Annotated in this window: 104 protein-coding genes, 1 tRNA gene and 1 pseudogene (1 of these 106 cut by a window edge); 49 read left to right on the forward strand and 57 right to left on the reverse strand. The window is 66.7% G+C overall.

The window, feature by feature from the left end; translation table 11 throughout:
* Positions 1–324: 324 nt before the first annotated feature.
* From E5S69_RS21575 to E5S69_RS21590, 4 genes are all read right to left on the reverse strand, one after another.
* Positions 325–1,101, reverse strand: a complete 777-nt coding sequence (locus E5S69_RS21575; RefSeq protein WP_171516669.1) for an enoyl-CoA hydratase — start codon at positions 1,099–1,101, stop codon at positions 325–327.
* A 91-nt stretch (positions 1,102–1,192) separates the two neighbouring features.
* A complete protein-coding gene (locus E5S69_RS21580) occupies positions 1,193–1,945 on the reverse strand; it encodes an amino acid ABC transporter ATP-binding protein (protein WP_171516807.1) in 753 nt (250 codons plus the stop codon).
* A gap of 37 nt (positions 1,946–1,982) precedes the next feature.
* Positions 1,983–2,636, reverse strand: a complete 654-nt coding sequence (locus E5S69_RS21585) for an amino acid ABC transporter permease (protein ID WP_171516670.1) — start codon at positions 2,634–2,636, stop codon at positions 1,983–1,985.
* A gap of 114 nt (positions 2,637–2,750) precedes the next feature.
* Positions 2,751–3,542: an amino acid ABC transporter substrate-binding protein gene (locus E5S69_RS21590; RefSeq protein ID WP_171516671.1), complete on the reverse strand. Its 792-nt coding sequence runs from the start codon at positions 3,540–3,542 to the stop codon at positions 2,751–2,753.
* Between the two features lie 267 nt (positions 3,543–3,809).
* Between E5S69_RS21590 and paaG the strand changes: the two genes are divergently transcribed.
* The 3 genes from paaG to paaK are packed head-to-tail and all read left to right on the forward strand — an operon-like array spanning position 3,810 to position 6,483.
* Positions 3,810–4,634 carry a 2-(1,2-epoxy-1,2-dihydrophenyl)acetyl-CoA isomerase PaaG gene (gene paaG / locus E5S69_RS21595; RefSeq protein ID WP_171516672.1) on the forward strand — a complete coding sequence of 275 codons (825 nt, stop codon included), beginning with the start codon at positions 3,810–3,812 and terminating at the stop codon, positions 4,632–4,634.
* A gap of 40 nt (positions 4,635–4,674) precedes the next feature.
* A complete protein-coding gene (gene paaI, locus E5S69_RS21600) occupies positions 4,675–5,127 on the forward strand; it encodes a hydroxyphenylacetyl-CoA thioesterase PaaI (RefSeq protein ID WP_171516673.1) in 453 nt (150 codons plus the stop codon).
* A gap of 51 nt (positions 5,128–5,178) precedes the next feature.
* Positions 5,179–6,483 carry a phenylacetate--CoA ligase PaaK gene (paaK, locus tag E5S69_RS21605; RefSeq protein WP_171516674.1) on the forward strand — a complete coding sequence of 435 codons (1,305 nt, stop codon included), beginning with the start codon at positions 5,179–5,181 and terminating at the stop codon, positions 6,481–6,483.
* Positions 6,484–6,558: 75 nt separating this feature from the next.
* Here the strand turns inward: paaK and E5S69_RS21610 are convergent, their stop codons facing one another.
* Positions 6,559–7,704 carry a murein transglycosylase A gene (locus E5S69_RS21610; protein WP_171516675.1) on the reverse strand — a complete coding sequence of 382 codons (1,146 nt, stop codon included), beginning with the start codon at positions 7,702–7,704 and terminating at the stop codon, positions 6,559–6,561.
* A 125-nt stretch (positions 7,705–7,829) separates the two neighbouring features.
* Between E5S69_RS21610 and E5S69_RS21615 the strand changes: the two genes are divergently transcribed.
* A complete protein-coding gene (locus tag E5S69_RS21615) occupies positions 7,830–8,045 on the forward strand; it encodes a hypothetical protein (protein WP_171516676.1) in 216 nt (71 codons plus the stop codon).
* Positions 8,046–8,058: 13 nt separating this feature from the next.
* On the opposite strand, the gene apaG is transcribed toward E5S69_RS21615, so the two are convergent.
* Positions 8,059–8,433 carry a Co2+/Mg2+ efflux protein ApaG gene (apaG, locus tag E5S69_RS21620; RefSeq protein WP_012353991.1) on the reverse strand — a complete coding sequence of 125 codons (375 nt, stop codon included), beginning with the start codon at positions 8,431–8,433 and terminating at the stop codon, positions 8,059–8,061.
* Between the two features lie 182 nt (positions 8,434–8,615).
* Here apaG and rpe point away from each other — a divergent pair, with 182 nt between their 5' ends.
* The 8 genes from rpe to E5S69_RS21660 all read left to right on the forward strand — a co-directional run bounded on the left by rpe (position 8,616) and on the right by E5S69_RS21660 (position 16,062).
* Complete coding sequence (rpe, locus tag E5S69_RS21625) at positions 8,616–9,317, forward strand: ribulose-phosphate 3-epimerase (protein WP_171516677.1); 702 nt, start codon at positions 8,616–8,618, stop codon at positions 9,315–9,317.
* Entirely contained in the window at positions 9,314–10,057 is a 744-nt protein-coding gene (gph, locus tag E5S69_RS21630) for a phosphoglycolate phosphatase (protein WP_171516678.1), read from the forward strand. The genes rpe and gph overlap by 4 nt, the downstream gene beginning before the upstream one ends.
* A 425-nt stretch (positions 10,058–10,482) precedes the next feature.
* Positions 10,483–12,000: an anthranilate synthase component I gene (trpE, locus tag E5S69_RS21635; RefSeq protein ID WP_171516679.1), complete on the forward strand. Its 1,518-nt coding sequence runs from the start codon at positions 10,483–10,485 to the stop codon at positions 11,998–12,000.
* 20 nt (positions 12,001–12,020) lie between these two features.
* The gene (locus E5S69_RS21640; RefSeq protein ID WP_171516680.1) at positions 12,021–12,590 is read left to right on the forward strand and encodes an aminodeoxychorismate/anthranilate synthase component II; all 570 of its coding nucleotides are present in this window, start codon (positions 12,021–12,023) and stop codon (positions 12,588–12,590) included.
* A 59-nt stretch (positions 12,591–12,649) separates the two neighbouring features.
* Positions 12,650–13,678 (forward strand): anthranilate phosphoribosyltransferase, encoded by a 1,029-nt coding sequence (gene trpD / locus E5S69_RS21645; protein WP_171516808.1) that lies wholly within the window; start codon positions 12,650–12,652, stop codon positions 13,676–13,678.
* Positions 13,679–13,704: 26 nt separating this feature from the next.
* Entirely contained in the window at positions 13,705–14,508 is an 804-nt protein-coding gene (trpC, locus tag E5S69_RS21650; protein WP_171516681.1) for an indole-3-glycerol phosphate synthase TrpC, read from the forward strand.
* A gap of 118 nt (positions 14,509–14,626) precedes the next feature.
* Positions 14,627–15,256: a CYTH domain-containing protein gene (locus tag E5S69_RS21655; RefSeq protein WP_171516682.1), complete on the forward strand. Its 630-nt coding sequence runs from the start codon at positions 14,627–14,629 to the stop codon at positions 15,254–15,256.
* A gap of 29 nt (positions 15,257–15,285) precedes the next feature.
* A complete protein-coding gene (locus tag E5S69_RS21660; protein ID WP_171516683.1) occupies positions 15,286–16,062 on the forward strand; it encodes a uracil-DNA glycosylase in 777 nt (258 codons plus the stop codon).
* A 4-nt stretch (positions 16,063–16,066) separates the two neighbouring features.
* On the opposite strand, the gene E5S69_RS21665 is transcribed toward E5S69_RS21660, so the two are convergent.
* On the reverse strand, positions 16,067–16,345 hold the full coding sequence (locus tag E5S69_RS21665; protein ID WP_171516684.1) for an acylphosphatase: 279 nt from the start codon (positions 16,343–16,345) through the stop codon (positions 16,067–16,069).
* Positions 16,346–16,565: 220 nt separating this feature from the next.
* Between E5S69_RS21665 and E5S69_RS21670 the strand changes: the two genes are divergently transcribed.
* Together E5S69_RS21670 and E5S69_RS21675 are read left to right on the forward strand one after the other, a co-directional pair.
* Positions 16,566–18,320, forward strand: coding sequence for an ABC transporter permease (locus tag E5S69_RS21670; RefSeq protein ID WP_171516685.1), 1,755 nt, complete (start codon positions 16,566–16,568; stop codon positions 18,318–18,320).
* Between the two features lie 16 nt (positions 18,321–18,336).
* A complete protein-coding gene (locus tag E5S69_RS21675) occupies positions 18,337–19,665 on the forward strand; it encodes a nitrate/sulfonate/bicarbonate ABC transporter ATP-binding protein (protein ID WP_171516686.1) in 1,329 nt (442 codons plus the stop codon).
* Between the two features lie 67 nt (positions 19,666–19,732).
* Here E5S69_RS21675 and E5S69_RS21680 read toward each other — a convergent pair whose 3' ends face one another.
* The 5 genes from E5S69_RS21680 to E5S69_RS21700 all read right to left on the reverse strand — a co-directional run bounded on the left by E5S69_RS21680 (position 19,733) and on the right by E5S69_RS21700 (position 27,296).
* On the reverse strand, positions 19,733–22,147 hold the full coding sequence (locus E5S69_RS21680) for an FUSC family protein (RefSeq protein ID WP_171516687.1): 2,415 nt from the start codon (positions 22,145–22,147) through the stop codon (positions 19,733–19,735).
* Between the two features lie 58 nt (positions 22,148–22,205).
* Positions 22,206–24,020, reverse strand: a complete 1,815-nt coding sequence (locus E5S69_RS21685) for a M61 family metallopeptidase (RefSeq protein ID WP_171516688.1) — start codon at positions 24,018–24,020, stop codon at positions 22,206–22,208.
* Positions 24,021–24,085: 65 nt separating this feature from the next.
* Positions 24,086–25,090 carry an MDR family oxidoreductase gene (locus E5S69_RS21690; protein WP_171516689.1) on the reverse strand — a complete coding sequence of 335 codons (1,005 nt, stop codon included), beginning with the start codon at positions 25,088–25,090 and terminating at the stop codon, positions 24,086–24,088.
* Positions 25,091–25,200: 110 nt separating this feature from the next.
* Entirely contained in the window at positions 25,201–25,959 is a 759-nt protein-coding gene (locus E5S69_RS21695) for a DsbC family protein (RefSeq protein ID WP_171516690.1), read from the reverse strand.
* Between the two features lie 47 nt (positions 25,960–26,006).
* On the reverse strand, positions 26,007–27,296 hold the full coding sequence (locus tag E5S69_RS21700; RefSeq protein WP_171516691.1) for a UbiH/UbiF family hydroxylase: 1,290 nt from the start codon (positions 27,294–27,296) through the stop codon (positions 26,007–26,009).
* A 256-nt stretch (positions 27,297–27,552) separates the two neighbouring features.
* Between E5S69_RS21700 and E5S69_RS21705 the strand changes: the two genes are divergently transcribed.
* Together E5S69_RS21705 and ychF are read left to right on the forward strand one after the other, a co-directional pair.
* The gene (locus E5S69_RS21705; RefSeq protein ID WP_171516692.1) at positions 27,553–27,798 is read left to right on the forward strand and encodes a hypothetical protein; all 246 of its coding nucleotides are present in this window, start codon (positions 27,553–27,555) and stop codon (positions 27,796–27,798) included.
* Between the two features lie 277 nt (positions 27,799–28,075).
* Entirely contained in the window at positions 28,076–29,167 is a 1,092-nt protein-coding gene (gene ychF, locus E5S69_RS21710) for a redox-regulated ATPase YchF (protein WP_171516693.1), read from the forward strand.
* Positions 29,168–29,241: 74 nt separating this feature from the next.
* On the opposite strand, the gene E5S69_RS21715 is transcribed toward ychF, so the two are convergent.
* The 3 genes from E5S69_RS21715 to E5S69_RS21725 are packed head-to-tail and all read right to left on the reverse strand — an operon-like array spanning position 29,242 to position 31,912.
* A complete protein-coding gene (locus E5S69_RS21715) occupies positions 29,242–29,739 on the reverse strand; it encodes a GDYXXLXY domain-containing protein (RefSeq protein WP_171516694.1) in 498 nt (165 codons plus the stop codon).
* Positions 29,736–30,851 carry a DUF4401 domain-containing protein gene (locus E5S69_RS21720; RefSeq protein ID WP_171516695.1) on the reverse strand — a complete coding sequence of 372 codons (1,116 nt, stop codon included), beginning with the start codon at positions 30,849–30,851 and terminating at the stop codon, positions 29,736–29,738. The genes E5S69_RS21715 and E5S69_RS21720 overlap by 4 nt, the downstream gene beginning before the upstream one ends.
* Positions 30,848–31,912, reverse strand: coding sequence for a DUF2157 domain-containing protein (locus tag E5S69_RS21725; RefSeq protein ID WP_236901406.1), 1,065 nt, complete (start codon positions 31,910–31,912; stop codon positions 30,848–30,850). The genes E5S69_RS21720 and E5S69_RS21725 overlap by 4 nt, the downstream gene beginning before the upstream one ends.
* A gap of 150 nt (positions 31,913–32,062) precedes the next feature.
* On the opposite strand from E5S69_RS21725, the gene E5S69_RS21730 reads away from it, so the two are divergent.
* Positions 32,063–32,830 (forward strand): 5'-methylthioadenosine/adenosylhomocysteine nucleosidase, encoded by a 768-nt coding sequence (locus E5S69_RS21730; RefSeq protein ID WP_171516696.1) that lies wholly within the window; start codon positions 32,063–32,065, stop codon positions 32,828–32,830.
* 78 nt (positions 32,831–32,908) lie between these two features.
* On the opposite strand, the gene E5S69_RS21735 is transcribed toward E5S69_RS21730, so the two are convergent.
* A complete protein-coding gene (locus E5S69_RS21735) occupies positions 32,909–33,148 on the reverse strand; it encodes a hypothetical protein (protein WP_171516697.1) in 240 nt (79 codons plus the stop codon).
* A 165-nt stretch (positions 33,149–33,313) separates the two neighbouring features.
* On the opposite strand from E5S69_RS21735, the gene hemA reads away from it, so the two are divergent.
* The 6 genes from hemA to E5S69_RS21765 all read left to right on the forward strand — a co-directional run bounded on the left by hemA (position 33,314) and on the right by E5S69_RS21765 (position 38,448).
* Positions 33,314–34,618, forward strand: coding sequence for a glutamyl-tRNA reductase (hemA, locus tag E5S69_RS21740; protein ID WP_171516698.1), 1,305 nt, complete (start codon positions 33,314–33,316; stop codon positions 34,616–34,618).
* A 104-nt stretch (positions 34,619–34,722) separates the two neighbouring features.
* A complete protein-coding gene (gene prfA, locus E5S69_RS21745) occupies positions 34,723–35,805 on the forward strand; it encodes a peptide chain release factor 1 (protein WP_171516699.1) in 1,083 nt (360 codons plus the stop codon).
* A gap of 191 nt (positions 35,806–35,996) precedes the next feature.
* Positions 35,997–36,326 carry a hypothetical protein gene (locus tag E5S69_RS21750; protein WP_171516700.1) on the forward strand — a complete coding sequence of 110 codons (330 nt, stop codon included), beginning with the start codon at positions 35,997–35,999 and terminating at the stop codon, positions 36,324–36,326.
* 157 nt (positions 36,327–36,483) lie between these two features.
* Positions 36,484–37,389, forward strand: coding sequence for a peptide chain release factor N(5)-glutamine methyltransferase (prmC, locus tag E5S69_RS21755; protein WP_171516701.1), 906 nt, complete (start codon positions 36,484–36,486; stop codon positions 37,387–37,389).
* Between the two features lie 115 nt (positions 37,390–37,504).
* Positions 37,505–37,816 carry a Grx4 family monothiol glutaredoxin gene (grxD, locus tag E5S69_RS21760; RefSeq protein WP_171516702.1) on the forward strand — a complete coding sequence of 104 codons (312 nt, stop codon included), beginning with the start codon at positions 37,505–37,507 and terminating at the stop codon, positions 37,814–37,816.
* Between the two features lie 8 nt (positions 37,817–37,824).
* Entirely contained in the window at positions 37,825–38,448 is a 624-nt protein-coding gene (locus E5S69_RS21765; RefSeq protein WP_171516703.1) for a UbiX family flavin prenyltransferase, read from the forward strand.
* A 22-nt stretch (positions 38,449–38,470) separates the two neighbouring features.
* Here E5S69_RS21765 and E5S69_RS21770 read toward each other — a convergent pair whose 3' ends face one another.
* From E5S69_RS21770 to E5S69_RS21780, 3 genes are all read right to left on the reverse strand, one after another.
* Positions 38,471–38,665, reverse strand: a complete 195-nt coding sequence (locus E5S69_RS21770; protein ID WP_029048349.1) for a hypothetical protein — start codon at positions 38,663–38,665, stop codon at positions 38,471–38,473.
* A 142-nt stretch (positions 38,666–38,807) separates the two neighbouring features.
* Positions 38,808–40,325 (reverse strand): aldehyde dehydrogenase family protein, encoded by a 1,518-nt coding sequence (locus tag E5S69_RS21775; protein WP_171516704.1) that lies wholly within the window; start codon positions 40,323–40,325, stop codon positions 38,808–38,810.
* Complete coding sequence (locus E5S69_RS21780; protein WP_171516705.1) at positions 40,322–41,503, reverse strand: saccharopine dehydrogenase C-terminal domain-containing protein; 1,182 nt, start codon at positions 41,501–41,503, stop codon at positions 40,322–40,324. Before E5S69_RS21780 ends, E5S69_RS21775 begins: the two co-directional genes overlap by 4 nt.
* 127 nt (positions 41,504–41,630) lie before the next feature.
* Here E5S69_RS21780 and E5S69_RS21785 point away from each other — a divergent pair, with 127 nt between their 5' ends.
* Complete coding sequence (locus E5S69_RS21785; protein ID WP_010809873.1) at positions 41,631–42,080, forward strand: Lrp/AsnC family transcriptional regulator; 450 nt, start codon at positions 41,631–41,633, stop codon at positions 42,078–42,080.
* Between the two features lie 45 nt (positions 42,081–42,125).
* Positions 42,126–42,935, forward strand: a complete 810-nt coding sequence (dapB, locus tag E5S69_RS21790) for a 4-hydroxy-tetrahydrodipicolinate reductase (protein WP_171516706.1) — start codon at positions 42,126–42,128, stop codon at positions 42,933–42,935.
* A gap of 62 nt (positions 42,936–42,997) precedes the next feature.
* Here the strand turns inward: dapB and E5S69_RS21795 are convergent, their stop codons facing one another.
* From E5S69_RS21795 to E5S69_RS21810, 4 genes and pseudogenes are all read right to left on the reverse strand, one after another.
* A complete protein-coding gene (locus E5S69_RS21795; RefSeq protein WP_171516707.1) occupies positions 42,998–43,735 on the reverse strand; it encodes a hypothetical protein in 738 nt (245 codons plus the stop codon).
* A 167-nt stretch (positions 43,736–43,902) separates the two neighbouring features.
* A complete protein-coding gene (locus tag E5S69_RS21800; protein WP_171516708.1) occupies positions 43,903–45,393 on the reverse strand; it encodes a chloride channel protein in 1,491 nt (496 codons plus the stop codon).
* A 99-nt stretch (positions 45,394–45,492) separates the two neighbouring features.
* Positions 45,493–46,491, reverse strand: a complete 999-nt coding sequence (locus E5S69_RS21805; RefSeq protein WP_171516709.1) for a Bug family tripartite tricarboxylate transporter substrate binding protein — start codon at positions 46,489–46,491, stop codon at positions 45,493–45,495.
* 51 nt (positions 46,492–46,542) lie between these two features.
* A pseudogene (locus E5S69_RS21810) lies at positions 46,543–48,042 on the reverse strand (acyl-CoA synthetase); the annotation flags it as partial.
* Positions 48,043–48,158: 116 nt separating this feature from the next.
* Here E5S69_RS21810 and E5S69_RS21815 point away from each other — a divergent pair.
* From E5S69_RS21815 to E5S69_RS21825, 3 genes are all read left to right on the forward strand, one after another.
* On the forward strand, positions 48,159–49,067 hold the full coding sequence (locus E5S69_RS21815; protein WP_171516711.1) for a LysR family transcriptional regulator: 909 nt from the start codon (positions 48,159–48,161) through the stop codon (positions 49,065–49,067).
* A 137-nt stretch (positions 49,068–49,204) separates the two neighbouring features.
* The gene (locus E5S69_RS21820; protein WP_171516712.1) at positions 49,205–49,720 is read left to right on the forward strand and encodes a winged helix-turn-helix transcriptional regulator; all 516 of its coding nucleotides are present in this window, start codon (positions 49,205–49,207) and stop codon (positions 49,718–49,720) included.
* On the forward strand, positions 49,713–51,071 hold the full coding sequence (locus tag E5S69_RS21825; protein WP_171516713.1) for an MATE family efflux transporter: 1,359 nt from the start codon (positions 49,713–49,715) through the stop codon (positions 51,069–51,071). The genes E5S69_RS21820 and E5S69_RS21825 overlap by 8 nt, the downstream gene beginning before the upstream one ends.
* Positions 51,072–51,184: 113 nt before the next feature.
* Here E5S69_RS21825 and E5S69_RS21830 read toward each other — a convergent pair whose 3' ends face one another.
* From E5S69_RS21830 to E5S69_RS21845, 4 genes are all read right to left on the reverse strand, one after another.
* Positions 51,185–52,633, reverse strand: coding sequence for an efflux transporter outer membrane subunit (locus E5S69_RS21830; RefSeq protein ID WP_171516714.1), 1,449 nt, complete (start codon positions 52,631–52,633; stop codon positions 51,185–51,187).
* A complete protein-coding gene (locus E5S69_RS21835) occupies positions 52,630–55,788 on the reverse strand; it encodes an efflux RND transporter permease subunit (RefSeq protein WP_171516715.1) in 3,159 nt (1,052 codons plus the stop codon). Before E5S69_RS21835 ends, E5S69_RS21830 begins: the two co-directional genes overlap by 4 nt.
* Positions 55,785–57,014: an efflux RND transporter periplasmic adaptor subunit gene (locus E5S69_RS21840; protein WP_171516716.1), complete on the reverse strand. Its 1,230-nt coding sequence runs from the start codon at positions 57,012–57,014 to the stop codon at positions 55,785–55,787. The genes E5S69_RS21835 and E5S69_RS21840 overlap by 4 nt, the downstream gene beginning before the upstream one ends.
* 199 nt (positions 57,015–57,213) lie before the next feature.
* Positions 57,214–59,598, reverse strand: a complete 2,385-nt coding sequence (locus E5S69_RS21845; RefSeq protein ID WP_171516717.1) for a carbohydrate-binding family V/XII — start codon at positions 59,596–59,598, stop codon at positions 57,214–57,216.
* 338 nt (positions 59,599–59,936) lie between these two features.
* Between E5S69_RS21845 and E5S69_RS21850 the strand changes: the two genes are divergently transcribed.
* Positions 59,937–61,082: a metallophosphoesterase gene (locus E5S69_RS21850; protein WP_171516718.1), complete on the forward strand. Its 1,146-nt coding sequence runs from the start codon at positions 59,937–59,939 to the stop codon at positions 61,080–61,082.
* Between the two features lie 289 nt (positions 61,083–61,371).
* Here E5S69_RS21850 and ettA read toward each other — a convergent pair whose 3' ends face one another.
* The gene (ettA, locus tag E5S69_RS21855; RefSeq protein WP_171516719.1) at positions 61,372–63,039 is read right to left on the reverse strand and encodes an energy-dependent translational throttle protein EttA; all 1,668 of its coding nucleotides are present in this window, start codon (positions 63,037–63,039) and stop codon (positions 61,372–61,374) included.
* Positions 63,040–63,176: 137 nt separating this feature from the next.
* Between ettA and E5S69_RS21860 the strand changes: the two genes are divergently transcribed.
* Both E5S69_RS21860 and E5S69_RS21865 read left to right on the forward strand, forming a co-directional pair.
* The gene (locus tag E5S69_RS21860) at positions 63,177–63,401 is read left to right on the forward strand and encodes a hypothetical protein (protein WP_010812270.1); all 225 of its coding nucleotides are present in this window, start codon (positions 63,177–63,179) and stop codon (positions 63,399–63,401) included.
* A gap of 67 nt (positions 63,402–63,468) precedes the next feature.
* Positions 63,469–63,951: a M48 family metallopeptidase gene (locus E5S69_RS21865; protein ID WP_171516810.1), complete on the forward strand. Its 483-nt coding sequence runs from the start codon at positions 63,469–63,471 to the stop codon at positions 63,949–63,951.
* Positions 63,952–63,972: 21 nt separating this feature from the next.
* On the opposite strand, the gene E5S69_RS21870 is transcribed toward E5S69_RS21865, so the two are convergent.
* Positions 63,973–64,863, reverse strand: a complete 891-nt coding sequence (locus E5S69_RS21870) for an endo alpha-1,4 polygalactosaminidase (RefSeq protein WP_171516720.1) — start codon at positions 64,861–64,863, stop codon at positions 63,973–63,975.
* Between the two features lie 416 nt (positions 64,864–65,279).
* Between E5S69_RS21870 and E5S69_RS21875 the strand changes: the two genes are divergently transcribed.
* The 4 genes from E5S69_RS21875 (at position 65,280) to E5S69_RS21890 (ending at position 70,321) form a co-directional block, all read left to right on the forward strand.
* A complete protein-coding gene (locus tag E5S69_RS21875; RefSeq protein ID WP_115705056.1) occupies positions 65,280–66,182 on the forward strand; it encodes an amidohydrolase family protein in 903 nt (300 codons plus the stop codon).
* A gap of 44 nt (positions 66,183–66,226) precedes the next feature.
* Positions 66,227–67,141 carry an amidohydrolase family protein gene (locus E5S69_RS21880; RefSeq protein WP_171516721.1) on the forward strand — a complete coding sequence of 305 codons (915 nt, stop codon included), beginning with the start codon at positions 66,227–66,229 and terminating at the stop codon, positions 67,139–67,141.
* Between the two features lie 108 nt (positions 67,142–67,249).
* The gene (locus E5S69_RS21885; protein ID WP_171516722.1) at positions 67,250–68,692 is read left to right on the forward strand and encodes a UbiD family decarboxylase; all 1,443 of its coding nucleotides are present in this window, start codon (positions 67,250–67,252) and stop codon (positions 68,690–68,692) included.
* Between the two features lie 237 nt (positions 68,693–68,929).
* Complete coding sequence (locus E5S69_RS21890) at positions 68,930–70,321, forward strand: nucleobase:cation symporter-2 family protein (protein WP_171516723.1); 1,392 nt, start codon at positions 68,930–68,932, stop codon at positions 70,319–70,321.
* Between the two features lie 5 nt (positions 70,322–70,326).
* On the opposite strand, the gene E5S69_RS21895 is transcribed toward E5S69_RS21890, so the two are convergent.
* Positions 70,327–71,232 carry a LysR family transcriptional regulator gene (locus E5S69_RS21895; protein WP_171516811.1) on the reverse strand — a complete coding sequence of 302 codons (906 nt, stop codon included), beginning with the start codon at positions 71,230–71,232 and terminating at the stop codon, positions 70,327–70,329.
* 212 nt (positions 71,233–71,444) lie between these two features.
* Here E5S69_RS21895 and E5S69_RS21900 point away from each other — a divergent pair, with 212 nt between their 5' ends.
* The 5 genes from E5S69_RS21900 (at position 71,445) to E5S69_RS21920 (ending at position 76,862) form a co-directional block, all read left to right on the forward strand.
* Complete coding sequence (locus tag E5S69_RS21900) at positions 71,445–72,317, forward strand: FAD binding domain-containing protein (protein ID WP_171516724.1); 873 nt, start codon at positions 71,445–71,447, stop codon at positions 72,315–72,317.
* On the forward strand, positions 72,305–72,817 hold the full coding sequence (locus E5S69_RS21905) for a (2Fe-2S)-binding protein (protein WP_171516725.1): 513 nt from the start codon (positions 72,305–72,307) through the stop codon (positions 72,815–72,817). The genes E5S69_RS21900 and E5S69_RS21905 overlap by 13 nt, the downstream gene beginning before the upstream one ends.
* On the forward strand, positions 72,817–75,105 hold the full coding sequence (locus E5S69_RS21910; RefSeq protein ID WP_171516812.1) for a xanthine dehydrogenase family protein molybdopterin-binding subunit: 2,289 nt from the start codon (positions 72,817–72,819) through the stop codon (positions 75,103–75,105). The genes E5S69_RS21905 and E5S69_RS21910 overlap by 1 nt, the downstream gene beginning before the upstream one ends.
* Entirely contained in the window at positions 75,102–75,698 is a 597-nt protein-coding gene (locus E5S69_RS21915; protein ID WP_171516726.1) for a UbiX family flavin prenyltransferase, read from the forward strand. Before E5S69_RS21910 ends, E5S69_RS21915 begins: the two co-directional genes overlap by 4 nt.
* Before the next feature lie 66 nt (positions 75,699–75,764).
* Entirely contained in the window at positions 75,765–76,862 is a 1,098-nt protein-coding gene (locus E5S69_RS21920) for a CobW family GTP-binding protein (RefSeq protein ID WP_171516727.1), read from the forward strand.
* A 33-nt stretch (positions 76,863–76,895) separates the two neighbouring features.
* Here E5S69_RS21920 and E5S69_RS21925 read toward each other — a convergent pair whose 3' ends face one another.
* Positions 76,896–77,903: a helix-turn-helix transcriptional regulator gene (locus tag E5S69_RS21925; protein ID WP_171516728.1), complete on the reverse strand. Its 1,008-nt coding sequence runs from the start codon at positions 77,901–77,903 to the stop codon at positions 76,896–76,898.
* A 546-nt stretch (positions 77,904–78,449) separates the two neighbouring features.
* On the opposite strand from E5S69_RS21925, the gene E5S69_RS21930 reads away from it, so the two are divergent.
* The gene (locus E5S69_RS21930; RefSeq protein WP_171516729.1) at positions 78,450–79,799 is read left to right on the forward strand and encodes a nucleobase:cation symporter-2 family protein; all 1,350 of its coding nucleotides are present in this window, start codon (positions 78,450–78,452) and stop codon (positions 79,797–79,799) included.
* A gap of 3 nt (positions 79,800–79,802) precedes the next feature.
* Positions 79,803–81,206: an amidohydrolase family protein gene (locus tag E5S69_RS21935; RefSeq protein ID WP_171516730.1), complete on the forward strand. Its 1,404-nt coding sequence runs from the start codon at positions 79,803–79,805 to the stop codon at positions 81,204–81,206.
* A 247-nt stretch (positions 81,207–81,453) separates the two neighbouring features.
* Here E5S69_RS21935 and E5S69_RS21940 read toward each other — a convergent pair whose 3' ends face one another.
* From E5S69_RS21940 to E5S69_RS21950, 3 genes are read right to left on the reverse strand one after another with little or no spacing between them, the layout of a single operon-like run.
* Positions 81,454–82,038 (reverse strand): hypothetical protein, encoded by a 585-nt coding sequence (locus E5S69_RS21940; protein ID WP_171516731.1) that lies wholly within the window; start codon positions 82,036–82,038, stop codon positions 81,454–81,456.
* Positions 82,035–84,290 carry a M23 family metallopeptidase gene (locus tag E5S69_RS21945; RefSeq protein WP_171516732.1) on the reverse strand — a complete coding sequence of 752 codons (2,256 nt, stop codon included), beginning with the start codon at positions 84,288–84,290 and terminating at the stop codon, positions 82,035–82,037. Before E5S69_RS21945 ends, E5S69_RS21940 begins: the two co-directional genes overlap by 4 nt.
* A 20-nt stretch (positions 84,291–84,310) precedes the next feature.
* Positions 84,311–87,199: a type VI secretion system Vgr family protein gene (locus E5S69_RS21950; RefSeq protein WP_171516733.1), complete on the reverse strand. Its 2,889-nt coding sequence runs from the start codon at positions 87,197–87,199 to the stop codon at positions 84,311–84,313.
* Positions 87,200–87,733: 534 nt separating this feature from the next.
* Between E5S69_RS21950 and E5S69_RS21955 the strand changes: the two genes are divergently transcribed.
* Positions 87,734–87,922 (forward strand): DUF1484 family protein, encoded by a 189-nt coding sequence (locus E5S69_RS21955; protein ID WP_171516734.1) that lies wholly within the window; start codon positions 87,734–87,736, stop codon positions 87,920–87,922.
* Positions 87,923–88,175: 253 nt separating this feature from the next.
* Here the strand turns inward: E5S69_RS21955 and E5S69_RS21960 are convergent, their stop codons facing one another.
* The 4 genes from E5S69_RS21960 to E5S69_RS21975 all read right to left on the reverse strand — a co-directional run bounded on the left by E5S69_RS21960 (position 88,176) and on the right by E5S69_RS21975 (position 93,336).
* Positions 88,176–88,628, reverse strand: coding sequence for a PA2169 family four-helix-bundle protein (locus E5S69_RS21960; protein ID WP_171516735.1), 453 nt, complete (start codon positions 88,626–88,628; stop codon positions 88,176–88,178).
* A gap of 299 nt (positions 88,629–88,927) precedes the next feature.
* Positions 88,928–90,799: a TRAP transporter large permease subunit gene (locus E5S69_RS21965; RefSeq protein ID WP_171516736.1), complete on the reverse strand. Its 1,872-nt coding sequence runs from the start codon at positions 90,797–90,799 to the stop codon at positions 88,928–88,930.
* Positions 90,800–90,844: 45 nt separating this feature from the next.
* Positions 90,845–91,864, reverse strand: coding sequence for a TRAP transporter substrate-binding protein (locus tag E5S69_RS21970; protein ID WP_171516813.1), 1,020 nt, complete (start codon positions 91,862–91,864; stop codon positions 90,845–90,847).
* Positions 91,865–91,899: 35 nt separating this feature from the next.
* A complete protein-coding gene (locus tag E5S69_RS21975; RefSeq protein WP_171516737.1) occupies positions 91,900–93,336 on the reverse strand; it encodes a mannitol dehydrogenase family protein in 1,437 nt (478 codons plus the stop codon).
* 270 nt (positions 93,337–93,606) lie between these two features.
* Here E5S69_RS21975 and manD point away from each other — a divergent pair, with 270 nt between their 5' ends.
* The 4 genes from manD to E5S69_RS21995 all read left to right on the forward strand — a co-directional run bounded on the left by manD (position 93,607) and on the right by E5S69_RS21995 (position 97,280).
* Positions 93,607–94,815: a D-mannonate dehydratase ManD gene (manD, locus tag E5S69_RS21980; RefSeq protein ID WP_171516738.1), complete on the forward strand. Its 1,209-nt coding sequence runs from the start codon at positions 93,607–93,609 to the stop codon at positions 94,813–94,815.
* A gap of 34 nt (positions 94,816–94,849) precedes the next feature.
* Entirely contained in the window at positions 94,850–95,884 is a 1,035-nt protein-coding gene (locus E5S69_RS21985; RefSeq protein WP_171516739.1) for a Zn-dependent oxidoreductase, read from the forward strand.
* A 1-nt stretch (position 95,885) separates the two neighbouring features.
* Positions 95,886–96,818, forward strand: coding sequence for a sugar kinase (locus E5S69_RS21990; protein WP_171516740.1), 933 nt, complete (start codon positions 95,886–95,888; stop codon positions 96,816–96,818).
* A gap of 141 nt (positions 96,819–96,959) precedes the next feature.
* Positions 96,960–97,280 carry a 2TM domain-containing protein gene (locus E5S69_RS21995; RefSeq protein ID WP_171516741.1) on the forward strand — a complete coding sequence of 107 codons (321 nt, stop codon included), beginning with the start codon at positions 96,960–96,962 and terminating at the stop codon, positions 97,278–97,280.
* A gap of 34 nt (positions 97,281–97,314) precedes the next feature.
* Here the strand turns inward: E5S69_RS21995 and E5S69_RS22000 are convergent, their stop codons facing one another.
* From E5S69_RS22000 to petA, 8 genes are all read right to left on the reverse strand, one after another.
* On the reverse strand, positions 97,315–98,076 hold the full coding sequence (locus E5S69_RS22000) for a LytR/AlgR family response regulator transcription factor (RefSeq protein ID WP_171516742.1): 762 nt from the start codon (positions 98,074–98,076) through the stop codon (positions 97,315–97,317).
* A 13-nt stretch (positions 98,077–98,089) separates the two neighbouring features.
* On the reverse strand, positions 98,090–98,932 hold the full coding sequence (locus E5S69_RS22005; protein ID WP_423766661.1) for a sensor histidine kinase: 843 nt from the start codon (positions 98,930–98,932) through the stop codon (positions 98,090–98,092).
* A 252-nt stretch (positions 98,933–99,184) separates the two neighbouring features.
* A tRNA-Thr gene (locus E5S69_RS22010) sits at positions 99,185–99,260 on the reverse strand.
* Positions 99,261–99,312: 52 nt separating this feature from the next.
* Entirely contained in the window at positions 99,313–99,801 is a 489-nt protein-coding gene (locus E5S69_RS22015) for a ClpXP protease specificity-enhancing factor (protein WP_171516744.1), read from the reverse strand.
* Positions 99,802–99,857: 56 nt separating this feature from the next.
* On the reverse strand, positions 99,858–100,469 hold the full coding sequence (locus tag E5S69_RS22020) for a glutathione S-transferase N-terminal domain-containing protein (RefSeq protein WP_010812311.1): 612 nt from the start codon (positions 100,467–100,469) through the stop codon (positions 99,858–99,860).
* Positions 100,470–100,686: 217 nt separating this feature from the next.
* Entirely contained in the window at positions 100,687–101,430 is a 744-nt protein-coding gene (locus tag E5S69_RS22025; protein ID WP_171516745.1) for a cytochrome c1, read from the reverse strand.
* A 36-nt stretch (positions 101,431–101,466) separates the two neighbouring features.
* Complete coding sequence (locus E5S69_RS22030) at positions 101,467–102,870, reverse strand: cytochrome b (protein ID WP_171516746.1); 1,404 nt, start codon at positions 102,868–102,870, stop codon at positions 101,467–101,469.
* A gap of 2 nt (positions 102,871–102,872) precedes the next feature.
* The gene (gene petA, locus E5S69_RS22035; RefSeq protein WP_171516747.1) at positions 102,873–103,490 is read right to left on the reverse strand and encodes a ubiquinol-cytochrome c reductase iron-sulfur subunit; all 618 of its coding nucleotides are present in this window, start codon (positions 103,488–103,490) and stop codon (positions 102,873–102,875) included.
* 214 nt (positions 103,491–103,704) lie between these two features.
* Here petA and mscL point away from each other — a divergent pair, with 214 nt between their 5' ends.
* Entirely contained in the window at positions 103,705–104,130 is a 426-nt protein-coding gene (mscL, locus tag E5S69_RS22040; protein ID WP_272871733.1) for a large conductance mechanosensitive channel protein MscL, read from the forward strand.
* Positions 104,131–104,185: 55 nt separating this feature from the next.
* Here the strand turns inward: mscL and E5S69_RS22045 are convergent, their stop codons facing one another.
* Positions 104,186–104,932, reverse strand: coding sequence for a Nif3-like dinuclear metal center hexameric protein (locus E5S69_RS22045; protein WP_171516748.1), 747 nt, complete (start codon positions 104,930–104,932; stop codon positions 104,186–104,188).
* A 20-nt stretch (positions 104,933–104,952) separates the two neighbouring features.
* Between E5S69_RS22045 and E5S69_RS22050 the strand changes: the two genes are divergently transcribed.
* Positions 104,953–106,146, forward strand: a complete 1,194-nt coding sequence (locus E5S69_RS22050; protein WP_171516749.1) for a Do family serine endopeptidase — start codon at positions 104,953–104,955, stop codon at positions 106,144–106,146.
* 423 nt (positions 106,147–106,569) lie between these two features.
* On the opposite strand, the gene E5S69_RS22055 is transcribed toward E5S69_RS22050, so the two are convergent.
* The 10 genes from E5S69_RS22055 to hisA form a co-directional block, all read right to left on the reverse strand.
* Complete coding sequence (locus E5S69_RS22055; RefSeq protein WP_171516750.1) at positions 106,570–107,658, reverse strand: porin; 1,089 nt, start codon at positions 107,656–107,658, stop codon at positions 106,570–106,572.
* A 233-nt stretch (positions 107,659–107,891) separates the two neighbouring features.
* The gene (gene tatC, locus E5S69_RS22060; RefSeq protein WP_171516751.1) at positions 107,892–108,698 is read right to left on the reverse strand and encodes a twin-arginine translocase subunit TatC; all 807 of its coding nucleotides are present in this window, start codon (positions 108,696–108,698) and stop codon (positions 107,892–107,894) included.
* Between the two features lie 124 nt (positions 108,699–108,822).
* Positions 108,823–109,344: a Sec-independent protein translocase protein TatB gene (tatB, locus tag E5S69_RS22065; RefSeq protein ID WP_171516752.1), complete on the reverse strand. Its 522-nt coding sequence runs from the start codon at positions 109,342–109,344 to the stop codon at positions 108,823–108,825.
* A gap of 93 nt (positions 109,345–109,437) precedes the next feature.
* On the reverse strand, positions 109,438–109,668 hold the full coding sequence (gene tatA / locus E5S69_RS22070; RefSeq protein WP_171516753.1) for a Sec-independent protein translocase subunit TatA: 231 nt from the start codon (positions 109,666–109,668) through the stop codon (positions 109,438–109,440).
* Between the two features lie 148 nt (positions 109,669–109,816).
* Entirely contained in the window at positions 109,817–110,173 is a 357-nt protein-coding gene (locus E5S69_RS22075) for a histidine triad nucleotide-binding protein (protein ID WP_171516754.1), read from the reverse strand.
* A gap of 54 nt (positions 110,174–110,227) precedes the next feature.
* Positions 110,228–110,617 carry a DUF4870 family protein gene (locus E5S69_RS22080; protein ID WP_171516755.1) on the reverse strand — a complete coding sequence of 130 codons (390 nt, stop codon included), beginning with the start codon at positions 110,615–110,617 and terminating at the stop codon, positions 110,228–110,230.
* A 62-nt stretch (positions 110,618–110,679) separates the two neighbouring features.
* A complete protein-coding gene (locus E5S69_RS22085) occupies positions 110,680–111,051 on the reverse strand; it encodes a phosphoribosyl-ATP diphosphatase (protein WP_171516756.1) in 372 nt (123 codons plus the stop codon).
* Complete coding sequence (gene hisI / locus E5S69_RS22090; RefSeq protein WP_018004937.1) at positions 111,048–111,452, reverse strand: phosphoribosyl-AMP cyclohydrolase; 405 nt, start codon at positions 111,450–111,452, stop codon at positions 111,048–111,050. Before hisI ends, E5S69_RS22085 begins: the two co-directional genes overlap by 4 nt.
* Before the next feature lie 2 nt (positions 111,453–111,454).
* Positions 111,455–112,225, reverse strand: a complete 771-nt coding sequence (hisF, locus tag E5S69_RS22095) for an imidazole glycerol phosphate synthase subunit HisF (RefSeq protein WP_171516757.1) — start codon at positions 112,223–112,225, stop codon at positions 111,455–111,457.
* Positions 112,226–112,295: 70 nt separating this feature from the next.
* On the reverse strand, positions 112,296–112,693 hold the 3' portion of the coding sequence (gene hisA / locus E5S69_RS22100) for a 1-(5-phosphoribosyl)-5-[(5-phosphoribosylamino)methylideneamino]imidazole-4-carboxamide isomerase (RefSeq protein WP_171516758.1). It continues 349 nt past the right edge of the window; the window shows 398 of its 747 coding nt (coding positions 350–747); its start codon lies beyond the right edge, outside the window; its stop codon occupies positions 112,296–112,298.

Here is a 112,693-nt window from a genome sequence, read left to right on the forward strand (position 1 = left end):
GATTATGCAGAGCTTTCTTCGTTTCGTCAACCGTTTGCAGCAATCTTTTTTGCTGCCGTCAGCGCTGCAAACCTTGCTGCACCAACCTCCCGGCCAACCCCGCATCCCTTGCTGCGCCTGCCTTGCAGGAGCCGCGTGGTGTTGCGAGGGGGCGAATAGTAGGCCGATTTCGCCGCCCTTGCAACACCTTTGTCACGACGATCCGCTAAACGTTCCCGCGATTATCGGCTAAGGCCTTGAGCGAGAAGGAGAAACTCCGAAAGCACAGGGAACCTGCCATGCAATACCCCTAGCATATTCTCGGGTATTCCCCTGATCCTGGGGTCAACGATGCTGGAAGTTGGGGCTGCGTTTCTCGACGAAGGCGGCCATGCCCTCCTTCTGGTCTTCGCTGGCAAAGGTGGCGTGGAACAGCCGGCGCTCGAAGCGAACCCCTTCTGCCAGCGAGGTCTCGTAGGCGGCGTTGACCGACTCCTTGATCATCATGACCACCGGCAACGAGAACGCGGCGATGGTCTCGGCCGCCGCCAGCACTTCATCCAGCAGCTTGTCGGCCGGCACCACGCGCGACACCAGGCCCGAGCGCTCGGCCTCCGCGGCGTCCATCATGCGCGAGGTCAGGCACAGGTCCATCGCCTTGGCCTTGGACACCGCACGCGGCAGGCGCTGCGTCCCGCCCGCACCAGGCATGGTGCCAAGCTTGACCTCCGGCTGGCCGAACTTAGCCGAATCCGCCGCGATGATGATGTCGCACATCATCGCCAGCTCGCAGCCGCCGCCCAGCGCATAGCCGGCCACGCCGGCGATCACGGGCTTGCGGATCTTGCGGATGGTTTCCCAGTTGCGGGTGATGTAGTCGCCCTTGTAGACATCCATGAAGGAATACTTGGCCATCATGCCGATATCGGCACCGGCGGCGAACGCCCGCTCGCTGCCGGTGATGACGATGGCGCCGATACCCTCATCCTGATCAAAGGCGGTCAGCGCGGCGCCCAGTTCATCCATCAGCGCGTCATTGAGCGCATTCAGGGCCTTCGGGCGGTTCAGCGTGACCAGGCCAACGCGGCCACGGGTCTCGACCAGGATGTTCTCGTACGGCATGTCTTCTCCTATATAGGGTCAGGCGGATGGCGGGCGCCACCGGCTGCGGGCTATTCTGCCATCGGTTGCGGCGTGGCGGCGCTGAAGCCGGCTAGAGCATGTGCGCCAGGAATTCGCGGGTGCGCGCGTGCGCCGGCGCCCCGAACACTGCCTCAGGCCGGCCTTCTTCGAGGATCGTGCCTTCATCCATGAAGACGACATGGTTTGCCACTTCTCGCGCAAACCCCATTTCATGGGTGACGACGAGCATGGTCATGTGTTCTTCGGCAAGCTGCCGCATGGTGCGCAGCACCTCGCCGGTCAGCTCCGGATCGAGCGCGGAAGTGGGTTCGTCGAACAGCATGATGTCGGGTTCCATCGCCAGCGCCCGCGCGATCGCCACGCGCTGCTTCTGGCCGCCGGACAGCCGCGCCGGGTAGCTGTCACGCTTGGCCAGCAAGCCGACCTTGCGCAGCAGTTCCTCCGCCTTGGGGATCACCGCATCGCGCCGCAGTCCCTTGACGGTCACCGGCGCCTCGATGATGTTCTGCAGCACCGTCATGTGCGGAAACAGGTTGAACGACTGGAACACCATGCCCATTTTCCGGCAGATGCGGCGCACTTCCGCGTCCGCCACGTATCTGGCCGCGCCGTCGGGGCCGGCGGCAGCCAGCGTCTCGCCTTCAATGCGAAGGGAACCGCGATCGATCACCTCGAGATGGTTCAGGCAGCGCAGCAAGGTGCTCTTGCCCGAGCCCGACGGGCCGATCACCGCGGTGACATCGCCCTTGCGCAGGGTCAGCGAAACGCCCCGCAAGACCTGCAGCGGCCCGAACGACTTGAAGATGTCCCGTGCCGCGATCATGACGCCGGGCGCATCGGGGGAAGGGGCGCCGTTGCGGCTAGTCATCATGTTTGGCATAGCGTTTTTCGAGATTCTGGAAGAACCAGGTCAGAATCAGCGTCATCACCAGGTAAAACAGCGCGGCGACGAGAAAAGGCGTGGTGGTGAAATCGCGCTGCACGATGCCGCGCGCGGTGCGCAGAATGTCGTTGAGGGCCAGCACATAGATCAGGGAAGTGTCCTTGATCAGCGTAATGGTTTCATTGCTGACCGGCGGCAGCACCCGGCTGACCATCTGCGGCAGCACGACTCGCCGCATGGTCTGGAAGTAGCTCATGCCCAGCGCCTTGCTGGCCTCATACTGGCCGCGATCGACCGACTTGATCCCGGCGCGGAAGATTTCTGCGAAATAGGCCGCATAGTTGAGCGCGAAGGCCACTACCGCCGCAGGAAAATCGGGCAGCCGCACGCCGATGACGGGCACGAACGGCAGCGCGAAATAGATGAACAGCATCTGCAGCATCAGCGGCGTGCCGCGCATCAGCCAGATATAGCCGTTGACCAGGCCGCTCAACAGCGGCCATGACGAAATGCGTGCCAGTGCCAGCGCAAGCCCGAGCGGCACCGACAAGGCGAGCGTGATGGCGAATAGCGTCAGCGTGACTTTGGCACCCTGCGCCAGCGGCAGCAGAAGAGATAAGACGTAATCCATGCTCGCGCGTACAAGAAAGGTAGGACCCCGGGCAAGCCCGGCTTAAGGATCCGAAGGGGCCCGGAGGTGGCGCGGCGCCCCCCTGGATGGTGCGGGGCGCCACGCGGGTCTGGATTACTTGGTGAGGTCGGTACCGAACCACTGGGTGGCAATGCGCGCCGCGGTGCCGTCCTGCTTCATCGACGCCAGGGTCTGGTCGAGCTTGCCGAGCAGTTCGGCGTCATCCTTGCGCACGCCGACGCCGTAATCCTCGGTGCCGAAGTTTTCGTCCAGCACCCGGTATTCGCCGGCACGCTTGCTGATCAGGTAGCGGCCCACCACTTCATCTACCACGATCGCGTCGAGGCGGCCTGCCGACAGGTCCATCAGCGCCGTCACGTTATCGCCAAAGGTCTTGAGTTCCTTCAGGCTGGCGGCAATCTGGCTTTCCTTCTTGATGGCGTCCACCGCGCTGCTGCCGTCCTGCGCACCGACGATGCGGCCGGCCAGGTCAGCCTTGGCCTTCACCGGGGACTGGGTGACGACGATCACGATCTGGTGGTTGGTCATGTAGGGCGAGGTAAAGCTGATGTTCTTCTTGCGCTCATCGGTGATGGTCAGCCCGTTCCACAGCACATCGACACGCTTGCCGTTCAGCTCCGCCTCCTTGGCGCTCCAGTCGATCGGCTTGAACTCGACCGTCAGGCCAAGACGGCGGCTGGCTTCCTTGGCCATGTCGATATCGAAACCGACCAGTTCATTGCTGGCATCGCGGAAACCCATCGGCGGGAAATTGTCGTCCAGGCCCACAATGATCTTGGTGGCCGCATCCGTGCCGGCAGCGGGCGCGGGAGCGGTTTCTTTCTTGCCGCACGCGGCGAACAGCGCGACGGACGAAATCAGGAGCAATGCAGCGAGCTTCTTCATAGGAATTCCAAATGCGAATAGGAGAGCGCGCCGGGCTTCGCTTGGGCAGGCCGGCGAGGTTTCAGATTGTTGTTGGCAGCGCGATTATAGAGCGGCGCCTTCGGCCGGCATTGCGGACACGCCGGCATTCAGACCAACTGGCCTCGCCAGCGGGTAAAAATTAGTGCTAACATTGTCCGACCGACTGGTCGGTTTATTTTAGAGGTATCCGCCCGCACCGACCCGCGAGTGCTGGAAGCGCTCGAGCCCATTCGGCAGGAGACAACAATGCCCCCGACGTCCACGCCCGCTGGCCAGCCGGTCAGCATCGAGAGCGGCCCCATCCTGCTGGCTTGGCAGGGGGCGGTCGCGGTCATCACGCTCAATCGTCCCGACAAGCTCAACAGCTTCACCCGCGCCATGCACCAGGCGCTGCAGCTGGCGCTCGACCATGTCGAGGCCGGCGGCGCCCGCGCCCTGCTGCTGACCGGCGCGGGGCGCGGCTTCTGCGCCGGCCAGGACCTGGCCGACCTGGATTTCACCGCCGGACAGATGACCGACCTGGGCGAGCTGATCAATACCTGGTTCAATCCGCTGATCCGCCGCTTGCAGGCGCTGCCGCTGCCGGTGGTGGCGGCGGTCAACGGCACCGCGGCCGGTGCCGGCGCCAACCTCGCGCTGGCCTGCGACATGGTGCTGGCCGCGCGCTCGGCCAGCTTTATCCAGGCCTTCGTCAAGATCGGACTGGTGCCGGATTCGGGCGGCACCTGGCTGCTGCCGCAGCGCATCGGCATGGCGCGCGCGCTGGGCCTGGCCATGACCGGCGAGCGCCTGAGCGCCGAGGACGCCGAAACCTGGGGCCTGGTCTGGCAAACCATGGACGACCCGCTGCTGCCGGAACAGGCGCTGGCGCTAGCCACGCACCTGGCCAGTCAGCCGACCCGCGCGCTGGCCGCGATCAAGCGCGCCATGTATGCCAGCACCACGGCCACGCTCGACGCCCAGCTCGACCTCGAACGCGACCTGCAGCGCGAGCTGGGCCAGTCCGCCGATTATGCGGAGGGCGTCAACGCCTTCCTCGGCAAGCGCGCCCCGCACTTCACCGGCAAGTAAATAGCGGGCCCGTCCCCGCATCCCCAGACAGGAGACCAGCTTGAAACAGGACCCCCAGGCCCTTGCGGAAGCCGCCGCGGCCGCCATGTATGAAGCCGACACCTGCAGCCGCTGGCTGGGCATCACGGTCCAGGCGGTGCGACCGGGCTATGCGCGGCTGACGATGCCGGTACGCAAGGAATTTCTCAACGGCCACGGCATCTGCCACGGCGGCCTGATGTTTACGCTGGCCGATTCGACCTTCGCTTTTGCCTGCAACAGCCATAACATCAACACCGTCGCGGCCGGCTGCAGCATCGAGTTTCTCCGTCCCGTGCACGGCGACGACGTACTTACCGCCGAGGCCACCGAGCAGGTCCTGTCGGGCCGGCACGGCATCTACGATATCCGCGTGACCAATGCCGCGGGCCAGGTGGTGGCGATGTTCCGCGGCAAGTCCGCGCAGATCAAGGGACACGTGGTGCGGGCGCCTGACGGAAGCGAAGGCGCCTGAGCAAGGCCTGGCCAGACACTGACGATAAACGCCCCCCGTGCAGGAGACCCCATGAGCCCGCGCCTGACCGATCTGCCCCTGGATCCGATCGAGACCGCCAGCCGCGCCGAGCTGCAGGCACTGCAGCTGGAGCGCCTGAAATGGTCGCTCCACCACGCCTACGCCAATTCGCCGGTCTACCGGCGCAAGTTCGACGAGGCCGGCGTGCATCCGGACCAGCTGCGCTCGCTTGCCGACCTGGCCCGCTTTCCGTTCACCAGCAAGCAGGACCTGCGCGACAACTACCCGTTCGGCATGTTCGCCGTGCCGCAAGACCGGGTGGCGCGCATCCATGCCTCATCCGGCACCACCGGCAAGCCCACCGTGGTGGGCTATACCCTGCAGGACATCGACAACTGGGCCACGGTGATGGCGCGCTCGATCCGCGCCTCGGGCGCGCGCCGCGGCGACAAGGTGCATATCAGCTACGGCTACGGACTCTTCACCGGCGGGCTAGGCGCGCACTACGGCGTCGAGAAGGCCGGCCTGACCGCCATCCCGTTCGGCGGCGGGCAGACCGAGCGGCAGGTGCAACTGATCCAGGACTTCAAGCCGGAAGTGATCATGGTGACCCCCAGCTATATGCTGGCGATCGCCGACGAATTCGAGCGCCAGGGCATCGACCCGGCCAGCACCTCGCTGCGCGTCGGCATCTTCGGCGCCGAGCCGTGGACGCCGGAGATGCGGCTGGCGATCGAGAAGCGCATGGGCATTTCGGCGGTCGACATCTATGGCTTGTCCGAAGTCATGGGACCCGGCGTGGCCAACGAATGCGCCGAGACCAAGGACGGCCCCACCATCTGGGAAGATCATTTCTACCCCGAGATCATCGACCCCGACACCGGCGCGGTGCTGCCCGACGGCGAGTTCGGCGAACTGGTGTTCACCTCGCTGACCAAGGAAGCGATGCCGGTGGTGCGCTACCGTACGCGCGACCTGACCCGGCTGCTGCCGGGCACGGCCCGCGCGGCATTTCGCCGCATGGAGAAGGTCACCGGCCGCACCGACGACATGATGATCGTGCGCGGCGTCAACGTGTTTCCGTCGCAGATCGAGGAACTGATCCTCAGGCATGCCGAGCTGGCGCCGCACTACCAGTGCGTGCTGGCCAAGGAAGGACACCTGGATACGCTGACGGTGCGGGTCGAATGCGCGCACGGCAACGAGACCGCAGCGACGCACGGCGCGCGCGTGCGGCTGGCGCACGAGATCAAGTCCTATATCGGCGTGACCGCGGGGATCGAGGTGCTGCCGGAGGGTGGCATCGAACGCTCGGTGGGAAAGGCGAAGCGGATTGTCGATCAGCGGCCGCGCTGAAATCCGCCGGTTTGCTCCCCTCGCCCGCTTGCGGGAGAGGGGAGAGAACATTCGCAGTTTTAGCCCTGTCGAAGCTCAGCTGCGCGGCATCAGCACCCACATCCTGCCGCCCTGCTTCATCCTGCCGGCGGTCTCGCCGGCGGCATCGCCAGCGCCCCAGAAGAAGTCCGCACGCACGCCGCCCTTGATGGCGCTGCCGGTATCCTGCGCGAACACCAGGCGCTGGATCGGCTCGGTCGACAGCGGACGCGTGGTCGCCAGGAACACCGGCACGCCCAGCGGGATCGTCGCCGGGTCGACCGCGATCGAGCGCTCCGCGGTCAGCGGCACGCCCAGCGCGCCCACCGGGCCGTCGTTGCTGGGCGGCAGCTCGCGGAAGAAGACAAAGCGCGGGTTGATGTTCAGCATTTCCTCGACGCGGCCGGGATTGGCGCGCGCCCACGCCTTGATGCCCTGCATGGTGGCCTGCGCCGGGGTGATCTCGCCGCGGTCAAGCAGCCACTTGCCGAACGAGCGGAACGGCTGGTCGTTGGTGCCGCCAAAGCCCACCCGCATCATGCTGCCATCCGCCATGCGGATGCGGCCCGAGCCCTGGATCTGCAGGAAGGCGGCCTCGACCGGATCGTCGACCCAGACCAGCTCGTTGCCGCGCATGGCGGGATTCTGCAGCAGCTCGGCGCGCGCCGGCAGCGCGCGGTTGCCGAACTGCGCCGGCTTGCGGTACAGCGGCACCTGGTACTTGCCCTGGCGCGTGCGCGAGCCGTGCAGGATCGGCTCGTAGTAGCCGGTGATCAGGCCGCTGTCGGTGCCGTCGCCGTTCACCACGCGGTACGGCTGGAAGTTGCTTTCGAAATACGCGCGGATGGCGTCGATGTCGCCGGCGTTGACCATCATGCCGGCGGCGCAGGCGCGGTTCCATTCGGCGCGCTTTTTCAGCGCCTGACAGCTTTGCTGCAGCGCGGGCCAGGCCGCGCGCACATCATCCTGCGCCCAGCCGCCGATCTCGGCCCAGCTGGCCGCCTGCAGCCGGCCCTTCTGCGACGACGCCGAGGGCGGCGCCGTGCCGGACGGGGCCGTCTCGATACGCGGCGGCGGGCCGCTCATGCAGCCGGCCAGCAGCACCGCGGCGCCGGCCAGCGCCAGCCAGCCGCGCATGCGCCGCGCGGGCGAGGAAGAAACCTGGGAAACCTGTGGAGTCGGGAAAGCGTCCGCGTATGCCATCTTGCTGTTGTTCAATGTCCAGGAAGGGGCGGCCTGCCGGGCCGCATTCCGCCGGAATGCCCCTACAATGCCACCGTCATCCCTCAACCACCGCCTGCGCCCCCGCGGGCCGCGCTGCATCTGCCATGAGCAAGTTCTTCGAAGCCCATCCCATGCTGCTGTTCGCCCTGGAAGCCGGCGTGGCGCTGTTCCTGCTGATCTTTATCGTGGTCTGGACCATGGGCACGGCGAAAAAACATCCGCGTCCCACCCGTGCGCCGTCGGAGCACCCGTCGCGCCAGCCGGCGCAGGGTGACGCGCAAGCGCCGCCGCAGGATCAGGACAGCGCAACGCGCCCGTAGGTTCCCCGCAGGTTCAGTGCAGCATGCGCGGCAGCACCAGCGCGAATTCCGGGATCGGCACCTCGAAGCGGTGGCCGTCCTCGGCCACGCAGAAGTACTCGCCCTTCATCGAGCCAACCGGGGTCGAGATGGTCGCCCAGCTGGTGTACTCGAAATGCTCGCCTGGCTTGAGCAGCGGCTGGTGGCCGACCACCCCCAGCCCGGCGACTTCCTGCGTGCCGTTGTCGCTGTCGGTGATGATCCAGTGGCGCGAGATCAGCTGTGCCGCGACCTCGCCGGTATTGTGGATGGTGATGGTGTAGGCGAAGGCGTGGCGCCCGCGCTCGGGGTCGGACTGGTCCGGCAGGTACTGGGTGCGTACCGAGACGGAAAAAGCGTACTCGCTCATCGTGGCAGGGGCGGCGCGGCGCGCCGGGCAGGGAAAGGGGTAGCCGCATTGTGCGGGATGGGCGCGGCAGGGGCAAGAGCACCGGGCGAGCGTAGAATACCGGTCTTTGACCGCAGCGCCGCTTTTCCCGCGCGCGCAGCGGCGATCACAGCATTCCCCCGCATTCACCGCCAGCCGTCATCATGACCCAGCCTACCTTCCGCATCGCTCCTTCCATCCTGTCCGCCGACTTTGCCCGCCTGGGCGAGGAAGTGCGCCGCGTGACCGAGGCCGGCGCCGACTGGATCCACTTCGACGTGATGGACAACCATTACGTGCCCAACCTGACCGTGGGCCCGCTGGTATGCGAGGCGATCCGCCCGCATGTGACGGCGCCGATCGACGTGCACCTGATGGTGCGCCCGGTGGACCGGATCATCCCTGACTTTGCCAAGGCCGGCGCCAACATCATCACCTTCCACCCGGAAGCCAGCGAACACGTGGACCGTTCGCTCGCGCTGATCCGCGACCACGGCTGCCAGGCCGGCCTGGTGTTCAACCCGGCCACGCCGCTGCACCACCTGGACCACGTAATGGACCGCCTGGACGTGATTCTGCTGATGTCGGTCAACCCCGGCTTCGGCGGCCAGTCGTTCATCCCCGAGACGCTCAACAAGCTGCGCGCGGTGCGCCAGCGCATCGACGAATACACCGCGCGCACCGGCCGCACCATCCTGCTGGAAGTGGACGGCGGCGTGAAGGTCGACAACATCGCCGAAATCGCCAGGGCCGGCGCCGACACCTTCGTGGCGGGCTCGGCCGTGTTCGGCAAGCCCGACGCCGATGGCGGTTACCGCGGCATCATCTCGGCGCTGCGCGGCGAACTGGCCAAGGCCGCCCAATGACCGCGGGCGTGGTGCTGCGCCGCGCCGACTGGCGCGGCATCGAAGGCGTGATCGTCGACCTGGACGGCACCATGGTCGACACCGCGGGCGACTTCCACGCGTCGATCAACGCCATGCTGCTCACGCTGGGCCGCCAGCATCCCAACCTGGGGCCGGTGGCGCCGATGTCCCAGCAGGAAATCGTCAGCTACGTCGGCAAGGGCTCGGAAAACCTGATCCGGCGGGTGCTGGACGCGCGCTTTTCGCCGCTGCACGCCAACGGCCTCTTTGCCGATGCCTATGCGCTGTACGACCGCGAATACCTCCGCATCAACGGCCAGTTCTCGCAGGTCTATCCGGGCGTGCGCGAAGGCCTGGCGGCGATGAAGGCGGCCGGGCTGCGCCTGGCCTGCGTGACCAACAAGCCTTACAGCTTCACCGAGCCGCTGCTGGCCAAGACCGGCTTGGCCCAGTACTTCGAGCTGGTCTATGGCGGCGATGCCTTTCCGCTGCGCAAGCCCGACCCGTTCCCGCTGCTGAAGGTGGCCGATGCCTTCGGCCTGGAGCCGTCGGCCATGGCGGCGCTGGGCGACTCCGAAAACGACGCGCAGGCGGCCCGCGCGGCCGGCATGGGGGTGCTGCTGGTGCCCTATGGCTACAACCATGGCAACCCTGTACAAGGCGTCGACGCCGATGGTATAGTCGACTCCATTGCCCATGCCGCAGCGCTCTTTGCTGCACACTGGGCCGGTCATCGATAGTCCGTCGAGCCCGACCAAATCCTGAACCTTCAATGTTTCTCAACCGCAAACGCATCTCTTCTGGCAGTGATCGGCAGGCCTGGCCCTGGCGTCGCTGGCGCGCCTCCCAACAGGCGTAAAGTGCGTTCGCGAGTCTGCTGACACGCCTTCGATCCGAAGGCGTCGCCACTACCGGCCAGGCGACCAGCCATGCCGGGCATCATCACCCAAACCCGCCAACAGCCAGCGTAGCCCGATTCTCTGCTACGTTTAGCTCAAGAACGCGCCGCACGCCCTCCTTCCGGCCGTGTGCAGCCTTGTCCGCAAGCTTGCCGCACCACGGTCCGCAACCGGGGCGGAATTCCCATACGCTCCAGCCAACTCTGCCGACAAGCGGCACCGCGCCCGACCATCGCCCGCGGCGCGGGCCGAACAAGAGGACCGACATGACCGAACTGGAATTCAAATCGCTGGCCGACCAGGGCTACAACCGCATCCCGCTGATCGCCGAGGCCTTTGCCGACCTGGAAACGCCGCTGTCGCTGTACCTGAAGCTGGCCCAGTCGCAGACGCGCGGCGTCAATACCTTCCTGCTGGAATCGGTGGTGGGCGGCGAGCGCTTCGGGCGCTATTCCTTCATCGGCCTGCATGCCCGCACGCTGCTGCGCGCCTTTGGGGAGCGCACCGAGGTGGTGACCGACGGCAAGGTGATGGAAACCCACGAAGGCAACCCGCTGGACTTCATCGCCCAGTTCGAGAAGCGCTTCAAGGTGGCGCTGCGTCCGGGACTGCCGCGCTTCTGCGGCGGCCTGGCTGGCTACTTCGGCTACGACGCGGTGCGCTATATCGAGAAGAAGCTGGCCCATACGCAGAAGCCTGACGACCTCAACCTGCCCGACATCCAGCTGCTGCTGTGCGAAGAGCTGGCGGTGATCGACAACCTGTCCGGCAAGCTCTACCTGATCGTCTACGCCGACCCGACCACCCCAGAGGCCTACCCGCGCGCGCGCCAGCGCCTGCGCGAACTGCGCATGAAGCTGCGCCAGCCGGTGGACGTGCCGGTCACCAGCCCCTCGGTGCAGACCGAGGTCTACCGCGAATTCGCCAAGCCCGACTACCTGGCCGCGGTGCACAAGGCCAAGGAATACATCATGGCCGGCGACATGATGCAGGTGCAGATCGGCCAGCGCCTGGTCAAGCCCTACCGCGACGCGCCGCTGTCGCTGTACCGCGCGCTGCGCTCGCTGAACCCGTCGCCATACATGTACTTCTACAACTTTGGCGACTTCCAGGTGGTGGGCGCATCGCCGGAGATCCTGGTGCGGCAGGAGGAACGCAAGGTCGGCACCAACGGCGACACCCGCAGCGAGCGCATCGTCACCATCCGCCCGCTGGCCGGCACGCGCCCGCGCGGCAACACGCCGGACAAGGACGCCCAGCTGGCCACCGAGCTGCTGAATGACCCGAAGGAAATCGCCGAGCACGTGATGCTGATCGACCTGGCGCGCAACGATATCGGCCGCATTGCCGAGACCGGTTCGGTCAAGGTCACGGACAAGATGGTGATCGAGAAATACTCGCACGTGCAGCACATTGTCAGCTCGGTCGAAGGCACGCTGCGCGAAGGCATGAGCAACCTGGACGTACTGCGCGCGACCTTCCCGGCCGGCACGCTGTCGGGCGCGCCCAAGGTGCATGCGATGGAGATCATCGACGAGCTGGAGCCGCGCAAGCGCGGCATCTACGGCGGCGCGGTGGGCTACCTGTCGTTCGGCGGCGAGATGGATCTGGCGATCGCGATCCGCACCGGCATCGTCAAGGACGGCAACCTCTACGTGCAGGCCGCCGCCGGCATCGTCGCCGATTCGGACCCCGAAGCCGAATGGAGGGAAACCGAGGCCAAGGCGCGCGCCGTGATCCGCGCCGCCGAGCAGGTCCAGGATGGCCTGGACTCCGACATCTGAGAGAACAGGAGACAGACGCCATGCTGCTGATGATCGACAACTACGATTCGTTCACCTACAACCTGGTCCAGTACTTTGGCGAGTTGGGCGAGGACGTGCGCACCTACCGCAACGACGAGATCACCATCGAGGCGATCGAGGCGCTCAAGCCCGACCACATATGCGTCTCGCCCGGCCCGTGCAGCCCGAAGGAAGCCGGCATCTCGGTGGCGGCGCTGCAGCACTTTGCCGGCAAGATCCCGCTGCTGGGCGTATGCCTCGGCCACCAGGCCATCGGCGAGGCCTTCGGCGGCAAGGTGATCCGCGCCAAGCAGGTGATGCACGGCAAGGTCAGCACCATCGAGACCACGCAGCAAGGCGTGTTCGCCGGGCTGCCCAAACACTTCGACGTGACGCGCTATCATTCGCTGGCGATCGAGCGCGAGACCCTGCCCGACTGCCTGGAAATCACCGCCTGGACTCCCGACGGCGAAATCATGGGCGTGCGCCACAAGACGCTCGCGGTCGAAGGCGTACAGTTCCATCCCGAGTCGATCCTGTCCGAGCACGGCCATGCGCTGCTGGCCAACTTCGTCAAGGCGCCGCGATGAGACTGCTCGATTCCGCGCCCAGCTCCCATCACGCCATCCAGACTGTCAACGAGGACGCCATGATCACGCCGCAAGAAGCCCTGACGCGCTGCATCGAACACCGCGAGATTTTCCATGACGAGATGCTGCACCTGATGCGGCAGATCATGCAGGCGCAGATTTCGCCGGTGATGGCCGCGGCAATCCTGACCGGCCTGCGCGTGAAGAAGGAAACCATCGGCGAGATCTCCGCCGCCGCGCAGGTGATGCGCGAGTTCGCCAACAAGGTGCCGGTGGCGGATCGCGAGAATTTCGTCGATATCGTCGGCACCGGCGGCGATGGCTCGCACACCTTCAATATCTCGACCGCGTCGATGTTCGTCGCTGCGGCCGCGGGCGCGAAGATCGCCAAGCACGGCAACCGCGGCGTCAGCTCCAAGTCGGGCAGCGCCGACGTGCTGGAAGCGCTGGGCGTGAATATCATGCTGACGCCCGAGCAGGTCGGACAGTGCATCGAGCAGACCGGCATCGGCTTCATGTTCGCGCCCACGCACCACCCGGCGATGAAGAACGTGGCGCCGATCCGCAAGGAAATGGGCGTGCGCACCATCTTCAATATCCTGGGGCCGCTGACCAACCCGGCCGACGCGCCCAATATCCTGATGGGCGTGTTCCATCCCGACCTGGTCGGCATCCAGGTGCGCGTGATGCAGCGCCTGGGCGCGAAGCACGCCATCGTCGTGTACGGCAAGGACGGCATGGACGAGGTCTCGCTGGGCGCTGCCACGCTGGTGGGCGAACTGAAGGACGGCGAAGTGCGCGAGTACGAGATCCACCCCGAGGATTTCGGCCTGTCGATGATCTCCAACCGCGGCCTGAAGGTGGCCGATGCGGGCGAATCGAAGGAAATGCTGCTCGAGGCGTTGTCCAATGTGCCCGGCACCCCGCGCGAGATCGTGTCGCTGAACGCGGGCACCGCGCTGTATGCCGCCAACGTGGCGGACTCGGTCGAAGACGGCATCCGCCGCGCGCGCGAAGCCATCGCCAGCGGCGCGGCCCGCCAGAAGCTCGACGCGTTCGTGCGGGCCACGCAGCAGTTCAAGGCCTGATCCCTTTATTTCTGGCAGATAGCCGCATGTCCGACATCCTGCAAAAGATCCTGGCCGTCAAGGCCGACGAAGTCGCCGCCGCGCGCAAGCGGCGCGACCTGCCCAGCCTGCGCGCGGAGGCCGAAAGCCTGCGCAGCGAGGCCGGCTTTGCGCCGCGCGGCTTTGAACGCGCGCTGCGCGACAAGATCGCCACCGGCCACGCCGGCGTGATCGCCGAAATCAAGAAGGCCTCGCCGTCCAAGGGCGTGCTGCGCGAGCAGTTCGTGCCCGAGGCCATCGCCGAAAGCTATGCCGCGCACGGTGCGGCCTGCCTCTCGGTGCTGACCGACGAGCACTTCTTCCAGGGCCACGCCGACTACCTCAAGCGCGCCCGCGGCGCCTGCCCGCTGCCAGCGCTGCGCAAGGACTTCATGGTCGACCTGTATCAGGTCTATGAAGCGCGTACCTGGGGCGCCGATTGCATCCTGCTGATCGTCGCCGCGCTGGATCCGGGGCTGATGGCCGATCTGGAAGCCTGTGCCCACGAGCTTGGCATGGACGTGCTGGTGGAAGTCCATGGCGGCGATGAACTGGACGCGGCGCTGCGGCTGAAGACCCCGCTGCTGGGCGTGAACAACCGCAACCTGCGCACCTTCGAGGTGTCGCTGGACAACACCATTGAACTGCTTCCGCGCATGCCGGCCGACAAGCTGGTGGTGACCGAGTCCGGCATCCTCGGCCCGGCGGACGTGCAGCGCATGCGCGACGCCAATGTGCATGCCTTCCTGGTGGGCGAGGCGTTCATGCGGGCGAAGGATCCTGGGGTTGAGCTGGCGCGGTTGTTTGGCTGAGGGTAAATCGCGTTGGATTAGGATCTACCGCTTGTTTGCTTCCCTCTCCCGCTCGCGGGAGAGGGAACCGGTTTGTGGTGATGGGGAAGCCATCGCCATTGCTCACCGCTGATCCACCATGCCCCAGGAAATCGAACTCAAGCTCGCCGTCCCCGACGCCGCCCTTGCCCCGCTCACCGCCTGGCTCGACGCCAACGGCCAGCCGCAAGGCGAAGCCACGCTGCTCAACGTCTACCTCGATACACCCGAACGCAACCTGGCGCAGGCCCGCGCCGCACTGCGGCTGCGCCGCAAGGGCGTGCAATGGCTGCAGACGCTGAAGACCGCCGGCAGCAGCCAGGGCGGCCTGGCCACCCGGCATGAGTGGGAAACCGCGATCGCCGGCGAGGCCATCGAGCTGCAGACCTTTCCCGCTGAAGCGCAAACCGTGCTCGCGCCACTGATCGGCAGACTGGCAATGGTGTTCCGCACGGACTTTGTCCGCCGTAGTTGGATCCTCACGCAGGACGGCGCGCGTATCGAGGCGGCGCTGGACACCGGCACCATCACCGCGCCGGCCAGCGTGGCGCAGGAACGCATCCAGGAACTCGAGCTGGAATGGCTTGATGGCGATGCCGCGCACGCCGCCGATGCCTTGCGTGCCTTCGCCGCACGCCTTGCCGCCGTGGTCGCACTGGCGCCCTCGGATCTGAGCAAAGCCGCGCGGGGCTACCGCCTGGCGGGAATCGCCGAGGGCAAGGCGTCATAATCGCGGTTTTGTCGCCGCGCCTTTCCAGCATGCAAGCCGATCTCTTTGCCGCCGAAGCGCCTCGCGCTGCGGGTGAGCCCGCCGCCGCCGCCAGCCTGCAGGCCCAGGCCGATGCCCTGCCCGCCGCCTGGCGCGCCCTGCTTGAACCCTGCATCGCCGTGCCGGCGTGGCGGGAACTCGCTGCCTTCGTCGATGGCGAGCGCGCCGCCGGCAAGCCGGTGTTCCCGCACCATGTCTTCCATGCGCTGCACCTGACGCCGCCCGATGCGGTCAGGGTGGTGATCCTGGGGCAGGATCCCTACCACGGCACCGGCACGGTCGGCGGCGTGGAACTGCCGCAGGCGCACGGGCTGGCCTTCTCGGTGCCGGAAGGCGTCAAGGTGCCGCCCAGCCTGCGCAACATCTTCAAGGAGATCGCCGCCGAATTCGGTGCCGACGGCAATTGCCCGCCGCGCACCTCCGGCAACCTGGAAGGGTGGGCGCGCCAGGGCGTGCTGCTGCTCAACACCGTGCTGACGGTCGAGCAGGGCCAGGCGGCCAGTCATGCGCGGCGCGGCTGGGAAGCCGTCACCGATTGCCTGATCCGGCACCTCGCCGCCACCCGCCCGAACCTGGTGTTCATGCTGTGGGGCAGCCATGCGCAGGCCAAGAAGCCGCTGCTGGGCGTCGGCCACTGCGTGCTGGAAGCGCCGCACCCATCGCCGTTGTCGGCGCATCGGGGTTTCCTCGGCTGCGGTCATTTCCGCGAAGCCAACCGCTGGCTGGAAGCCCACGGCCGGGCTCCGGTCGACTGGACCGCCGCCTGATTGTCTAGATCGTTGGCCGGAATTCGAAGCCGGCAAACTCGCCTTCACCACGCCCGACCTCGACAAAGGTCACTTGCGCCGCCGGCGGGCCGGTTTCCATCCAGGCCTGCAGCGCTTCCAGTTGGCTGACGGTGCCGTGCGCCATCACCTCGACCGTGCCATCGGCCCGGTTGCGCACCCAGCCGCCCAGGCCGAGTTCATCCGCCGCGTCGGCACAGGCAGCGCGATAGCCCACGCCCTGCACGCGCCCGTGGGCGACCAGCCGCCAGGTTGCCTTCTTCATGGTGCTTTCCCCGTGAGCGCACGCGACGCATGCGCGTTGTGTCATCGACACCAAGTAAACTAGACCGCCATGCCAGGCGTTACCAAGAGATGCGCGCCGCCCGGCGCGATCAGCATGAAGCCGGCGGCATGCGGGCTTTGCCGTTGTCCGCCGGGGCCGCGAACCAGGGTCAGGCCACAAGCCTGGGCCCTCCAAGCTCGACCCAGCCCGAGAAGCGCCCATGATGCCATCCGCCGACCGCAGCGCGGCCCCGCCCGCCCCTGGCTTTGACAGCCAGTTGCTGCGCGCCCCGCCCAACCGCTTCGACCTGGCGCTGCTGCCGATCATCCTGGCCGTCATCGTGATGATCGCGTTCACCGCGCAGCAGATGAATGTCCCGTTCCAGCCCGAGCAGCCACTGGCGGTGCACCTGGACGTGGCCTACCTGCCCTACTACCTGATGCGTACCAGCATTCGCATGCTGGCCGCGCTGGCGGCGTCGCTGCTGTTCTCGCTGGCCTTTGCCGCGCTGGCGTCCAAGAGCCGCACGGCAGAGAAAGTGCTGGTGCCAGCGCTGGACATCCTGCAGTCGATCCCGGTGCTGGGCTTCCTGTCGATCACCGTGACCGGCTTCATCGCCCTGTTCCCGGGCAACCTGGCGGGCGTGGAGTGCGCGGCGATCTTCGCCATCTTCACCTCGCAGGCCTGGAACATGGCGTTCAGCCTGTACCAGTCGTTCCGCACCATCCCGGGCGATCTGCTGGAAGCCGCGGCCATGTTCCGGCTGTCGCCGTGGCAGCGCTTCTGGCGGCTGGAGGTGCCGTACGCCATGCCGGGACTGCTGTGGAACATGATGATGTCGATGTCCGGCGGCTGGTTCTTCGTGGTCGCTTCCGAGGCCATCTCGGTGTCGGGCCACGAGATCCGGCTGCCCGGCATCGGCTCCTATATCGCGCTGGCGATCCAGCAGCAGGACCTGGCCGCGATCGGCTGGGCCATCGTGGCGATGCTGGTCGGCATCCTGCTGTATGACCAGCTGCTGTTCCGCCCGCTGGTGGCATGGGCCGACCGCTTCCGCTTCGAGACGCTGGCGCAGGACAAGCTGCCGCAATCGTGGCTGCTGGACCTGCTGCGCCGCTCGGCATGGGTGGGCGCGCTGCTCGCGCAGGCTGCGGCGCTGGCCTCGCGCACGCTGGCCTGGGGCGCGCCCGCCCGCGTGCCGGCGCCGGTCGGTCCGGCCGATCCGCGCCGCGCGCAATGGCTGGGCCGTGCGCGCGACGCCGCGATCGTGCTGGTGGCGCTGGCCGCGCTGCTGCGCGTGGGCTATTTCGTGCACAGCGAGGTGGGCTGGGCCGAAGTCGTCCATGTGCTGTGGCTCGGCACGCTGACCATGGTGAGGGTGATCGTGCTGATTGCGCTGGCGGCGCTGGTGTGGGTGCCGATCGGCATCCGCATCGGCCTGAATCCCGATTTGGCGCGCATCGCCCAGCCCGTCGCGCAGTTCCTGGCCGCGTTCCCGGCCAACCTGATGTTTCCGCTGGCGGTGATGCTGATCGCGCGCTTCGGGCTGAATCCGGAGATCTGGCTGAGCCCGCTGCTGATCTTCGGCACCCAGTGGTACATCCTGTTCAACGTGATCGCGGGGGCGTCCGGCATTCCCACAGAGCTGAAGCTTGCCGCGCGCAACTTCGGGCTGCGTGGCTGGCTGCTGTGGAAGCGCTTCCTGATCCCGGCGGTCTTCCCCAGCCTGCTGACCGGCCTGGTCACTGCCGCGGGCGGCTCGTGGAACGCCAGCATCGTGTCCGAATACGTGACCTGGGGCGACCGCACCATCGTCGCCACCGGCCTCGGCAGCTATATCGCCGAGACCACCGCGCGCGGCGACTTCCCGCGCATTGCGCTGGGCATCGGCGTGATGGCGCTGTTCGTGGTCGGCTTCAACCGGCTGCTGTGGAACCGCCTGTACCAACTTGCGCAGGAGCGCACCCGCCTGTAAGGCAGGCAAGGCAACGATGGCAGAAAACATGACAACCTCCACCGCGCCCGCGGTGATCGAACTGCGCGGCGTCGGCAAGATCTTCCGCACCACCAGCCAGAGCGACCGCGCCGTGCTCGAGGGCGTGGACCTGACCCTGCGCGAGGGCGAGATCGTCGCCATGCTGGGCAAGTCCGGCTCGGGCAAGTCCACGCTGCTGCGCATCATGGCCGGGCTGGTCGGCGCCGACCGCGGCGAAGTGCATTTTCGCGGCCAGCGCCTGGCTGGCACCGCCGACGGCATCGCCATGGTGTTCCAGTCGTTCGCGCTGTTTCCGTGGCTGACGGTGCAGCAGAACGTCGAGCTCGGGCTGGAGGCGCAGGGCGTGCCCCGGGCCGAGCGCGAGCGCCGCGCCGAAGCCGCGATCGACATGATCGGGCTGGCCGGCTTCAACAGCGCGCTACCGCGCGAATTGTCCGGCGGCATGCGCCAGCGCGTGGGTATCGCGCGCGCGCTGGTGACCGAGCCCGACCTGCTGCTGATGGACGAAGCGTTCTCGGCCCTGGACGTGCTGACCGGCGAAACCCTGCGCGACGAGATGCTGGCATTGTGGGCAAGCGGCCGCGCGAATATCCGCAGCATCCTGATCGTTTCGCACAATATCGAAGAGGCGGTGATGATGGCCGACCGCATCGTGATCCTGTCGAGCGACCCGGGCCGCATCCGCGCCGAAGTGCCGGTGGCGCTGCCGCGCCCGCGCAACCGCGACAGCGCGCAGGTGCGCGCGCTGGTCGATGAAATCTACGCGCTGATGACGGCCCCCGCTGAAACGCGCCTGCCCGCTCCCGCGCGCGAGATCGGCTATCGGCTGCCGGACGCCGACATCAGCCAGATGGAAGCCATCCTCGACCTGCTGTGCGAGGCGCCGTTCAATTGCCGCGCCGACCTGCCGCACCTGGCCGACGAGGCCGGCCTGACCGACGACGAACTGCTGCCGGCCTGCGAGGCGCTGCAGCTGGTCCAACTGGTATCGATCGAGGCCGGCGATATCACCGCGACCGACGCGGGCCGCGCGTACTACGCCGCCGAGCCCCAGCAGCGCAAGGCGATCTTCGGCCGGCAGCTGCTCGCCAACGTCGCGCTGGCCGCGCATGTGCGCCGTGAACTGGTGGCGAGCGAAGCGGGCGAGATTGGCGAGGAACAGGTGCTTGAGGAACTGGAGCAGTTCCTCAAGCCGGCGGAGGCCGAGCGCGTGCTGAGCGTGGCGATCGGGTGGGGACGGTATGGGGAGATTTTCGAGTACAGCTATAACAGCGGGCGGTTGACGTTGCCGGAGGATGAGGGGGCGGCGGGGCACGGCGTTTGAGCTGCCCGCCGGCTTGCTCCCCTCTCCCGCGGGCGGGAGAGGGGAGAAAACCATCGAAATCGGACTGCTACGATCGCGCCCGCATCGCCCGCCCGATCGCCCCCGTCCGCAGCGCGATCTTGGCCGCGTCCTCGCGCAGCGCGCGCAGCCGGCGTTCCAGCACGGCATTGGCCGAGCGGCCGGTGGAGCTTGAGGTCGGCCCTGCCCGCTCGCTCGACTCACCCGCCGCGGCAGCCTGCACCAGCGTGTCGGTGCGGCGCTTGTCGGCGGAATCGGCCAGGCGCGCACGGCGTTCCGCGGCGGCGTCTTCTGCGGCTTCGGCCGCTTCGGCGCTGACGGTTTCGACGACGGCTTCAGGCGCCGCTTCGGCAGCCTCTTCAGGCACCGCCTCTGCGGCAACGGCAACCGGCTGGTCCTCGTCCGCAGGCACGGTTTCCTTGCGTTCCGCCGGCGCCTTGTCGCTGCGGATAAAGCCAGCGCCGCGGCCGCCGCCGCGCTCGTCGGCATGCAGCCGTTCGCTGGCCACCTGCAGGCTGTGGCTGGCGGCCTCGGTGGCTTGCTCGATCGCGGCTTCGGCGGCCGGCAGGTCGAGTTCGTCGTAATGCTGGCGTACCTGGATCCGCGCCGCAGCCACGTGCGCGGCCACCAGGTAGTTCTGCACGATGAAGCGATTCAGGTTGTCGACCGCGCGATGCCGGCTCTTGGGCTCGTCCAGCATGCGCTGGAACGACGAGATCAGCGCCGACAGGTTGTCCATGAACTGCTTGCGCTGCACGCGGTAGGCAAAATCATCCTTGGCCCGGCGCAGCAGCAGGTCGCGCGTGGCGGCGATATAGCGGCGGTTGGCCTGCAGCACGTTCTCCACCAGCTTGGGGATGGCACGGTACTCCCAGCTTGGCAGCACGAAGCTGAACAGCGACGCGATGATGCCGCCGATCACCGTATCCACCAGCCGCTCGCCCGCCACGGTGGGGCTGTTCGGCATCAGCAGGTGGATCTGGATCAGCACCTGGATGCAGGCGGCTATCGCGGTGTAGCGGTACTTGATGGTGACGAACGCGGCGCTGGCCACCAGCGACAGGAACAGCACGCCCAGCAGGATCAGCGGCTGGTGCACCACCTTCAGGATCGCCACGGACACCACGCAGCCGATCAGCGTGCCGATCACGCGGTCGTTGTAGCGCTGCTTGGTCATGCTGAAGTTAGGCTTCAGGATGACGATGATGGTCAGCAGGATCCAGTAGCTGTGCGACACGTACGGCAGATGTTCGGCGATCCACAGCCCCAGCGCCACCGCCATCGAGATCCGCAGCGCAAAACGGAACGCCGGCGACCGCCACTTCAGGTTGTCGCGCAGCACGCTCAGCTCATACTTCTGGCGCGTCAGGAACGGCGTCATGTCCGACCCTGGCAGCACCTTGGCCGGCTCCACCGGGGTGCGCGAGGCCTCGTGCAACTGGCCGATCAGCGCGATCGCGCCGCGCATCATGTCCAGCGTCTCGACCAGCGCCGTCATCGCCGCCGGGTTGATATGGTGGTGGCGCAGTTGGGCAATCTCGGCCTCGACCGCGCGCAGGCCCTGGCGGTACTCCACCGTGGCGTAAGATCCCCGCCCGCGCGTGACTTCATAGGCGATCTCTTCCACGTCCTTGCACATCCGCAGCACCAGCGCGCGCAGGTGGTCCAGCACCGGCGTGCCGGCGAAGGTCTGGCGCAGCATCGGGTAGTCGGTGTTGGTCGACAGGATGTACTCGTAGAGGTCCAGCATGCGCAGGTGCACCTGCACCAGCAGCCCGTCGTGCGGGGTGCGGTTGCCGCGCAGCACCAGGTCGCGCGCGGCCTGCTGGCGCTCGGCCACCACGATCTGTTGGCGCACCAGCTGGTTGAACTGGGCCTCGAAGTCATTGCCGGCGTCGTAGAAGCCGGCCTTGATTTCGAGATAGCCGGCCAGCTCGTACAGCGATTCGGCCAGCACCTGCTGCTTGGTGCGACGTTCGGTGGCCCAGCTCACCAGCATCGCGTAACCGAGATAGGCGACCGCGCCGATGCTGAACAGCGCCGCGTGCTCCAGCGCGCGCCGTACCAAAAAGTCTTCGTTGATCGTGAGCGTCATCACGAACAGCGCCGAGAACTGCAGCGGCAGCGTCTTGTTGCCGTACACCGTCATCATGCCGGCCAGGAACGTCACCAGCACCAGCAGGAACGGCATCACGCGCGGGAACGGCGTGGCCAGCGCCACCACCAGCGTGACCAGGCTGCACAGCAGCACGCTGGCCAGCATCTCGTTGAACTTGTGGTTCAGCGGGCTGGGCAGGTCCATCAGGCTGGTGCACAGCGCGCCCATCGACACCACCATGGCGGTGGGCAGGTCGCTGAACTGCAGCGCGATCAGCGTCGCGCCGATCACCCCCGTGGCCGAGCGCAGCCCCCGGTAGACATAGTGCGAATACAGGAAGGTGCGGGGATCGTGCGCGTATTGCATGCAGCGGGGCGGTGGACTGCGGTGGCGGTGGCTGGGGTCGCGGCGGAAGAAGACTGGCTCACTGGCCCAGCCAGCGCGAGCGCGCCGCGTGGCGTGCGCCCTCCGGCTTGAGCTTGTACTGCGCCGCCGGCTCGCGTGCCAGCGTCACCGGCAGGACCTGCAGCTCGTCGCGGCGGAAGGCGTGCACCTCGATGCGGTCACCGGTGCGGTAGCGCGCCAGCAGCTTGTCGAGCTGGCCCGGGGCCACGCGCAGGCCGTCGACCGCCACCAGCAGGTCGCCGGCGGACAGGCCCGCGGCCTGCGCGGCGCCGCCGTCCAGCACCTGGGTGACGCGCACCCAGCCATCCTCGGTCTTGACCTTGATCCCCAGCGCCGCGGTACGCGCCGGCTTCTGCGCCTCTGCCTTGACGCCGAACGCCTTGAACAGCGCCGGCAGCGGCAGTTCGCCGGTGCCTTCGGTCAGCGCGCGCAGCAGCGGCCCCAGGCGCAGGCCGGTCACCTCATCGAACAGTGCATGGACCTCGGCCTCGGTCACGCCGCGCTGCACCGCGTCCGGCGCGTAGAAGCCGCGGCCGTAGCCGCGCCACAGTGCGCGCATGACATCGTCGAGCGAGCGCCGCCCGCGGGTCTTGTCGCGGATGGTCAGGTCCAGCGCCAGCGCCACCAGCGCGCCCTTGGTGTAGTAGCTGACGATGGCGTTGGGTGCGTTTTCGTCCTGGCGGTAGTACTTGGTCCAGGCGTCGAACGAGCTTTCCGCCACGCTTTGCTTGGTGCGGCCGCTGCCGCGCAGCACGCCGTTCCAGGTCTTGGCCAGCATCTCGACGTACTGCGCCTCGGTGACGCAGCCCGAGCGCACCAGCACCAGGTCGTCGTAGTAGCTGGTGAAGCCTTCGAACAGCCACAGCAGCGGCGTGTAGGTTTCCTGCGCCAGCCGGTACGGCACGAACGCCGCCGGCTTGATGCGCTTGACGTGCCAGGTGTGGAAATACTCGTGGCTGCACAGCCCGAGGAAGGTGCGATAGCCCTCGCTGTTTTCGCTGTTGCCGCGCACCGGCAAGTCGTTGCGCGAGCAGATCAATGCGGTGCTGGCGCGATGTTCCAGGCCGCCGTAGCCATCGCTGGTGACCATGGTCATGAACACGTAGCGCCGGTTGCTGTCGAGGAACGGCGCCTGCGCGGTCCTGGGCTCGAACAGCCGGATCTGCGTCTCGCAGATGCGCTTCAGATCGCGGCATACACGCTCGAGATCCAGCTGCGGCACGCGGCCGGTGAAGACCACGTCGTGCTGCGCGCCGCAGGCGCGGAAGCTGGCCAGCTGGAAGGTGCCCATCTCGACCGGGTGGTCGACCAGCTCGTCGTAGTCGGCGACCTGGTAGCGGCCGAAGCCGTAGCGCCTGGCGCCGTCGCGGCCCGGCGCCTCGCGCATCGCGGTGGCCACGCGCCAGTCGCGGTAGGCCTCGCCCGCGGGCGCGTGGATGTCGACGGTGCATGGCCGCTCGGCCTGCCCGTCCACGCACAGGAACACCGAGCTGCCGTTGAAGAAGCCGTGGGTGGTATCCAGGTGCGCGGCGCGCACCGACAGGTCCCAGGCGTAGACCTCGTAGCTGAGCGTCAGCGGGCCGTCGGCCAGGCTGACCGGCGCGGCCTGCCAGCGCTGCTTGTCGAGCTTGGTCAGCGCAACCTCGCGCCCGCCCGCGTCGGCGCGGATGCGCACGATATTGCGGGCGAAGTCGCGGATCATGTAGCTGCCCGGAATCCACGCCGGCAGCGAGAAACACTGGCCGGCCGGATCGGGCTCGCTGACGGTGACGGTAACGGCAAACAGATGCGCTTCAGGCTGAAGCGGGGCGATGGCGTAGCGGATCGGCGTCATGGGCACGATTGTAACGTCGGCGCCTGCGGGAGAGCGCCGACGCAGGAGATGCATCAAGGCACGGCTCAGCCGCGGTTCACATCCACCACCACGCGCCCGCGCATGCCGCCTTCCATGATCTTGCGGCCGGCCTCGATGGCATCGCCCAGCCCGATCTCGCGCGTCAGCGCATGCAGGCGGTCCAGTTCCAGGTCGCTGGCCAGCCGCTGCCAGGCTTGCTCGCGCAGCGGCATTGCCGCCATCACGCTGTCGATGCCGTGCAGCGTGATGCCGCGCAGGATGAAGGGCGCCACCGAACCGGGAAAATCCAGCCCCTGCGCCAGCCCGCACGCCGTTACCACGCCGCCGTAACGCACCTGCGCGCACGCATTGACCAGCGTGTGCGAGCCCACCGAATCGACCACCGCGGCCCAGCGCTCCTTCTGCAGCGGCTTGCCTGGCACGCCCAGTTCGGCGCGGTCGATCACGTCGTCGGCACCCAGCGCCTTGAGGAAATCCGCCTCGCGCGTCTTGCCGGTCGACGCCACCACCTTGTAGCCCAGCTTGCTCAGCAGCGCGATCGCCACCGAACCGACGCCGCCCGAGGCGCCCGTCACCAGCACCTCGCCATCGCCCGGACGGACCGGGCCGTTGACGCCGCCCCGCTCCAGCGCCAGCACCGACAGCATCGCGGTGTAGCCGGCGGTGCCGATGGCCATGGCCTGGCGCGTGGTGAAGGCAGCCGGCAGCGGCACCAGCCAGTCGCCCTTCAGGCGCGCGCGCTGCGCCAGGCAGCCCCAGTGGGTCTCGCCCACGCCGTAGCCATTGAGCACCACCTTGTCGCCGGCATGCCAGCGCGGATGCGCGGATTCCAGCACCGTGCCGGCGCCATCGATGCCCGCCACCATCGGCCACTTGCGCACCACCGGCGAACGGCCCGTGATCGCCAGGCCGTCCTTGAAATTGATGGTGGAGTACTCGACCGCGACCAGGACGTCACCATCAGCGGGCAGCTGTGCCTCGTCGAGGGTGGCGATATTGGCCTGGGTAGCGCCGTCGGCCTGGGTCAGCAGCAATGCCTGGAAAGTCATGGTGTCTCCTTGGTCGCCTGGCGGCGCTCTCATGCAACGATGGGAATGGCGGAAAGCACGACGGCCGGACAAGTCCGGCCGTCGATCGAGCCGGGACAGGTCCGGCGCGCTTATTTCTTGATGCTGGCGAGCTTGCGCTCGAGCGTGGCGACGTCCGCCGCGCCGGGGATGCGCGTGCCGTCGGTAAAGAACACTGCCGGGGTGCCGGTCACGTTCATGCTGTGGCCCAGCGCCAGGTTCTCTTCCAGCGGGGTCTTGCAGCTGCCGTTGCCGGTCAGCGCCACCTGCTTGAGCATCCAGTCGCGCCAGGTCTTGGTGCGGTCGGCCGCGCACCAGACCTGCCTGGCCTTGGTTTCCGAATCCGGCGACAGCACGGGGTACAGGAAGGTGTACACGGTGATGTTGTCCATCTGCTGGAAGGTCTGCTCGATGCGCTTGCAGTAGCCGCAGTTGGGGTCGGAGAACACCGCCACCTGGCGGCTGCCATCGCCCTTGGTCCACTTGATCGCGCGCGCCAGCGGCAGGTCCGACCACTTGATGCGGTTGATCTCGGCGAGCCGCTCCTCGGTCAGGTTGGTGCCGGTGCGGGTGTCGATCATCTCGCCGTTCAGGATGTAGCGGCCGGTGGCGTCGGTGTACACCACCTGGCCGCCGATATTGGCTTCGAACAGGCCCGGCACCGGGGTCTTGCCGACGCTCTTCACTTCGGCGCGGCCGCCCAGCATCTTCTGCAGGGACTCCTTGATGCGGTCGGTGCCGGGCTCGCCCGCCGCCATGGCATGCAGCGCGAAGCCAGCCGCGGCCAGCCCGCCGGCGATGGCCGTGATCGTGGCGTAGAGGGCGGGACGGCGGCGCAGGGATGGGAACATGTGGACTCCAGGGAATTCGGTAAGGGTTCGGACGATGCCGTGCGGGCTCAGCCCAGCGCGCGCCCGATCAGCAAGCGCTTTAGCAGGGACTGGCCGCCCACCGCGCGCATGCCGGTATTGCGCACTACCCGCGCCACGCTGCCCGGCAGCGAGAACAGCCGGTGCAGGCCATCGGTGGCAGCGGTCAGCGACAGCAGGTCGGTGGCGCGCGCGCGCTCGTAGCGGCGCAGCAGGCGCAGGTCGCCCTCGCTGCGGAAAGGTTCTTTGTCGGCCATCACGCGGCCAAGTTCCGCGACGTCGCGCAGGCCCAGGTTCATGCCCTGGCCGGCAAGCGGATGCACCACGTGCGCGGCGTCGCCCACCAGCGCCACGTGCGGCTGCACGACCTGGTCGGCACGCTGCAGCACCAGCGGGAAGCCCTGCGCGGGCGTGACGCAGCGCAACGCGCCGAACTGCGCGCCGACCGCGCCGCTGGCGCCCTGCATCACAGTGGCGGCCAGCGCCTCAGGCGACAGCGCCAGCAGTTCACGCGCGTGCGCTTCATCGGCGGACCAGACCATCGACACACGGTTGCCGGGCAGCGGCAGCATCGCCAGCACTTCGCCGTTGGCGGGCTCCTCGTCGGCCATCAGCTTTTCCGGCGCGCCCAGGAACCACTGCCAGGCGGTTTCATGGTGCGGCCGCTCGCAGGCAAAATTGGCGACCACGCCAAGCTGGCGGTACTTGCGCGTGCTGACGCCGATATGGCACTGCTGGCGCAGCCACGAGCGCGCGCCGTCGGCGCCGATCGCCAGCGCAGTGCGCACCTTGCCGCCGCCGTCCAGCGTCAGCGTGATGCCGTCGGGGTCGCGCTCGCACAGGCTGGCGGTGCCGTCGTGCCACGTGACCTGGTGCTGGAATCCCAGGGCGGTGTCGAGCGCGCGCTCGACATGGCGCGACTCGATGATCCACGCCAGTTGCGGTACCGCCGCGGCATAGGCGGAAAAATGCAGGTCGCCGTCGAAGCTGGGCGAGGTCTCGGCGGCGCTGACGTCGCCGAACACGCGCATGTCGCGCACCGGCTGGATCCGCGCCGGGTCAAGCGCCTCCCACACGCGCATGCGTTCCAGCAGCGCCTGCGAGCTGGCGGAAAAGGCATAGATGCGGCCGTCCCAGTCGCCAGGCCCGGCGCTGCCCGCGGGGCGCACCGGCTTCGGCGCGATCAGCGCCACGTCCATGCCCTGCTGGGCCAGCAGCAGCGCGCAAGACTTGCCGACGATGCCGCCACCGACGACGGCAACCTGGAAAGCGGAGGATTTGCGCGCGGCAGGTCGCGCGGACGCGTGGGATCGGGTCATGGCTGGATTATAGCCACGTCACTCGGGGGCCCGTCCGAGCCAGCGTGCCAGCGCGATCGCGCCCTGGAAGACGCTGGGTAAGCCGTTTCAAAGCCTCCGGCCCTGTGCCTCGCATGGGTGGATCCTTATAACTGCGCGTCATAAGCCTTAGAACGAAACAATAGGGTTGGCGCTGCCACCGCCGGACATACGCAGGCGTATATTGAAACGAAATGTTTCTGGCCGGGGACTCACCACCTGAAGGGAGGTGGAACAAATGCTTAAAACACTATTGCTTGCCGTCGCCACCGTGGGGGCCATGGGCACGGCATTCGGGGGTACCGGTCCTCGCGACGTCTATACGGATGGCGCGAAGGTTTCGAAGTTTGATGTCTACACCGACGGCGCGCGCACCACCCGCGACACCTTTACTGACGGCGCACGGTCGGCTGACCAGCGCGACATGTTCACCGATGGGGCAAAGACCACCGATATGCGAGACGGATTCACTGACGGCGCCTGATCGCTACCCTGAAGATCTGGCACCTCGCACGATGCACGGCCAAGGCTGATCCCTTGGCCGTTTCGTTTGGCAGGGCTTCACGCCGCCCCGTTCCGGCCCTCCAAAAGGTTACAATCGCGGTTTTCGTGGCAAACGCGTGCAACCTCGCCGAGCCAGCGCGATGTGATGTCTTTGTCTCGTCCCGAAGCAGGCCCCGGCGGCAGCGCCCGATTCGCGCCCGCCACGGCTTGCGGGCCCCGGTGGCATCACGCAACCCATTGATTCCGAAGACCACACCATGACCCTCCAATGCGGCATCGTCGGCCTGCCTAACGTCGGCAAGTCCACGCTGTTCAATGCCCTGACCAAGGCCGGCATCGCCGCCGAAAACTATCCGTTCTGCACCATCGAACCCAATGTGGGCGTGGTGGAAGTTCCGGATCCCAGGCTCGCCAAGCTGGCCGAGATCGTCAAGCCGGAGCGCATCCTGCCGGCCACGGTCGAGTTTGTCGACATCGCCGGCCTGGTGGCGGGCGCCTCCAAGGGTGAAGGCCTGGGCAACCAGTTCCTGGCCAATATCCGCGAATGCGATGCCATCACCCACGTGGTGCGCTGCTTCGAGGACGACAACGTGATCCACGTGGCCGGCAAGGTCGACCCGCTGTCGGACATCGAAGTCATCAACACCGAACTCGCGCTGGCCGACCTGGCCACGGTCGAAAAGGCCCTGGCGCGCTACGTCAAGCCCGCACGCGCCGGCGACAAGGAAGCCCAGCGCCTGGTCGCCGTACTGGAAAAGGCCCAAACCGTGCTCGACCAGGCCAAGGCCGTGCGCACCCTGGACCTGGCGCCGGAAGAGTGGGAAGCCATCCGCCCGTTCTGCCTGATCACCGCCAAGCCGACCATGTACGTGGCCAACGTGCGTGAAGACGGCTTCGACAACAACCCGCACCTGGATGCGGTGCGCGAATACGCCAAGCAGACCGATTCCCCCGTGGTCGCCGTCTGCGCCGCCATCGAGGCCGAGATCGCCGATCTCGACGACGCCGACAAGGCCGAGTTCCTGGCCGACCTGGGCATGGAAGAGCCGGGCCTGGACCGCGTGATCCGTGCCGGCTTCAAACTGCTTGGCCTGCAGACGTACTTCACCGCCGGGGTCAAGGAAGTGCGCGCGTGGACCATCCACGTCGGCGATACCGCGCCCAAGGCGGCGGGCGTGATCCACACCGACTTCGAACGCGGCTTTATCCGCGCGCAGACCATCGCCTATGACGACTTCATCGCCTTCAAGGGCGAGACCGGCGCCAAGGAAGCCGGCAAGATGCGCGCCGAAGGCAAGGAGTATGTGGTGAAAGACGGCGATGTGATGAACTTCCTGTTCAACGTCTGAGTTCCGCCGAACCCCGCCAAAAAGCCCGCAGCGATGCGGGCTTTTTCATTGGCGTGGCGTACACCGCGCCTGCCTCACAGCTTCTCCATCCCCTTCCCGCGCAACCCCACCAGCAGCGCCTGCCCATCTGCTCCCACGCGAAATTCCCCATACTGGGCCTGGGCGAAGCGCTTGCCCTGTCCCTCCTGGAAGAAATACGCATCGGTCGACACCTGCACCTGCATGCCGCCCCAGCGCGAGCGCGCGGTCTGGTAGCGCAGCAGTTGCTCGCCGGCCGCCAGCGGCTCGGCGCCGTGCACGCGCACGAAGCTGGCAACGCCTTGTTCGTCGCGGCGGATCACGGCGACGCCGTCACGGGGAAGCCGGTCATCGTGCGCCCGGGCGGCGCGGATCTGGTTGCCGAGGTCGAAGTTCAGCGCCATGTAGTCGCCCTGCATCAGCGAGCGCGGGTCGACCGGCGCGAGCTTGAGGAAGACGGTATCGCCGCGCGCCAGCAGGCGCTCCTTGCCGGCGATGCCGACGGCGGCGAGCGCCAGCGTGAGGGCCCAGGCGATCAGGATCCAGCGTTTCATGCAGCCTCCATCGTTGCACGGCGCAGCAGCCAGGAGCGGCCGGCCAGCAGCAGCACGCCCGCCGCAGCGAGCGTGGCGGACTTGGCCAGAAGGGTCCAGTGCAGCGCCGAGTAGTACCAGATGAAGCCGATGGCGATGCTGGTAACGCCCAGCCCGAGCCACGGCGTCGAGGCCCTGCGCAGCGCCAGCCCGAGCGCAAGCACGCCGGCCACCACCGCGGGCGCGGCTGCCATCAGTGCGCCGAATGCCACCAGGCCGCCGAGCACGGCGCCTTGCATGGCCGCCCCGAGCGCCAGGCGGCGGCATTCGGCCAGCGCAAAGCCCGCCAGCATCACCGTGACCAATCCGCCCGCAGCCCAGTGCGCCAGCGGGATGCGCGCCGCGTCCGGCCCCTCCAGCCAGGCCAGCGGATGGCTCATGCCGGTGACGACCAGCGCCGCCGCCAGCGTGAACAGCAGCGTCGCGTCGGCCAGCGGTTCCAGCAACGCATGGCGGCCGTCCGCGCACAGGCGGGCTTCGGCCAGCGTGAAACCGGCCGCCAGCGCAGCGCCGAGCGGCACCAGCCAGCCGAGCGACCACGTCAGCAACAGCCAGTCCTCCGGCTTGCCGCCGGCCATGGCCAGATGCACGGCGCCGGCCAGCCCGATCCATGCGCCCAGCCCGCACAGCAGCCGGTGCAGCCGGTTCGGCACCAGCCAGGCGAGCGCGGCCTCGAACAGCGCCAGCGCGGCCCAGAAGCCCGCGCTCTCGGCGACGCGCGTGAAGCCTAGCGCCTCGGTCAGGCCGAACACGGCCATGCCCTGCCCGCTCAGGCTGACCGCCAGCGCGAACTGCCCCGCGGCGATGCCGCCGCCGCGCCAGTACAGCAGCGCCGCCAGCGCAATCATGGCCAGCCCGGTGACGGCCATGGCCACGCCGTTCTCGCGCGCGGCAACGAACACCGTGCCGACCAGGAAGAACTGGAAAAACAAGGCGCCCAGCCAGCCGGCCGCGCCCATCAGGCAGCGCACCGCCCACGGCGTATGGGGGTGCGCGGGCGGCTCGCCCTGAACGGCGCCGCGTGCGGCGAGTTGTTGCCAGAGCCGTTGCTCAGCCTGCAATACGTTGGTCATGCCTGCTCCAGCTGGCTGCGCCAGGCGCGCATCAGCCAGGCGGCCGCGGCGGTAGCCAGGCCGATGGTGAGCAGACCCAGCAACAGGAAAGCGCCGAAATCATCCTTGCCCTCGAACAGCACCTTGGCGATCGCGGCCACGGCCAGCACGATGGCGGTCAGGCAGGCCAGGCTCAGCACCACGATATCGAAGGCATGCCAGCGGAACCACCAGAGCAGCGCGGCCAGCGCCAGCACCGCCAGCACGAAGGCGGCGCCGTCGAAGTCGCTGCGCAGCAGGCTGGCCAGCCCGAGCGAGCCGGCATGCAGGCAGGCCAATGCCGCCAGCAGGCGGCCGCCGCTCTGCCCGCGAAAACCAAGCGCCGGCGCCTTCGCGCACAGCAACTGCCACAGCACCAGCTGCAGCGCCACGGCGCCCAGCAACGACAGCGTGGCAGTGCGCACGTGGCGCGAGTCGAACAGCAGTGCAAATACGCCGTCGACGCCGAAGCGGATGCTGAAATACCGCAGCAGCGCCACGTTGCCGACCACGATCACCAGCCACCAGTGCGGCGCCGCGCGCGCCGCCAGCGCCCACGGCACCGCCAGCAGCGCCCATAGCGCGAACAGCTGCCAGGCGTCGGCGCCGGTCTGGTAAGTCTGGCCGATCACGGCCAGCAACACCCCCGCCACCACCTGCGCGCCGCCCAGCGCGGCCCGGCCGGCGGCATCGCCCGCCGGCCGCAGCCAGGCCAGCCCTGCCAGCAACGTAATGGCGCCGGCCAGCAGGCCGAATTTGGAAAACTTGTGCAGGTCCTGCCAGTTGAAGGCAAAGAACACGATCACGCCGGCGCACAGCAGTGCGGTGCCCAGCGCCATCAACGCGGTATCCAGCCAGTGGCGCCAGTCCGCGGCGACCGGTTCGGTGCGCGCCCATGGCGCGGCAACCGCTGCTGGCGCCAGGCGGCCCAGCGCGCGCCAGTGGGCCAGCGCCTGGCGGATGGCGCGCCGGTCGCCGACGGCGTCACCGCCAGCTTCGCCCCGTTCCCCGGCGCCATGTGCTCCGATGCTTGTGCCTTGCATGCTCGCCCTTGCGTGCTGGAATGAGGGCGACTTTAGCAAAGTGATACGTGGGCCGCACCTGTTGCGTGGGAGGGGGCGTGCGATCGCGCTCGCATCTGGGCCCGGCCCGCGCGGGCCGGTATGCTGTGGCCTTTTATCCAGGCTGCGCCCATGACCCTCGGAATCCTTGCCGCCATCCACGATGAAGTCGACGGCCTCGTCGCCGCCATGCAACATGACGACAGCCGTGCCACGGTGCGCACCATCGGCATGCGCGACTACTACGCCGGCCACCTGTACGGGCAGCCATGCGTGCTGGTGCTGGCGCGCATGGGCAAGGTGGCGGCGGCGGCCACCACGGTCACGCTGATCCGCGAGCTGGGCGCCACGCAGATCGTCTTCACCGGCCTGGCCGGCGGCATCGGCGCGACAACCCGGGTGGGCGACATCGTCATCGCCGACCGCACCCTGCAGCATGACCTGGACGCGCGCCCGTTCTTCGGCCGCCATGAAGTGCCGCTGCTGGAGCGCGCCGAATTCCCCGCCGATCCGGCGCTGACGGCGGAGCTGCATGCCGCCGCGGCGGACTTTCTGCGCCACGACCTGGCGGTCGACGTGCCGCGCGCGGTGCGCGAGAAGTTTGGCGTCGAGGCGCCCGCCCTGCACCATGGCATGATCGCCAGCGGCGACCAGTTCATCGGCTCGCCCGCCACGGTGGCAGAGCTTCGTGAGCGGCTCCCGGGCCTGCTCGCGGTCGAGATGGAAGGCGCCGCGGTCGCACAGGTGTGCCATGAATACGGCGTCCCCTACGCGGTGATGCGGACCATCTCCGACCGCGCCGACGACACTGCGCACGTGGATTTTTCGGCGTTCCTGAAGGACGTGGCCAGCCACTATTCCAGCGGGGTGCTGCGCCGTCTGCTGGCAGCCAGGGCCTGAAGCCGGGCCCCACGGGCGCCTGACCGGGATCAAACTGCGTGCAGATTTCGAACCTGGAGGTCCGTTCAGTATTTACCGTCAGCGCGGGCGCACGGTGCCCCAGAATCCCACCAGCAGCGCCGACCCGGCGATCACCGCCAGCCAGCTGCTGAGCTGGCCGTCGACAAACCAATGCAGCGCGCGCCCGGCGTAGAAGGCCGCCGCCGCACCCGCCGCCCCCAGCACCAGGGCGGCCGGCAGGGTCACCACGCGCCCTGCCGGATGCAGCCGGCGCGCCGCCAGCCCCACCAGCAAACCTACGATCAAGGTGCCCAGCATCGGTTTCTCCTGTGTTGTCCGCATCACAGCCGCAACCGGCCGCGCCGTAACGATACTGCAATCCGGGAACCCTGCCACCACCGTGCCAGCCCACTGCAATGATCGGTCCCGGCGGTATAATGGCATCCGGTCCGGCCGCGCTCTGGGCCACACCCGTCCCCTACAATGCAACTGCTCGCGATCGGCATCAATCACACCACGGCACCTGTCTCGCTGCGCGAGCGGGTGGCGTTTCCGCTCGAGCAGATCAAGCCGGCGCTGGGGGCGCTGCGCTCCCACCTGTCGGGGCGCAGCGGCACTGAAGCCGCCATCCTGTCCACCTGCAACCGCACCGAGATCTATTGCGCCACCGACGTGCTGACGCCGGGCACGGATGGATTCGAGCACACCCTGCGCTGGCTGTCGCAGCATCACAACGTGCCAGCCGGCGAACTGGCCCCGCACCTGTACGCGCTGCCGCAGTCCGAGGCCGTGCGCCACGCCTTCCGCGTGGCCAGCGGGCTGGATTCGATGGTGCTGGGCGAGACCCAGATCCTGGGCCAGCTCAAGGATGCGGTGCGCACCGCCGGCGAAGCCGGCTCGCTCGGCACGTACCTCAACCAGCTGTTCCAGCGCACCTTCGCGGTGGCCAAGGAAGTGCGCGGCCAGACCGAGATCGGCGCGCACTCGGTGTCGATGGCCGCGGCCGCGGTGCGGCTGGCGCAGCGCATCTTCGAAAGCGTCTCGACCCAGCGCGTGCTGTTTATCGGCGCGGGCGAGATGATCGAACTGTGCGCCACCCACTTTGCCGCGCAGCAGCCGCGCCAGATCGTGGTGGCCAACCGCACCGTGGAGCGTGGCGAGAAGCTCGCCGAGCAGCTCAGCGGCCAGGGCCTGACCGCCAACGCGATCCGCCTGTCGGACCTGGGCGAGCGCCTGCATGAGTTCGACATCGTGGTGTCGTGCACCGCCAGCTCGCTGCCGATCATCGGCCTGGGCGCGGTCGAGCGCGCGGTCAAGCGGCGCAAGCACCGCCCTATCATGATGGTCGACCTGGCCGTGCCGCGCGACGTCGAACCCGAAGTCTCGCGCCTGGACGACGTCTTCCTTTACACCGTCGACGACCTCGGCGCGGTCGTGCGCGAAGGCAACGCCCTGCGCCAGGCCGCGGTGGCGCAGGCCGAAGCCATCATCGAAAGCCGCGTGCAGAACTTCATGCACTGGCTGGAAACCCGCAGCGTGGTGCCGGTCATCCGTGAACTGCAAAGCAGCGGCGAAGCCATCCGCCAGGCCGAACTGGAGCGCGCGCGCCGCATGCTGGCGCGCGGCGACGATCCGCAGGCCGTGCTCGAGGCGCTCTCCGGCGCGCTCACGCGCAAGTTCCTGCACGGCCCCACGCACGCGCTCAACCACACCCAGGGCGAGGACCGCGAGGCGCTGCTGCGCCTGGTGCCGGGCCTGTTCCGCCACAGCAGCCATTCCGAGCGCTAGCCGCGCTTGCGCCGCCGGCGCGCCGCGCCCGGCATGCCCCGCCACCGGCCGCCGCCTTGTCCTGGCGTGCACGGCCCGGCCCACCCCATTCCCTGTTCGCCCCGATGAAAGCCAGCATGCTTGCCAAGCTCGACCAACTGGCCGAGCGACTCGACGAAGTCAACGCCCTGCTCGCGCGCGAAGACGCGACCGCCAATATTGACCAGTACCGCAAGCTCAGCCGCGAGCATGCGGAGCTGTCGCCCGTGGCCGAACAATACAGCCAGTACCGGCAAGCCCAGGATGACCTGGCCACCGCGCAGGCGCTGCTCGACGATCCGGACATGAAGGACTTCGCCGCCGACGAGATCGCCGCCGCGCGCGACCGGCTGGAAACGCTGCAGGCCAGCCTCCAGCGCCTGCTGCTGCCAAGGGATCCGAACGACGACCGCAACCTGCTGCTGGAAATCCGCGCCGGCACCGGCGGCGAGGAAAGCGCGCTGTTCGCCGCCGATCTGCTGCGGATGTACACCCGTTATGCCGAACGGCAGCGGTGGCAGGTCGAGGTCATGAGCGAATCGGAATCGGACCTGGGCGGCTACAAGGAAGTGATCGTACGGATTGCCGGCGATGCCGCGTTTTCCAGGCTGAAGTTCGAATCCGGCGGCCACCGCGTCCAGCGCGTGCCGGCCACCGAGGCGCAGGGCCGCATCCACACCTCCGCCTGCACGGTCGCCGTGATGCCCGAGGCCGACGAGGTCGGCGAGGTTGAGATCAATCCCGCCGACCTGCGCATCGACACCTTCCGCGCCTCCGGCGCGGGCGGCCAGCACGTCAACAAGACCGATTCGGCGGTGCGCCTGACCCACCTGCCAACCGGCATCGTGGTCGAGTGCCAGGACGACCGCAGCCAGCACCGCAACAAGGACAAGGCGATGAAGGTGCTCGCCGCCCGCATCAAGGACATGCAGGCGCGCGCCGCGCAGGCCCGCGAGGCCAGCACGCGGCGCAACCTGATCGGCTCGGGCGACCGCAGCGACCGCATCCGCACCTACAACTTCCCGCAGGGCCGTGTGACCGATCACCGCATCAACCTGACGCTATACAAGATCGACATGATCATGGACGGCGACATGGACGAACTGCTATCGGCGCTGGCCGCCGAGCACCAGGCGGATCAGCTGGCAGCGCTGGGAGAAGAGGCGTAAAAGACACTTTTCGGCATTCCACCGAGGCTTCGGCGACGAACGCCGCGTAAAGTCGCCGATATCTTTGTATTTCTTGTAAATGCTTGAAACAGCACTAGCAGGGGTAAGGTCGCTGTCTATAATCGATTTCGACCGGCAAACGGAGAATGGTGCCGGGTAGTCACTCCCGAGAACATACCTAGGACGAAATCATGAAAAAACTGCTCGCGCTGTTGATGATCACCGCGGCCATGGCCGCTTGCAGCAAGAAGGAAGAAGCGCCGCCCGCCGCGTCGAACGCCGAGAGCGCCATGCAAAGCGCCGCGGAATCCGCCAAGGCCGCCGCGAGCGATGCCGCCGCTGCCGCCAGCAACGCCGCAGACGCCGCCAAGGCTGCCGCCAGCGACGCCGCCTCGAATGCGTCGGTCGCCGCGGAGAAGGCCAAGGAAGACGCCGGCCACGCCATGGAGAACGCCAAGCAGGCTGCCAAGGATGCCGTCAACGCCGGGGCCGACAAGGCCAAGGACGCCGTCAATAAGTAATCGTCCCGGCAGGGCCATTGCGCCCGCCGCCGCCGATGAGCGGTACACTGGCGCAAAGCCGGAAGCTTCACCGCAGAGCACCGCCCCAAAGCCCCGCCAGGTCGCGCACCGGTGGGGTTTTTTATAGCCGGCACCAGAACCGTTCCTTGCCCCTTTGATGTCCTCCCCCGATTCCACCGCGCTGCCGGCAACACCCACGCTGCGCGAGGCCCAGACCCTGGCCGCCATGGCAGGCCTGCCCGCACTTGAAGCGCGCATGCTGCTGACCCATGTCACCGGGCTGAGCCGCACGCAGCTGATCACGCGCGACACCGACATGCTCACCATCGCCCAGCGCGACGCGTTGGCCACGCTGCTGGCACGGCGGCTGGCGGGCGAGCCGATGGCCTACCTGATCGGCGAGCGTGAATTCTTCGGCCGCAAGTTCCGGGTCACGCCCGATGTGCTGATCCCGCGCCCCGATACCGAGGTCGCTGCGGAAGCAGCGCTGGCGCGGCTGGCCGCGGTGCCGCAGCCCAACGTGCTGGACCTGGGCACGGGGTCCGGCATCCTTGCCGTAACGCTGGCGCGCGAGCGGGGCGACGCGCGGGTATGGGCCACGGACATCTCGCCCGGCGCGCTGATGGTGGCGCAGGACAACGCCCGCGCCCTGGGCGCCGACACCATCCAGTTCCTGGTATCGGACTGGTACGCGGCGCTGCCGCCAGGCCTGCGCTTTCACCTGATCGTCAGCAACCCGCCCTATATCGCCGCGGGCGACCCGCACCTGGTCGAAGGCGACTTGCGCTTCGAGCCGATCGACGCGCTGACCGACCATGACGACGGCCTCTCCGACCTGCGCGCCATCGTCGGCGGCGCCGGCCCGCGGCTGCTGCCCGGCGGCTGGCTGCTGATGGAACATGGCTATGACCAGGCAGCGGCGACGCGCCAGTTGCTCGAAGCCGGCGGATTCGACGAGGTCTTTACGGCGCGGGACCTGGCCGGGCTGGAGCGCTGCACCGGCGGCCGCTGGCCAGGAGCCCAGCCGGCAGCACAGCGGGCCGGCGCAACGGCAGCGCCCTGAAGCGCCGCGGCGATTCCGGTAAAATCGTGTCAGATTCCCGCCGTGCGGCCGCACGGTATCCCATTCTCCCCAGGCGGCGCCCGCGACACGGCCTCGCCCCACTGAAAAGCAAACCATGAGCGACGTGCAGCAACAGATCGACCAGATCGTCAAGGGCAACCCGGTAGTCCTGTTCATGAAGGGCACCGCGCAATTCCCGATGTGCGGCTTCTCGGGCCGCGCCATCCAGATCCTGAAGGCGTGCGGCGTCGAAGCGCCGACCACCGTCAACGTGCTGGACAACGAAGGCATCCGCCAGGGCATCAAGGAATACGCCAACTGGCCGACCATTCCGCAGCTCTATGTGAACGGCGAATTCATCGGCGGCTCGGACATCATGATGGAGATGTACCAGAACGGCGAACTGCAAACCCTGCTGAAGGGCTGAGTTCCGCCATGTCCGTGGCTGGCGGCACACCGCAACGGCTGATCGTCGCCATCACGGGCGCCACCGGGGCTATCTACGGCGTGCGCCTGCTGCAGGTGCTGCGCGCGGCGCCCGCGGTGGAGACCCATTTGCTGATTTCGCCGGCTGGCGTGATGAACCTGCAGCACGAGCTGGACATCAGCCGGGCCGAGGTGGAAGCGCTGGCAGGCGTCGTGCACAACGTGCGCGACATCGGCGCCACCATCGCCAGCGGCTCGTTCCGGGCGCAGGCCATGGTGGTCGCGCCCTGCTCGATGCGCACGCTGGCGGCGATCGCGCATGGCTTCTCGGACAACCTGATCACGCGCGCCGCCGACGTCACGCTAAAAGAGCGCCGCAAGCTGGTGCTGATGGTGCGTGAAACGCCGTTGAACCTGGCGCACCTGCGCAACATGACGGCGGTGACGGAAATGGGCGGGATCGTGTTCCCGCCGGTGCCGGGCTTCTACCAGAAGCCGCAAAGCATTGCCGAACTGGTCGACCACACGGTCGGGCGCGTGCTGGACCTGGTCGATCTGCCGCAGATCGGCCAGACCCTCGCGCCCAGCTGGGGCGGGCTCAACGCCCGCACCGGCGACGCGGCCGGAAACTGAGTCCGCCGCCGCGCTTGCCCCCTTACCAGCGGCGATAGCCGCGGCCATAGTAGCCGTAGCCGCCGTAGTAGTACGGCCGGGGCGCCACCACCACCGGCGCGGGCGCCACGTACACCGGCGCCGGACCGACCGCCGGTCCGGCGGGCGTGGGATAGACGGCGCAGCCGCCCAGCAGGGTCACCGATGCCGCAGCGGCAGCCAGTCCAATCGTCAGCATTCTCATCATTTCATCCTTGGGGTCGCAACGGGCATGTGCCTGCCTTGCTGACGTTATACGGGCAGAACACGTAATACGGCGTCAAAGCCGTGTAAGGCTTGTTACCGTTCCCTACGCGCCATGTTACCGACCGGGGACGCGTTCAGATTTCGAACCGGATTCCCTGGGCCAGCGGCAGCGAATCGCCGTAGTTGACGGTGTTGGTGGCGCGACGCATATAGCCCTTCCACGCATCGGAGCCCGACTCGCGGCCGCCGCCGGTCGCCTTCTCGCCGCCGAAGGCGCCGCCGATTTCGGCGCCGCTGGTGCCGATATTCACATTGGCGATGCCGCAGTCGCTGCCCGCCGACGACAGGAAGCGCTCGGCCTCGCGCATCGATTCCGTGAAGATGCACGACGATAGCCCATGCGCCGCGGCATTGTTCAGCGCGATGGCCTCGTCCAGCGTGGTGTAAGGCATCAGGTACAGGATCGGGGCAAAGGTTTCGGTCAGCATGGTGTCGTGCTGCGCGTCGGTCATCACCAGCGCGGGCCGCACGTAATACGCATGCGGATAGCGGTCGGCCAGCAGCCGCTCGCCGCCGGTGACGATATTGCCCTGGGCGCGACACGCCGCCAGCGCGTTGGCCATGGCGTCGCCCGCGGCGGTGTCGATCAGCGGGCCGACCAGCGTGCCGTCTTGCAGCGGATCGCCGACCGGCAGGCGGTCGAACACGGTGATCAGCCGGCTCGCCATGGTGTCCATCAGGTCGGCATGGATAAAGCAGCGGCGCAGCGTGGTGCAGCGCTGCCCCGCGGTGCCGGCCGCGGCAAAGGTGATGGCGCGCACCGCCAGCTCGATATCGGCCGACGGGGCGACGATGGCGGCGTTGTTGCCGCCCAGCTCCAGGATGCTGCGCTTGAAGTGCCCGGCACAGGCGATGCCGACCTCGCGGCCCATGCGGGTCGAGCCGGTCGCGCTGACCAGGCGCACCGCCGGGTGTGCCACCAGGTGGCTGCCCAGCATGCGCCCGCCCGGCAGCACCGCCGAGATGCCGTTGTGCTGCGGCGCCGCGGCGGCCAGCACGCGCTCGAGCAGGCCGTGCGCGGCCAGCGCGCACAGGGACACTTTCTCGGACGGTTTCCAGATCACGCCGTTGCCGCACACCAGTGCCAGCGCCGCGTTCCAGGCCCACACCGCCACCGGGAAGTTGAACGCCGAAATCACGCCGCACAGCCCGTACGGGTGCCAGGTCTCGCGCATGGCGTGCTGCGGCCGCTCGGAGGCAATGGTCAGCCCGTGCAGCTGGCGCGACAGCCCGACCGCGAAGTCGCAGATGTCGATCATCTCCTGCACCTCGCCCAGCCCTTCCTGCAGGATCTTGCCGGCTTCGAGCGACACCAGCCGCCCGAGCGCCGGCTTGTGTTCGCGCAGCACCTCGCCGAAGCGCCGCACGATCTCGCCGCGCGCCGGCGCTGGCGTCAGCGCCCAGGTGCTCTGCGCCGCGTGGGCGCGCGCGATCAGCGCGTCGGCCTGCGCCGGCGTGCACGCCGGCACATGGCCGATGGCCTCGCCGTCAGCCGGCGAGCGCACCGTCACGGCGCCGGCCGGCGTCCCCTCCCGCCACGGCCGTGGCAGGCCCAGCGAATCCCAGCAGGCGGCGAACTCTTGCGCTTTCATACGAGGCTCTCCTGGAGCGGATGCTGCGTGTAATGGCGGCCGAAGCGGTTGGCAAGGAAGGCCTCCAGCGGCATCGACTCCTGCCGCACGAAGCCGGCCTGGGGCAGCACGCCGGTGGCCACCAGGTCCAGCGCGGTGCAGATACCCGCGGCGGTGGTCAGCTGGATCGCATTGACATGCCCGCGCTCGCCGTCGACCCCGCCGATGCGCGCCGAGAACGAAGCCTGCGTCAGCGGCCCGCGCCCGCGTTCGCCTCCGGCCGGATAGCCGGTCGCGGTGGCGAACACGATCACCACGTCCTGCTCGGTCACCGGAATGGCGCGGTCGAAGATATCGCGCAGCCAGTCGCGGCGTTCGCGCAGGCGCAGGTCATTGAGCAGCAGCTTCATCAGCGCGCAGTGACCGGGATAGCGGATCGACTTGTAGTCCACATGGCGCGCCCGCCCGGCCAGCGTCTCGGGCAACGTGCCCAGCCCGCCCGATGTATTAAAGGCTTCGTACTCGATGCCGTCCAGCGCGAAGCTCTCCAGGCCTTCCAGCGCGGTCAGCTCCACGCGCCGGCCGTCGACGATGGCTTCGCACGGGTTGCAGTACTCGTTGATCAGTCCCTCGGTGCTCCAGGTCAGGTTGTACTTGAGCGCATTGCTCGGGTAGCGCGGCAGCGCGCCTACCCGCATCTGCAAGTCGAGCAGCTCGCCGCCGCCGCGCAGGAAGCGCTGTGATAGGTCATGCCCGACCACGCCGATGAAACCCGGCGCCAGTCCGCACTGCGGCATCAGCACCGAGCGCGCGCCCTGCGCCAGCTGGCGAATGGCATGGGTAGCGGCCACGTCCTCGGTCAGGTCGAAGTAATGCACGCCGAGGCGCGCCGCCACCGAGGCGACGCTGATCGCGGCATGGAACGGCAGCGCGTTGAGCACGGCATCGGCGCCGGCCAGCAGCGCGGCGCAGGTTCCCGGCTCGGTGGGATCGCCGGCGCGCGCCAGCACACCGCGCGGCAGGCCGTCGAGGCGGCGCGCGTCATGGTCGACCACGCTGACGCGGTAGTCGCCGCTGTCGTGCAGCATCGCCGCGATGGTGCGGCCGATCTTGCCGGCGCCCAGCACCGTCACGTGCAGCGGGCGCTCTGCCCTGGGCAGGTCGCGCGGGGCCTGCCGGCCGAGGTTCGAGGCTTGCATGGTGTCTCCGTCCACAAAAAAGAGGATTCCGTTGACTGGAGTATGGATGGCGCCGCCGGCACAATGAAGGCACAAGAACGACGAAAAACCACCATAATCGAACGAAACGACGAGACATCCCGACGCAATGACCGAACTCGACACCACCGACCGACACCTGCTTTCGCTGCTGCAGGCCAACGCGCGCGAAAGCGCCGCCAACCTGGCCCGGCACCTGGGGATCGCGCGCACCACCGTGGTGGCGCGCATCGCGCGGCTGGAACGCAGCGGCGTGATCGCCGGCTATGGCGTGCGGCTGGGCCAGCGCATGGAAGACAACGCCATCCTGGCCTATTGCGGCCTGTCGGTGCAGCCCAAGGCCGCGCCCGCGATCCTGCGCGCGCTGCAGCGGCTGCCGGAGATCGAAGAGGTCAATTCGGTCAGCGGTCCGGTCGACTACCTGGTGGCGATCCGCTGCGACACGCATGACCGGCTCGACCGGCTGCTCGACGAGATCGGCATGCTCGACGGCGTCAACCACACCACCACCTCGATCGTGCTGGCGCGCAAGCTCGACCGCCGGCGCGCAGCCGGCTGACGCGGTATGCTGCCAGACCCATCAGCCTTTGCGGAGAAACAGAACATGAACGATCCGATCCGTGTCGCCGTGGGCGGCGTGACCGGCTGGGCCGGCGGCGAACTGGCGCGCGGCGTGGCCCATGCGGCCGACATGACGCTGGTGGCCGGCCTGTCGCGCGGCGCCGCCGGGCAGACCCTGGCACAGCTGACCGGCCATGCCGAAACCCCGGGCGTGGCCGCCGCCAGCATCGAAGCGCTGCGCCAGACGCCGTACGACGTCTATGTCGAATACACCAGGCCCGGCATCGCCAAGCACAACATCCTGCAGGCGCTGGCGCACGGCGCGCACGTGGTGGTGGGCACCTCCGGGCTGACCGACGACGACTATGCCGAGATCGACGCGGCCGCGCGCCGGGCCGATCGCGGCGTGCTCGCCTGCGGCAATTTCGCCATCACGGTAGTGCTGCTGCAGAAGTTTGCCGAGATGGCCGCGCGCCATCTGGAACACTGGGAGATCATCGACTACGCCAAGGCCGGCAAGATCGACGTGCCCTCGGGCACGGTGCGCGAGCTGGCGTACCGGCTTGGCCAGGTCAAGGCCGCCGCCCAGGCGGTGCCGGTCGACCAGGTCAACGGCCCGAAGGAAACCCGCGGCGCCACCATGTCGGGCACGCAGGTGCACGCGGTGCGGCTCCCGGGCTACCAGCTGGGCGTGGAAGTGATCTTCGGCGCCGACGGCCAGCGCCTGCATCTAAAGCACGAGGCCGGCGACGGCTCCAAGCCCTATGTGGCCGGTGCGCTGCTAGCGATCCGCAAGGTCCACACCGTGCGCGGCGTGGTGCGGGGACTGGACAAGGTGATGGAGGGGCTCTGAAACAAGGTCCATCACGTCGCCCTCGCGAAAGCGGGGCCCGGTCACTTTGATGCGATCGCCAGTTACCAGCTGCCCGGCTTTTCCGGCTTGGGCGCAGCCTTCGGCGCGGGCTTGGCGGCGGCCTTGCCGCCCTTTGCCGCGGGCGCCGAGGCCGGGTTGAGCTGCTTGTCGACCTCGGCGTCCTTGTCCGCCATCAGCGCGCGGGCCTGCGGCAGCAGCATCTCGATAGTGCCGGTGCTGGGGTCTTCCGGCATCGCGTACAGCTCCACCGTCAGCGGCTTGTGCATCCATCCGGCATGCAGCGTCTTGACGGTCTTGCCGCCCTTGGCGGGCATGTCGACCTGCTCCTGGCGGAAGGGCTTGCCGTACAGCGCGCTGACGCTGTCGGCCGCGGCCTGCTGCGAGTTGGCGCCGGCGGTCGGCACCACCAGGCCGACCAGCGCATTGCGATCGACAAAGGCCAACACATAGGGGCCGTCCATGAACGCGGGGCGCTGCGCGCGCGGCACGCCGACCTGGCGCATCAGGCCATCGCCCTTCAGCTCAACGCAAAAGCCGGTGACGTCGCGGCCGTCGGGCGAGCGCTTGTCGGCGCAGTCCGGCAGCGCCGGCAGCGGGTTGCCGATTTCGAGCATGGCCAGCAACGGCGACAGTGCGCTGTCTTCTGCCTGGCCCTTGGCCGCAGCAGTGGCCGCCGGCTTGGCGGCCGGTGCGGAGGGGGGGGTGGCAGCCGGGGCGGCATTGGCGCCAGCGGCGCCGAGCAGGCCGGCGAGCGCCAGCCCGGCAACGGGGAATTTCAAATCGGACTCCTGGTGAAAGGCTCCGGGGTTGGAGCCCGTCCCTGCCGGGTTGTTCCTGCGCGTGGGGATCGTGACGAACGGCTCACTTCCGGCCGCGCTGGCAAGGGGACGTGCGCTAGCTTACCCGATGGCCTTGGCGGCGCAGGCACTTACGGCCGGCGCCGGCATCAACCGGCCGGCGCCTTGCGCGCCAGCGCCAGCGCCTCGCGCCGGAACGTGTGGCCGACCTGGTGGTAGAACGGGTGCGGCGAGAACTGCCGCGAAATGAACGAAGCCAGCAGCGACGCCGCCAGCAGGAACACCGTCAGGTCCTGCGTGCGCGTCATTTCCATCACGATCACGCTGGCGGTGATCGGTGCCTGCGTCGCCGCGGCCAGGAACGCCGCCATCGACACCAGCGCCAGCACGCGCGGCTCGGCCATGCCGCTGACCCAGTGCGCGACGTTCTCGCCGATGCCCGCGCCGATCGCCAGCGCGGGCGTGAAGATCCCGCCCGGGATGCCGGCGAAGTACGACACCACGGTCGCCACCAGCTTGGCCAGGCCGAACCACAGCGTGGCATGCGATTCGCCGTTGATCAGCGCCGCGGCCTGCTCATAGCCGGTGCCGAAGGTCGCGCCCGCGGTGGCCCAGCCGATGATCGCCACCACCACCCCGCAGCCGAACGCCACCCACACCGGATGGCGCCCGGGCCAGTCGCGCCACGCCGCGGGCAGCAACGCGGGCACACCACCCTTGAGCGCCTTGGCAAACACACCGCCCAGCACGCCGGTGACCACCGCGCACAGCAGCACCGGACCCCAGGCTTCATGCAAACCCAGCATCGGCACCTTGACCACGAAATACGGGTTGTTGCCCAGCACCGCCAGCGACAGGAAACCGGCGGTCAGAACGCCGGACAGCACCAGCCGGTCCCAGCGCACCGCGGTGCCGCGGCCCAGTTCTTCGATGGCAAACACCACCCCGGCCAGCGGCGTGTTGAACGCCGCCGCCAGCCCGCCGGCCGCGCCGGCCGCGATCAGCGCATTAGGATGGAAGCCGATGCGAAAGCGCAGCTTCTCCTGGCACCAGCGGCCCCAGGCCAGCATGGCCGCCGCGCCCACCTGCACCGACGGCCCCTCGCGCCCGACCGAGGCGCCGGCCAGCAGTGCCGCGGCGGTCAGCACCACCTTCCACATCGACTGGCGGAACGACACCAGCATCGTCTGCGCCGGGCCCGACGGCGGCAAGGTGACCGCGGCGATTACCTGCGGGATGCCGCTGCCGCGCGCCTGCGGCGCCAGCCGGATGGTCATCCAGCGCAGCCCGGCCAGCCCGAACGGCAGCATCACGAAAGCCAGCCACGGCGTGGCCTGGATCAGCTGCCGGTTCCAGTGCAGCGCCACTTCGGCAATCCAGGCGAACACCAGCGAGAACACACCGACGCAGCCCGCGCCGAACATGAATACGGCATAGCGCAGCGTGGTGCGCGAGATGCGCCCGGCCTGGCGCGACTTGCGCCACGCCGCCACGCGCGCGCGGCGGCTGATCTGGTTCAGCAGGCGGGGATCGGGAGGCGCCGTGCCGGCGTCGGGCGCCGCCTGGGGGTCAGGCTCTGCGCCCCGGCTTTGGGGCGACGAACCAGAAGGCGTGGGATCGTTGGGCTCGCGATCGGTCATGACAGGGGGGTGACGCTTGAATGGCGTCGACTATACCCCCTTCGTCAGTGCGATGACCGGCGCGCGGCCGATGATCGGCGGATGAATGCAGGACGGCGCTCAGTCCAGCGAGATGTTGTTCGCCTTGATCACCTTGCCCCAGTGCGCGCGGTCGGCTTCGATATAGCGGTCGATCTCCGCCTGCGTGCGCGGCGGTTGCACCAGCAGCCCCAGCGCGCTGAAGGTGGCGCGGAACTGCGGGTCCTTCAGCACGTGGTCGGCGGCGGCCTGCAGCCGGGCGACCGCGTCGGGCGGCGTATGCGCGGGCACGGCCAGGCCGAACCAGGTGGCGGCCCGGAAGTTGGGATAGCCGCTTTCGGCCACGGTCGGCACGTCGGGCAGCACCTCGAGACGGCTGCGCCCGGTGACCGCCAGGGCCTTGAGCTTGCCCGCCTTGATATGCGGCAGCGAGGTGCTGACCACATCGACCATCAGCTGCACGTCGTTGGCCAGCAGCGCCGCCAGCGCCGGGGCGCTGCCGTTGTAGGGCACGTGCGTGACGGCAATGCCCAGCTCGGCCTTGAGCATTTCCGTGGCCAGCTGCAGCGCATTGCCCAGGCCTACCGAGGCATAGTTGAGCTTGCCGCCCTCGGCCTTGGCGTAGGCCGCGAACTCGCGGATATTGGCGGCCGGCACGCGGGTGTTGGTGACCACTACCAGCGGCGCCTCGGCGCCAACGTTGAAGATGCGGAAATCCTTGGGCGGATCGTAGTTGATCTTCTTGTACAGCATCGGGTTGAGCACCATGCTGCCGTTGGTCGCCAGCACCATGGTGTAGCCATCGGCCGGCGCGCGCGCCACGCTGGTGGTGCCGATCATGGTGGCCGCGCCGGGGCGATTTTCCACCACCACGCTCTGGCCCAGCTGGCGCGACATCCCGTCGGCCAGCGCGCGGCCGAACTGGTCGGTCGAGCCGCCCGGCGTGTAGGGCACCACCAGCTTGATCGGGCGATCGGGAAAGGCCGCCTGCGCGGCCCCGCCCCAGATGGCCAGCGCACAGCCGGCGCCGGCCGCCATGGCGGCGAACCAGGCGCGCCGTTTGGTCGGTATGTTGTGCATCGCGTCTCCTCCTGTCGTTATGGTTGTGATCCGTGCCGCCCGCCCGGGCGCTCAGACGCGGCGCTGGCGGCCTTCCCAGTATCGGTCCCGCAGCCGGCGCTTGGCGAGCTTGCCGGTTTCATCGCGCGGCAGCTGCGCCTCGACCACGATGCTGCGCGGCACCTTGAAGCCCGACAGCCGCTGGCGCAGCCAGTCGATCACTTCGGCCTCGCGGATCTCGACGTCCGGCATCGGCTGCACCATGGCCAGCAGGCGCTCGCCATACTCGTCGTCGGGAATGCCGAACACCACGCAGTCGGCCACGCCGGGGTAGCGCACCAGCTCGTGCTCGATCTCCGCCGGATAGATGTTCACGCCACCTGAAATCACCATGTCCGAGGCGCGGTCGCAGATGAACAGGTAGCCGTCGGCATCGACGTAGCCCATGTCGCCCAGCGTCACCAGTCCGTCGCGGTCGATGGCGGCGCGCGCGGCCTCGTTGTTGCGGTAGCTGAAGTCAGGGTAAGCCGGCTGGCGCACGTAGACCAGGCCGATTTCGCCCGGCGCGCACTCGCGCCCGTCCGGGTGCAGGATGCGCAGCTGGGCATCGTCGACCGGCTTGCCGGCGGTGCCGGGGCGCGCGGCGGCGTCGGCCGGGGTCGCCACCGTGATCATGCCCGCTTCGCTGGAGGCATAGGTTTCATGGATCACCGGGCCCAGCCATTCCAGCATCGCGCGCTTGACCTCGGGCGCGCACGGCGACCCGGTCGAGGCAACGAAGCGGATCGAGGACAGGTCGTACCTGGCCCGCACCTCGGGCGGCAGCTTGAGCAGGCGCACGTACATGATGGGCACCAGGTAGAGCACGTCGATGCGGTGTTTTTCCACCAGCGCCAGCACCTGCTCGGGGTCGAAGCGCGGCGTCAGCACCAGGCGCTCTGCCATCTGCAGCGCGTTCTGGATAAACGAGCCCGGCGCGCTGTGGTACAGCGGCGCCGACATCAGCGCGCGGCAGCCGGGCTCGAGGCCGTAGGTCTGCCGCACCACCGAGCGCATGCGCGCAAGCTGTTCCTCCAGCCGGTCCAGCGGCAGCGGCTGGCGCACCACGCCCTTGGGCCGGCCGGTGGTGCCGGAGGTGTAGGCCATATGGCCGCGCGGCGCCACGCGCGGGCCGTCGTAGGCGGGCTGCTGCGCAAGCCAGGCTTCATATTCGGTCGCGCCATCGGCGCCGCCGCCCACCGACAGCACCGCCATGCCGGGCGGGATGGCGTCGCGCACCGCGGGCAGCAGGTCGTCCTGCACCAGCAGCACCTTCGAACCGCTGTCGGTCAGCAGGAAACGCACTTCCTCTGCGGTGAAGTGCCAGTTGATCGGACAGTAATAGCAGCCGGCGATGCGGCAGGCATGGACCACGTCGGCATACACGGGATCGTTGCGCAGCAGGACCGCGACCACGTCGCCCTCCTGCACGCCGAGCGCGCGCAGGCCGCCGGCCAGCCGGGCGCCGCGCGCCAGCAGGACCTCGCCGCTGCGGTGCAGGTCTTCATACCAAAGGTCCGTGGCCATCCGCTGTCTCCTTGCTTGGTTCGGTCAGTCGACCACTGTATCGGCGTAGCCACACATCGACAATCAGGCGAGGTGGAATCACAATGTTGCCCCAGACGTGACAATCCTGCAGGCAATCCCCGATGGACCTCAACCTGATCCAGGCCTTCGTCGACATCGTCGATGCAGGCACCCTTGCCGAAGCCGGGCGGCGGCGCGGCGTGACGCGTTCGCAGGTCAGCCGCCAGCTGCGCGAGCTGGAGCACCAGGCCGGCGCACAGTTGCTGCGCCGGACCACGCGCCGGCTGGAGCTGACCGAGCCCGGCCAGGCGCTGTACCAGCACGGCGTGCGCATCCTGCAGGAAGTGGCCTCGGCGCAGGCCGAGATCGACAGCCTCGGCCGGACCCTGCGCGGCCATGTGCGGGTGAGCGTGCCGACCGGGCTGGGCGACGCCTATCTCGCGCCGATGCTGCTGCAGTTCGCGCAGAAGCATCCCGGCATTACGCTGCGGGTGTTCTTTGCCAACCGCGTCAACGACCTGATCGCGGCCGAGATCGACGTGGCGCTGAAGGTCACCTCGGCGCCGCCGCTGGACCACGTGGCGCGTGAAATCTGCGATATCCGCTGGCAACTGTATGCCTCGCCGCAGTACCTGGCCCGCATCCCGCCGGTACAGGTGCCGCCGGACCTGGCCGGCTGCAGCTTCCTGTGCCCGCCCTACCCGCCGCGGCAGTTCCCGCTGTCGCTGTACCGCGACGGCCAGCGCGTGGACGTGGCGCTGACGCCCACGCTGCAGTCCGAGCACTTCCTGTTCCTGGCGCGCGCGGTGCGCGAAGGCCATGGCATCGGCATGCTGCCGGTCTATATCGGCTGGGAAGAAGTGCGCGCCGGCTATCTGGTGCCGGTGCTGCCGGACTGGCGCCCGGAGGGCCTGGGCAACAAGCTGTTCATCATCACCACGCCCAACCTGCACCCGTCGATGGCGACGCGCGCCCTGATCGGGTTCCTCCGGGAGGAACTGGAAAAGCTCGAGGTCTTCCGGGAGGCGTGAAGTAACCGCCACCGCTGGCCGGAGACCGCACGCTTTCGGACCCGGGAAGGCCGGCGCGTCCTGCACACTTTCAATTTGCAAGCTATGCTGCAGCCAGCTTGCACATTAAAAGCAGGCAACCGACAACGGCGGAGACCATGCCCCCTACCGATTTCACCGCGATGCCCTGCCCCGTGGCCCGTTCAATGGCCGTGCTGGGCGAACGCTGGGCCATCCTCGTGCTGCGCGAGGCCTTCTATGGCAGCACGCGTTTCGACGAGTTCGAACGCAACCTGGGCATCGCCCCCAATATCCTGAGCGCGCGCCTGAAGACGCTGGTGGCGCACGGGCTGCTGGCGCGCGTCATGCCCGAGGGCGGGCCCCGCCATATCTACCAGCTGACCGACAAGGGCCGCGACTTCTTTCCGGCCTATGTGGCGCTCAAGGCATGGGCCGACCGCTGGATGACCGATGACAAGGGGCCGCTGACGCTGCTGCAGGACCGCCGCACCGGCACCGAGATCGCCGAGCCCGCGCTGACGCGCGCCGACGGCAGCGCGATCACGCTGGACGACGTGCGCGTGCTGCCGGGCCCGGGGGCCGGACGCTTCCTGCGCCGCCGCTTCGGCGACGCCGAGGCCGCGGCGGGCGGGCCGGTGACCGGCCATGACTGACACGCGCGCATTGCCTGCGGGCACGCTGCCGGCCGACGCGGTGCCGGCTACCGAAATCGCCCGCCGCATCGGCAAGCTGGCCGGGCCCACCGCGCTGATTGCGGTGCTGCAGGCGGCCGCGCAGCTGATCGAAACCTGGCTGGCGGCGCGCCAGGGCACGGCGGCGCTGGCCGGCTGGGCGGTGGTGCTGCCTTTCGCGCTGCTGCTGCAGCAGATGTCGACCGGCGCCATGGGCGGCGGCGTGGTGGCGGCCATCGCGCGGGCGCTGGGTGCCGGCAAGCGCGACGATGCCTCGGCGCTGGTGGCGCATGCGCTGTGGATCGCGGTGGTCGCCGGCTTGGCGTTTGCCGTGGTGCTGGCGGGCTTTCCGCGCGCGGTGCTAGGCGCGGTGGCTGGCGCCACCGCCGCCGAGGCCGCCGCCACCTATGCGATCTGGCTGTTCGGCGCGGGCGCCATCCCGGCGTGGCTGGCCAACACGCTGGCGTCGGTGCTGCGCGGCGGCGGCCGCCATGCGCTGGCGGCACGCGTGCTGGCGCTGATGTGGGTGGCGTTCCCGGTGCTGTCGTGGCTGCTGGCCGAGCCCGCCGGCATGGGCCTGGCCGGCATCGGCGCGGCGCTGGCGGCGGTATCGTGGGCCGCGGCGCTGGCCATGGCGGTGGTGGTGGCGCGTGGCGGCGCGGGCTTCGTGCCGGTGCTGCGGGTGCGGCTGTCGCGGCCGCTGTTCGCGCGCATCCTGTCGGTGGGCCTGGTGGCGTGCGCGCTGGCCTCGGTCGCCAACCTGACCACCATCCTGGTCACCGCGCAACTGCGCCACCATGGCACCGCCGCGGTGGCCGCCTACGGTATCTCGGCGCGGCTGGAATTCCTGATGATCCCGCTGGCCTTCGGCGTGGGCTCGGCGCTGACGGCGCTGGTAGGCCGCGCCGTGGGCGCCGGCGACTGGCACACCGCGCGCCGCACGGCGTGGGTGGGGGCATTGCTGGCACTGGCCATCGCCGGCAGCGCGGGCGCCGCCGTCGGCCTGGCGCCGGTGCGCTTTGCCAGCCTGTTCACCCACGATCCCGAAGTTATTGCCATCGCCGCGCGCGCGCTGTCATGGGTGGGGCCGGCATTCGGCGGCTTCGGGCTCGGCATGGCGTTGTATTTCGCCTCGATGGGCGCGGGCCGCATGCGCTGGCCGGTGGCGGCCGGGTTATGCCGGATCGCGCTGGCCGCCGGCGGCGGCTGGCTGCTGGCCAATGTGTTCGGCATGGGCCTCGACGGGCATTTCCTGGGCGTGGCGCTGGGAATCTCGGCCTATGGCGTGGTCACGGCGCTGGGGGTCAGGCAGGGGGAGTGGTCGGCACGGTAACGCGCTGCAACAGCGGTGGCTTGCTCCCCTCTCCCGCCCGCGGGAGAGGGGAGCGTATGTGTGAGGTGATGGCCAGTTCCGACTGCAGCGGTGCGTACAAGTAAAACTATCCGCTACTGCCTCAACACCTTCGCATCCCCCTGCATCCCGGCGTCGCGCACATCCTGCGGCACCGACGGCCAGCCGCCGCCGAGCGACTTGTACAACGCCGCCGTGCCGGTCAACACGTCCACCTGCCCCTGCACCGTCGACAGTTGCGTGGCGAACAGCTTCTCCTGCGCCGTGGTCACCTCCAGGTAGCTGGAATAGCCGCCCTCGTAGCGCGCGCTCGACTGGTCGGCATAGACCACCAGGCTCTTCTCCTGCTGGCGCAGGCTGACCAGGCGGTTGCGCGTCTCGATGCCGTTGGACAGCGCACTGTTGACGTCGGCCAGCGCCGCCAGCACGGTGCCCTGGTAGGCCAGCATGGCCTGGTCGCGCTGCGCCGAGGCGGTCTGGACCTGGCCGCGGATGGCGCCGCCCTGGAAGATCGGCTGGGTCAGGCCCGCGCCGAACCCCCATACCTGCGAGGCGCTGTGCCACAGCCCCGCCGGCGAACTGGCGATGGCGCCGAACAGGCCGCTCAGGTTGACGGCCGGCAGGTAGAGAGCCTGTGCCGCGCCCAGTTGCGCGTTGGCGGCGATGGCGGTTTGCTCGGCCTGCAGCACGTCGGGCCGGCGCGACAGCAGCGCGGCCGGCAGGTCCGCACCCACCGGCGGCGGCTGCAGTTCATTGACCGGCTTGCCGCGCTCGATTGGCCCGGGTTCGCGGCCCAGCAGCACCGACAGCGCGTTCTCGGTCTGCGCGATGCCGCTGCGCAGCACCGGGATCGTCGCCTCGGTCACGTAAAAATCGTTCTCGGCCTGCGACAGCTCAACCTGCGAGATGACCCCGCCTTCATAGCGCTGCCGGAAGATATCCAGCCCAGCCCCGCGCGCCTTCAGCGTCTGCTGCGCGATCTCCAGCTGCGCGTCCAGCCCGCGCAGCGTGGCATAGCCCTGCACCACCGATGCCGCCAGTGACAGCACCACGCCACGGCGCGCATACTCGGCGTTCCACAGGCTGGCCTCGGCGGATTCCGCCTGGCGCCGGATGCGGCCCCACAGGTCGATCTCCCAGCTGGCATTGGCGAGCAGCTGGTAGGAGTTGCGCGGGCCATCGAGCGACGCGAACGGCGTGCCATTGAAGGTGCCGGCGCGCTGGCGCGTGGCCGCCGCCGACAGGTTCACCTGCGGGAAGAATCCCGAGCGCACCACCATCAGCTGGCCGCGGAACTCATCGATGCGGGCCGCGGCGATGCGCACATCGTAGCTGTTGCGCAGCGCGGTCTCGACCAGCGTGTTCAGCACCGGGTCGCCGAAGCTGTCCCACCAGGCGCTGTCCGCGGCCACGGACAGCACCCCGGTATCGATGCGGTACTGCGCCGGCTCGGGCGCGGCCGGGCGCTCGTAGTTGGGGCCGATGGCGCAGCCGCCCAGCGCCGCGGCCAGGCAGGCGCCGGCCAGCCGGTGGCGTGCGCTCATGACGGTTCTCCGGCCGGTGGCGTGGTGGGCGCGGCCTCGACCTTGGGCTTCGGCTTGCGCTCGGACATCACCTCCAGCCCCCAGAAGAACATCGGGATGAAGAACAGCGCAATCACCGTGGCGCCGAGCATCCCGCCGATCACGCCGGTGCCCAGCGACTGTCGGCTGGCCGCCGACGCGCCGCTTGCGATCGCCAGCGGCACGCAGCCGAGGATAAAGGCGAGCGAGGTCATGATGATCGGGCGCAGGCGCAGCTTGGCCGCATGCAAGGCGGCATCGTAGGCACTGAGGCCTTCCTTGTGCCGGATTTCCACCGCGAACTCGAAGATCAGGATGGCATTCTTCGCCGCCAACGCAATCAGCACCGTCAGCCCGATCTGGAAGTAGACGTCGTTCTGCATGCCGCGCAACAGGATGGCAACCAGTGCACCGAACAGCGCGAACGGTACCGCCAGCAGGACACCGAATGGCAGCGACCATTTTTCGTACTGAGCCGCGAGGATCAGGAACACCATCAGCAAGGCAAAGGCAAAGACCATCGCTGCGGTCGATCCGGCGGTCTTCTCCTCGTACGCCTGTCCGCTCCAGGCGAAACTGTAGCCCTGGCCAAGCACTTCCCGCGCCACGTCCTCCATGGCCGCAAGCGCCTGCCCAGAGCTGTAGCCCGGCGCGGCATCGCCCATGATCTTTGCGGCCGGGAAATTGTTGAAGCGGGTCATGATATCGGCGCCAGGGACGTACCGGGATGTCGTCACCGCCTTGATCGGCACCATTTCGCCAGTGCGGTTGCGCACGTAGACCTTGTCGAGATCCTCCGGACGCGAGCGGTAGTCGGCCTCGGCCTGCAGGATCACCTGGAACAGCCGGCTGTTCTTCGGGAACTGGCTGACGAAGAGCGAACCAAACATGGTCTGCAGCGCGGAATAGACCTGCTCGACGGGCACGCCCTGGGTTTCGGAGCGTTCGCGATCCACCTCCACCAGCAACTGGCGCGAGCGCGTGTTGATGGTGGAATTTATCCCGGTCAGCTCTGGCCGCTGCCGCGCCTTGGCGATAAAGGCATGCACCCGCTCCTCCAGCTGCTGGTAGGTGCCGTCCGCCGTGCTCTGGAGCCAGAACTCAAAACCACCGGTGGTTCCCAGGCCCGGGATCGAGGGCGGGTTGATCGGAATGCTTACACCGTCCTGGTAGCCTGCAAACTCCTTCTTCGCCTTGGCGATCAGATCCGCCGCGCTCTCGCCTTCCTTGCGGTCATGGAAGCCCTTCAGCGTGATGAACAAGGTGGAAGCATTGGCCTTGTTCTGCGAATCGATCAGGCTGTACCCGTCCACGGACGCCACAGAGCTGACGCCGGGCTGCTTGGCGTACCAGGCCTCGGCACGGGAGGAGAGATTGCCGGTGCGGTCCAGGCTGGCCGCATCCGGCATCACCACGGCACCGAACAGATAGCCCTGGTCCTCCACCGGCAGGAACGACGACGGTATCCGCACGAACATCAGCACGCTCACCCCGATCATGACAAGGATGATGACGATGGAAATCACCGTCCGCCTGATCACGACCTGCAGCGACTTGTCGTACCCCTGGATCAGGCGATCGAACGAATTATTGAACCACTGGAAGAAGCGGTTCTTCTTGTGCTCGCCAGGCTTGAGCAGGATTGCCGCAAGCGCTGGCGACAGTGTCAGCGCCACCACCCCGGACAGCACCACCGACACCGCGATGGTGACGGCAAACTGCTTGTAGAGCTGGCCGGTAATGCCTGACAGGAACGCCACCGGGATGAACACCGCCAGGAGCACCAGCACGATCGCAACCACGGGGCCGCTCACCTCGTCCATGGCACGCTTGGCCGCCTCCTTTGGTGGCAACTTGAACTCAACCATATTGCGCTCGACGTTCTCTATCACCACGATCGCGTCGTCAACCACAATGCCGATGGCCAGCACCATCCCGAACAAGGTCAGCATGTTGACCGAGAAGCCGAACATGCTCATGCCGACGAAGGCGCCGATGATCGACACCGGCACGGCAAGGATCGGCACGATGGTTGCGCGCAGGCTCTGCAGGAAGAGGTAGACGACCAGAATCACGAGGATCACCGCATCGCGCAGCGTGTGCACCACCTCGTTGATCGATTCGTTCACAAACTCGGTGGTGTCGAGCGCGACCTCATATTCCAGCCCCGGCGGGAACGACTTCTTCAGTTCCGCCAGCGTGCTGCGCACCTGCTTGGCCACGTCCAGCGCATTGGCGCCCGGCTGCTGGTAGACCGCCAGCAGCGTGGCGGTCTTGCCCTTGTAGCGGCTGCGCAGCGAATAGTCCTTGACGCCGAGTTCGGCCCTGCCGATGTCCTTGAGCCGCACCAGCGCGGCGTCGCCCGACTGCGCGCGCAGGATCATGTTCTCGAACTCGGCGGGCTCGGTCATCTGGCCCTTGGTCGCAATCGGGAACGTCTGCAGGACGGGATCCGTGGTCGGCGACTGTCCGATACGGCCGGCCGAGAACTGCTGGTTCTGCGCGCTGACAGCGTTCTTGACGTCTTCCGTGGTTATGCCCAGCGATGCCATCCGGTCTGGCCGCAGCCAGAGCCGCATGGCGTAGTCCGGATTGCCGAAGATCGCCGACTGGTTGGCCCCGGGAATGCGCTTGAGCGCATCCAGCACATAGATGTTGGCGTAGTTGCCGACAAAGGTCTGGTCGTAGCTGTTGTCCGGCGAAAAAATGGCAATCACCATCATGAACGCGGAAGAACGCTTCTGTACGGAAACGCCCTGGGCCGTGACAGCTTCAGGCAGGGTCGGCAGCGCCAGGTTGACCCGGTTCTGCACATCTACCTGCGCCAGTTGCGGATCGGTCCCGATCTCGAAATACACCGTCAAGGTCATGTCACCCGTCGAGGAACTCGTCGAGTTCATGTACATCATCCGGTCCGCGCCGTTGACCTGCTGCTCGATCGGCGCCGCGACGTTCTGCGCGACCACTTCCGCGCTGGCTCCGGGGTATCGCGTCGTCACCGTGATCGACGGCGGCGTGACCTCCGGAAACTGGGCAATCGGCAGTTTGGTCAGCGCGACGAGGCCGCCCACCACAATGATGATGGACAGGACCGACGCAAAGATGGGTCGGTCGATAAAGAAGTGGGCAAGCTTCATGGCTTGCTCCCTGCGCTCTCCGTACCCTTTGCGGCCTGGGCGGGAGTTGATGCGCCTGGCGCGCTGGCGGCCGCCGCAGCCGCGGGGGCCTTCTGTCCGGGCACGGCCTCGACGGCCTTGACCGGCGCGTCGGGCGCCAGCCGCAGCCCGCCGCTGACGACCACGCGCTCGCCGGCCTTCAGGCCGGAGCGGATCACCCAGTTGTCGCCGGTCCACTGGCCCACATCGACCACGCGCTGCTGGGCCTTGTTGTCCGCGCCGACCACCCACACCATCTGCCCGCGCGGGCCCTGGATGACGGCTTCCTGCGGCACCGCCACGGCCTTGGTGCGCTCAGCGCCATGCAGCTTCACGCGTACGAACTGGCCGGGGCGCAGCGTGCCATCCGGGTTGGCGACCTCGGCGCGGATCATATAGGTGCCGGTCTCGGCACTGAACGAGGCATCGGCAAAGGTGATCTTGCCGTGATGCGGGAACTGGCTGCCATCGGCCATCACGATCAACACGTCAAAGGCGCCCTTGGGCGGGAATTTGAGCGCGCCGGACTCCTGCTCCGAGCGTGACGACAGCACCTCGTTCTCGGACAGGCTGAAGTTGACCCACATCGGGTCGAGCTTGGCCACGTAGGTCAGCAGACTGTTCGATGGGTCGATATAGCTTCCGGCCTGCTTCTTGGCAAAGCTCGACACGCCGGTGACCGGTGACTTGATCGTGGTATAGCCCAGGTTCAACCTGGCATTGGTGACACTGGCCCGCGCCCCCTCGACCGCGGCCGCGGCAGCCTGCTGCTTGCCAACGGCGTCGTCCAGGTCGCGCTGGCTCAGCGCGTTGCGCGCGGCCAGCGGTCGTACCCGCGCCAGGTCGGCATTGGCGGTCTTGAGCCGCGCCACCTGCTGCGCCAGCTCGGCGTTGGCCGCATCGAGCGCCGCGGCGAACGGCTTCGGATCCATCAGGAACATGGTCTGGCCGGCCTTGACCACCGCACCCTCGGTATAGACGCGCTGGTCAAGAAAGCCATTGACCCGGGCGCGGATCTCGACCTGCTGCGAGCTCTGGGTCTGGCCGACAAAGTCGTAGACGATGGGTACGTCGCGCAGCGCCACCGTCATCACGCTGACTTCCGTCGCAGGCGGCGCTTGCGCTGCCGGCTTCTCCTTGCCGCAGGCTGCCAGCGTCATTGCGCAAGCCAGCCACAGCGCGCCGCGCCAATGGAATGCAGTATTCACGGATCCCTCTCCCGCCATGGTTATGCATGCAATGGCTGCGTGCGGCCACCTGCGCCGGCCATGGTCTGCCGCACCGGTCCGCCGGCCGTGCTCCCTCATCTCCGGCAGGGTAAAGCCGGGCCCGGCAAGCGCCAATTCAATTCTTTTGTTGACGTCTTTACTCTTTTGGGCCGGCCGCCCGGCATCCGCTGCCGCAGCCTCAGCGGCGAAAGCCGCCATGGAAACCGCCCCCGCGCAAGCCCCCGGCCCGGCCGCCGAAGCCACGTCCCTGCCATGCGCCCGCCATGCCCTGCAGGCGCTGCTGGCCGATCTCGCGCGCCTGACGCTGCGGCTCCAGCCTGGCGGTGGCGTCGTTGCCCGGCTGCACCGGCTCCCAGCCGCCGGGGGTGTGCTTCTGCCAGCCGTTGTCGGTGTGCTGGTAGACCGAGCCGTCGTGGCCGGCATATACATTGCCGTTGTTCCATACCACCGCGTTGTCCTTGCCCGGGTTGGCGATAAAACCGCGGCTGCCGGCGCTGTGCTGGCCGGTCTGCGTATTGCCCGCAATGCCGGCCTCGGCCGCGCCGATGCGGCCGGTCTGGGCGTCGTAGCCCGCCGCCTGGCGCCCCGCCGCATAGTTGCCGGTGTAGGTGTTGCCCGCCACGCCGCCGCGCGCCGCGCCTTCGCGCCCGGTCGACGGGTTGGCGAAGCTGCCCTGGCGGCCGGCCGCGTAGTCGCCTGAATAAGGATTGAACGCGGCGCCGCGGCTACCCTGGTAGCGCGCGCCGGTGGCCGGGTTGTAGCCGGCCCCGGCGGTGCCGCGCCATTCGGTGCCGGTCCAGGCGTTCCAGCCCTGCCCGTGGGTGACCGTGCCCTGGCCCCAGCGGCCGTAGAAGTTGGCCTGGTTCACGTTGACGTAGTTCCAGTTGTAAGGGCCGCCCCACCAGTACGGGCCCCAGTACGGCGAGGCCGCACCCCAGAATGCGCCGGCGGCGAAGCCGAAGGCAAAGCCTTCGGCCAGGCCGATGCCGAAGCCCGCGCCGTAGCCGTAGGTGGCCGGATAGCCGTAGTAGACCGCGCCCACGTAGGGCGGATAGACATAGCCGGTGCCGTAGACCACGGTGCCGTCGGCGCTCACCACCACCCCCATGTAGCCCGGGGTATAGCCCACCACCACGGTCTGCGGCGTGACCGCGTAGATGCGCACATAGGTGACGTAGTACACCGGCGAGGTCGGCGGGATGGTGTAGATCGCCGACGGCACCTCGGTGGCAACCCGCCAGGGGCCGGCCGGTGCCGGCGCAGTGAACCAGACGCCGTTGGCCACCGCGTAATAGTGGCTGTTGTCGACCTCGATCACCGGCGTGCCGGTGTTGACCGCGTAGCTGAGCGAGGTGCCGGTGATGGGCGTGAAGCGCGGCGCGCCGTCATACGCCACCGTCAGGCTGGCCTTGCTGCGCGACACCGTGGCCGTCTGCGGGATGGTGGCGGCGATCTCGGCCTCGCGCGCCTGCGGCGTGCCGGGCACCGAGACCAGCACATTGGCCTTGGGATCGGTCGGCGGGATGCGGGCGAAGTCCGCCGGCAGCTGGCTGCCTGGCACGTACTGCCACGGCCCGGTCAGCATCGGCGCGCGGAACCAGCGTCCCGAGACCAGCACGTAATACTGGTTGGCGGCCGGATCGACAAAGACCGCGTGGTCGGCATTGGCCATGGTCAGCAGGCTGACCCCGCTGACCGGCGCCATCTGCGGCGCGCCGCTGGTCACCACCAGTTCGGTCGGCTGCGTCGCGAACAGGATCGCCGGGGCCCGGGCTGGCCGCTTGCCGTCGGCGGGCAGCATCGCATCGGGTTTCATCGCGGCCGCCGCCTTGCCGGCCGCGCTCTCCAGCGCCTTGGGCACCGTGGCCATCACCTCCCAGGCGCCGCCCGCGGATTCCGAGCGATACCAGTAGCCGGCCGCCTTCAGGAACAGCTCGCCGCCGGGCGCGCGCAGCAACAGCGCGCGGCTGTTCAGCGCGCGTTCGTACGCGGTGCCGGGCACGGTGCGCCAGGCGGGCTCGCCATCGGCCAGCACCAGCAGCGTCGGCGTGGTGGCAAAGAGGATCTGCGGCGCGTCATTGCGCACCGCGACGCGGCCGGCTTGCGCCAGTTGCTGCGACACGGCGTAGCTGGCCTGCAGCTGGTCCAGCGGCACCGTCAGGCCATTGGCCGGCAGGCGCGACACCAGCGCCTGGCGCACGCGATCGGCGGCGTCGGGCCGGGTCGGGACTTCGACGCTGTCGACCGTGATCCGCGTCAGTTGCACCAGCCCGGAAGGCTTGTCGATATCGCCGATGGCCGAGAAATGGACCACGCCGTAGGTCGGCGCGCCCCCCTTCTCACCGACCGCTACCGCGGCGCGCCCGGACAGGCGGTTGCCCTCCCAGGTTTCGATCTGGGGCTGGTACAGCTCAACATGGTCGGTGGCCGCATCAAAGTTGCGCGGCCACGTCAGGGTGGCGGCGGTCGACGTGGATGGCGTGGCGGCCTGCGGAGCGAGCGGGGCCAGGGCGAGCCAGGCCGCCGCGATCAGCGCGCCGGTCTGCTTTATTCGAAACGACATGGGTTTCTCCGGGAGGGCGCCTCGCGGGCACGATGCTGCACAACAGGCGGCCCATTTCGCGAATCTAGATGAGCCCGCCAGTAGGAACAATCCGATTTGAAAACATTCAGGATCCGCCAGAAAACCGACAGATCAGCCGCCCGCCCCGACGAACGCACGGATCGTCTCTACAACGCAGGCGTTGGGGCGCCGCGCGGCGGCGTCAAGGCGCAATGCGCCGTTGCGGCACGCGCCGGCGCAGCGGGTGTGCATCTTGCATGGCCCGGTGCCGCCGTCGCGGCCCTTGAAGCCGGCCGCCGCGGCCCTCATCTCTGAACACTCCATTCCGGCTCTCGCCCATGCCTCCACGCACCACCATCCTGACCGCGGCCCTCATCACGGCGCTGCTGCATGGCTATATCGGGCTGCGCCTGTTGCCGGCAATGCCGCTACCGGTGGCGCTCAAGGCATTGGCCGTGGTCTGGCTGGTCCTGTCGTGCGCCCTGCTGCCGGCCGGACTGCTGGCGCGGCGCGTCAGCCAGCCGTGGTCGGACATGGTGTCGTGGATCGGCATGCTTGCCATGGGATTCTTCTCATCGCTGCTGGTGCTGACGCTCTTCCGCGACGTGGCCCTGGCCGCCGCCTGGCTGGCGGGGCATCTGTTCGGCTGGCGCGCGCCCAGCCTCGCCGCCGGCAGCGCGGTGGCGGTGCCGCTGCTGGCGCTGTTGGTCACGCTGGCTGGCTATATCAATGCGCGACGGCTGGCGCGCGTGGTGGAGGTCGAGGTGCCAGTGCGCGGCCTGCCGGATGCGCTGCACGGCTTCACCATCGCCCAGATCAGCGACATCCACGTCGGTCCCACCATCAAGCGGCCCTACCTCGAACGCATCGTCGAGCGCGTCAACAGCCTGCAGGCCGATGCCGTCGCCATCACCGGCGACCTCGTCGACGGCACCGTGCCGGAACTGTCCGCCCACACCGCGCCGCTGGCCCGGCTGCAGGCGCGCCACGGCACCTACTTCGTCACCGGTAACCACGAGTACTACGCCGGCGCGGAGCCGTGGATCAGGGAGCTGCGCCGCCTGGGCGTGCGCGTGCTGATGAACGAGCACGTGGTGCTGCAGCATGGCGGCGACACACTGGTACTGGGCGGCGTGACCGACTACTCGGCCGGCCGCTTCCACGACAGCCACCGCAGCGACCCGCACCGCGCCATCGCCGGCGCGCCGGCCGACGCCAGCGTGCGCGTGCTGCTGGCGCACCAGCCCCGCACCGCGCCCGCGGCAGCGGAAGCCGGTTTCGACCTGCAGCTGTCGGGCCACACCCACGGCGGCCAGTTCTGGCCGTGGAACCTGTTCGTGCCGATGCAGCAGCCCTACACCGCCGGGCTGGTGCGGCATGGTTCGCTGTGGGTCTATATCAGCCGTGGCACCGGCTATTGGGGGCCGCCGAAGCGGTTCGGGGCGCCGTCGGAGATTACGCGGGTGAGGTTGGTCAGGGGCTAGAGCGTTGCTGCTCCGCGCAGCAAAAAACCCTGCTCACTTAGCAGGACCGGTCTTGTGCTTAAGACGTGAAACCCATTTTCGTCTTGCTGGGCGCCGACCGGCGACGCTGCCAGAGTCTCCGACGAGTAAGAAGCGAATGCTTTGACTTACGCATCCGCCAAACCTACCCGGCATCACACTAATGCCAAACGCATGGCGAGAGTTTTCAGAAGTTTCGACATGCCCACCGCGAAATGTCATAAAAAAACCAGGCCCGCAGGCCTGGTCTTTCCTCACACGCGAAACCCGATCAACGTGCAATCGGCTTATACCGGATCCGCTTCGGCTTGGCCCCTTCCTCGCCCAGCCGGCGCTTCTTGTCGGCCTCGTACTCCTGGTAGTTGCCGGGGAAGAACTCCACATGCGAGTCGCCCTCGAACGCCAGGATGTGGGTGGCGATCCGGTCCAGGAACCAGCGGTCGTGCGAGATCACCATCACGCAGCCGGCGAATTCCAGCAGCGCGTCTTCCAGCGCGCGCAGCGTTTCCACGTCGAGGTCGTTCGACGGCTCATCGAGTAGCAGCACGTTGCCGCCGGCGATCAGCGTCTTGGCCATGTGCAGGCGGCCGCGTTCGCCGCCGGACAGCGTGCCGACCTGCTTCTGCTGGTCGCCGCCCTTGAAGTTGAAGCGGCCGATATAGGCGCGCGACGGGGTCTCGTACCGGCCTACCGTCAGGATGTCGGAGCCGCCCGAGATTTCTTCGAAGACGGTCTTGGTGCCGTCCAGCGCGTCGCGGCTCTGGTCAACGAAGGCCATCTTCACGGTCGGCCCGATCTTGATCTCGCCGCTGTCCGGCTGTTCCTTGCCGGTGAGCATCTTGAAGAACGTCGACTTGCCGGCGCCGTTCGGGCCGATGATGCCGACGATCGCGCCCGGCGGCACCTTGAAGCTCAGGTTTTCAATCAGCATGCGGTCGCCAAACCCCTTGCTGACGTTGTCGAACTCGATCACCTCGTTGCCCAGGCGCTCGCCCACCGGGATGAAGATTTCCTGGGTTTCGTTGCGCTTCTGGTAGTCCTGGCTGTTGAGCTCGTCAAAGCGGGCCAGGCGCGCCTTGGACTTGGCCTGGCGCCCCTTGGGGTTCTGGCGCACCCACTCCAGTTCCTTGTGCAGCGCCTTCTGGCGTGCCGATTCGCTCGCCTCTTCCTGCTTCAGGCGCGCTTCCTTCTGGTCCAGCCACGAACTGTAGTTGCCCTTCCACGGGATGCCGTGGCCGCGGTCCAGTTCCAGGATCCACTCGGCGGCATTGTCGAGGAAGTAGCGGTCGTGGGTCACGGCCACCACGGTGCCGGGGAAGCGCGTCAGGAACTGCTCCAGCCAGTCGACCGATTCCGCATCCAGGTGGTTGGTCGGTTCGTCGAGCAGCAGCATGTCGGGGCGCGACAGCAGCAGGCGGCACAGCGCCACGCGGCGCTTCTCGCCGCCGGACAGGTTGCCGACCTTGGCATCCCACGGCGGCAGGCGCAGCGCGTCGGCGGCGATTTCCAGCTGCAGTTCGACGTTGTTGCCGTCGCTGGCGGCCAGGATCGCTTCGTACTTGGCCTGGTCGGCGGCCAGCGCGTCGAAGTCGGCGTCCGGCTCGGCGTAGGCGGCGTAGATTTCATCGAGCTTCTTGCGCGCTTCGAACACGCCGCCCAGCGCCTCTTCCACCGACTCGCGCACGGTCTGCTCGGGGTTGAGCTGCGGCTCCTGCGGCAGGTAGCCGATGTTCAGGTTCGGCATCGGCGTGGCTTCGCCCTCGATTTCCTTGTCGAGGCCGGCCATGATCTTGAGCAGCGTGGACTTGCCCGAGCCGTTCAGGCCTAGCACGCCGATCTTGGCGCCGGGGAAGAACGACAGCGAGATGTCCTTCAGGATGTGACGCTTGGGCGGAACGATCTTGCCCACGCGGTTCATGGTGAAAACGTACTGTGCCATGGGTGCGTGTTGGTATGGGTGCGGGAATGGCGGGAGTGTATCAGGCACGCCGGAGCATGAAGCCCGCGCCAGCTGGCTTTGCCCCCCGCCGGTACAATGGCGGGTTCGATTTTCCGCTGATTTCCCGAGCCATCGCCATGAGCAAACCCGCCCTGACCCTGAAGTTCAAGTGCAAGAAGTGCACCAAACCCGTCACGCTATACCTGCAGAAGACGTCGGCGTGCTCGCACATCACCCCGTACCAGGGCTTCTGCAAATGCGGGGAGATGATGCGCCACGCCACCGGCGACAAGGACGCGGTCGAGTCCTTCGTCAACTCGCTGGACAACAGCTGGATGCACCACCATCACCACCACCACTAAGCAGGCCGCTGCGCGGGCTGCCGTCGCTGCCATGACCGAAACCTGGCGCCCCGCCGGGAAGGACCCGATGCGGTTCCTGGGCGGCTATCCGCCCGGCGTGCTGGCGCAGGTGCGCGAGCTGGCGGCCGCCGGCCGGCTTGGCGACCATCTGAGTGGCCGCTACCCCGGGCGCCATACCGTGCAGACCGACCGCGCGCTGTACGAATACACCACCGACCTCAAGCAGGAATACCTGCGCAGCGCGCCGCCGCTGCACAAGGTGGGGTTCGATTCGCGCCTGGATTCCGCCCAGCGCGCGCTGGGCCTGCATACCGCGATCTCGCGCGTGCAGGGCGGCAAGCTCAAGGCCAAGAAAGAGATCCGCGTCGCCTCGCTGTTCAAGGAAGCGCCGCCGGAATTCTTGCGCATGATCGTCGTGCACGAACTCGCCCACCTGAAGGAGAGCGAGCACGACAAGGCCTTCTACCGGCTCTGCGAATACATGGAGCCGCGCTACCACCAGCTCGAGTTCGACACCCGCCTGTGGCTGGCGTGGCGCGAACTCGCGTAGCGCGCGGCTCGCCGTCCGCAGTCAGTCGCAGGCGTAGCGCGAGCTGCCGTCCAGGTTGGCCGGCATCACCAGCGTGCGCAGGTTCGCTGCCTGGGCCGCGGCACACAGCGCCTTGCGCTGCGACACGGTCTTGTACCTGGACTTGTACTCGATGTTGAAGACCGCCTTGCCCTGGCCGGTGAACGCCGAATAAGCGCCGCACTCCTGGTACTGGAAGCACTGTTCGTTGATGGCGAAATCAAAGTCCGTGACCAGCTGCGCGACTTGCTCGATATCGTTCTTCAGGCCGATGGCCAGGCCACGCGCATGCGCTTCGGTGGCAAGGAAGCGGTTGTAGTCCAGCTGCGTGTCGGCGGTCAGCGGCAGGCCTGTGCTGTTGGTATAGCCGTCGACATTGTCCGCATCCACGCCATCGCAGCGCTTGGACACGGCCAGGTCCAGCCGTGCCTGCATGATCCGGCGCACGTTGTCGGAACGCGTATCCACCCAGCGCTCGCCGGCCCAGCCCGACAGCGGGCCGCCCAGGTCCGCCGCGGTGAACTGGTTGTAGTCGGGGCGCCAGTCTTCGGCGCTGCCGGCCGAAAAATAGCAGATGACGCGCTGCCCTTTGGCGCGCAGGGCGTCAATGGTGGCCTGGGGCGTGTCGAACAGGTCGAAGTCGTACACCGCCACCGGGTAGCTGGTGTTGAGCTTGCCGGTCAACTGGATTTGCCAGGTGTCGGTGATCGCGGGCATCCAGCGCGTGGTGGCGCTGGTGGTGGTAGTGGCGGCGGTTTCGAACTTTGTGGCTTGCGCCGTAGCGGCCGGCGCCGCCATCGCGGTTGCGTCTCCGTCTCCGCCGCAACCGCCCAGCGCCATTGACAGCGCAACGGACAGCATGGTCCCAGCCATGGCTGCATATTTGCCGTGCATGGTTTTCCCCCTTTCTTGTTATCCACCCCGTTGAAAAGCCGTCGGTCCATGTTGTCTTTGCCGGCAACGGCGGACCTGCCGCTGCGTTCCTGCAATGTAGCGGATTCGCACCCTGGTTTGGAATGCGTATCGGCCCGCTGTTCGTGCAACGCAACACATAACGTCCTTGACGCAACGCCGAGGCGCTATGTATAAAGAGCGCGTGGGTAGAAGCGGTCGATTGGACAGCAGCGGTGCAATGCCGCGAGGTTCAACTGGAGATTGCTCACTGACGGAGTGTTTCGTCGGTGGCGCAGTGGTCCAGACGCTCCCCTGACAAAGACTCCCGATCGCAGCATGCAAGGCCGGCCCCGCGGCGTTGTTCGCGCGCGCCCGCCGCATGCGTGTCCAACCTAGTCATTGTTAGGGGATCTCCCATGATCATCGACACCAGCTGTTATCCGACGAACCTGGTGGACCTGGCCTGGCGCCACGACGGCGACCCGTTCACCGGTGAGCGCCTGATCCAGATGATGGACGGCCCATTCACCATCAACGGCAAGCCGCGCCGCATCGACAAGGCCTTTATCCAGCCGCCGCAGGGCAACACCATCTACACCTACACCGACGGCGTCAAGTCAGGCAGCGAGTCGATCGACGCGTACATGGCCTACACCGTCGAGATGGTGCAGAAGTATCCCGACCGCTTTATCGGCTGCTTCGTCTACAACCCGCGCTGCGGCGTGCAGAACGGCGTCAACGCGATCGAGCACTACGTGAAGAAGCTGGGCTTCAAGATGGTCCAGTTCCAGGCCAACATGCACGCCTACCGCCCGGACCGCGCGCTCGACTGGCTGCGCCCGGCGCTGCAGAAATGCGCCGAGCTGGGCGTGCTGGTCAAGCTGCACACCGGCGACGGTCCCTACAGCATCCCGACCGAATGGGTGCCGATGATGAAGGAGTTCCCGACGGTGAACTTCATCATGGCCCACTTCGGCGTGCAGACCGGCGGCGTGTACTGCTTCGAGCCGTTCCAGATGGCGATGGACATGCCCAACGTGTATTGCGAATCGGGCTGGTGCCTGCAGTCGCGCATTGTCGAGTTCGCCAAGGTGTTGCCCAAGCACAAGATCCTGTTCGGTTCCGACACCCCGCCCAACGAGCCCGGCATGTGGCTGCGGCTGCTGGAAGTGCTGTGCTTCGAGCCGCCCCAGGGCCTGAACCTGGATGAAGACACGCTGGAGGACTACCTCGGCAACAACGTCGCCCGGATGATCGGACTGGAGCCGACGCCCGTCCCGCGCACGCTGGAAGAAGCGAAAGCGCGCCTGGCCGCATAAGCCCAGCGCCCGCGCCAACGACAACGGACTCCGGAGCACCCAACATGATTATCGACACCCATCTGCACCCGACCAATCTCGTCGACGAAGCCTGGCGCCACACCGGCGAGCCCTTCAACGGCGAGCGCATGCTCAAGATGATGGACGGCCCCTACATGATCAACGGCAAGCCGCGCCGCATCGACATGGGCTTTATCCAGCCACCGCCCGGCAACACTGGCTACCGCGACGGCAACCGCCGCGGCCGCGAAGGCATCCGCGACTACATGGCGTATATCGCCGAGCTGTGCCAGAAATACCCTGACCGCTTTATCGGCAACTTCACCTTCAACCCGCGCTGGGGCCCGGAAGAAGGCGCGCAGGAGCTGGAATTCCACGTGAAGGAGTACGGCTTCAAGATGCTGAAGCTGCATGCCAACATGCACGGCTACCGGCCCGACCGCGCGCTCGACTGGCTGCGGCCGGCGATGAAGGTCTGCGCCAAGTACAACGTGGTGGTGCTGATCCATACCGGCGACGGCCCGTACACGATTCCCACCATGTTCTACCCGATCATCCGCGAATTCCCGATGGTCAATTTCATCATCGGCCATTTCGGCATCCAGACCGGCGGCAACTACTCGTTCGAGGCGTTCTGGATGGCGATGGACACGCCCAACGTGTACTGCGAATCCGGCTGGTGCTTCCAGTCGCGCATCGTCGAGTTCGCGCGCCAGCTGCCGCGCGACAAGATCGTGTTCGGCACCGACACCCCGCCCAACGAGCCCGGCATGTGGCTGCGCGAGCTGGAAATGCTGTGCGGCCCCGCGCCGCAGGGCATGGACCTGGACGAGGACGGGCTCGAGGACTACATGGGCAACAACATCGCCCGCCTGGTCGGCATCGAGCCCACGGCGCCGCCCAGGACCCAGGAAGAAGCGCTGGCGCGGCTGAAGGATACGTACGCCAGTACGCGATAGTCGCTAGCCGGTAGTTGTTCGGCAGGCAGGCACGGCACGGCGGCCGGGAGCATTCCCGGCCGCCGGGGCAGCCTTCGCCCTGGCCAACCCTGACCACAGGAGCCGATCATGAACTCACCCTCAGCGCCCTTTGCCTCGACGGCAGCGGCGCCCCAGCCTTTCCACGACACCTCGCAGGATTTCCACCAGTTCCTGGCCGCCTACCGCGAGGCCTTTCCCGAAGACGTGCTGCATATACGCGAGCCGGTCGGCGCCGACCAGGACCCGACCGCGCTGGTGTGGGCGCTGGCCGCGCAGGGCCGCCACCCGGCGCTGCTGTTCGACCATGTCGAAGGCCTGGGCACGTCGCTGGCGACCAATCTCTTTGCCTCGCGCGAGCGCATCGGCCGCATGCTGGGCGGCGTGCCGGCCGCCGGCATCCACGCCGAATACCAGGCCCGCAGCCGCCGCATGGTGGCGCCGCGCGTGCTGGACAGCGGCGCCGTCACCGGCCAGGTCGAAACGCAACACATCGACCTGCGCACGATTCCGGCGATCAAGCATTTCGCCACCGACCGCGGCCCCTACATCACCAACGCGATCCTGATCGCGGAAGACCCCGACAGCGGCATCGGCAATGCCAGCTACCACCGCTCGATGCTGCACTCGCCGACCGAGATCGCCACCAGCCTGCATTCCCGCGGCCACCTGTGGCGCATGCAGCAGCGCGCCGCCGAACTTGGGCGGCCGCTGCCGGTGGCCATGGTGATCGGCGCGCATCCGCTGTTCATGCTGGCCGGCGCGGCGCGGCTGCCGTTCGGCGTGGACGAGCGCCATGTCGCCGGCGGCCTGTTCGGCGCGCCGCTGGAAGTGGTACGCACGCCTCGGCACGGCATCCTGGTGCCGGCGCACGCCGAGATCGTGCTCGAGGGCGTGATCGATCCCGAGGCGCGCGTCGACGAAGGCCCGTTCGGCGAATTCACCGGCTATTCGTCGGACCGCTCGACCAACAACCTGCTGCGCGTACAGAGCGTAATGCGCCGCGCCGATGCCTGGCTGGTCGACGTGGTCGGCGGCAACTCCGCCGAGCACCTGAACCTGGGCCGCATCCCGCGCGAATCCGAGATGGTCGAGAAGCTCAGGGAGCGCTTCCCGGGCGTCACCGCGGTGCACTACCCCAGCTCCGGCACGCATTTCCACGCCTACGTGGCGCTGCGCCAGAGCCGGCCCGGCGAGGCGCGCCAGGTGATGCTGGGCCTGCTCGGCTGGGATCCGTACCTGAAGACGGTGGTCGCGGTCGACGAGGATGTCGACATCACGCGCGACGAGGAGGTGCTGTGGGCGATGGCCACACACCTGCAGCCGCACCTCGATGTGGTGGTGGTAGACGGCCTGCCCGGCAGCGCGCTCGACCCGTCGGCGTCGGGTGTCGGCACCACCTCGCGCATGGGGCTGGATGCCACGCGCGGCCGGGGCTTCGACGGCATTCGCGCGCGCCTGGATGCGGCCGCGATGGCCCGCGCGGCAGCGCTGCTGGCGCGGCTGGAGCGTGGCATATCCCACACGCCGTGAGCCAGGGCTAAGGGATAACCCGCTGAAAACGGCAGATTCATCGTTTCACCCGATCGATAAATCCGCCGCGAACGTTGTACCTTCCCCGCGCCGCTGTCATGCTGGACTGACAAGACAGGACTGGCGCGGGCTTCGCACGAGAGGATGGCATGACCATCCCGCAGAGGAAACGCCGGCGACCTTGGCGACACGTTAGCGCAATGCGCGACCGGCGTGATACCGACCAAAGGAGACAGCATGAACCCCACCCAGCCTACGCAAGGGCATGCCCCAGTGCATCCCGTTGACGAGGTCCTGCCCCCGCCCCGCCTGCTCGCCCTCGGCCTGCAGCATGTGCTGGTGATGTATGCCGGCGCCATTGCCGTGCCGATGATCATCGGCGGCGCCCTCAAGCTGCCCAAGGACCAGGTGGCATTCCTGATCGCCGCCGACCTGTTCTGCTGCGGCCTGGTGACGATGATCCAGAGCATCGGCATCTGGAAGGTCGGCATCCGGCTGCCGGTGATGATGGGCGTCACCTTCACCGCGATCGCGCCGATCATCGCCACCGGCTCGAACCCCTCGCTGGGACTGCCGGCGGTGTTTGGCGCAGTGATGGTGGCAGGCATCTTCACCTACTTCGCCGCGCCCTATGTCGGCAAGATGGTGCGCTGGTTCCCGCCGGTAGTGACCGGCACCGTGGTGCTGGTGATCGGGATCTCGCTGATGCGCGTCGGCATCAACTGGGCCGCGGGCGGCAACCCCACCATCAACACCGCGGCCGGTCCCGTGCCCAATCCCAACTTTGGCCTGCCGGTGAACATCGCCATCGCCACCGCGGTGCTGTGCACGGTGCTGGCGCTGGTGGCCTTTGCCCGGGGCTTCCTGTGCAACGTCGCGGTGCTGATCGGCATTGCGGTGGGCTTCGTGATCGCGCTGTCGCTGGGCAAGGTCAACTTCGACGGCCTGCACAACGCGCACTGGGTGGAGTTCATCACGCCCTTCCACTTCGGCTGGCCCACCTTCGACGCCATGACCGCGCTCACCCTGTGCGTGGTGATGATCGTGATCATGATCGAGGGCGTGGGCCAGTTCCTGGCGCTGGGCGAGATCGTGGGCCGCCCCGTGGGCTGCGACGACATCGCTCGCGGCCTGCGTGCCGACGGCGTGGGCGCGCTGGTGGGGGCGGTGTTCAACACCTTCACCTACACCTCGTACGCGCAGAACGTGGGGCTGGTGCAGGTCACCGGCGTGCGCAGCCGCTGGGTCTGCGCCACCGCCGGCGGCATCCTGGTCGTGCTGGGCTGCCTGCCCAAGCTGGCATTCTTTGCCGCATCCATCCCGCAATATGTGCTGGGCGGCGCGGCGCTGGTGATGTTCGGCATGGTGGCCGCCACGGGCGTGCGCATCCTCGGCCACGTGGACTTTGTCGAGAACAAGAAGAACGCCTATATCGTCGCCGTCAGCGTGGCGCTGGGCATGATCCCGCTGGTGTCGGACAAGTTCTTCGCGCAGATGCCGGAGCTGCTCGCCAAGTTCTGCCAGAACGGCATCCTGCTCGGCACCCTGACCGCGGTGCTGCTGAACCTGCTGTTCAACGCGCGCTCGCCGGCCCCCCAGCCGCACGGCCTGGCCAAGGAACCGGCATGACGTAGTCAGCCGGCCTCGGCCAACCTGGCGCGATAGCGCATCAGCAGGTCGCGGAAGGCCTGGGCCGGCGGCGACAGCGACCGGTCCGCGTGTACCAGCAGCGAGATCTCGCGGTGGATCACCGGATCGGTCGGCATCACCGTGGCCAGCCCCAGTGCGGTGGTCAGCCGCGTGACCGCCGCGCTCATTACTGCGATGCCCAGCCCGGCGTCGACCATGCCCACCATGGTCAGTGGCAGGAAGACTTCGTGCACCCGCTGCAATGCAATGCCGCGCGCGGCCAGCGCAGTGTCCAGGCAATCGCGGATCGGGTTGCCCTTATGCGGGCCGATCACGGGCAGGCCGGCCACGTCGTCCCAGCGCAGCGTCTTGCGCCGGCGCAGCGGATGGTGAGCGGGCATCACGATCACGAAGGGATCAGACATCAGCCGGTGCGCGCTCAGGTCAGGCTGGCCTTCGGGGATGGTGCCGATACCGAAATCCACCTCGCCCGAGCTGACCATCTTGGTCACCTCGTGCTCGGACACGTCGTGCAGTTCCACCTTCACCCCCGGATGGCTCACGCAGAACTCGCGGATCACGCGCGGCAGCATCAGCGCCGCCTGGATTGACGAGGCCGCGATCGACACGCGCCCGCGCCCGAGCGTGCGCAGCTCGCTGGAGTTCTCGATCACGCTGTCGATATCGGCGACCGCCTTTTTCACCAGCGGCAGCAGTTCTGCGCCCGCCTGCGTGATGTGCAGCTGTCGCGTGTGGCGGTCGAACAGCTTCAGGCCGAGGTTGGCTTCCAGCTCGTGGATCAGCGCGCTGACCGACGACTGCGACAGGTCCAGCTTCTCGGCCGCGCGGGTGAAGTGGCGCTCCTGCGCCACGGCGATGAACGCGCGCAGCTGGCGCAGCGACACGTTCATGTTGCTGAGGTTGGGCACGTTGTCTACCTCCGGGTCTGGGGATGCGCGCTTGCGGCTGGGTGTGGCCGGCGCGTCTGATTCAGAGGGTAACACGATCAATTAATCCGTTTGCAGGTCTTTACCGATGAAGACCATCCGCCCATGATGATTGCAACGGTGCGTGCCCCCAAAGCCCAGTGAGCCGCCACCGATGGCATAGACCAGGAGGAGCAATGAGAGCGTTTGAATACTTCGAACCGGCGACGCTGGCGGAAGCCTCGGCCATGCTGCACCGGTGCGGCGGCAAGGCCAGCGTGCTCGCCGGCGGCACCGACTTGCTGGTGCAGATCAAGGAGTCCGTGCGCCAGCCCGAGCAGGTCATCAATATCAAGAAGATCCCGGGCATGGACGTGCTGACCTTCGACCCTGTCAACGGCTTGCGTCTCGGCGCGCTGGTGACCACGCGCGCGGTGGAGACGTCGGGCTTCGTGAAACGACACTACGCCAGCCTCGCCAAAGCCGTGACGGACTTCGCCTCGATCCAGGTGCGCCATCGCGCCACCGTGGTAGGCAACGTCTGCCGCGCTTCGCCATCCGCCGATTCGATCGCGCCGCTGGTGGCCGACGGCGCCTCGGTGCACCTGTACGGCATGTCCGGCTCGCGCGAGTTGCGCGTCGAGGACTTTGTCACCGGCGTCGGCAAGACCGCCATCGCGCCGGACGAGATCGTTACCCGCATCACCGTGCCGGCACCGCGTCCCAACACCGGCAAGGTCTACCTGAAGCATGGCCGGCGCGTGCAGATGGAACTGGCCACGGTCGGCGTGGCGGTCTCGCTGACGGTGGCGAACGGCCGCTGCGCCGACCTCGGCATCGTGCTGGCGGCGGTCGGGCCCACACCCGTGCGCGCCACGCGCGCCGAGCAGGTGCTGCGCGGCCAGCGCGTGACCGACGCCCTGATCCTGCAGGCCGCGCACGCCGCCATGGACGAGGCACGTCCGATCAGCGACGTGCGCGCCAGCGAAGCGTACCGGCGGCAGATGGTCAGCGTGCTGACCCGCCGCGCCATCGAGCAAGCCATGGAGGCCGCAACATGCGAAAAATGATCGAACTCGTCATCAACGGCGAGCCGCGCGAACTGGCGGTGGCGCCGCACAGCACGCTGCTCGACGCCCTGCGCAACGACGCCTGCCTGACCGGAACCAAGAAGGGCTGCGACGTGGGCGAATGCGGCTCGTGCACCGTCATCATCGATGGCCAGCCGATGAATAGCTGCCTGGTACTGGCGCCCGAGGCGCACGGTTGCCACATCACCACCATAGAAGGCGTGCAGCCCGCGCCCGACACCGTGCACCCGATCCAGGAGCAGTTCATGCAGTGTGGCGCCGCGCAGTGCGGCTTCTGCACGCCCGGCTTCGTGGTAATGGCCAAGGCGTTGCTGGATGAAAACCCGCATCCCACGCGCGACGAGATCCGCTTTGCCATTGCCGGCAATATCTGCCGCTGCACCGGCTACACCAAGATCATCGAGGCCATCGAGAAAACCGCCGCGGCCATGGACCCCGCCGGGTGCATGCACCGTACCCGTGCCAGCGAGGAGGCATGATGACCCACGCCGTGATCGGACACAGTGTCAAGCGCACCGACCTGCTCGACAAGGTCACCGGCAACGCCCGCTATGTTGCCGACATGCCCTTCCCCGGACTGCTGTTCGGCAAGATCAAGCGCTGCAACGTCGCCCACGCCAGGATCCGCCGCATCGACACCGCACGCGCGCTGGCATTGCCGGGCGTCAAGGCCGTGCTGACGCATGAGAACGTGCCGCGCGTGCTGCACGCCGGCTCGCCGCATCCACGCTCCGCGTCGGTAACCTGCGACCAGTACATCCTCGATGACAAGGTGCGCTACTGGGGCGAAGGCGTGGCCGCGGTGGCCGCCGTCAGCGAAGAGATCGCCGAGCGCGCGCTTGAGCTGATCGAGGTCGAATACGACACGCTGCCCGCCGTCTTCACCACCGAAGACGCCGAGCGCTCCGACGCGCCGCGCATCCACGACCGCGAGCCCGGCGGCAACCTGGTGCTGCCGCCGGTCATCATCCGGCGTGGCGATGTGGAAGCCGGCTTCGCCGAGGCAGACTTCATCCTTGAAGGCGTCTACGAAGGCGGCCGTCCCACCCCCGCCTACATGGAGCCCAACGTACTCACCTGCAGCTGGGACGGCAACGGCAACCTGACGGTGTGGATCTCCACCCAGACCGCCTTCATGGTGCGTGGCATCATGGCCGAGGTACTGGGACTGCCGCTGCACAAGGTGCGCGTGCTGGTCGACCATATGGGCGGTGGCTTCGGCGCCAAGCAGGACCTGTTCCAGCACGAGTTCCTGTGCGCGTTGCTGGCGCGCGAGACGCGCCGCCCGGTGCGCATGGAATACACGCGCGAGGAAACCTTCCTCGGCGGCCGCACGCGGCATCCGGCGAAGATCTGGCTGAAGCAGGGCTTTCGCAACGACGGCACCATCACCGCCCGCCAGGCGAAGGTGGTGTTCAATTCCGGCGCCTACGGCTCGCACGGCCCCGGCGTGACCAATGTCGGCACCGCTGCGATGGTGTCGCTGTACCGCTGCGACAACGTGCTGCTCGAAGGCCGCTGTGTCTACACCAACAGCCCGATCGCCGGCGCGTTCCGCGGCTATGGCGTAGTGCAGACCTACTACGCACTCGACGTGCAGATGGACGAGGCGGCCGCGCACCTGGGCATCGATCCCGCCGAACTGAAGCTCAAGAACGCGGTGCGCGAAGGCGATATCGCGCCGTCGAACCATCCGCTGATCGGGCATGGCCTGGAAGCCTGCATCGAGAAAGGCATGGAGCTGGTCGACTGGCACGCGCTGCGGCGTCGCCCGCGCGACACCAGCGGACCGGTCCGCACCGGCTGGGGCCTGGGCTGCGAGATGCACGGCAGCAGCGCCTACCCCGGGATCAAGGAACAGGGCAACGCCATCATCAAGATGAACGAGGATGGGACCGTGGTGCTGCTGACTGGCGCGGCGGGGCTCGGTACCGGTGCGCATACCGCGCTCGCGCAGATCGTCGCGGAAGAATTGACGTTGCCGTTCGAGGCGGTATCGGTCGTGCATGGCGACACCGACGTGGTGCCCTGGGACATCGGCGCCTTTGCCAGCCACACCACCTACATGGTCGGCAAGGCCGCGCAGATGGCGGCGGGAGAGATCAAGCGCCAGTTGCTCGAGCGCGCCGCGAAGCTGATGGAATGCAAGCCCGAGGACCTGACGCTGTCGGCCGGCGTGATCGCCGTGCGCGACCGCGACGGCCCCACGCTGACGGTGCGCGAGGCGGTGATGCCGCGCAAGGGCATTCCCGCCGCGCAACTGGTCGGCACCGCCACCTATCACCCGACCAAGTCGTATTCGTTCGCGGCGCATTTTGTCGAGGTGGCGGTCGATACCGAGACCGGCTTTATCACCGTGCGGCAAGTGGTGCCGGTGCATGACGTCGGCAAGGTGATCCACCCGGTGGCGGCCGCGGGGCAGATCGAAGGCGGCATCCAGCAGGGCATCGGCCACACGCTGTACGAGGATTACCAGATCGACATGCGCACCGGCCGCTCGCTCAACGCCAACTTCGTCGACTACAAGATGCCGCTGGCGATGGATACGCCGGAGATCCGCACCGTGATCCTCGAAGCCGCGCCGGACCCTGGCGGCCCGTTCGGTGCCAAGGGCGTGGGCGAAGACCCGATCGTCGCGATCGGCCCGGCGATTGCCAACGCGGTGTTCGATGCCATCGGCGTGCGCTTCCGGCACTACCCGATCAAGCCGGAACAGGTGCTGCAAGCGCTGGCCGAGAAGGCCGCGCGGGAAGGCAGGCAACCATGATCCGCAAGCAACGCCTGGTCATCGCCATCACCGGTGCCAGCGGCGCGGTGTACGGCGTGCGCATGCTGGAGGCGCTGGCGGCGCTGGACGGCTGGGAGACCCACCTGGTCTGCTCGCCGTCCGGCCTGCTGACGGCGCACCATGAACTGGGCCTGCAGCGTCCGCAGATCGAGGCCATGGCCGACGTGGTGCACAACGTGCGCGATATCGGTGCCACCATCGCCAGCGGCTCGTTCCGCTGCGATGGCATGGTGGTGGCGCCGTGCTCGATGCGCACGCTGGCCGCCATCGCCACGGGGCTGGCCGACAACCTGGTCACGCGCGCCGCCGACGTGATGCTCAAGGAGCGGCGGCGACTGGTGCTGCTGGCGCGCGAGACCCCGCTACACCTGGTGCACCTGCGCAACATGACCACGGTCACGGAGATGGGCGCCATCGTGCTGCCGCCGCTGCCGGCGTTCTATGCGCATCCGCAGTCGGTGGACGACATCGTCAACCACACCGTCGGGCGCGTGCTGGACCTGTTCGACGCACCGCACGACGGGCTGGTGGAACGCTGGCAAGGCCTGCGCCCCAACGTCGCCACCGCTTGAAAGCAAGAGTTCGCCTCGTCGTTGCGAGGCACGCAGTACCCAACCCGGTAGAAATCAGGAGACAACATGAACGCACCTGCCGTCGCACAACAGCCGCCCGTCCCGGTCACCATCCTCACCGGCTTTCTCGGCTCGGGCAAGACGACGCTGCTCAACCACATCCTGACGCAGAAGCACGGCCACCGCATCGCCGTGATCGAGAACGAGTTCGGCGAGGTCGATGTGGACTCCGACCTGGTGATGACCTCGGACGAAGAGATCTACCAGATGACCAACGGCTGCATCTGCTGCGTGGTCGACGTGCGCACGGACCTGGTGCGCATCCTGCAGAAGCTGCTCGAGCGCCCCGAGCGTTTCGACCATATCCTGGTCGAGACCAGCGGACTGGCCGATCCCACCCCGGTGGCGGCCACCTTCTTCATGGACCATGAAGTGGCCAGGCAAGTCACGCTGGACGGCATCCTGACGCTGGTGGATGCGCTGCATATCGAAAGCCATCTCGACGATCCGCAGCTGACCGGCTTCGACAACCAGGCCGTCGACCAGATCGTCGCGGCCGACCGTGTGATCCTCAACAAGACCGACCTCGCCGACGCCGTGCAGCTCGACCGGCTCGAGGCCCGCATCCACCGCCTGAACGAGGGCGCGCAGATCCTGCGCTCCAACTTCGCGCAGGTGGACCTGGGCAAGATCCTGGGCATCGGCGGCTTTACGCCCGGTTCGATCCAGGTCGACGCGCACGCCGACCACCACGGCCACGCCCATGCGCACGAGCAGGATGATCACCACGACCACGTCTGCGACGAGCACTGCGACCACGCGCACGAGGACGATACGCACGGCCACCGCCACGATCCGTCGGTCACGTCCGTATCGCTGGTGTTCGACCAGCCGTTCGACCGCCAGCGCCTGGAGCACGGCCTGAAGGCGCTGCTGGCCGCGCAGGGCGACGATGTGTTCCGCATGAAGGGGATCGTGGCCGTGGAGGGCGATAACCGCCGCTACGTGCTGCAGGCGGTGCACCGGCTGATGGATTTCCACCCTGCCGAAGCGTGGGGCGCAGAAGCCGCGCAGAGCAAGTTCGTCTTTATCGGCCGCCATCTCGACAAGCTGCGCTTGCAGACGCTGCTGAAGGTCTGCCTGCCAGTGGCGCAGGCCGCCTGATACCGCACCGGCGGCAGCGGGTCTGGCTTGCCGTCAGGCCTGCTGCCGCGCTGCCGCCGCCAATGTCTGCGACGGCAGCTCGCCGAACTCGCGCCGGTACTCCCGCGAGAACAGGCTCAGGTGGGTAAAGCCATGGCGCAGCGCGATCGCGCTGACCATGCCCTTCTCATGCCGCGCCCGCTGAAGATCGGCGCGCGCACCATGCAGGCGCAGCAGCCGCAGGTATTCCATCGGCGTGGTGTCCTTGCTCTTGCGAAAACCCAGCTGCAGCGTGCGCGCCGAGACCCCGCAATGCGCGGCGATTTGCTCCAGCGTCAGCGGCTGCTCCAGGTTCGCACGCAGGTACGCGATGGCGTTGCGCACATAGTCCGGCAGCACGGCTTCGAACCGGCGCGGCAGCATATTGCCGTCCGCGGCAAAGCGGTCGAGCAGCAGCGTCGACAGTACGATGCGCTCGATGCTGGCATCCACCGCCGGCACGCCGCTGCCTTCGCGCCGCACCCGCGTCTCCGCGCGCAGGTAGCTGACCAGCGCCTGCCAGCGTTCGGCACGGCCATCGTCGGCCACCGGCTGCATGGCGAATTCGATCGGCGCCGGCGGCTCGAAGCTGAACTGCTGGCGGAATGCCTCCTCGATCAGCTGGCGGCGGATCACCACGCTGAAGCGCTCGCAGCCGGGATCCAGCGACAGCGTGGTCGGCACCGTGGGCGAGAAGACAAAGGTCGCACCCGGCGGCATCAGCATCGCGCCACGCGGGGTTTCCACGCGGCACGTGCCCGCCAGCACGGTCTGGATCACGAACTCATCCTTGTTCGGCTGCGGCTCGATCTGCACCGCCTGGTTGTAGGCGATGGTTACCAGCGTCAGCCGGCCAATGGTGCTGGTATCGATGCGCGCATCGAGCGCCGCATCGGCCTCGGCCGCGCGCAGCCGTGTCGGGCCGAACACGCGGCCGGACAGCGACTGGATGCGATCGAGGTCGCCGCCGCGGCTGAGTGGCGAGCGGGATGCTGCGGCGATCCGTCCTGCATTGGGTGACATGTTCGATATGGACGGAGAAGTTGAAAGGAGCGACCACAATGACCCGGCGACTGACGGCGCCAGGCGCATGCGCACGACTTCGCCAAATCTCGCTCACGCCCGCTGCGGACGCTCCCCTCTGCCGCGAAGTGGGAGAGCGGTGGGGGTGAGGGCCGGTGCATCAACAAAGTGCACCCCGTCGGTATGCAAGCGCCCGCCCTCACCCCCTGCCCCTCTCCCGCACGCGGGAGAGCGGAGCAAACACGCGGCGCGCCGCACGCGCTCGCTGCGAAACACGCCATCCATCCTATGACCCCCACCCCGCTCACGCAACCCAAGGGAAACCCCTGATGCCCCAAGCACGCATTTTGCAAGCCCCGTTGCGGCCCGATGCCAGGGCCTTCGCAATAACGCTATGACGGCATGCCGTGCATCACTACTGTGCAAGGCATGCGTGGGCCATGCGCCGCGCATGGCACCGTGACGGATCGAGCCCGGCAACCACAGACCGGGCCAGCCGCCGCCGGCATGGCGCACTTTCCCCAGCACGCGGCAGGAGACAACATCATGCAAGCAGCGGTTCATCCCGTCGACCAGATCCTGCCGGCACGCGCCATGGCGTCGCTCGGCTTCCAGCACATGCTGGTCAGCTATCTTGGCGCCATTGCGGTGCCGATGATCGTGGCCGGCGCGCTCAAGATGACGCCGGCCCAGACCACCATGCTGATCAGCACCGCGCTGTTCACCTCCGGCATTGCCACGCTGTTGCAAACCGTGGGCTTCTGGAAATTCGGCGTGCGCCTGCCGCTGATGCAGGGGGTGGCGTTCAGCTCGGTGGGCCCGGTCATCGCCATCGGCACCGACCCCACGCTGGGCTTCAACGGCGTCTGCGGCGCCATCATCGCGGCGGGCGTGATCGCGATGTTCCTGGCGCCCGTGATCGGCAAGCTCAAGCGCTTCTTCCCGCCGGTGGTCAGCGGTTGCACCATCACCGCGGTGGGCTTGTCGCTGTTCCCGGTTTCGTTTCACTGGTTTGGAGGCGGAAGGGGCGCGCCGGACTTCGGTGCGCCCATCTTTTTCCTGGTTGCCTTCGGCGTGGTGGCACTGATCCTGCTGATCAACCGGCACGGCGGCGAACTGGTGCGCAACCTGTCGGTGGTGATCGGGCTGCTGGTCGGCGGCGCGGTGGCATGGATGCTGGGCATGGGCAGCTTCGATGAAGTCGCGCGCGCGCCGTGGTTCACCATGGTGAAGCCGTTCGCATTCGGCATGCCCACCTTCAACCTCGGCGCCATCACCACCATGGTGATCGTGATGGTGGTGCAGATGGTGGAATCGATGGGCCTGTTCATCGCCGTCGGCGATATCGTCAAGCGCCCGCTGACCGAGCGCGACGCCACCCGCGGCCTGCGCGCCAACGGCCTGGCCAGCGCCATCGGCGGCATGTTCGCGGCATTCCCATATATCGCCTTCATGGAAAACGTGGGCCTGGTAATCGTTACCGGCGTGCGCAGCCGCTGGGTGGTCGCTACCTGCGGCGTGATGCTGTGCGCCGTGGCGCTGGTGCCCAAGATCGGCGCGCTGTTTGCCTCGATCCCCGCCGCGGCGCTCGGCGGCGCCACCATGGTGATGTTCGGCGTGGTCGTGGCCGCTGGCATCAAGACGCTGGGCGAGGTGGAATACGAGCGCAACCCCAACAATCTCTCGATCGTCTCCATCACGCTCGGCTGCGCGATGATGCCGGTGATGCTGCCGGGCATGCTGGAAAAGCTGCCCGGCTTCCTGCAGCCCTTTGTCCACAGCAGCGTGATCATCGCGTGCGTGGTTTCCGTGGTCCTCAACCTGATTCTCAACGGCCTGCCAGCCCGTGAAGCCGACGAGCTGCCCGCCAGTGCCGACAACGTCCAAGGGGTCTGAAACATGGTGCAGAACACCAACGCCACTAACGCGCCGGCCGGCGCCCTGCTGATCCGCAACGCCGCCGCCGTGATGACCGGCCGCGCCGGCACTGCCGCGCGCGCCGGCGCCGCCGACATCCGCATCCGCGACGGCCGCATCGCCGAGATCGGCGCCAGCCTGCCACGCCATGAAGGCGAAGCGGTGCTCGATGCCAGCGGCTGCGTGGTCTACCCCGGCTGGGTCAATACCCACCACCACCTGTTCCAGAACCTGCTGAAGGCCGTGCCCAGCGGCATGAACGTCGGGCTGGAGCAATGGCTTGCGTCAGTCGCCTACCCGCGCCTGGCGCGCTTCAGCCCCGAGATCTTCCGCACTGCTGTGCGGCTGGGCATGGCCGAGCTGCTGCTGTCCGGCACTACCACTTGCGCGGATCACCACTACCTGTATCACCACGGCCACGGCGCGGAAACCGGCGACGTGCTGTTCGAGGTGGCCGAAGAGCTCGGCACGCGCCTGGTGTTGTGCCGTGGCGGCGCAATCCAGTCAGCCTCCGACCATCCCGGCATGCGTGCCACCGCGTTGGTGCCCGAGACGCTGGACGAAATGCTGGCCGATATCGAACGGCTGAAGACCCGCTACCACGACGCCGCCCCCGATGGCCTGCGCCGCGTGGTGGTGGCACCGACAACACCGACCTTCTCGCTACCGCCCGCGCTGCTGCGCGAACTGGCCGCCTTTGGCCGCGGCATGGACCTGCGCCTGCATTCGCACCTGTCCGAGACCGACAACTACGTCAAGTTCTGCCGCGAGAAATACCAGTGCACGCCGGTGCAGTTCGTCGCCGACCACGACTGGCTGGGACCGGATGTGTGGTTCGCACACCTCGTCACGGTGAATCCCGAAGAAATCCGCATGCTGGCCGTGACCAATACCGGCATGGCGCACTGCCCCGTCAGCAATGCGCGGCTGGGCAGCGGCATCGCGCCGGTGCGCGCGATGGCGGATGCGGGCGTGCCGATTTCGCTCGGGGTCGACGGGGTCGCGTCCAATGAGTCGGGCAGCATGGTGCATGAGGCCAACTTCGCGTGGCTGGTGCACCGGGCGCTGGGTGGGGCCGGGCAAACGCGTGTGGAGGAAGTGATTCATTGGGGCACTGCTGGGGGTGCGCAAGTGCTGGGCCTGCCGGGAATCGGCACGCTAGCGCCGGGGCAGTCGGCGGACCTGGCGATCTATGACGTCAGCGGGCTGCGATTCCACGGGTTCCATGACATCGGCACGGCGCCGGTCGCGGCGGGCGAGCCTACGCCGGTTAGGGATGTGCTGGTGCGGGGGCGGCAGGTGGTGCGGGATGGGGCGATTGTGGGGCTGGATTTGGAGAAGCTAAGGCGGGAGGCGCGGGAGGCGTTGGCGACGCTGGTGGATTGAGGGGGTTGGTATCGGCGGAAGTGATATGGGTCTGGGGTAAACCAACTTCCAGTCGCCGTTCTGAGTCATCAGTGGGCGCTGGGGAATTGTTGTCCTGATGGCGGTGCCGGCCGGGCGCTCGGCGCCCGACGGGTAGCCCAGAGGATGGCCGAACTCGGCGCCTGGAGCCCGCTCGGCCAGGGCCTTCTTGAATTACCCAAAGCATTGAGATCCGGCCGATAGAGGATGGCATTCCTAGCTACAGGCATCAATCGATGTTAGGCACCGACTCCCACAGGGTGATAATTTCCTCCTTGGTTGCCACCGTGGCTTTGCGAACATGATCTTCAAGAACGAAATTGCCATAGAGAACCCCGCCATGTCGAAGATAGCGGACGGCAACGTGACATGTCCCGGTGGGTCGATAAACCGACCCACTCTTTAAATCACAATCGACCTCCGCCGCATATATCGTTGCCCCTGACGTTAGCTCAAGCCGCGCCGCCGGATACGAGGAGATGCCGCTTGCTATGCTGACTTCCCGGCGTTGAGAAGATTTCTCATTTGAGGTGTTTTGCTGGACGGAAAAAACACCAAAATCTCGCAAAAACTTCTCACTCTGCGTAGAGCAAAGGTATCCGATTTTCCTCTTGGATTTCGTTAAAGTGAAATCGAGGCAGGTGGTATCTGGGTATTGGCGCGTGGGATTTTTTGCTTGGCGGAAAGCAAACGCCGCCGGCGGCTTTATATTAGAAATCAGCTCGTGCGATAGCGGTTGTCCAGCGCTTGATGCGGCAACCGAAAAAAAAGCAAACAAGGCAAGCAGGCTGGCCGTTGCGCGAGACTTCATCATGCTAGCCCCTGGACCTGATCCAGTATGACTTCGGCAATCGCGACGGACTCATTAAGTCGCTCACGCAATTGATTGGGCTCGCCAGTTTTTCGGTTGGTCCCGTTGATCGCTATAGCCACCGCCCGAACCGATTGCATATTGATCTCATCCATTGTGATGGTAGAGTTGATCGTGACAAAGCGATTGGTAGCGGCGCCGGCAAGCCAATACCAACCGCCGGCGTCTATTGCATTCCACGGATCGGTCGAAAGTAACTGCGGGTGATCAATCCTTGGTGCGCGATCCAGGCGAGTGGGGCTCCACCACCGGCTGGCAAAGCTGCTGGGATTCAACCACCCTCGATATACCCAATATTTTGCGTAATTCTCCCGACCCGTCAATTGTTTCATGCCACGTCCACGGAATTTCGGACCATCGCCGAATTCAACGTTGCCAAGCCGACCCTCGAGATAGTATAGATAGTCATTCTTGTGGACTGGAATGTAGAATCCTTCGTCTTCCGAAATAAAACTGGCGTGAGTCGGGTTGTGCGAGAAATCCACCGCCCCCTCTATCATAAGGCATAAAAACAGGGACTCTATCGCCCCTTGCCCAAGGAAATGACTCATCCGGACTGGTGTCATGATCAGATATTTACGCATGGCACGATTTATTTCCTTTCTGTATCGTTCCCTAATTAATGCTGGCGTTCTTCCTTTGCCTTCAAGTCTCAAGGCAGTAGTTGGATACTTTTTGTCAGGGTAGATCCGACCAAGGTCGTTCGCACATAGCCAGCCACATTTTCTGTATGTTCTTATGAACTCACGCGGATCAAATCTCCAGTGGCTCGGAGCCAGGGCCTGCTCTGCGACGCGGGCCCCGCGTTCATCGTAAAGCGGCACTCGCAAATTGGCTTGCCGCCAAAACGCGAGTGCTTCGACATGAGCTCGAAATCTGTTGAACTCGCCCTCCGTCTTTGGCGTCGGATTGGCGCGACTTTGTATCTTTAGCCAACCCCAGCGTGCTTCGATGGCAGTGTCATCCCATTCGGTAGGAAATTTGCAGAGCAACCGCCGCAGGAATCCTCGAACCTTGGAAGACGCAAGGCGTGAGCGGGCTTCGTCAGCAGTAACGATCCCGTGTCGATCCACATCCATAACCTGAAGAATCAGAGGCTCGTTGCACCGAGAGTCTCCGTCAAGCGCTTCCTCGATCAGACGCCATCCCCGCCATTGGGGGAAGTCTGCATCGCTAAATTTTCGAACGTCCGGAGCATTGAGATTGACCCAGGCCGTACCGTGGAGCGTACTGATTCGCCGCCAATGCGGCACACCCGCGGGCACCAGAACATCGACACCTATCACGCGGCCAAACCGGAGCAGTTCGTAAACCGCGCTTGGGCATGGCCGTGCGCCTGAGGCGTATGCGTTGCAGATTTCATTGGCGTCGCGATAAAGATTGTATTCCGCGTCGGGCTCGATAATGACATCGCCTAATGAAGTGCCAGTCGAACAATACGTTGTGAGATACGCGTGTCCGCCTGTGTGGCGGCCGCCTTCCCCCTGGGCGTAACGCAGGCCGACAAATAGCTCCTCGCCAAGAGGCGTGCCGCCCGGTAACAGGGAGACATTTCGAGGAGGGCATTGCGGGTGGAGCAACGTCCCGGCGGGAAGGTGGAAATAGAGATCGCCAAAGACTACGTCGGAGCGACCATCACTGCCCAATGAAACATGGCCGCTATTTCGCCCAATGAGTTGCCGGAGGTTTGTATCATCGCAAAGGATCTCCAGGTGGACTCGATTCGGCTGCCCCCGCATGTATCCGGCTTGGCCTAACTCGTCCTTGCGTCGAATCGGACGGCCTTGGAGCACAGTGTTGCGCACCGTATGCAAATGCATATATACCGAAAAAAATACGACGCGAGTCGGCATGCCGTTTTGTCGCGAGGCACCGATTTCTGTTTCATGTCGGATGACGACAACGCCATCGCTCGTCCTGCCTCCATAGCTCAACGGCGCCCCTGGCGCGGGCGGCTCCAGCACCTGGCTGGAACCCCTTCGGTAGACAACGGTCCCGTCGGCAATTGCACGAACTGGTTCCCGACTGTTCCCTCGAACCGGCGCGACTAAGTGCGTGCCCCCATGCCATCCGAGGTTATGGCTCACCGGATAAACACCATCATCTGCCTCGCTACCTACCATGGCCGTTTCCAGCCATTGTTCTTCCGTTTGGCCGTCGGCTCGCGGAGGCAGGAAAGGGGGACTAATCAGCATTGGATACCCTCACGTCACGGTCAAATGGAGAACGGATAGTCGTCGTCGGCAGAAGGCGGCGTATCAGGAAAAAGCGGAAGATCTCGATTGGTGGTCACCGGCCCCTCGAACGTCCTCTGCGCCGCCTTATAGGTAATCGTCCCCGGACATTCGAAGGTGATGTTGCCGCTTTCGATCGTGATGGCAGCCCCGCCAGCCGTCGCAATGCGAATGCGCTTCGCCGCGGCAAAGTCCACATTCATATTGGCCGACACGATGGTCAGATCATCGCGCGCCGCCAGCTTCAGCAGGTCATGCTGCGCCTGGAGATCGATATCATCCTGACCCGCAGTCAGTTGCAGCCCGACGTTGCCCTCGCCGGGCGCGGACAGCCCGGCCGCAATGCCGATCGCGTGACCCGCATGGATGCTAGCCTGCCCCGCGACGGCGACGTTGTTGTCCTGCCCGCTGGCCAGCACCACGCTTTCTCCACTGGCGATCTGCAGATCTTGGCCCGCCACAACGACCACGCCAGCCCTGCCGTTTAGGTGGACCATCGGCTCGCCCTGGTGCGGCACCTTGTTATGTGTGCTGGCATTGCCGCCGGCCGCATCCCCCCTGGCGACATCGAGGGACTGACCGTCGACCATGCCGGCTGCGGCCTTCGCTTGCTTCGCCAGCGGTGATTCGTCGTCCTTCCCCGTCGACAGCGCCCGGCTTTGATGCGTGGTCGCGCCATCGCTCAGCGTCCTGACCAAATCACCCGCCTGCCGCAACAGCGCAATGCCCGCAGCGTTGTCGCCAGTCGGCAGCACGCGGCCCGTGACGGCATCGCGATAGGTCGTCAGCAATAGCCCAGATTGACCGCGTACCGCGACGTGGCCGTCGGTGCGCAGCTCGAACCCCTGCCCGCGGAAGCTGCCGCGGCGATTGTCCTGCTGGTGGATCGCATGGCCCAGATTGAGCTGGGTGGCTTGTTCAGTGGTGGCCAGTTGCGTGCGCAGCTGGTCATCGGTGTCGTCGAACACCAACTGGTTGGAGCCCTTGCCGCCGTGCTCCTGGCTCTTGAAGCCGGTCATTGCGGCGTCGTTGCGGTGGCCGTCCGGATCTGCACCCATGCCGTGCCACGCCGGACTGTTGCCACCGGCAAGGTTGCCCTGTGCGCTCGGCTGACTGTCTGAGCCCATCGCATAGATGCCGCTGGCGTCATAGGGCTGTGAGAACATGGTCGCGGCCATCGACTTGCCGCCCGGCGTGGGCGCGATGCCGGCTTCGCCGTGGCCGTTGTACAGTGCGCCGATCACGAAGGGCTGGTCGATATCGTTGTCCGCGAACTTGACCAGCACCTCCTGGCCGATGCGCGGCAGCCATTGCCAGCCCATGCCGGCGCCGGCTTGCCGCTGCGCGACGCGAATCCAGCGACTGCTGCGGTCGTCGGCGCGCTCGCCGCGCTGCCAGGGGAAGCGCACGCGGATCTGCCCGCCCGGGCTGGCGTGGTGTTCGGCGTTGCCATCGGCCTGCGCCTGCCCGTCAGGGCCGACCACGAGCGCGGTATGGACGCCCAGCGGGGTGGAGCGGCTATAGAGGCGCGGACAATCGCCCTCCAGCACGGCGGCACGCCATGGCCGCCGCGCATCGAAGGCACGGAAGAGCGCCGCATCGCCGTGCGCCCGAGCCGTGGCCAGCAGGGCTTCGGTCGGGACCAGCCGCTCGGCTGCGTCGTTGAGAAAGCCGTTCACCAGGCCGACGGTGATCGCCGCGGCATCCGGCGCTGGCGGTGGCGTGTCGAAGCACAACGCCGCTTCCAGCGACCCCATCCGGTCTGCGAGCGCGGCACGCGTTTCCACCGCGAGGTTGTTGATGCCGCAGTGCTCGACCGCATCGAGCAGCAGCGGATACCCCTTCGTATCGTCTTCCTGTGGCGGCAGGTGCGGGCAGCCGGTTACGGTCACTCTTGTGCCGCTGCGCAGCGTGCGAACGGAAGCGGCACCGGCGAACACCAGTGCACGCGCTTCGATGGCTTCCATCACCTGCTCGGCGACGCGCTGTGCGCTGGTCGTGTCCGGCGCCAGTGACAGGCTGACCGACAGGTAAGGATCCGGGCTGGCTGCTCGGCCTGAGAAAACGCCGAAGCGTGCCGGCGCGTGGCCACGGATGGTGCGCTTGCTCTCGGGATTCCAGGCACCCACCGCCACGCCACCGACTGCGGCACGGGTTTCGCAAATCAACTGCTGGATGGCATCAGTCGCTTCCTGGCTATGCGCACGGTGGTACCGGATGCCACCGCCAGCGGCCGATTCCGGGTCTTCCGGCAATTGCGTGCTGTCGGCAAAGATCCCTACGACATGCCCGAAAGGCGCCCTCTCGTCTTCCACTACGGTGTAGCCTAGCCCGGCCTCGGCGAGCAGCCGTGACAGGAAGTGATAGTCGGTCTCCCGAAATTGCGCCAGGTGGGCACGCTCGCCGAATACGGCGATGCGAGCTTCGGCTCCGGCGGCGTAACGCCACTGCGCGTACGGGGCATAGGGCTGCAGGACGGTGTCGATGATGCTGTCGAGCCGGCGCTGCTGGAACACTTGGCTGTTGCGCTGCTGAGTGCTCAGCCACAGCCAGGGCACCACGGTCAGGCGGTAGCGCGCCAGGCTGCCATCGGCGCCGAGCTTCTCGGCCTGCCGGACCAGTCCGGTGCGGCGCGATTGCCCGCCGTCCGCGAGCCTCGTGATCAGCGTGACGCGTTGGCCGAGCAGGCTGTCCAGCGCGAGATCGACGTTGGCGCTTGCCGCAACGATGCGCCATTCGAACAGCGCAGAGATTCCCTCGCGGCCGATCCAGGCTTCGACTGCCAGTTCGGCCAGCGCGCCTTCACCGTCCAGGGAATACAGGCGGTGGGTAGAGGAAAACAGCTGTTGGTGGAATCGTGCAGGATCCATTTTCCGATGCGTCAAACCGCCTGGTTCTTCGAACGCGCTATTGCGACCTCAGCGCATAGCAATCGGCTATTTGTGCCCTTGCATCTAAAGGAAATCAACGGAAAAACCGCCGATACGAAGCACTATCTTTATCTCGATCAAATACCCCGTAGATTCGTTTCTTCCGCGGGACGAGAATTTCATTTCGAAATGTGCTCTTAGGATTTCGGCTATTTGCTGGCGGGCAACGATCCGGCAGGATGCTGCGTCCGTATGGGAATGCGAAGTGTCCTATCGCGTCGCGTGGCGCGGTACGGGAGACTGGGGCTGTCATCGAACAGCGATGACCGAGTGTGGAAACTCGAATGTCTCAACCAAACGGTCGTCCGTGACGACCGTTCTTGCCTATACGTGCAAGCCATCCATGGCGGGCCGGATGAGGCAGCCGCAAGGCTGACCGGCAATGGTTGTGACACCGGTTTCCACCCTCGTCGTCAGGCCCGCCGCCCTCCCTAGCGTCGTGCGGCGGACCTTCATGCAACGATAGGAGGTCCTATGTCGGAAATCGATCTGTCCTCGGCGCGGTACAGTCTGTTGGCGGTGGCAGCGGGTATCGATGGCGTGCTTGCGCTGCTGGAGCAGCAGAGCGAATGGTGGGAGGGGGGCTTTGGGGCGTTTTGCTTGCTGGGGTTGGTGAAGGCGCAGTTGGAGCGGGTGTTGGAGGAAGAGTGGCCCAGTTCTTAATGTGGGTGGCAAAGCGGTTTGTTCTCTACCGCTTGTCTGCGCCTCTCTCCCGGTTACAGGAGAGGGGCGTGGGTTAGGGCATTATCCGGCTACTAGCGGGGTGGCACCGTCCAAGTCGCCGGAGTCCCTATGCACTCAGTTCGCCATCCCTGTCACCCATCCATGCTTTTGGTGTCAGCTGGGGCAAGGCAGGATCAGTGCCCGATTCGCCATCAAACCTGACCTTGCCGCCACATGGCCGGAGTGCGAGTCCTCAGTGGATCTGGATGCCACGCATGGCATGGATCCGCTCATGCTGTCGCTTCAACGCATCATACTGGCGCTGCAGTGTCGCGCTGGCATCAGGCGGGAGCGTCTTCATCAGGACGGACTGATACTCGCGCCTGGCGGCATCTTCTTCGTGCTCGCACATTCCCAGCACGGCGTCGTCATTGTTTGGCTGCAGCATGTGGCGGAACGCCATCCAGCCGCGGAACAGTGTGCCATTCATGCTGCCGCGGTCAGCCGGCTGGCCGCCCATGGCACTGACCAGGGACTGCAATTCCTCCACCGATGCCCGGTAGGTTTCCGCGGTGGTGGTCAGGATGTCGCGAAGCTGTGCATCGCGCACTTCAGCGGCGCCGCTCATGCAGGCCAGTTCGCTGTCCTTGCCTGCTTCGATCAGCTGGTTCAGCGCTATTACAGTTTGTTGCTGGTTGTCGCCCATGGCATTCTCCCAACACACGCTTAGGCAGCGCGCAGCTTCGGCGCCGCCAGGTTGGCCAAAGGAGGAAGCGCCGCCGCGCAAACGGCCGTGCAAACGGCGTCGCGGACGCCATCTAGGTGCATCAGCTGGTTCGCGACGGCACCACTTGCCTGCTCGTCACAAGGCAAGGCGTGACTCCATGATAGGAGACCGGCTGCAGTAAGCGCAGGGCATCTCGTCGCGAGGCGTGGTGCCGGAGACTGCGCTGCCATCGAATCGCGGTGACGAACGTGGAACTCGAATGCCGGCAGCCGGATGGCTCACAAAAAACCAATCGAAAACCAGGGCACCAACGTCAACAACAACAGCGCCACGAACAGCGCTGCCATATGCGGCCAGACCCGCGGCATCGCCACGTCCGGCGACACCCGCCCGATCGCGCAGGCCGCATAGAAGCCCACGCCGAACGGCGGCGCGAACAAGCCCAGCCCCATCGCAAAGATCACCACCATGGCGTAGTGCACCTCGTGCACGCCGACCAGTCTGGCGATTGGAAACAGCAAGGGCCCGAACAGCACGATGGCCGGGATGCCTTCCAGCAGGCTGCCCAGAATCACGAACGCCAGCGCGGAAACCAGCAGGAAGCCAAGCTTGCCGCCCGGCACCGTCGACAGGATCGTCACCAGGTCTTGGGCAAAGCCTGACTGCGTCAGCGCCCAGGCCATGGTGGTGGCGCAGCCGACAATCAGCAGGATCGCCCCCGACAGCGCCGCGGTATCGAGCAGCATCGGATAGATCTTGCGAAAGTCAAACTGACGGTACACCAGCACCCCGGCCAGCACCGTGTAGAAGATGCCGATGGTCGACACCTCCGTCGCCGTGGCCACGCCCTCCACCACGGCCGTGCGGATAATCACCGGCAATGCCAGCGCGGGCAGCGCCACCAGCAGGGATATCAGCAGCGCCCTGCGCGACGGCCGCACCGTGCCGCCCATGTCTTCCTTGCGTGTCTGCCACCAGACCACGCATGCCATCATCACCAGCCCGACCGCCGCGGGCATCAGCCCGCCGACAAACAGCGCGGTGATCGACACACCGGTCACCGATCCAACGGTAATCAGCACGATGCTCGGCGGAATGGTTTCAGACATCGCGCCCGATGCCGACAGCAGCCCGATCAGGTCACCGTCCTTGGCGCCGCGTTGCTTCATCTCCGGGAACAGCGCCGGCGCCACCGCGGCCATGTCCGCCGCCTTGGAGCCCGAGATGCCTGAGACGATGTACATCGCCCCAAGCAGCACATACTGCAGCCCGCCGCGAAGGTGGCCGATCAGGTTGGCGAGGAAGTTAATCATCGCGCGCGCCAGGCCGGTCATCTCGATCAGCCCGCCCAGGAAGATGAACAGCGGCACCGCCAGCAGGATCAGGTGAGACATGCCCTCCTGCATGCGGTTGGGAATGATGGACAGGGGCGTTGCCGTCGACAACGCCAGGTAGCTCAGCGTGGACAAGCCAAAGGCAAAGGCGATGGGCACGCCGATCGCCACACACAGGACCAGCATCAGCAGGAAGAAGATCACCAGGTTGGCATTGCCCAACGCCATCAGTATGGGCGACAGCAGGTACAGCAACCCGCCGCCGGCACCCACCAGCAGGCCGCTGAGCGCCACCTGTTTCCGGCTCGACCGTTGGAGCAGTTGGGTGGCTGCCGTCACCAGCATCAGCACGGCCCCGACCAGGACCGCGCTGGCGCGCCAGGCTTCGCTTACCTCTAACGTTGGTGTCGATACGTCCAGGTGTTCAGTCAGGTGCTCCCACGCAGGCCAGGCCAGCAACAGCAAAAACGCCATCACCAGCCACATGCCGAAGGGGTCGACCCAGGCGCGCGCTGCGGGCGACAGGTTCTTGATGAAGGTGGTGAGTTGCATGTGCGCGCTGCGATGCAGCGCAATGATGGCGCCGAGCATCGCCAGCCAAACGAACAGGATGCTGGCCAGTTCCTCCGTCCACAGGATTGGCGCGTGCAGCGCGTAGCGCGCGAAGGCGCCGCTCCCAAGGATCAGAATTTCGGCCAGCACGATCAGCGCCGCCGGTAATTCCACCACGCCCGCGAGGAAACGGCTCCTGCGGGGTCCGGCGATCAGCGGCGTACAGGCGGCAGGCGTGGCTAGGGGTTCGGCAGTGTGCTGCATCGATGTCTCCTTGTGCGTGCGGGTTTCATTGGGATCTGGGCCCCCCTAGGCCAGCCGGCCAGTGTATTTTTCCAGCGCCGACCACGCATCCTCCCCGTACTTCCTGCGCCATTCCGTGTAAAAGCCCGCGCTTTGCAGCAGGTTGCGGAATGGTGCCGGATCTGGCCGGTTAAAGGTGACGCCGTAGCGAGCCATCTCCACCTGCGCTTCGGCATTGACGCGTGCGATGTCCTCGCGCTGCTTCAGTGCCGCAGCGGTAAAGTAGGTGGTGAGCGCTGCCTGCACTTCCCCGGGCAACGCCTGGAATTTCTTCGCGTTGCCGAAAATAAAATGGCCGTCCCAGGTATGCCCGGTAAGTGAACAGAATTTCTGCACTTCATAGAGCTTGCCGCTGCGGATCAGTCCGAGCGGCGTCTCCTGGCCATCGACCACCCGCGTCTGCAGCGCAGAATAAAGATCGGCAAACGGTATGACAGTCGGCGCGGCACCCAACGCCTTGAACATCGATACCCACAGTGGAATCGCCGGAACGCGGATCTTGAACCCCTTCAGATCCGCGGGCGTATTCACGGGCCGGCTTGCCGACGTGATGTTGCGATAGCCGTTGTCCAGGCTTTTCTCGAACACATGCAGGTTCACCTTGCGCAGCAAGCCGCGCACATAGGCGCCCAGGTCGCCGTCCATGGCGGACCACACAGTGGCGTAGTCCTTGAAGGCATAGGGGATGCCGTTGATGCTGGCGGCCGGCACCCGCGTCTGCAGGTTGGTGCTGGCCGTCGACATGAAGTCGAGCGCGCCGGCAAGCGTCTGCGACACCATATCCGGCTCGCTGCCGAGCTGGCTGTTTGGATAGATCTGCAGGTCGACCTTGCCGCCAGTGTCCTTGCGGATGGCCTGCGCAGCTTCCACGATGCGCAGCGTGCCCGGGTGGTCCGCCGGAAACGCGGTGCCGTACTTCAGCCTGATGGTGGCGGCCTGGGCCAGGACGCATCCGATCGGCAGCGTCATGGCGATGCCGCCAACGGCAAGCGCGCCAAAACGGCGGCGGGTAAATGGGTTGGACATGGTGAAGTTGTCTCCTTGTGGTCTGGTGGGGTGGTTCAGAACGACAGCAGCGCGGCGGCGCCGCCCCCGCGCAGCACCGCCAGGTGGCGGGCAAGCCGGGCCGCCAGCAGGGGTGGCCACGGCTCGCTGCCAAAGACCGCGGCGTGCGAGAACGCCTCGCGCACGGCGTCAGGATCGCTGTGCGCGCCCCGCAGGCGTGCCGCCAGCGCAGGCGCGCCGGAATCGTGCCAGCCAAGCGCTTGGCCGCGATCGCTGCGCAGCCAATGCAGCCACATCGCAAGCGCGCGCTCGAGATACGGCCGCTCTGCCCCGGCACTGGCGCGCAAGGCCGGCAGCCATCGCAGCGGCACCTTCTGCGTGCCGTCCGCCGCAATCTGAGCGGTGCGATGCTCGAGCGCGGTATTGCGCAAGCGCTGCAGCAAGGCCTCGCTGTAGCGCACCGCGTCATAGCCCGCCGGCACATGCACGGTCGCCCGCAGGTCGGCCATCACGCCGTTGGCAAAGGCGCCGACAAGCGGATCCGCCATGGCCTCGGCTACGGTTTCCAGGCCGCACAACTGGCCGGCATAGGCAATGGCCGAGTGTGTGCCGTTGAGCAGCTGCAGCTTCATCGCCTGGAACGGCCGGACATCGCCGGTCATCAGCGCGCCGCCCGCCTCCCACGCCGGCCGCGGTCCGGCAAAGCGATCTTCGATGACCCACTGCGTGTACGCCTCGCAGACGATGGCGCTTTCGTCGCGCAGGCCCAGGCGGTGCTGCGCGTCGCGGCGCGAGGCCGGCGTGGCGGCCGGCACGATGCGGTCCACCATGGTATTGGGGAAGGCCACGTCATCGCGCACGCGCCGGGCCAGCGCCGGATCGGTAAGCGCGGCGTATTGCCATAGCAGCTTGCGCAGCGTATCGCCGTTTGCCGGCATGTTGTCGCAGCAGACAATACTGAGCGGCGCCCCCGCGGGCCGGCGGCGCAGCCCCGCAGCCATGACGCCGAGCGTGCTCCTGGGCGTGCCCGGATGGGCCAGGTCATGCCGGATGTCGGCGTGGGCGGTATCGAGGTCCGCGCTGGACGGCTGCAGGCAGTAGCCTTTTTCCGTCACCGTGCAGGTGACTACGGCAATGCCCGGGTCAGCCAGCGCGCCGAGCACCTCGTCCAGCGTGTGCGGTGCATACCAGGCCTGCACGACGGCACCGACGATGCGCGTGGTCGCCGCCGCGCCTTCGCGTTCGGTCACGGAATAAAGACAGTCTTGCGCCGCCAGCGCGCGCGGCGTGCGCGGCTCGCGCAGGCTGACGCCGACGATGCCCCAGCGGGTATCTCCATCACGGATCGCAGCCTCGGTGTACAGCGCCTGGTGCGCGCGATGAAACGCGCCCAGGCCGAGATGGACCACGCCACGCGACAGGCGGCTGCGGTCGTAGCCGGGCTGGCGCACCTCGGCGCGCGCGCGGCAACAAGTGCGTTGCGTCAGCCTCATGCGCGGTACCTCGGTGGGTCGGTTGGCAACAGCATGGTGCGTGCATTCCCGTTGTTTTCCATGCGATGCAAGGTAGCACGCAGCCATGGTGCGGAATGTGCGGTGCTTTCGCGATTCAACTGCGGCAAACGCTGCATTTGATTGCGGACTCGGCCGTACTCCGCCCCAATCGCCGCGCTGTACTCTTGACCTGCACTCAAACCGATGCAGGCGCCGCGCAACGTGGCACCGCTTCGGACCACAACCATGACAAGGCGGCCGGAGACACCCGTGAAGATCGAACAGATAAAAACCATCGTCACTTGCCCGGGCCGCAACTTCGTGACGGTCAAGGTGGTCACCAGCGAAGGCGTGTACGGGCTGGGCGACGCGACGCTCAACGGCCGCGAACTGGCAGTGCGTGCTTATTTGGACGAGCACGTGATTCCTTGCCTGATCGGCCGCGATCCCCGCGGCATCGAGGACATCTGGCAATACCTGTACCGCGGTGCCTACTGGCGCCGGGGCCCGGTGACGATGACCGCCATCGCGGCCATCGACATGGCACTGTGGGACATCCTGGGCAAGCTGGCCGGCATGCCGGTGTACCAGCTGCTGGGGGGCCGCAGCCGCCATGGGCTGATGGTCTACGGCCACGCCAACGGCCGCGACCACGCCGAAGCGGTCGATGCGGTGCACAGCCATCTCGATCAGGGCTACAAGGCGATCCGCGTGCAGGCCGGCCTGCCAGGCCTGTCGAAGGTCTATGGCGTCGGCAGGCAGCCGGGCGTGTATGAACCGGCGGAAAAAGGCTTGCCGCCGGAGGAGCCGTGGGACACGTCGCTCTACTTGCGCCACACGCCGGAACTGTTTCGCAAGGTGCGGGAGGCCGTCGGCTTCGAGCCCCATCTGCTGCACGATGCGCACCACCGGCTGACGCCGATCGAAGCAGCCCGCCTGGGCGTGTCGCTGGAGCCCTATCGCCTGTTCTGGCTGGAGGACGCCACCCCCGCCGAGAACCAGGACGCCTTCCGGTTGATCCGCCAGCACACCACCACGCCGCTTGCGGTCGGTGAAGTCTTCAATTCCCTATGGGATTGCAAGGACTTGATCAGCCGCCAGCTGATCGACTACATCCGGGCCACCATCGTTCACGCCGGCGGCATCACCCATGTGCGCCGCATTGCGGACTTCGCCGCGATCCACCAGGTGCGCACCGGCTTTCACGGCGCCACCGACCTGTCGCCGGTGTGCATGGCCGCAGCGGTCAACTTCGGGCTGTGGGCGCCCAACTTCGGCATCCAGGAGCTGATGCCGCACGGGCCGCTGGTCGACGAGGTGTTCCCGCACAACTATCGCTTCGAGGACGGTTACCTCGTGATGGATGAAGTGCCGGGCCTTGGTGTCGACATCGATGAGTCGCTGGCGGCCAGGTATCCGTATGAGCGCGCTTATCTGCCAGTGGCGCGGCTGCGCGACGGCGCGATGTGGAACTGGTAGCCATTGCACTCATGGTCCGGAACAAGGAGCCCGCATGTTTAGCGTAGTCGTCGAACAAGCGCACCGCATGGCCGTGTGCGAGCGACCCAACCCGGTCCCGGCCGAAGGCGAGGTGCGGGTGCGTGTCCGCCTCGCCGGCATCTGCGGTTCGGACCTGCACATCTACCACGGCAAGAACCCGTTCGTGACCTATCCGCGTGTCATCGGCCACGAGTTCGTGGGCCATGTCGATGCGGTTGGCGCGGGCGTCAGCGCCTTGCGCATTGGCGAGCGGGTGGTGGTGGATCCGGTGGTCAGTTGCGGCCAATGCCACGCCTGCCGCATCGGCCGTCACAATGTCTGCAGCCGGCTCCAGGTGATCGGCGTGCACCGCGACGGCGGCTTCAGCCAGTACGCGTGCGTGCCGGCGCGCAACGCCTATGCGGTGCCCGCGGGCATGCCGGTCGCCAGTGCCGCGGTGATCGAGCCGTTCGCCGTGGCGGCCAACGTCACGCACCGCACCGGCGTACTGCCCACCGACGTGGCGCTGATCTATGGCGCCGGGGCGGTCGGCCTCAACTTGCTGCAGGTGCTCAAGCGCGTATATGGCATCCGCACCTTCATCACCGACCGCGTCGATGAACGGCTGGCATTGGCGCAAGCTTGCGGCGCCGCGGACGACGAAATCATCAACACCGCGCGCGAGCCGCTTGCCCGCGCGCTGGAGCGCCGCGGCGTAGCGGGCGGGCCGACGCTGATCTACGACGCAGTCTGCCATCCCGCCATCCTGGAAGAAGCCGTGGGTATCGCCGCGCCGGCAGGTCGCATCGGCGTACTGGGTTTTTCCGCCACGCCGTCGTCCCTGCCGCAGCAGGCGCTGACCAGCAAGGAACTGACCCTGTACGCCTCGCGCCTGAATTGCGCGATGTTTCCCACTGTCATCGACTGGATCACGCGCGGCCTGGTGGATCCGGGTCGGATCGTCACGCACCAGGTCAACTTCCGCGACGTCGCCTACGCGTTCGAGCTCGCCCAAAGCCAGCCGCGCGTCAGTTGCAAGGTGCTGCTCGACCTCGGCGAGGACGCCTGACATGCGCGCGGGCTTCGACATCGTTGCGCTGGGCGAGGCCATGGTGGAGTTCAACCACGCCGGCTCGCGCGATTCACGTACCTATCTGCAGGGCTTTGGCGGCGATACCTCCAACGCCGTCATTGCCGCGGCCCGCCAGGGCGCGCGCTGCGCCTACCTGACCAGGCTGGGCGACGACGCGTTCGGCCGCATGTGCCTATACCTGTTGCGCGGGGAGCACGTCGACACCAGCAGCGTCATCCTCGACGCATCGGCGCCGACCGGGCTCTACTTTGTCCATCACGGCCCTGACGGCCACGCCTTCACCTATCGACGCTCGGGCTCCGCCGCCAGCCGGATGCAGCCAGCGGACTTGCCGGTCGCAATGCTGGAAAAAGCCACGTGGCTCCATGTCTCCGGCATCAGCCAGGCCATCAGCCCGTCCGCCGCGCGTACCGTGCGCGAGGCCGTCCGCATCGCCCGCCAGGCCGGCACCCGGGTGTCCTACGATCCCAACCTGCGCCTCTCGCTGTGGCCATTGGAACGCGCCCGCGAAGTCATCGTCGCAACCCTGCCACTGTGCGACCTGTTCCTGCCAAGCCTGGACGACGTGCGCCAGCTTGCCGGCATCGACGATCCCGCGCGCATCGTGGACTGGTGCCACCGCATGGGCGCACCCCGTGTGGTATTGAAACTGGGCAGCCAGGGTTGCTTGGTATCCGACGGCCGGCAGCTGACCGCCGTGGCGCCATTCCGCGTCGACGCAGTCGATGCCACCGGCGCGGGCGACTGCTTTGACGGGGCCTATCTCGCGCGGCTGGTGGCGGGGGATGATGCGGTGTCCGCTGCGCGATGGGCAGGGGTGGCAGCCGCGCTGGCAACTACGGGTTGTGGCGCCGTGGCACCACTGCCAGGGGTGCAAGCCGTCTGGAATGCGTTGAAAACGCAATCATGAAGGTGCCGAAGCCGCGACATTGGCGCTACCTGCGTGCCCGCTCGCGAACGAAATCCGTCGATTCCGCCCACGGGCCTGGAACGACGCCTGGCCGTGGCCTATACCTCTCGCATGCCAACCTTCCTGATGACGAGGTATCCCATGCACCACGCCTTCCCGCCCAACGACCCAAACGCCATGGCCTACTGGCGCGCGCGCCGCATGGTGCGCGCGCTGCGCGGCTGGTATATCCACCTGCTGGTCTACGCCGTGGTCAATGCATGGCTGTGGGTACGCTTCTTCTACTTCCCCTCGCCGTCCTGGTCGCATTACGCCACCACGGGCTGGCCCTGGCCACTGACCACCACGCTGGCCTGGGGCCTGGGACTGACCGTACATGGGTTGTTGGTGTGGACGCGGCTGTCGCGCCGCGGTCGCGACTGGGAACAGCGCAAGATCCAGGAATTCATGGATCGGCAGTGATTCCCTGGCCGGCGTCGCGCGGTGCCGGCCAGGCTTACATCTGCCGGAACCGATGCATGTAGGCGCGCGACACCGGCAGTTCGGCATCGCTGTCACGCATCCTGACAAAGAGCCGGCCCGACTCGTCCCGCCGCGTGCCGGCCACGTATTCCATATTGACGATGGATGAGCGGTGGATCTGCCAGAACACCTCGGCATCGAGACCGGCAATCAGCTCCGCCAACGGCGTGCGGATCAGGTGCTCGCCATCCCGGGTATGCACCACCACGTACTTGTCGTCGCTCTGGAAATACATCACCTCCTGGATCGGCACGTGGCTGGTGGTATTGCCGCGACTGGCACGGACCCAGCGCAGCTGGCCACCTCCGTCCGCGCGCGGCTGGACGCGCGTCAGCTGGTTCAGCAATTGCGCCAGTTCGGGCAGCGGCGCCGCTTCCTGCAACGCCTTGCGCAATCGCTCGATGGTGCGGCCCAGGCGTTCCTCGCTGACCGGCTTGACCAGGTAGTCCACTGCGGCGCGCTCGAACGCATCGAGCGCAAATTCGTCATAGGCGGTGACGAACACCAGCCGTGTATCGGTTTCCACGCCCTGCGCTACTTCCAGCCCCGACAGTCCGGGCATCTTGATATCGAGGAAGGCAACGCTTGGCGACAAGCGTGCGATGGCGTCGGCGGCTTCGATGCCGTTGGTCACCTCGGCAACGATCTGCAGCTCCGGCCACAGGCGCTGCAGCTTGCCTCGCAGGTACGCACGCAGGTGCTCTTCATCGTCGGCAATCAGGGCGGTGGGCGTCATCAGCGTCTCCGGTTCAGGATGCAGGCGGCAGCGGAAGATCGATCAGTACGGCGGTGCCGGGCGAGCGCTCTTCTATCCTGACGTGGGCGTCGCCGTCATAGAGCACGGCCAGCCGTTCGCGCAGGTTCGACAGCCCCACGCCCGCGCCGGCCGATGGCCGAAACCCCATGCCATCGTCCTCGACCGTCGCCAGCATGCGCGCGCCGCGCCGCTCCAGCCGGACCAGCAAGCGCCCGCCTTCGATCTTCGGCTCCAGGCCATGCTTGATCGCATTCTCGACCACCGGCTGCAGCAGCATCGGCGCCAGCGGCATCGCTTCCAGTTCCGGGTCGACATCGACCGAGTAATGCAGCCGCTCACCCATGCGAATGCGGATCAGCGCCAGATAATCGCGCAGCAGCTTCCCCTCCTGCGCCACCGTGCCCTGCGTAGCGCGGCTGGCAGCGAGCGACGCACGCAGGTAGGCGATGAAATGTTCCAGCATCATCGTCGCCTTCTGCGGCGCCGGCTCGATCAGGCTGACCACGTTGGCCAGCGTGTTGAACAGGAAGTGCGGTTCGATCTGGGCCTGCAGCAGCTTCATGCGGGCCTCGACCAGCTGCTTCTCATTCGACAGCGTGCGCACCTGTTCCTGCGCCATGTACTCGGCAATCTTGCGCTCTTCCCAGCGCCGCCCGAGCAGGCCGACGCGTCCCCACGTCATGATGCCGTGCGCCGCCAGGCCGATGCCCCAGCCCATCAGCGGGCCACCCGCCCAGGGACGATGCGATGCCCCCGTCAGGTGGAAGCCGATTAGCATGGCGTTCACCACGACGTACACCAAGGCGTGCAAATAGAAGAAACGCAACGCGCGCACGCGGTGGCGGGCTTCTTCGTAGGCACGTTGCTCGGGGGCGGAGCGCCAGAGGCGGGGGTTGGAGAAAGGCACGGGTGAGCGGGGAGCCGGGATGCAGCGAGATTACCACCGGGTACCCAGGCGCAGATATGGCCATGGCGGGAACCGCCGGAACGACGGCGCGAATTGCCGAAATCGGCCGCGAACCACGTCCCGCTGAGCGCCGCTACCAAAGCAAACGGGCCACGCACGTTGCGTGGCCCGTTCTTTATATGGTGCCGGCTGCAGGACTCGAACCCGCCACCTGATGATTACAAATCAACTGCTCTACCTGATGAGCTAAGCCGGCATGTCTGGTGCAGACCGCGATTCTACTGCATTGCGGTCGGCTTTGGGATGGCTTACTTCACCACTTTCAGTGCGGGCTTCTTGCCGCCGATGCGGGGCACCGGGGGCGGCGTGTCGTCGTCGCCGGGGCCGGTGTCGCTGGTGGTCGCCGGGGTTTCGGCTTCCACCGGAGCGAGCTTGGGCGGCGGGTTGCTTTCGCGCTCGGTGGCGGCCTGCGTTTCCGGCAGGCTGCGTTCGACCGGGAAGGCCATGCCCTGCCCGTTCTCACGGGCGTAGATGGCCAGCACGTTCTCGACCGGCACGTCGATCTTGCGCGAGACACCGCCGAAGCGTGCGCTGAAGGTGATCCACTCATTGCCCATGTCCAGGCCGCTGGTGGCGTCGAAGCTGACGTTGAGCACGATCTCGTTGTTCTTGACGAACTCGCGCGGCACGTTGGTGTTGGCGTCGACGAAGACGGCGATGTACGGCGTGAAGCCGTTGTCCGTGCACCATTCGTAAATGGCGCGGATCAGGTAGGGCTTGGTGGAGGTTTCAGGCATTGTGCTTCCAATGGCGCCGCGATGGCCCGAGGCGGATGCCGTCGGGCCGGTGCCGCTTAGCGGCGCATCACCTTTTCGGACGGGGTGAGCGCTTCGATGTACGCGGGACGGCTGAAAATGCGTTCAGCATACTTCAGCAGCGGCGCGGCGTTCTTCGACAGCTCGATGCCGTAGTGGTCCAGGCGCCACAGCAGCGGTGCGATGGCGACGTCGAGCATCGAGAACTCTTCGCCCAGCATGTACTTGTTCTTGACGAAGATCGGCGCCAGCTGGGTCAGGCGGTCGCGGATCGCGGCGCGCGCGCGTTCGTGGTTCTTTTCCGCGGCCTTGCCCTTTTCGTTCTCCAGCGTGTAGACGTGGGTGAACAGTTCCTTTTCGAAGTTGAACAGGAACAGGCGGGCGCGGGCGCGCTGCACCGGGTCGGCCGGCATCAGCTGCGGGTGCGGGAAGCGCTCGTCGATGTATTCGTTGATGATGTTCGACTCATACAGGATGAGGTCGCGCTCGACCAGGATGGGCACCTGGCCGTACGGGTTCATCACCGAAATATCTTCGGGCTTGTTGAACAGGTCGACGTCGCGGATTTCAAAATCCATGCCCTTTTCGAACAGGACAAGGCGGCAACGTTGGGAAAACGGGCAAGTCGTACCCGAATACAACACCATCATGGTTGGATTCCTTGGGCTTAGCCGGAACAGGGTCGGACAGTAAGGTCTGCCATTCTGCCAAAGTCGACTACCGAAAAGCAAATAAATGGCAAATGAAGCACTTTTTGATGCGCACTTCCAAACTGTCACTGCTAAAAAAGCCAGGGGCGGCGCTGCTTGTCGCAGCGACCGCCCCTGGCTTGGCTTGAGCAGGGCCTGAACCAGCCCCTGATACAACTTACTTCACGTCTTTCCAGTATGTCGCGTTCAGGCGCCAGGCGAACACGGTGAACACGCCCAGGAACATCAGCACCCAAACGCCCAGGCGCTTGCGGTGGTTCTGCGCCGGCTCGCCCATCCAGTCCAGGAAGCTGACGAGGTCGGCAGTCATCTGGTCGTACTCCACCTTGCTTAGCTTGCCGGGGCTCAGTTGCTCAAAGCCGGCGAACTTGTGCACCTTCTCGCCGTGCTCTTCAACTTCTGTGAACTTGGCGGCGCGCTGGCCCTGCAGTTCCCACAGCACGTGCGGCATGCCGACGCTTGGGAACACCAGGTTGTTCCAGCCGGTGGCGCGGCTGTCGTCACGATAGAACGTACGCAGGTAGGTGTAGAGCCAGTCATCGCCGCGGGCGCGGGCGATCACCGACAGGTCCGGCGGCTGCGCGCCGAAGAAGGCCTTGGCTTCCTTCGGCTGCATGGCGATGGTCATGGTCTCGCCCACCTTGTCCGCGGAGAACAGCAGGTTCTCGCGGATCTGGTCGTCGGTGAGGCCGATGTCCTTGAGACGGTTGTAGCGCATCATCGATGCGCCGTGGCAGTTCAGGCAGTAATTGACGAACACCTTGGCGCCGCGCTGCAGCGACGACAGGTCGGCGGTGTTCACCGGTGCCGGCTCGAGGGGGAAGCCCCCCTCGGATGCCATGGCGGGCGCGCCGGCAATGCAGGCGCCGGCCAGCGCGAGGATCGAAAGCAGCTTTTTCATCTTGTGTCCTTGTGCTCTTGTCGGGGTTCGCTTCGCTCAGTGCGGGTGGAACGTGACACGCTCCGGGACCGGCTTGAACTCGCCGACACGGCTCCACAGCGGCATGGTCAGGAAGAAAGCGAAGTACAGCAGCGTACCGAGCTGCGACACCTTCTCACCCACCGGCGACGGCGGTTGCACGCCGAGATAGCCGAGCACCAGGAACACCACCACGAAGACGATCAGGATGGTCTTGTGGAAAGCGGGACGATAGCGGATGGACTTGACCGGCGAGCAGTCGAGCCACGGCAGGAAGAACAGGATCACCACCGAGCCGCCCATCACCAGCACGCCCCAGAACTTGGCGTCGATGAAGTAGAAGCCCACGGCCAGGATCACCGCGATAGCGACGGCGCCGATCTTCACGCGCACATCCTTGCTGCGCAGGAACACCATGCCAAGCAGCAGCGCGAAGAACACCCACAGGATCGGCAGGAAGTTCGACGTGGTGGCGCGCAGCATCGAGTAGAACGGCGTGAAGTACCAGACCGGCGCAATGTGCGGCGGCGTCTTCAGCGGATCCGCCGGGAAGTAGTTGTTGGCTTCGAGGAAATAGCCGCCCACCTCCGGGAAGAAGAAGATCACGGCCGAGAAGATGATCAGGAAGCCGCCAACGCCCAGCAGGTCGTGCACCGAGTAGTACGGGTGGAATGGGATGCCATCCAGCGGGATGCCATTCTCGTCCTTCTTGGCCTTGATCTCGACGCCGTCCGGGTTGTTCGAGCCCACTTCGTGCAGCGCGATGATGTGCGCGACCACCAGGCCCAGCAGCACCAGCGGCACGGCAATGACGTGGAACGAGAAGAAGCGGTTCAGGGTCGCGTCGCTCACCACGTAGTCACCGCGGATGAACAGCGACAGGTCCTGGCCGATCACCGGAATGGCCGAGAACAGGTTCACGATCACCTGCGCGCCCCAGTACGACATCTGGCCCCATGGCAGCAGGTAGCCCATGAAGGCTTCGGCCATCAGGCACAGGAAGATCAGGCAGCCGAAGATCCAGACCAGCTCGCGCGGCTTGCGGTACGAACCGTACAGCAGGCCGCGGAACATATGCAGGTAGACCACGACAAAGAAGGCCGAGGCGCCGGTCGAGTGCATGTAGCGCACCAGCCAGCCCCACGGGACTTCGCGCATGATGTATTCCACGCTGGCAAAGGCCACGGGAATGCCGGCGGCATTCAGCGTGCCGTCCGGCTTGTAGTTCATCACCAGGAAGATGCCGGTGACAATCTGGATCACCAGCACCAGCAGCGCCAGCGAACCGAAGAAATACCAGAAGTTGAAGTTCTTCGGCGCGTAGTAGCGGGACAGGTGGTCTTCCCACAGCTGCGTGGCGGGAAAGCGGGCGTCGATCCAGCCCAGCAGGCCGGTCGTCTTGACTTGTTTTTCGGCCGCCATGATCAGGCTTCTCCTTTCTCGTCCTTGCCGATCACGATCTTGCTGTCGGACAGGAACTGGTAGGGGGGAACATCGAGATTCTGCGGAGCCGGCTTGTTCTTGAAGACGCGCCCGGCCAGGTCGAAGGTCGATCCGTGGCAGGGGCAAAGGAAACCGGGATCAGTGCCGAGCTGCGGATTGGCACCGGGGCCGAAGGGGCCCGACGGGGAACAGCCGAGGTGGGAGCAAATGCCCACCACGACCAGCACATCCTTGTGTTCCGGACGCGAACGGGTTTCGTTCTTGCAGTACTCCGGCGTCTTCATCGTGAACGGAACTTCGGAATTCGGATCGGCCACTTCGCCGTCCGTCTTCTTCAGCGACGCCAGTTGCTCCTCCGTGCGCCGCATGATCCAGACCGGCTTGCCGCGCCACTCGACGGTCATCATCTCGCCCGGTTTCAAGGCGCCGATATCCGCCTCGACTGGGGCACCGGCGGCCTTGGCTTTCTCCGATGGTGCAAAGGTACTGACGAAAGGAACCGCTACCGCTACGCCTCCGACGCCGCCAGCGACGGATGTCGCGATCAACCAATTGCGGCGACCTTTATCCACGCTCTTCACGTCTTGCTGGTCACTCATTCCAAACCCCAGGGGAAGTCAATTTAGATTTTGCGTCAACCATAAAGTGTACCTTAGACACCTGCGCACTAGATAGGCAGAAAATGCCACGGCCTCGCGCGATTATCGGACATGCATCCCGGAAATCCGCCTCCAGACTTGCTTTCCGGTCAGTGATGCGGCAGGCTTTTAGCTTGAAACCGTTCATCCATAGCCACAAGAAGGAGAACCCCCCATGGGCATGATCTCGGAATTCAGAACCTTCGCCGTACGCGGCAACGTCATCGACCTGGCTGTCGGTGTGATCATTGGCGCGGCGTTCGGCAAGATCGTGGATTCAGTGGTCAATGACCTGATCATGCCGCTCGTGGGCCGTGTTGTCGGCAAGCTGGATTTCTCCAGCATGTTTATCGCTCTGGCAGATCCCCCTCCCGGTACGCCGCTGACGCTCGATGCCTTGAAGAAGGCCGGCGTGCCGGTGTTTGCCTATGGCAATTTCCTGACCATCGTCGTCAATTTCATCATCCTGGCCTTCATCATCTTTCTGATGGTGCGCGCCTTCAACCGGATGCGCGCCGAAGAACCGCCGCCCCCGCCCGCCGCTCCGCCCGAGGAAGTGGTGCTGCTGCGTGAAATCCGCGACAGCCTGAAGACCCGCTGATTCGAATGCCGAACGATAAAACGGCCCTGCTGGGGCCGTTTTGTTTTTTGTCAGATCAGACCGGATTCGGAATATCAATAAAGGTATGGCGCAGGCCGAAGCGTTCGGCCACATGCTCGCCCAGCGAGCGAATGCCATAGCGCTCGGTCGCATGATGGCCGGCTGCCAGGTACGCCACGCCGCTCTCGCGCGCCAGATGCGTGGTTTGCTCCGAGACTTCGCCGCTCAGATAAGCATCGACGCCCGCGGCCACCGCCGCATCGAAATACCCTTGCGCGCCGCCCGTGCACCAGCCGACGGTGCGGATCATCTGCTCGGGCGCGCCGAGCGCCAGCGGTTCGCGTCCGAGCACGCCGCCGACATGCGCCGCCAGCGCGGACAGCGGCATCGGCGCGGGCAGCGTACCGGTCCAGCCCAGCTGGTCGTCGCTGAACCGGCCGGTGGGCGTAAAGCCGAGCTGCAGGCCAAGCTGGGCGTTGTTGCCGAAGTCGGGGTGATGGTCCAGCGGCAGGTGATAGGCGAACAGATTGACGTCCGCGCCGAGCAGGCGCTTCAGGCGCGCATGCTTCTGCCCCACCACGCGCGCATCTTCGTTTTTCCAGAAATAGCCGTGATGCACGAGGATGGCATCGGCGCCGGCCTCGACCGCGGCGTCGACCAGCGCCAGGCTCGCCGTCACGCCGGTCACCACGTGAGTGATCTCCGAGCGACCTTGCACTTGCAGCCCATTGGGACAATAGTCCTTGTAGCGGGAAACTTCCAGCAGGTCGTTCAAGTACAATTCAAGCTCTTTTGTTTTCATTTTCTGCTCAAAACTCCAATATGTTGCGGCGCTTTTGGCTGTTCTTTGCCCAGGCTGTCACCGTCGTGCTGGCGGTCTGGTTCGTCGTGGCAACGCTCAAGCCTGAATGGCTGCAGAGGGGGCGCGTCGCGGTCCAATCCGGTTCGCCCATCGTGGCGCTCAAGGAGGTCGTGCCCAATGTGTCCGGCCCTGCGGCCGAAGGGTCATACAGTGAAGCCGCCCAGCTTGCCATGCCGGCGGTGGTCAATATCTTTACCAGCAAGAACGGCAACAAGCGCTCACCCAACCCGCAGGCCGAGGATCCGTGGTTCCGCTTCTTCTTTGGGGACCGCCTGCCCGAGCGGCAGGAGCCGGTCTCCAGCCTGGGATCGGGCGTCATTGTCAGTGCCGAGGGTTACATTCTAACCAACCACCACGTGGTCGACGGCGCCGACGAGATCGAGATCGCGCTGACCGACGGCCGCAAGGCCAATGCCAAGGTGGTCGGGTCCGACCCGGAAACCGATCTGGCGGTGCTCAAGGTGACGCTCAAGGACCTGCCCGCGATCACGCTGGGCCGGCTCGAGAATGTGAAGGTGGGCGATGTGGTGCTGGCCATCGGCAACCCGTTCGGTGTGGGCCAGACCGTGACCATGGGCATTGTGTCGGCGCTGGGGCGCAGTCACCTGGGTATCAACACGTTCGAGAACTTTATCCAGACCGATGCCGCGATCAACCCCGGCAACTCGGGCGGCGCCCTGGTGGATGCGCAGGGCAACCTGCTGGGCATCAATACGGCAATCTATTCGCGCTCGGGCGGCTCGCTGGGTATCGGCTTTGCCATTCCGGTATCGACGGCCAAGCAGGTGATGGAGTCGATCATCTCGACCGGCAGCGTGACGCGCGGCTGGATCGGCGTCGAGCCGCAAGACATGACGCCAGAGATTGCCGAATCCTTCGGCCTCGATGCCAAGGAAGGCGCACTGATCGCCGCCGTGGTCCAGGGCGGCCCGGCCGACAAGGCAGGCGTGCGGCCCGGCGATGTGCTGACCAAGGTGAATGGCTTGTCGATCACGGACACCACGGCGCTGCTCAATGCCATTGCGCAACTCAAGCCAGGTGTGGACATCAAGATGACGGTGATCCGTCGCGGCAAGCCGACCGACCTGACGGTCACGATCGGCAAGCGGCCACCGCCGCCACGCCGCTCGCTGCCGTTTGAAGAGGAAGAGTGAGGCTGGCGTTGCCAGCATCGCCTGAAGAACCCGCCAGCGATGGCGGGTTTTTTTATGGCCGCAGGATTCCGTCGGCAGACCCGAGTTGTACGCTCGGGCGCGGGCTGACGCGCTTGGCCACGGTCTCGTGTGTCATTGCCGTTCGTCGCCAGGGTCGCAGGCCAGCGGCAGCCCCATCGTGTCGGCGCGACCTCGCGCCAAACTCGTGGCGGTCACCATCCTAGCGTCATGCCGGCACCATGCCATGGCAGGAGCTAGCGAGCATGGCGGCGATGCCGACACCGTGGCATGTTCGCAGAAACATCGCGGGCATACGTCCCTTTGCCGTCCACTCCGCCTTGAAGCACAAAAGAAAACGCCGGCATCCTTACGGATACCGGCGTTTTTCAAGCCAATCTAAAGCGGGCTTGCACCCGCGCTAGATTAGAACTTGTGGCGCAGGCCGATCACAGCACCGAACTGGTCCTTGCCCGGCTGAACGCTGCCCGCAACTTGCGAGTTGAAGCCGTTCACGCCCAGGGTCGAGCCATTGTCGTTCAGAGCGTACGACAGCGAGGTGTACACGTCGGTACGCTTCGACAGCGCGTAGTCGGCCGTGATCACGAATTGCCACGGATCGGCGTCCGTCTTGCGGAAGTCTTGGTAGTAAGCAGCGCCCGACAGCGAGAACGCCGGGGTCAGCTGGTAACCCAGACCCAGCCAGTACAGGTTGGAGGTGCTGTTGGCCACCAGCGGGCTCACGCCCGGCAGGACGGCGCCGTCAGCGGCCTTGGCCCAACGGTAACCAGCGTACACCTTGGCCGGGCCGAAGGCGTAGTTGGCGCCAACGGTAGCGCGGCGGATGCGTTGGCCGCTTGCGTCAACAGCAGGCGTGCCAACGGTGGTGCCGTGCGTTTCGTCGTAGGCAGCGCCGATCGACAGCGGGCCGGCTGCGTAGCTCAGCAGGGCGCCGTACTCTTGGCCGCGGCGGAATGCGCCGGCGGCTTCCTGGCCGTTGTTGTTGAAGCTGTAGAACGCCGAAGCGGTCAGGCCACCGAAGGTGCCGATGTACTTGACGGTGTTGTCAGCGCGCGAAGCAAACGCAGCGTCCTGAGCCAGGATGCCGTAGCGCGACGAAATGGCCATCGGATCATACAGCAGGCCAAAGTCGTAGAACGACGTTTGCTGACGGCCCAGCAGCAGCGAGCCGAACTGGCTTTGCAGACCGACATAGGCTTGACGACCGAACAGACGACCACCTTGGGCCGACGTACCGTTGTCGAGATCAAAACCGCTTTCCAGGACGAAAACGCCCTTCAGGCCGCCGCCCAGATCTTCGACGCCACGCAGGCCCCAGCGCGAACCGGATTGGTTGCCCGACGACATGCGGAACAGGTTGTCACCATTGGCGCCCGAGTTGCTGTTGTACTCGAGGCCGACGTCAGCAACACCGTACAGGGTTACGCTCGATTGGGCATAAGCGCCGCCAGCGGCCAGAGCGGCGACGGCAGCAGCAAACAGTTTCATCTTCATATCGACACTTTCCTTGTCAACTGATTGGGAAATCTTGGTTGCCCAAGTGCTTGGGCGACGCATTTACATTCACGTCTGCTGCGTATTATGTGCCAGCCCCCCCGGCCGTCAGAAGGCTTTTTCGGCGTAAACCATGCTTACCGGCGGTTTTTGTTGTCGGGGAGCAACAGGAATGCGGGCGGAAATCCCTATTTTGGTGCAAAGCAGTGCAACACCTGGGAAAAATCCATGCCTCAGCGGGATTCGTCGGGCTGGGTTTCTGCTGAAGTGGCGTCTTCGGCTACCGGACGGCCGATAAAACGGGCCAGGAGCAGGCCAAGTTCATAGAGCGCGATAAGAGGTACCGCCAGCAGCAACTGCGACAGCACGTCAGGCGGTGTAACGATGGCCGCAATGATGAAGGCCCCGACGATGACATAGGGGCGGATCTGCTTAAGCTTCTCCAGCTCCACCACGCCGAAGCGCACCAGCACGATCACCACCACCGGTACTTCGAAGGTGATGCCGAAGGCCAGGAACGTCGTCATGGCGAAGCTGAGGTATTTATCGATGTCAGTGGACATCTCGGCCCCCAGCGGCGCGTTGTAGTGGGCCATGAAATGGAACACCGTGGGGAACACCAGAAAGTACGCAAACGCCACGCCGCACAGGAACAGGAAATAGCTGCTCGACACCAGCGGCAGGATCAGGCGCTTCTCATGCTGGTACAGGCCAGGCGCGACGAACTGCCAGACCTGGTACAGCACCCACGGCAGCGCGATCAGGAACGCCACCAGCAAGGTCACCTTCATCGGCACGAAGAACGAGCCGGTCACATCCGTGACGATCATCTTGCCGCCCTTGGGCAGCGATTCCATCAGCGGCGCGGAGAAGAGATTGAAGATGACCGGCGCCCAGTAGACCAGCGAGACGAAGACCAGCATGATGCCGGCCACCGCCTTGACCAGGCGCTGGCGCAGCTCGATCAGGTGGGAGATGAAGGTTTCCTGCTGCGACTCGTCTTGCGGGTCTTGGGGATCGGAGGACCGGGTGTCGCTCATGGCGTGAACCGCTCAGCCGCGAGGGCTGGCAAGTGGATCGATTTAACCGCAACGTGGCGGCGCGGAAAGGCGGACACAACGACAGCGGCCACGGCGGCCGGCATGAGTTCGCCGCGCGCCATGCTCACTCGAAGAAGGAACGGGATTGCCGGGTCACCGGCCGGTGCCGCTTGACGCGCGCCGCGCCCGACTGCACCCAGACACGGACATTGTGCTGGCGCTTGAACCACAGTGGACGCGCGCCCTGCTTGACGCGCCAGCTCTTGCGCCCGTTGTGCGCCTTGTGCGCCGCGTCCCAGCTGGGCACGAAGCCGCCGCTGGCGTCGCCGCTGCTGCCGGCCCCGGTGGCACCGGCGCTTTCGGTGCCGCCGAGCGCTTCGTTTAGCGCCTGGCTCTGCTCGTTGACTTCCTTGTGGATGGTGCGCTCGACATCGCGCGCGGCGTCCTCGAATTCCGTGCGCATCTTGCGCAGTTCTTCCAGTTCGACCTCGCGGCTGACTTCGGCCTTGACGTCGTTGATATAGCGCTGCGCACGCCCGACCAGCGCGCCCACCGTGCGCGCGACCTTGGGCAGCCGTTCGGGACCGATCACGATCAGTGCCACGGCGCCGATCAGCGCCAGCTTGGAAATGCCGAGATCAATCATGCGGACACATCATGCGGACAACATGCGGAAAAGCGCGGCGCGCAACGACACACGGCTGCGAGGTTTGCGTGGAAGGGAAGGCACACCACCGCCTTATTGCTGGCGGGATTTTTCCTTGGCTTCGACATCGATGGTGGTGGAATCGCGCAGCTCCTTGGACGCAGCTGGCTGGGCGTTCTTGTCCTCGCCTTCCTTCATGCCGTCCTTGAAGCCCTTGACCGCGCCGCCCAGATCCTGGCCGATATTGCGCAGCTTCTTGGTGCCGAACACCAGCATGACGATCACCAGCACGATCAGCCAGTGCCAAATGCTAAACGAACCCATTTTTTGCTCCTGATGCAGCCGCGGGCACAGTCATTGATGCCCGGACCCGTTGTTCCGTCCCGTGATGGCCGCGCCGGGCGACGGTTGCCGGCGCAGCTTCTGACCGCGGGCGTTGCCGCCGCGGCCCCCTCCCATACAAGGCTGCCGGTCAGGGCAGCGGTCCCTTCCAGGTGTGGCGCGGCCCACCGAGCACATGCAGATGCAAGTGGTAGACCTCCTGTCCGCCGTCCGGGCCGGTGTTGATCACCGTCCGAAAGCCGTTGGAACAGCCGGCCGCGCGCGCCAGTTCAGGCACCTTCAACATCATTCTAGCAAGCACCTCTCCTTCGCCGGCGCCGCAATCGGCCAGCGAGTCGACATGCGATTTGGGAATGACCAGCAAGTGTACCGGGGCCTTGGGATGGATATCGTGGAAAGCCAGCATGTCGTCGTCTTCATAGACTTTGTTCGACGGCAGCTCGCCGGCCACGATCTTGCAGAAGATGCAATTATCCTGAGCGTTCATGAAAATTTCATTGCGACGGCCGCGGCCGCGGCGAGACCCTGATGCAACCGGGCCTCAGAACCGCTGGTCCGGGTACATGGGCTTGCTGTCGTTCAGATACAGCCAACCCTTGACGATACGATACAGCATCCACAGCGACAGCACGCCCCAGACTGCGAAGGCCAGCGGCATCAGCACAACTGTCGCGAACAGCACCCCGCCCAGCACGCCCCAGGCCACCGACCACCAGAACGAACGAATCTGCCAGGCGAAGTGCGAGGCATACAGCGAACCGCGAGCGTCATCGCGCTTGACGTAGTCGACCACGATGGCGATCAGCGCGGTTATGCCGCCGGTGAGCCAGAAGATCGCATACAGCGCATAAAGGATGTGCAGCAGCTTGCGCAGGCTGCCCAGCTGTTGGCCGCTCGGGGTGGTGACTTGCCCGGTGTAGTCGTTCGCCATGATCGCCCTCGGTTGGAAGCCTGCCTTGCGGCAGGCGGGAGACCGGCCGGCACGCGTGCCGGCTAGTCCTTGCGCCGGGCCTTTTCTTCCAGGCCGGACAGACCTTCGCGCCGTGCCAGCTCGTTGACCACGTCGGCCGGCGTCAGCCCGAAGTTTGCCAGCAAGACCATGCTGTGGAACCAAAGATCCGCCACTTCATAGACCACCTTGCCGGCCGCGGCGCCGCTCTGGCCGGCGGCGCGGGCGTCCTTGGCGGCCATCACGGTCTCGGTGGCTTCCTCGCCGATCTTCTTCAGGATGGCGTCGTCGCCCTTGCTGAACAGGCGCGCCACGTACGACTTGTCGGGGTCGCCGCCGTTGGCGGGCTTGCGCGACTCCAGTACCTCGGCCAGGCGCGCCAGGACATCGTTGCTGCTGAATGCGTTGTCGCTCATGGCTTGGTATAGATCTGGGCAGGGTCCTTCAGCACCGGCTCGACGGTCTGCCAGTCGCCGGCGTCCGCGTCGCCCTCGAACTTCTGGAAGAAGCAGGAATGGCGTCCGGTATGGCAGGCAATGCTGTCGACCTGCGTCACCTTCAGCAGCACCACGTCTTCATCGCAGTCCAGACGGATCTCGTGCACCTTCTGCACATGGCCCGACTCTTCGCCTTTGTGCCACAGGCGCTTGCGCGAGCGCGACCAGAACACGGCCTCGCCCAGCTCCACGGTGCGCAGCAGCGCCTCGCGGTTCATGAACGCGAACATCAGCACGTCGTTCGAGCCGACTTCCTGCACGATCACCGGCACCAGGCCGTTGTCGTCCCATTTCACCTTGTTGAGCCACTTCTTCGGCATAGTCAGATCCGCACAGGAATGCCCTCGCGGGCCATGAATGCCTTGGCTTCGCCCACGGTGTGTTGGCCGTAGTGGAAGATGCTGGCGGCCAGCACCGCGTCGGCGCGGCCCTGGGTAATGCCGTCGGCCAGGTCCTGCAGGCCGCCGACACCGCCCGAGGCGATCACCGGCACCGGCACCGCATCGCTGACCGCGCGGGTGAGCTCCAGGTCGAAGCCGCTCCTGGTGCCGTCGCGGTCCATGCTGGTCAGCAGGATCTCGCCGGCGCCCCGCGTGGCCATCTCGCGCGCCCATTGCACCGCGTCCAGCCCCGTTGCCTTGCGCCCGCCGTGGGTGAAGACTTCCCAGCGCGGCGCTTCGCCGGGGGCCGAGCTGCGCTTGGCGTCGATCGCCACTACGATGCATTGCGAGCCATAGCGCGCGGTGGCATCCGACACCAGCTGCGGATTAGCAATCGCCGACGAGTTGACGCTGATCTTGTCCGCGCCGGCATTGAGCAGGCGCCGCACGTCTTCGACGGTGCGCACGCCGCCGCCCACCGTCAGCGGGATAAATACCTGCGAGGCCACGTCCTCGATGATATGCAGCATCAGATCGCGCCCGTCGCTGGTCGCGGTGATGTCCAGGAATGTGATTTCGTCGGCGCCCTGCTCGTCATAGCGGCGCGCGATTTCCACGGGATCGCCCGCGTCGCGCAGTTCGACAAAGTTGACGCCCTTGACCACCCGCCCGTTGGTCACGTCCAGGCAGGGGATGATACGTTTGGCTAGCATGAGATTCCTTGTCCGCCACCGCTGCCGTGCGGGCAGCGGCGAGGCGGCTGCGCCCCGCGGCGCCGTTGCCTTATTGCCCGTCGCGCAGCTTGTCCGCCAGCGCCTGTGCGGCGGCAAAGTTGAGGTCGCCCGAGTAGATCGCGCGGCCGCAAATCACGCCTTCCACGCCCTCGCGTTCCACCGCGCAGAGGTTGTCGATATCGGCCAGGTTGGACAGGCCGCCGCTGGCAATCACCGGAATCGACATCGATTGCGCCAGCTTGACGGTGGCGTCGATATTGATCCCCTGCAGCATGCCGTCGCGGCCGATGTCGGTGTAGATGATGGCCTCGACGCCGTAGTCTTCATACTTGCGCGCCAGGTCCGCCACCTCGTGGCCGGTCAGCTTGCTCCAGCCGTCGGTGGCCACCTTGCCATCCTTGGCATCGAGGCCGACGATGATATGGCCGCCGAAAGCCGAGCAGGCGT

Source organism: Cupriavidus necator (assembly GCF_013141915.1).
Classification (GTDB): Bacteria; Pseudomonadota; Gammaproteobacteria; order Burkholderiales; family Burkholderiaceae; genus Cupriavidus; species Cupriavidus necator_B.

Coding starts and splice junctions, on each gene's coding strand:
- E5S69_RS21685 (WP_171516688.1), bottom strand. CDS start 24,020: ATGACGCCGATCCGCTACGCCATCGCCCCGCTTCAGCCTGAAGCGCAT.
- E5S69_RS22015 (WP_171516744.1), bottom strand. CDS start 99,801: ATGCCTGAAACCTCCACCAAGCCCTACCTGATCCGCGCCATTTACGAA.
- E5S69_RS21720 (WP_171516695.1), bottom strand. CDS start 30,851: ATGACCAACGTATTGCAGGCTGAGCAACGGCTCTGGCAACAACTCGCC.
- paaK (WP_171516674.1), top strand. CDS start 5,179: ATGAGCCCGCGCCTGACCGATCTGCCCCTGGATCCGATCGAGACCGCC.
- E5S69_RS21930 (WP_171516729.1), top strand. CDS start 78,450: ATGCAAGCAGCGGTTCATCCCGTCGACCAGATCCTGCCGGCACGCGCC.
- E5S69_RS21805 (WP_171516709.1), bottom strand. CDS start 46,491: ATGCACAACATACCGACCAAACGGCGCGCCTGGTTCGCCGCCATGGCG.
- apaG (WP_012353991.1), bottom strand. CDS start 8,433: ATGAGCGAGTACGCTTTTTCCGTCTCGGTACGCACCCAGTACCTGCCG.
- tatA (WP_171516753.1), bottom strand. CDS start 109,668: ATGGGTTCGTTTAGCATTTGGCACTGGCTGATCGTGCTGGTGATCGTC.
- E5S69_RS21765 (WP_171516703.1), top strand. CDS start 37,825: ATGTCCGTGGCTGGCGGCACACCGCAACGGCTGATCGTCGCCATCACG.
- paaG (WP_171516672.1), top strand. CDS start 3,810: ATGCCCCCGACGTCCACGCCCGCTGGCCAGCCGGTCAGCATCGAGAGC.
- E5S69_RS21910 (WP_171516812.1), top strand. CDS start 72,817: ATGACCCACGCCGTGATCGGACACAGTGTCAAGCGCACCGACCTGCTC.
- E5S69_RS22030 (WP_171516746.1), bottom strand. CDS start 102,870: ATGGCGGCCGAAAAACAAGTCAAGACGACCGGCCTGCTGGGCTGGATC.
- E5S69_RS21815 (WP_171516711.1), top strand. CDS start 48,159: ATGGACCTCAACCTGATCCAGGCCTTCGTCGACATCGTCGATGCAGGC.
- E5S69_RS21660 (WP_171516683.1), top strand. CDS start 15,286: ATGCAAGCCGATCTCTTTGCCGCCGAAGCGCCTCGCGCTGCGGGTGAG.
- E5S69_RS21940 (WP_171516731.1), bottom strand. CDS start 82,038: ATGATGAAGTCTCGCGCAACGGCCAGCCTGCTTGCCTTGTTTGCTTTT.
- E5S69_RS21900 (WP_171516724.1), top strand. CDS start 71,445: ATGAGAGCGTTTGAATACTTCGAACCGGCGACGCTGGCGGAAGCCTCG.
- E5S69_RS21935 (WP_171516730.1), top strand. CDS start 79,803: ATGGTGCAGAACACCAACGCCACTAACGCGCCGGCCGGCGCCCTGCTG.
- grxD (WP_171516702.1), top strand. CDS start 37,505: ATGAGCGACGTGCAGCAACAGATCGACCAGATCGTCAAGGGCAACCCG.
- E5S69_RS21700 (WP_171516691.1), bottom strand. CDS start 27,296: ATGACCCGATCCCACGCGTCCGCGCGACCTGCCGCGCGCAAATCCTCC.
- E5S69_RS21575 (WP_171516669.1), bottom strand. CDS start 1,101: ATGCCGTACGAGAACATCCTGGTCGAGACCCGTGGCCGCGTTGGCCTG.
- E5S69_RS21675 (WP_171516686.1), top strand. CDS start 18,337: ATGGCAGAAAACATGACAACCTCCACCGCGCCCGCGGTGATCGAACTG.
- E5S69_RS22080 (WP_171516755.1), bottom strand. CDS start 110,617: ATGGCGAACGACTACACCGGGCAAGTCACCACCCCGAGCGGCCAACAG.
- E5S69_RS21655 (WP_171516682.1), top strand. CDS start 14,627: ATGCCCCAGGAAATCGAACTCAAGCTCGCCGTCCCCGACGCCGCCCTT.
- E5S69_RS21845 (WP_171516717.1), bottom strand. CDS start 59,598: ATGTCGTTTCGAATAAAGCAGACCGGCGCGCTGATCGCGGCGGCCTGG.
- E5S69_RS21585 (WP_171516670.1), bottom strand. CDS start 2,636: ATGGATTACGTCTTATCTCTTCTGCTGCCGCTGGCGCAGGGTGCCAAA.
- E5S69_RS21985 (WP_171516739.1), top strand. CDS start 94,850: ATGTTTAGCGTAGTCGTCGAACAAGCGCACCGCATGGCCGTGTGCGAG.
- E5S69_RS21865 (WP_171516810.1), top strand. CDS start 63,469: ATGCGGTTCCTGGGCGGCTATCCGCCCGGCGTGCTGGCGCAGGTGCGC.
- E5S69_RS22085 (WP_171516756.1), bottom strand. CDS start 111,051: ATGAGCGACAACGCATTCAGCAGCAACGATGTCCTGGCGCGCCTGGCC.
- E5S69_RS21800 (WP_171516708.1), bottom strand. CDS start 45,393: ATGACCGATCGCGAGCCCAACGATCCCACGCCTTCTGGTTCGTCGCCC.
- E5S69_RS22025 (WP_171516745.1), bottom strand. CDS start 101,430: ATGAAAAAGCTGCTTTCGATCCTCGCGCTGGCCGGCGCCTGCATTGCC.
- E5S69_RS21875 (WP_115705056.1), top strand. CDS start 65,280: ATGATCATCGACACCAGCTGTTATCCGACGAACCTGGTGGACCTGGCC.
- E5S69_RS21970 (WP_171516813.1), bottom strand. CDS start 91,864: ATGTCCAACCCATTTACCCGCCGCCGTTTTGGCGCGCTTGCCGTTGGC.
- trpE (WP_171516679.1), top strand. CDS start 10,483: ATGACCGAACTGGAATTCAAATCGCTGGCCGACCAGGGCTACAACCGC.
- E5S69_RS21915 (WP_171516726.1), top strand. CDS start 75,102: ATGATCCGCAAGCAACGCCTGGTCATCGCCATCACCGGTGCCAGCGGC.
- E5S69_RS22000 (WP_171516742.1), bottom strand. CDS start 98,076: ATGACGCCCACCGCCCTGATTGCCGACGATGAAGAGCACCTGCGTGCG.
- E5S69_RS21785 (WP_010809873.1), top strand. CDS start 41,631: ATGACCGAACTCGACACCACCGACCGACACCTGCTTTCGCTGCTGCAG.
- E5S69_RS21995 (WP_171516741.1), top strand. CDS start 96,960: ATGCACCACGCCTTCCCGCCCAACGACCCAAACGCCATGGCCTACTGG.
- E5S69_RS21835 (WP_171516715.1), bottom strand. CDS start 55,788: ATGAAGCTTGCCCACTTCTTTATCGACCGACCCATCTTTGCGTCGGTC.
- E5S69_RS22020 (WP_010812311.1), bottom strand. CDS start 100,469: ATGATGGTGTTGTATTCGGGTACGACTTGCCCGTTTTCCCAACGTTGC.
- E5S69_RS21960 (WP_171516735.1), bottom strand. CDS start 88,628: ATGGGCGACAACCAGCAACAAACTGTAATAGCGCTGAACCAGCTGATC.
- E5S69_RS21890 (WP_171516723.1), top strand. CDS start 68,930: ATGAACCCCACCCAGCCTACGCAAGGGCATGCCCCAGTGCATCCCGTT.
- E5S69_RS21880 (WP_171516721.1), top strand. CDS start 66,227: ATGATTATCGACACCCATCTGCACCCGACCAATCTCGTCGACGAAGCC.
- E5S69_RS21950 (WP_171516733.1), bottom strand. CDS start 87,199: ATGGATCCTGCACGATTCCACCAACAGCTGTTTTCCTCTACCCACCGC.
- E5S69_RS21870 (WP_171516720.1), bottom strand. CDS start 64,863: ATGCACGGCAAATATGCAGCCATGGCTGGGACCATGCTGTCCGTTGCG.
- E5S69_RS21665 (WP_171516684.1), bottom strand. CDS start 16,345: ATGAAGAAGGCAACCTGGCGGCTGGTCGCCCACGGGCGCGTGCAGGGC.
- E5S69_RS21780 (WP_171516705.1), bottom strand. CDS start 41,503: ATGCAAGCCTCGAACCTCGGCCGGCAGGCCCCGCGCGACCTGCCCAGG.
- ychF (WP_171516693.1), top strand. CDS start 28,076: ATGACCCTCCAATGCGGCATCGTCGGCCTGCCTAACGTCGGCAAGTCC.
- E5S69_RS21965 (WP_171516736.1), bottom strand. CDS start 90,799: ATGCAGCACACTGCCGAACCCCTAGCCACGCCTGCCGCCTGTACGCCG.
- gph (WP_171516678.1), top strand. CDS start 9,314: ATGACCGCGGGCGTGGTGCTGCGCCGCGCCGACTGGCGCGGCATCGAA.
- E5S69_RS21750 (WP_171516700.1), top strand. CDS start 35,997: ATGAAAAAACTGCTCGCGCTGTTGATGATCACCGCGGCCATGGCCGCT.
- trpC (WP_171516681.1), top strand. CDS start 13,705: ATGTCCGACATCCTGCAAAAGATCCTGGCCGTCAAGGCCGACGAAGTC.
- E5S69_RS21775 (WP_171516704.1), bottom strand. CDS start 40,325: ATGAAAGCGCAAGAGTTCGCCGCCTGCTGGGATTCGCTGGGCCTGCCA.
- E5S69_RS21770 (WP_029048349.1), bottom strand. CDS start 38,665: ATGCTGACGATTGGACTGGCTGCCGCTGCGGCATCGGTGACCCTGCTG.
- trpD (WP_171516808.1), top strand. CDS start 12,650: ATGATCACGCCGCAAGAAGCCCTGACGCGCTGCATCGAACACCGCGAG.
- E5S69_RS21905 (WP_171516725.1), top strand. CDS start 72,305: ATGCGAAAAATGATCGAACTCGTCATCAACGGCGAGCCGCGCGAACTG.
- E5S69_RS21670 (WP_171516685.1), top strand. CDS start 16,566: ATGATGCCATCCGCCGACCGCAGCGCGGCCCCGCCCGCCCCTGGCTTT.
- E5S69_RS21920 (WP_171516727.1), top strand. CDS start 75,765: ATGAACGCACCTGCCGTCGCACAACAGCCGCCCGTCCCGGTCACCATC.
- ettA (WP_171516719.1), bottom strand. CDS start 63,039: ATGGCACAGTACGTTTTCACCATGAACCGCGTGGGCAAGATCGTTCCG.
- E5S69_RS21690 (WP_171516689.1), bottom strand. CDS start 25,090: ATGACTTTCCAGGCATTGCTGCTGACCCAGGCCGACGGCGCTACCCAG.
- E5S69_RS21820 (WP_171516712.1), top strand. CDS start 49,205: ATGCCCCCTACCGATTTCACCGCGATGCCCTGCCCCGTGGCCCGTTCA.
- rpe (WP_171516677.1), top strand. CDS start 8,616: ATGACCCAGCCTACCTTCCGCATCGCTCCTTCCATCCTGTCCGCCGAC.
- tatB (WP_171516752.1), bottom strand. CDS start 109,344: ATGATTGATCTCGGCATTTCCAAGCTGGCGCTGATCGGCGCCGTGGCA.
- E5S69_RS21715 (WP_171516694.1), bottom strand. CDS start 29,739: ATGAAACGCTGGATCCTGATCGCCTGGGCCCTCACGCTGGCGCTCGCC.
- E5S69_RS21860 (WP_010812270.1), top strand. CDS start 63,177: ATGAGCAAACCCGCCCTGACCCTGAAGTTCAAGTGCAAGAAGTGCACC.
- E5S69_RS21730 (WP_171516696.1), top strand. CDS start 32,063: ATGACCCTCGGAATCCTTGCCGCCATCCACGATGAAGTCGACGGCCTC.
- dapB (WP_171516706.1), top strand. CDS start 42,126: ATGAACGATCCGATCCGTGTCGCCGTGGGCGGCGTGACCGGCTGGGCC.
- E5S69_RS21850 (WP_171516718.1), top strand. CDS start 59,937: ATGCCTCCACGCACCACCATCCTGACCGCGGCCCTCATCACGGCGCTG.
- E5S69_RS21695 (WP_171516690.1), bottom strand. CDS start 25,959: ATGTTCCCATCCCTGCGCCGCCGTCCCGCCCTCTACGCCACGATCACG.
- E5S69_RS22050 (WP_171516749.1), top strand. CDS start 104,953: ATGTTGCGGCGCTTTTGGCTGTTCTTTGCCCAGGCTGTCACCGTCGTG.
- tatC (WP_171516751.1), bottom strand. CDS start 108,698: ATGAGCGACACCCGGTCCTCCGATCCCCAAGACCCGCAAGACGAGTCG.
- petA (WP_171516747.1), bottom strand. CDS start 103,490: ATGAGTGACCAGCAAGACGTGAAGAGCGTGGATAAAGGTCGCCGCAAT.
- mscL (WP_272871733.1), top strand. CDS start 103,705: ATGGGCATGATCTCGGAATTCAGAACCTTCGCCGTACGCGGCAACGTC.
- E5S69_RS21590 (WP_171516671.1), bottom strand. CDS start 3,542: ATGAAGAAGCTCGCTGCATTGCTCCTGATTTCGTCCGTCGCGCTGTTC.
- E5S69_RS22055 (WP_171516750.1), bottom strand. CDS start 107,658: ATGAAGATGAAACTGTTTGCTGCTGCCGTCGCCGCTCTGGCCGCTGGC.
- E5S69_RS21610 (WP_171516675.1), bottom strand. CDS start 7,704: ATGGCATACGCGGACGCTTTCCCGACTCCACAGGTTTCCCAGGTTTCT.
- E5S69_RS21990 (WP_171516740.1), top strand. CDS start 95,886: ATGCGCGCGGGCTTCGACATCGTTGCGCTGGGCGAGGCCATGGTGGAG.
- E5S69_RS21945 (WP_171516732.1), bottom strand. CDS start 84,290: ATGCTGATTAGTCCCCCTTTCCTGCCTCCGCGAGCCGACGGCCAAACG.
- E5S69_RS21725 (WP_236901406.1), bottom strand. CDS start 31,912: ATGCAAGGCACAAGCATCGGAGCACATGGCGCCGGGGAACGGGGCGAA.
- E5S69_RS22045 (WP_171516748.1), bottom strand. CDS start 104,932: ATGAAAACAAAAGAGCTTGAATTGTACTTGAACGACCTGCTGGAAGTT.
- E5S69_RS21615 (WP_171516676.1), top strand. CDS start 7,830: ATGAGCAAGTTCTTCGAAGCCCATCCCATGCTGCTGTTCGCCCTGGAA.
- E5S69_RS21825 (WP_171516713.1), top strand. CDS start 49,713: ATGACTGACACGCGCGCATTGCCTGCGGGCACGCTGCCGGCCGACGCG.
- prfA (WP_171516699.1), top strand. CDS start 34,723: ATGAAAGCCAGCATGCTTGCCAAGCTCGACCAACTGGCCGAGCGACTC.
- E5S69_RS21925 (WP_171516728.1), bottom strand. CDS start 77,903: ATGTCACCCAATGCAGGACGGATCGCCGCAGCATCCCGCTCGCCACTC.
- E5S69_RS21705 (WP_171516692.1), top strand. CDS start 27,553: ATGCTTAAAACACTATTGCTTGCCGTCGCCACCGTGGGGGCCATGGGC.
- E5S69_RS21895 (WP_171516811.1), bottom strand. CDS start 71,232: ATGAACGTGTCGCTGCGCCAGCTGCGCGCGTTCATCGCCGTGGCGCAG.
- E5S69_RS22075 (WP_171516754.1), bottom strand. CDS start 110,173: ATGAACGCTCAGGATAATTGCATCTTCTGCAAGATCGTGGCCGGCGAG.
- hemA (WP_171516698.1), top strand. CDS start 33,314: ATGCAACTGCTCGCGATCGGCATCAATCACACCACGGCACCTGTCTCG.
- E5S69_RS21830 (WP_171516714.1), bottom strand. CDS start 52,633: ATGAGCGCACGCCACCGGCTGGCCGGCGCCTGCCTGGCCGCGGCGCTG.
- E5S69_RS21975 (WP_171516737.1), bottom strand. CDS start 93,336: ATGAGGCTGACGCAACGCACTTGTTGCCGCGCGCGCGCCGAGGTGCGC.
- E5S69_RS21580 (WP_171516807.1), bottom strand. CDS start 1,945: ATGATCGCGGCACGGGACATCTTCAAGTCGTTCGGGCCGCTGCAGGTC.
- E5S69_RS21735 (WP_171516697.1), bottom strand. CDS start 33,148: ATGCTGGGCACCTTGATCGTAGGTTTGCTGGTGGGGCTGGCGGCGCGC.
- E5S69_RS21680 (WP_171516687.1), bottom strand. CDS start 22,147: ATGCAATACGCGCACGATCCCCGCACCTTCCTGTATTCGCACTATGTC.
- E5S69_RS21955 (WP_171516734.1), top strand. CDS start 87,734: ATGTCGGAAATCGATCTGTCCTCGGCGCGGTACAGTCTGTTGGCGGTG.
- prmC (WP_171516701.1), top strand. CDS start 36,484: ATGTCCTCCCCCGATTCCACCGCGCTGCCGGCAACACCCACGCTGCGC.
- E5S69_RS21640 (WP_171516680.1), top strand. CDS start 12,021: ATGCTGCTGATGATCGACAACTACGATTCGTTCACCTACAACCTGGTC.
- hisF (WP_171516757.1), bottom strand. CDS start 112,225: ATGCTAGCCAAACGTATCATCCCCTGCCTGGACGTGACCAACGGGCGG.
- hisI (WP_018004937.1), bottom strand. CDS start 111,452: ATGCCGAAGAAGTGGCTCAACAAGGTGAAATGGGACGACAACGGCCTG.
- E5S69_RS21885 (WP_171516722.1), top strand. CDS start 67,250: ATGAACTCACCCTCAGCGCCCTTTGCCTCGACGGCAGCGGCGCCCCAG.